The sequence below is a fragment of the Prevotella herbatica genome (genome assembly GCF_017347605.1).
GTDB lineage: Bacteria > Bacteroidota > Bacteroidia > Bacteroidales > Bacteroidaceae > Prevotella > Prevotella herbatica.
On record NZ_AP024484.1, the window covers coordinates 2,122,501 to 2,237,843 of the forward strand.

General features: G+C 37.9%; 91 protein-coding genes and 3 tRNA genes (1 of these 94 running past the window's edge). 68 read left to right on the forward strand and 26 right to left on the reverse strand.

Features of this window, described 5'->3' with window-relative positions:
- The 7 genes from prwr041_RS07820 to prwr041_RS07850 form a co-directional block, all read left to right on the forward strand.
- Positions 1–940, forward strand: partial view of a sensor histidine kinase gene (locus prwr041_RS07820; protein WP_207153265.1) — the 3' portion only. The gene continues 257 nt to the left of window position 1, outside the view; only the last 940 of its 1,197 coding nucleotides appear in the window; the start codon falls outside the window, past its left edge; its stop codon occupies positions 938–940.
- A 67-nt stretch (positions 941–1,007) separates the two neighbouring features.
- The gene (locus tag prwr041_RS07825) at positions 1,008–1,535 is read left to right on the forward strand and encodes a YceD family protein (protein WP_207153266.1); all 528 of its coding nucleotides are present in this window, start codon (positions 1,008–1,010) and stop codon (positions 1,533–1,535) included.
- Between the two features lie 26 nt (positions 1,536–1,561).
- Positions 1,562–1,747: a 50S ribosomal protein L32 gene (rpmF, locus tag prwr041_RS07830; RefSeq protein ID WP_007135457.1), complete on the forward strand. Its 186-nt coding sequence runs from the start codon at positions 1,562–1,564 to the stop codon at positions 1,745–1,747.
- Positions 1,747–2,769 (forward strand): beta-ketoacyl-ACP synthase III, encoded by a 1,023-nt coding sequence (locus prwr041_RS07835; RefSeq protein ID WP_207153267.1) that lies wholly within the window; start codon positions 1,747–1,749, stop codon positions 2,767–2,769. Before rpmF ends, prwr041_RS07835 begins: the two co-directional genes overlap by 1 nt.
- An 88-nt stretch (positions 2,770–2,857) precedes the next feature.
- Complete coding sequence (era, locus tag prwr041_RS07840; RefSeq protein ID WP_207153268.1) at positions 2,858–3,739, forward strand: GTPase Era; 882 nt, start codon at positions 2,858–2,860, stop codon at positions 3,737–3,739.
- A 119-nt stretch (positions 3,740–3,858) separates the two neighbouring features.
- On the forward strand, positions 3,859–5,172 hold the full coding sequence (gene der, locus prwr041_RS07845; RefSeq protein ID WP_018464901.1) for a ribosome biogenesis GTPase Der: 1,314 nt from the start codon (positions 3,859–3,861) through the stop codon (positions 5,170–5,172).
- Between the two features lie 45 nt (positions 5,173–5,217).
- Positions 5,218–5,610 (forward strand): hypothetical protein, encoded by a 393-nt coding sequence (locus prwr041_RS07850; RefSeq protein WP_207153269.1) that lies wholly within the window; start codon positions 5,218–5,220, stop codon positions 5,608–5,610.
- A 7-nt stretch (positions 5,611–5,617) separates the two neighbouring features.
- On the opposite strand, the gene prwr041_RS07855 is transcribed toward prwr041_RS07850, so the two are convergent.
- Both prwr041_RS07855 and prwr041_RS07860 read right to left on the reverse strand, forming a co-directional pair.
- Complete coding sequence (locus prwr041_RS07855; protein ID WP_207153270.1) at positions 5,618–6,385, reverse strand: ABC transporter ATP-binding protein; 768 nt, start codon at positions 6,383–6,385, stop codon at positions 5,618–5,620.
- On the reverse strand, positions 6,382–7,140 hold the full coding sequence (locus tag prwr041_RS07860; protein WP_207153271.1) for an MlaE family ABC transporter permease: 759 nt from the start codon (positions 7,138–7,140) through the stop codon (positions 6,382–6,384). The genes prwr041_RS07855 and prwr041_RS07860 overlap by 4 nt, the downstream gene beginning before the upstream one ends.
- 134 nt (positions 7,141–7,274) lie before the next feature.
- Here prwr041_RS07860 and lptB point away from each other — a divergent pair, with 134 nt between their 5' ends.
- The 17 genes from lptB (at position 7,275) to trpS (ending at position 30,215) form a co-directional block, all read left to right on the forward strand.
- Positions 7,275–8,093 (forward strand): LPS export ABC transporter ATP-binding protein, encoded by an 819-nt coding sequence (gene lptB / locus prwr041_RS07865; protein ID WP_207153272.1) that lies wholly within the window; start codon positions 7,275–7,277, stop codon positions 8,091–8,093.
- A 161-nt stretch (positions 8,094–8,254) separates the two neighbouring features.
- The gene (tig, locus tag prwr041_RS07870) at positions 8,255–9,610 is read left to right on the forward strand and encodes a trigger factor (protein ID WP_207153273.1); all 1,356 of its coding nucleotides are present in this window, start codon (positions 8,255–8,257) and stop codon (positions 9,608–9,610) included.
- A gap of 173 nt (positions 9,611–9,783) precedes the next feature.
- Positions 9,784–10,449 carry an ATP-dependent Clp endopeptidase proteolytic subunit ClpP gene (clpP, locus tag prwr041_RS07875; protein WP_018464895.1) on the forward strand — a complete coding sequence of 222 codons (666 nt, stop codon included), beginning with the start codon at positions 9,784–9,786 and terminating at the stop codon, positions 10,447–10,449.
- Position 10,450: 1 nt separating this feature from the next.
- Positions 10,451–11,692, forward strand: coding sequence for an ATP-dependent Clp protease ATP-binding subunit ClpX (gene clpX / locus prwr041_RS07880; protein ID WP_207153274.1), 1,242 nt, complete (start codon positions 10,451–10,453; stop codon positions 11,690–11,692).
- Positions 11,693–11,789: 97 nt separating this feature from the next.
- A complete protein-coding gene (recQ, locus tag prwr041_RS07885) occupies positions 11,790–13,967 on the forward strand; it encodes a DNA helicase RecQ (protein WP_207153275.1) in 2,178 nt (725 codons plus the stop codon).
- A 105-nt stretch (positions 13,968–14,072) separates the two neighbouring features.
- On the forward strand, positions 14,073–15,557 hold the full coding sequence (guaB, locus tag prwr041_RS07890; RefSeq protein WP_207153276.1) for an IMP dehydrogenase: 1,485 nt from the start codon (positions 14,073–14,075) through the stop codon (positions 15,555–15,557).
- A gap of 2 nt (positions 15,558–15,559) precedes the next feature.
- Positions 15,560–16,987 (forward strand): peptidylprolyl isomerase, encoded by a 1,428-nt coding sequence (locus prwr041_RS07895; protein ID WP_207153277.1) that lies wholly within the window; start codon positions 15,560–15,562, stop codon positions 16,985–16,987.
- Between the two features lie 42 nt (positions 16,988–17,029).
- Entirely contained in the window at positions 17,030–18,472 is a 1,443-nt protein-coding gene (locus tag prwr041_RS07900) for a peptidylprolyl isomerase (protein WP_207153278.1), read from the forward strand.
- Complete coding sequence (locus tag prwr041_RS07905) at positions 18,473–20,140, forward strand: OstA-like protein (protein ID WP_207153279.1); 1,668 nt, start codon at positions 18,473–18,475, stop codon at positions 20,138–20,140.
- Positions 20,141–20,421: 281 nt separating this feature from the next.
- Positions 20,422–22,257: a DNA mismatch repair endonuclease MutL gene (gene mutL, locus prwr041_RS07910; RefSeq protein ID WP_207153280.1), complete on the forward strand. Its 1,836-nt coding sequence runs from the start codon at positions 20,422–20,424 to the stop codon at positions 22,255–22,257.
- Between the two features lie 104 nt (positions 22,258–22,361).
- A complete protein-coding gene (locus prwr041_RS07915) occupies positions 22,362–23,534 on the forward strand; it encodes an OmpA family protein (protein WP_207153281.1) in 1,173 nt (390 codons plus the stop codon).
- Between the two features lie 759 nt (positions 23,535–24,293).
- Positions 24,294–24,368, forward strand: a tRNA-Val gene (locus tag prwr041_RS07920).
- Positions 24,369–24,512: 144 nt separating this feature from the next.
- Positions 24,513–24,587: transfer RNA gene (locus prwr041_RS07925), tRNA-Val, on the forward strand.
- A 184-nt stretch (positions 24,588–24,771) separates the two neighbouring features.
- The gene (gene purB / locus prwr041_RS07930; protein WP_207153282.1) at positions 24,772–26,118 is read left to right on the forward strand and encodes an adenylosuccinate lyase; all 1,347 of its coding nucleotides are present in this window, start codon (positions 24,772–24,774) and stop codon (positions 26,116–26,118) included.
- An 82-nt stretch (positions 26,119–26,200) separates the two neighbouring features.
- Positions 26,201–27,718 (forward strand): pseudouridine synthase, encoded by a 1,518-nt coding sequence (locus tag prwr041_RS07935; RefSeq protein WP_207153283.1) that lies wholly within the window; start codon positions 26,201–26,203, stop codon positions 27,716–27,718.
- Positions 27,719–27,733: 15 nt separating this feature from the next.
- Entirely contained in the window at positions 27,734–29,128 is a 1,395-nt protein-coding gene (gene asnS / locus prwr041_RS07940; RefSeq protein ID WP_207153284.1) for an asparagine--tRNA ligase, read from the forward strand.
- 1 nt (position 29,129) lies between these two features.
- Positions 29,130–30,215, forward strand: coding sequence for a tryptophan--tRNA ligase (gene trpS, locus prwr041_RS07945; RefSeq protein ID WP_207153285.1), 1,086 nt, complete (start codon positions 29,130–29,132; stop codon positions 30,213–30,215).
- Positions 30,216–30,331: 116 nt separating this feature from the next.
- Here trpS and prwr041_RS07950 read toward each other — a convergent pair whose 3' ends face one another.
- From prwr041_RS07950 to prwr041_RS07960, 3 genes are all read right to left on the reverse strand, one after another.
- Complete coding sequence (locus tag prwr041_RS07950; protein ID WP_207153286.1) at positions 30,332–31,198, reverse strand: CvfB family protein; 867 nt, start codon at positions 31,196–31,198, stop codon at positions 30,332–30,334.
- Between the two features lie 68 nt (positions 31,199–31,266).
- A complete protein-coding gene (locus prwr041_RS07955) occupies positions 31,267–31,956 on the reverse strand; it encodes an ABC transporter ATP-binding protein (RefSeq protein WP_207153287.1) in 690 nt (229 codons plus the stop codon).
- 11 nt (positions 31,957–31,967) lie between these two features.
- Complete coding sequence (locus prwr041_RS07960; RefSeq protein WP_237072180.1) at positions 31,968–34,091, reverse strand: cation:proton antiporter; 2,124 nt, start codon at positions 34,089–34,091, stop codon at positions 31,968–31,970.
- A 123-nt stretch (positions 34,092–34,214) separates the two neighbouring features.
- Here prwr041_RS07960 and prwr041_RS07965 point away from each other — a divergent pair, with 123 nt between their 5' ends.
- The 10 genes from prwr041_RS07965 (at position 34,215) to folK (ending at position 42,782) form a co-directional block, all read left to right on the forward strand.
- Positions 34,215–35,228 (forward strand): aspartate-semialdehyde dehydrogenase, encoded by a 1,014-nt coding sequence (locus tag prwr041_RS07965; protein WP_207153288.1) that lies wholly within the window; start codon positions 34,215–34,217, stop codon positions 35,226–35,228.
- Positions 35,229–35,455: 227 nt separating this feature from the next.
- On the forward strand, positions 35,456–35,971 hold the full coding sequence (gene msrA, locus prwr041_RS07970) for a peptide-methionine (S)-S-oxide reductase MsrA (protein WP_207153289.1): 516 nt from the start codon (positions 35,456–35,458) through the stop codon (positions 35,969–35,971).
- A 1,141-nt stretch (positions 35,972–37,112) separates the two neighbouring features.
- Positions 37,113–37,895 carry a radical SAM protein gene (locus tag prwr041_RS07975; protein ID WP_207153290.1) on the forward strand — a complete coding sequence of 261 codons (783 nt, stop codon included), beginning with the start codon at positions 37,113–37,115 and terminating at the stop codon, positions 37,893–37,895.
- A gap of 48 nt (positions 37,896–37,943) precedes the next feature.
- Entirely contained in the window at positions 37,944–38,393 is a 450-nt protein-coding gene (locus prwr041_RS07980) for a lipocalin family protein (protein WP_207153291.1), read from the forward strand.
- A 108-nt stretch (positions 38,394–38,501) separates the two neighbouring features.
- Positions 38,502–39,380: a cell division protein FtsX gene (locus prwr041_RS07985; protein WP_207153292.1), complete on the forward strand. Its 879-nt coding sequence runs from the start codon at positions 38,502–38,504 to the stop codon at positions 39,378–39,380.
- Positions 39,381–39,407: 27 nt separating this feature from the next.
- Positions 39,408–39,650: a DUF3098 domain-containing protein gene (locus prwr041_RS07990; RefSeq protein WP_207153293.1), complete on the forward strand. Its 243-nt coding sequence runs from the start codon at positions 39,408–39,410 to the stop codon at positions 39,648–39,650.
- Positions 39,650–40,480, forward strand: coding sequence for an undecaprenyl-diphosphate phosphatase (locus prwr041_RS07995; RefSeq protein ID WP_207153294.1), 831 nt, complete (start codon positions 39,650–39,652; stop codon positions 40,478–40,480). The genes prwr041_RS07990 and prwr041_RS07995 overlap by 1 nt, the downstream gene beginning before the upstream one ends.
- Positions 40,480–41,178, forward strand: coding sequence for a tRNA pseudouridine(55) synthase TruB (gene truB, locus prwr041_RS08000; RefSeq protein ID WP_207153295.1), 699 nt, complete (start codon positions 40,480–40,482; stop codon positions 41,176–41,178). Before prwr041_RS07995 ends, truB begins: the two co-directional genes overlap by 1 nt.
- A gap of 2 nt (positions 41,179–41,180) precedes the next feature.
- Positions 41,181–42,347, forward strand: coding sequence for a tRNA preQ1(34) S-adenosylmethionine ribosyltransferase-isomerase QueA (gene queA, locus prwr041_RS08005; RefSeq protein WP_207153296.1), 1,167 nt, complete (start codon positions 41,181–41,183; stop codon positions 42,345–42,347).
- A gap of 75 nt (positions 42,348–42,422) precedes the next feature.
- Positions 42,423–42,782 carry a 2-amino-4-hydroxy-6-hydroxymethyldihydropteridine diphosphokinase gene (gene folK, locus prwr041_RS08010; RefSeq protein ID WP_237072344.1) on the forward strand — a complete coding sequence of 120 codons (360 nt, stop codon included), beginning with the start codon at positions 42,423–42,425 and terminating at the stop codon, positions 42,780–42,782.
- A 99-nt stretch (positions 42,783–42,881) separates the two neighbouring features.
- Here folK and rpsO read toward each other — a convergent pair whose 3' ends face one another.
- Positions 42,882–43,151, reverse strand: a complete 270-nt coding sequence (rpsO, locus tag prwr041_RS08015) for a 30S ribosomal protein S15 (protein WP_207153297.1) — start codon at positions 43,149–43,151, stop codon at positions 42,882–42,884.
- A gap of 283 nt (positions 43,152–43,434) precedes the next feature.
- On the opposite strand from rpsO, the gene typA reads away from it, so the two are divergent.
- Genes typA through prwr041_RS08035 form a run of 4 tightly spaced genes read left to right on the forward strand, consistent with a single transcriptional unit; the run spans position 43,435 to position 47,089 of the window.
- A complete protein-coding gene (typA, locus tag prwr041_RS08020; protein WP_207153298.1) occupies positions 43,435–45,237 on the forward strand; it encodes a translational GTPase TypA in 1,803 nt (600 codons plus the stop codon).
- A 19-nt stretch (positions 45,238–45,256) separates the two neighbouring features.
- Positions 45,257–45,478: a hypothetical protein gene (locus tag prwr041_RS08025; RefSeq protein ID WP_207153299.1), complete on the forward strand. Its 222-nt coding sequence runs from the start codon at positions 45,257–45,259 to the stop codon at positions 45,476–45,478.
- 49 nt (positions 45,479–45,527) lie between these two features.
- The gene (locus tag prwr041_RS08030; RefSeq protein WP_207153300.1) at positions 45,528–46,220 is read left to right on the forward strand and encodes a porin family protein; all 693 of its coding nucleotides are present in this window, start codon (positions 45,528–45,530) and stop codon (positions 46,218–46,220) included.
- Between the two features lie 8 nt (positions 46,221–46,228).
- Positions 46,229–47,089, forward strand: coding sequence for a FimB/Mfa2 family fimbrial subunit (locus prwr041_RS08035; RefSeq protein ID WP_207153301.1), 861 nt, complete (start codon positions 46,229–46,231; stop codon positions 47,087–47,089).
- A gap of 57 nt (positions 47,090–47,146) precedes the next feature.
- Here the strand turns inward: prwr041_RS08035 and prwr041_RS08040 are convergent, their stop codons facing one another.
- Positions 47,147–47,626: an S-ribosylhomocysteine lyase gene (locus prwr041_RS08040; RefSeq protein WP_207153302.1), complete on the reverse strand. Its 480-nt coding sequence runs from the start codon at positions 47,624–47,626 to the stop codon at positions 47,147–47,149.
- A 2-nt stretch (positions 47,627–47,628) separates the two neighbouring features.
- Positions 47,629–48,270, reverse strand: coding sequence for a 5'-methylthioadenosine/S-adenosylhomocysteine nucleosidase (gene mtnN / locus prwr041_RS08045; RefSeq protein WP_207153303.1), 642 nt, complete (start codon positions 48,268–48,270; stop codon positions 47,629–47,631).
- Between the two features lie 372 nt (positions 48,271–48,642).
- Here mtnN and asnB point away from each other — a divergent pair, with 372 nt between their 5' ends.
- The 3 genes from asnB (at position 48,643) to prwr041_RS08060 (ending at position 54,447) form a co-directional block, all read left to right on the forward strand.
- Positions 48,643–50,313, forward strand: coding sequence for an asparagine synthase B (asnB, locus tag prwr041_RS08050; protein WP_207153304.1), 1,671 nt, complete (start codon positions 48,643–48,645; stop codon positions 50,311–50,313).
- Positions 50,314–50,356: 43 nt separating this feature from the next.
- Positions 50,357–51,745, forward strand: coding sequence for an ammonium transporter (locus tag prwr041_RS08055; RefSeq protein WP_207153305.1), 1,389 nt, complete (start codon positions 50,357–50,359; stop codon positions 51,743–51,745).
- Between the two features lie 209 nt (positions 51,746–51,954).
- A complete protein-coding gene (locus prwr041_RS08060) occupies positions 51,955–54,447 on the forward strand; it encodes a YfhO family protein (protein WP_207153306.1) in 2,493 nt (830 codons plus the stop codon).
- A 1,056-nt stretch (positions 54,448–55,503) separates the two neighbouring features.
- On the opposite strand, the gene prwr041_RS08065 is transcribed toward prwr041_RS08060, so the two are convergent.
- Entirely contained in the window at positions 55,504–56,310 is an 807-nt protein-coding gene (locus prwr041_RS08065; protein WP_207153307.1) for a GSCFA domain-containing protein, read from the reverse strand.
- A gap of 206 nt (positions 56,311–56,516) precedes the next feature.
- Between prwr041_RS08065 and prwr041_RS08070 the strand changes: the two genes are divergently transcribed.
- From prwr041_RS08070 to prwr041_RS08130, 13 genes are all read left to right on the forward strand, one after another.
- Positions 56,517–59,540: a PEP/pyruvate-binding domain-containing protein gene (locus prwr041_RS08070; RefSeq protein WP_207153308.1), complete on the forward strand. Its 3,024-nt coding sequence runs from the start codon at positions 56,517–56,519 to the stop codon at positions 59,538–59,540.
- 563 nt (positions 59,541–60,103) lie between these two features.
- Positions 60,104–61,597, forward strand: coding sequence for a glycoside hydrolase family 43 protein (locus tag prwr041_RS08075; RefSeq protein ID WP_207153309.1), 1,494 nt, complete (start codon positions 60,104–60,106; stop codon positions 61,595–61,597).
- 40 nt (positions 61,598–61,637) lie between these two features.
- Entirely contained in the window at positions 61,638–62,879 is a 1,242-nt protein-coding gene (locus prwr041_RS08080) for a sugar MFS transporter (protein WP_207153310.1), read from the forward strand.
- 226 nt (positions 62,880–63,105) lie between these two features.
- Positions 63,106–64,113, forward strand: coding sequence for a class II fructose-bisphosphate aldolase (locus prwr041_RS08085; protein ID WP_207153311.1), 1,008 nt, complete (start codon positions 63,106–63,108; stop codon positions 64,111–64,113).
- Positions 64,114–64,194: 81 nt separating this feature from the next.
- On the forward strand, positions 64,195–65,019 hold the full coding sequence (locus prwr041_RS08090) for an N-acetylmuramic acid 6-phosphate etherase (protein ID WP_207153312.1): 825 nt from the start codon (positions 64,195–64,197) through the stop codon (positions 65,017–65,019).
- A 423-nt stretch (positions 65,020–65,442) separates the two neighbouring features.
- On the forward strand, positions 65,443–68,640 hold the full coding sequence (locus prwr041_RS08095) for a SusC/RagA family TonB-linked outer membrane protein (RefSeq protein ID WP_207153313.1): 3,198 nt from the start codon (positions 65,443–65,445) through the stop codon (positions 68,638–68,640).
- A gap of 21 nt (positions 68,641–68,661) precedes the next feature.
- Complete coding sequence (locus prwr041_RS08100; RefSeq protein ID WP_207153314.1) at positions 68,662–70,188, forward strand: RagB/SusD family nutrient uptake outer membrane protein; 1,527 nt, start codon at positions 68,662–68,664, stop codon at positions 70,186–70,188.
- Between the two features lie 18 nt (positions 70,189–70,206).
- Entirely contained in the window at positions 70,207–71,622 is a 1,416-nt protein-coding gene (locus prwr041_RS08105) for a hypothetical protein (protein ID WP_207153315.1), read from the forward strand.
- Positions 71,623–71,709: 87 nt separating this feature from the next.
- Entirely contained in the window at positions 71,710–73,056 is a 1,347-nt protein-coding gene (locus tag prwr041_RS08110) for a family 16 glycosylhydrolase (RefSeq protein ID WP_207153316.1), read from the forward strand.
- Between the two features lie 17 nt (positions 73,057–73,073).
- Complete coding sequence (gene bglX, locus prwr041_RS08115; protein ID WP_207153317.1) at positions 73,074–75,317, forward strand: beta-glucosidase BglX; 2,244 nt, start codon at positions 73,074–73,076, stop codon at positions 75,315–75,317.
- A 291-nt stretch (positions 75,318–75,608) separates the two neighbouring features.
- Positions 75,609–77,099, forward strand: a complete 1,491-nt coding sequence (locus prwr041_RS08120) for a DUF6377 domain-containing protein (RefSeq protein ID WP_237072181.1) — start codon at positions 75,609–75,611, stop codon at positions 77,097–77,099.
- Between the two features lie 68 nt (positions 77,100–77,167).
- Positions 77,168–77,788, forward strand: coding sequence for a deoxynucleoside kinase (locus tag prwr041_RS08125; protein WP_207153319.1), 621 nt, complete (start codon positions 77,168–77,170; stop codon positions 77,786–77,788).
- 21 nt (positions 77,789–77,809) lie between these two features.
- Positions 77,810–78,430: a deoxynucleoside kinase gene (locus prwr041_RS08130; RefSeq protein WP_207153320.1), complete on the forward strand. Its 621-nt coding sequence runs from the start codon at positions 77,810–77,812 to the stop codon at positions 78,428–78,430.
- 1,119 nt (positions 78,431–79,549) lie between these two features.
- On the opposite strand, the gene prwr041_RS08135 is transcribed toward prwr041_RS08130, so the two are convergent.
- Both prwr041_RS08135 and prwr041_RS08140 read right to left on the reverse strand, forming a co-directional pair.
- Positions 79,550–80,590, reverse strand: coding sequence for a DUF4831 family protein (locus tag prwr041_RS08135; RefSeq protein WP_207153321.1), 1,041 nt, complete (start codon positions 80,588–80,590; stop codon positions 79,550–79,552).
- A 1-nt stretch (position 80,591) separates the two neighbouring features.
- Positions 80,592–82,109 (reverse strand): NAD(P)H-hydrate dehydratase, encoded by a 1,518-nt coding sequence (locus prwr041_RS08140; protein WP_207153322.1) that lies wholly within the window; start codon positions 82,107–82,109, stop codon positions 80,592–80,594.
- 91 nt (positions 82,110–82,200) lie between these two features.
- On the opposite strand from prwr041_RS08140, the gene hpt reads away from it, so the two are divergent.
- The 5 genes from hpt (at position 82,201) to prwr041_RS08165 (ending at position 86,522) form a co-directional block, all read left to right on the forward strand.
- Positions 82,201–82,755 (forward strand): hypoxanthine phosphoribosyltransferase, encoded by a 555-nt coding sequence (hpt, locus tag prwr041_RS08145; protein WP_207153323.1) that lies wholly within the window; start codon positions 82,201–82,203, stop codon positions 82,753–82,755.
- Positions 82,756–82,775: 20 nt separating this feature from the next.
- Positions 82,776–83,354, forward strand: a complete 579-nt coding sequence (locus prwr041_RS08150) for an adenylate kinase (RefSeq protein WP_018464839.1) — start codon at positions 82,776–82,778, stop codon at positions 83,352–83,354.
- A gap of 18 nt (positions 83,355–83,372) precedes the next feature.
- Complete coding sequence (gene obgE / locus prwr041_RS08155; protein WP_207153324.1) at positions 83,373–84,548, forward strand: GTPase ObgE; 1,176 nt, start codon at positions 83,373–83,375, stop codon at positions 84,546–84,548.
- Entirely contained in the window at positions 84,545–85,327 is a 783-nt protein-coding gene (gene pgeF / locus prwr041_RS08160) for a peptidoglycan editing factor PgeF (protein ID WP_207153325.1), read from the forward strand. The genes obgE and pgeF overlap by 4 nt, the downstream gene beginning before the upstream one ends.
- 118 nt (positions 85,328–85,445) lie before the next feature.
- Complete coding sequence (locus tag prwr041_RS08165; RefSeq protein ID WP_237072345.1) at positions 85,446–86,522, forward strand: M23 family metallopeptidase; 1,077 nt, start codon at positions 85,446–85,448, stop codon at positions 86,520–86,522.
- Positions 86,523–86,595: 73 nt separating this feature from the next.
- On the opposite strand, the gene prwr041_RS08170 is transcribed toward prwr041_RS08165, so the two are convergent.
- Both prwr041_RS08170 and prwr041_RS08175 read right to left on the reverse strand, forming a co-directional pair.
- Positions 86,596–86,781: a hypothetical protein gene (locus prwr041_RS08170; protein WP_207153327.1), complete on the reverse strand. Its 186-nt coding sequence runs from the start codon at positions 86,779–86,781 to the stop codon at positions 86,596–86,598.
- Positions 86,782–86,790: 9 nt separating this feature from the next.
- On the reverse strand, positions 86,791–87,972 hold the full coding sequence (locus tag prwr041_RS08175) for a phosphoribosylaminoimidazolecarboxamide formyltransferase (RefSeq protein WP_207153328.1): 1,182 nt from the start codon (positions 87,970–87,972) through the stop codon (positions 86,791–86,793).
- 83 nt (positions 87,973–88,055) lie between these two features.
- On the opposite strand from prwr041_RS08175, the gene prwr041_RS08180 reads away from it, so the two are divergent.
- The gene (locus tag prwr041_RS08180) at positions 88,056–88,337 is read left to right on the forward strand and encodes a hypothetical protein (protein ID WP_207153329.1); all 282 of its coding nucleotides are present in this window, start codon (positions 88,056–88,058) and stop codon (positions 88,335–88,337) included.
- Between the two features lie 60 nt (positions 88,338–88,397).
- Here the strand turns inward: prwr041_RS08180 and rplS are convergent, their stop codons facing one another.
- Positions 88,398–88,757 (reverse strand): 50S ribosomal protein L19, encoded by a 360-nt coding sequence (rplS, locus tag prwr041_RS08185; protein WP_207153330.1) that lies wholly within the window; start codon positions 88,755–88,757, stop codon positions 88,398–88,400.
- A 203-nt stretch (positions 88,758–88,960) separates the two neighbouring features.
- Between rplS and prwr041_RS08190 the strand changes: the two genes are divergently transcribed.
- Together prwr041_RS08190 and prwr041_RS08195 are read left to right on the forward strand one after the other, a co-directional pair.
- Complete coding sequence (locus prwr041_RS08190; protein WP_207153331.1) at positions 88,961–89,725, forward strand: 5'-nucleotidase C-terminal domain-containing protein; 765 nt, start codon at positions 88,961–88,963, stop codon at positions 89,723–89,725.
- Positions 89,726–89,750: 25 nt separating this feature from the next.
- Positions 89,751–90,596: a bifunctional metallophosphatase/5'-nucleotidase gene (locus prwr041_RS08195; RefSeq protein WP_207153332.1), complete on the forward strand. Its 846-nt coding sequence runs from the start codon at positions 89,751–89,753 to the stop codon at positions 90,594–90,596.
- Here the strand turns inward: prwr041_RS08195 and porT are convergent.
- Complete coding sequence (gene porT, locus prwr041_RS08200; protein ID WP_394370789.1) at positions 90,577–91,314, reverse strand: type IX secretion/gliding motility protein PorT/SprT; 738 nt, start codon at positions 91,312–91,314, stop codon at positions 90,577–90,579. The genes prwr041_RS08195 and porT overlap by 20 nt on opposite strands.
- Before the next feature lie 190 nt (positions 91,315–91,504).
- Here porT and prwr041_RS08205 point away from each other — a divergent pair, with 190 nt between their 5' ends.
- The gene (locus prwr041_RS08205) at positions 91,505–91,675 is read left to right on the forward strand and encodes a DUF362 domain-containing protein (protein WP_018464828.1); all 171 of its coding nucleotides are present in this window, start codon (positions 91,505–91,507) and stop codon (positions 91,673–91,675) included.
- A 175-nt stretch (positions 91,676–91,850) separates the two neighbouring features.
- On the opposite strand, the gene prwr041_RS08210 is transcribed toward prwr041_RS08205, so the two are convergent.
- The 9 genes from prwr041_RS08210 to prwr041_RS08250 form a co-directional block, all read right to left on the reverse strand.
- Positions 91,851–93,281, reverse strand: a complete 1,431-nt coding sequence (locus prwr041_RS08210; RefSeq protein WP_207153334.1) for a tetratricopeptide repeat protein — start codon at positions 93,279–93,281, stop codon at positions 91,851–91,853.
- Positions 93,282–93,358: 77 nt separating this feature from the next.
- Positions 93,359–94,318 (reverse strand): PstS family phosphate ABC transporter substrate-binding protein, encoded by a 960-nt coding sequence (locus prwr041_RS08215; protein WP_207153335.1) that lies wholly within the window; start codon positions 94,316–94,318, stop codon positions 93,359–93,361.
- Positions 94,319–95,158, reverse strand: a complete 840-nt coding sequence (locus prwr041_RS08220; RefSeq protein ID WP_207153336.1) for an energy transducer TonB — start codon at positions 95,156–95,158, stop codon at positions 94,319–94,321.
- A 35-nt stretch (positions 95,159–95,193) separates the two neighbouring features.
- A complete protein-coding gene (locus tag prwr041_RS08225) occupies positions 95,194–95,841 on the reverse strand; it encodes an ExbD/TolR family protein (protein WP_207153337.1) in 648 nt (215 codons plus the stop codon).
- On the reverse strand, positions 95,842–96,486 hold the full coding sequence (locus tag prwr041_RS08230) for an ExbD/TolR family protein (protein WP_207153338.1): 645 nt from the start codon (positions 96,484–96,486) through the stop codon (positions 95,842–95,844).
- 30 nt (positions 96,487–96,516) lie between these two features.
- Positions 96,517–97,353 (reverse strand): MotA/TolQ/ExbB proton channel family protein, encoded by an 837-nt coding sequence (locus tag prwr041_RS08235; protein ID WP_207153339.1) that lies wholly within the window; start codon positions 97,351–97,353, stop codon positions 96,517–96,519.
- A gap of 212 nt (positions 97,354–97,565) precedes the next feature.
- On the reverse strand, positions 97,566–98,759 hold the full coding sequence (locus tag prwr041_RS08240; RefSeq protein WP_207153340.1) for a pyridoxal phosphate-dependent aminotransferase: 1,194 nt from the start codon (positions 98,757–98,759) through the stop codon (positions 97,566–97,568).
- A 569-nt stretch (positions 98,760–99,328) separates the two neighbouring features.
- On the reverse strand, positions 99,329–100,540 hold the full coding sequence (locus prwr041_RS08245; protein ID WP_207153341.1) for a bifunctional 3,4-dihydroxy-2-butanone-4-phosphate synthase/GTP cyclohydrolase II: 1,212 nt from the start codon (positions 100,538–100,540) through the stop codon (positions 99,329–99,331).
- Between the two features lie 65 nt (positions 100,541–100,605).
- Positions 100,606–102,513 (reverse strand): LptF/LptG family permease, encoded by a 1,908-nt coding sequence (locus prwr041_RS08250; protein ID WP_207153342.1) that lies wholly within the window; start codon positions 102,511–102,513, stop codon positions 100,606–100,608.
- 299 nt (positions 102,514–102,812) lie between these two features.
- Here prwr041_RS08250 and prwr041_RS08255 point away from each other — a divergent pair.
- Positions 102,813–102,886 (forward strand) — tRNA-Met (locus prwr041_RS08255).
- Between the two features lie 567 nt (positions 102,887–103,453).
- Here the strand turns inward: prwr041_RS08255 and prwr041_RS08260 are convergent.
- Together prwr041_RS08260 and prwr041_RS08265 are read right to left on the reverse strand one after the other, a co-directional pair.
- Entirely contained in the window at positions 103,454–104,545 is a 1,092-nt protein-coding gene (locus prwr041_RS08260; protein WP_207153343.1) for a hypothetical protein, read from the reverse strand.
- 640 nt (positions 104,546–105,185) lie between these two features.
- The gene (locus prwr041_RS08265; RefSeq protein WP_207153344.1) at positions 105,186–106,499 is read right to left on the reverse strand and encodes an ATP-binding protein; all 1,314 of its coding nucleotides are present in this window, start codon (positions 106,497–106,499) and stop codon (positions 105,186–105,188) included.
- A gap of 1,346 nt (positions 106,500–107,845) precedes the next feature.
- Here prwr041_RS08265 and prwr041_RS08270 point away from each other — a divergent pair.
- The 4 genes from prwr041_RS08270 to prwr041_RS08285 all read left to right on the forward strand — a co-directional run bounded on the left by prwr041_RS08270 (position 107,846) and on the right by prwr041_RS08285 (position 115,030).
- Positions 107,846–109,393 (forward strand): capsule assembly Wzi family protein, encoded by a 1,548-nt coding sequence (locus tag prwr041_RS08270; protein WP_207153345.1) that lies wholly within the window; start codon positions 107,846–107,848, stop codon positions 109,391–109,393.
- Complete coding sequence (locus prwr041_RS08275; protein ID WP_207153346.1) at positions 109,390–109,821, forward strand: lipocalin-like domain-containing protein; 432 nt, start codon at positions 109,390–109,392, stop codon at positions 109,819–109,821. The genes prwr041_RS08270 and prwr041_RS08275 overlap by 4 nt, the downstream gene beginning before the upstream one ends.
- Before the next feature lie 744 nt (positions 109,822–110,565).
- Positions 110,566–111,288 (forward strand): hypothetical protein, encoded by a 723-nt coding sequence (locus prwr041_RS08280; RefSeq protein ID WP_207153347.1) that lies wholly within the window; start codon positions 110,566–110,568, stop codon positions 111,286–111,288.
- 1,657 nt (positions 111,289–112,945) lie between these two features.
- A complete protein-coding gene (locus prwr041_RS08285; protein ID WP_207153348.1) occupies positions 112,946–115,030 on the forward strand; it encodes a VapE domain-containing protein in 2,085 nt (694 codons plus the stop codon).
- The last annotated feature ends 313 nt before the right edge of the window (positions 115,031–115,343 follow it).

Sequence of the window (115,343 nt, forward strand, 5' to 3'; positions counted from 1 at the left end):
AGCACAGATATTTAGAAATGTTGACTTGAAAGGAAGAAACTATGCTGACAGTCTCAGAGATGCAACACGTAGAGCGGCAATAATGAAAGGCTCAGGTAGGTTTGTTAGAATTTCTATTGATGATCGCACACATGATTATATTGATGTTTGCTATGACGATTCTGTTATTCTGAAAAGGCTTGCTTATTATCCTTATGTCCAATTGGGCGTAGTCTTTATATTTGTTGCAATAGTGATATTTGCTTTGTTAGCTTCAAAAAAGGCTGAACATAACATGATTTGGGTTGGACTGAGTAAGGAAACGGCTCATCAGCTTGGTACTCCAATATCTAGTCTTCTTGCATGGATTGAGATTTTTAAAGAAGACTATCCCAAAGAGCCTTTGGTGCCTGAGATGGAAAAAGATGTGAAACGCTTGCAGATTATAGCTGAAAGATTTTCAAAAATAGGTTCTTTACCAGCTTTATGTTCTGTAAACTTGATAGATGTACTTAATCATGTTATTGATTATATGGAAAAACGGATTCCTAGCAGTATCAATCTGATAAGGGATTTGCCAGATCATGACGTTGTTATTATGCTTAATACGTCTCTATTTGAATGGGTTGTGGAAAATCTGTTTAAAAATGCTATTGACTCATTGAGTGGGATAAAAGGGACAATAACAGTAAAGGTAACAGAATTTACAGATATAGTGTCAATAGAAATATCAGATACCGGTAAGGGCATAAAGTCTAAAGATATTAGTAATGTGTTTTGTCCAGGATTCACAACAAAGAAAAGAGGGTGGGGGCTCGGTTTGTCATTAGCAAAAAGAATAGTAGAAGACTACCATAAAGGCAAAATATTTGTTAAGTATTCAGATGTGGGAAAAGGAACCGTGTTTTGTATAGAACTCCCTAATAACCCAAAGCTAATAAGTTTATCATCAGCGGATTAGTAAAAAACTAATTTTTTTGCCTTTTAATTGTTATATATCAGAAAATATTCGTAACTTTGCAACCCGTATGGTAAATTTAGAATCCTTAAAAATTGACCTAAAGAGCTTGGAACAGGGCGCGACGCCTTTTGAGTTTGAGCTTGATGATGCGTTTTTTGAGTCTTTAGAGACGACGGAAGTGCAACGGGGCAATTTGCATGTTAGTTTGTTGGTTAACAGAACTAATGACTATTATGACTTGAATTTCCATATTGAAGGTTCGGTGATGGTTCCTTGTGATTTATGTCTTGATGACATGGAGCAGAAGATTGATACCGATAATCGCCTTGCTGCTAAATTTGGAGAAAACTACTCAGAAGATGATGACCTTGTGACGGTAGTCGAGGACGAAGGAATACTTGATGTCGCATGGTTCATTTATGAATTTACTGAACTTAATATTCCCATCAAGCACGTGCATGCACCTGGAAAATGCAACCCGGCTATGATAAAGAAGCTCCAAGAGCATTCTGCTACCCGAAGTAGTGGGGAAGAAATTGAGAATGATGTAGATCCACGTTGGGCAGCGCTTTCTAATTTAAAAATTGAAGATTAAAATTAAAATTAAAAGATTTAAAAATTATGGCACATCCTAAAAGAAGACAGTCAAAGACTCGTACACTTAAGAGAAGAACTCATGATAAGGCAGTAGCTCCTACATTGGCAGTATGCCCAAATTGTGGCGCTTACTATGTTTATCACACAGTATGTCCAACTTGCGGTTATTATAGAGGCAAGGTTGCTGTTGTTAAGGAAGTAGCAGAATAATGGGCAAAATCAACGCGATAATCACCGGGGTTGGTGGCTATGTGCCAGACTATGTCCTCAATAATGAGGAGTTGTCGCGTATGGTAGATACAACTGATGAGTGGATCACCACTCGCGTGGGCATCAAAGAACGCCGAATACTCACTGAAGAAGGACTTGGTACCAGTTATCTGGCACGTAAGGCTGCAAAACAGCTGATTCAGAAAACAGGAGTAGATCCAGATTCTATTGACGCACTCATCGTTACCACTACTACCCCAGATTATAAATTTCCATCTACAGCCTCAATCGTATTGGGAAAGCTAGGCTTGAAAAATGCATTTGCATTTGACTTCGAGGCTGCTTGCTGTGGATTCCTTTATTCACTTGACGTCGCAGCTGCGATGATACAGAGTGGTCGATATAAGAAGATAATCGTTATCGGTGCAGATAAGATGTCTTCATTAGTTGACTATACTGATCGTCAGACTTGTGTTTTGTTTGGTGATGGTGCGGGAGCCGTATTGGTGGAAGCAAGTGATGATGATGGTTACGGTGTGCAGAATTCATACCTTCGTACAGATGGTCAGGGACTTCCTTTCCTACACATGAAGGCTGGTGGTTCTGTTTGTCCTCCTTCTCATTTTACTGTAGATCATCGTTTGCATTATCTTTATCAGGAAGGTCGTACGGTATTCCGTTATGCTGTTACTGATATGAGTGACGACGTTACTAAGATAATGGAAAAGAATAATTTGAAGGCTGAAGATGTTGATTGGGTTGTTCCTCACGAGGCAAATCTAAGAATCATTGAAGCTGTAACAAAGCGAGCTGGAATTCCTATGGAGAAAGTCGTTGTGAATATTGAGCATTATGGTAATACCAGTGCGGCAACAATTCCTTTGGCACTTTGGGATCATGAAAGCAACCTTAAGAGAGGTGATAATGTCATCTTTACGGCATTTGGAGCCGGTTTCGTTCATGGTGCATCTTATTATAAGTGGGCTTATGACGGTGGAACCTCTTCAGCGTCAACGAAATAACGACTTTAAGTCAAAATGATAATGAAACGCATCCTTCTCATTTTTAGAAAGAATGCGTTTCTTTTGTTTGTTATAAACAGTAAATAGTATGCATAAGGCAGGTTTTGTAAATATAGTGGGAAATCCAAACGTTGGTAAGAGTACTCTGATGAACCAACTTGTAGGCGAACGCATAAGTATCGCTACATTTAAAGCGCAGACTACTCGTCATCGTATCATGGGTATCGTTAATTCTGACGATTGCCAGATCGTCTTTTCTGATACACCTGGAGTCTTGAAACCAAACTACAAGATGCAGGAAATGATGTTGGCTTTCTCGGAGTCAGCTCTTAATGATGCTGATATCTTGCTTTATGTAACCGATGTGGTTGAAACCCCTGAGAAAAACCTTGACTTTCTAGAAAAGGTAAAGAAAATGTCTATTCCTGTATTACTGCTGATAAACAAGATAGACGAGAGTGACCAAAAAAAACTTGGTGACTTGGTAGAGAACTGGCATGCTCTACTTCCAAATGCTGAAATATTGCCTCTTTCTGCAAAGAATAAGTTTGGTGTAGATATTTTGCTAAAACGTATACAGGAATTACTCCCAGAATCTCCTGCTTATTTTGATAAGGAGCAGTTGACAGATAAACCGGCTAAATTCTTTGTAAGTGAAATCATCCGCGAGAAAATTCTTCTTTATTATGATAAGGAAATTCCTTATAGTGTGGAAGTCAGAGTTGAACAATTCAAGGAAGATGAACGTAAAATACATATAAATGCAGTGATATATGTAGAGAGAGATAGTCAAAAAGGTATAATTATTGGTCATCAAGGAGTTGCGTTGAAAAAGGTAAATACAGAATCACGCAAGGCTTTGGAGAGATTCTTTGATAAGACAATTTATCTTGAGACTTTTGTTAAGGTTGACAAGGACTGGCGATCATCGCAGAGGGAACTTGAAAGCTTTGGATATAACCCAGAATAATCATAATAGGCTCACTTGTGAGCTGATTAATAATATTACTTTTGGCTCTGAATGGAATGAGAGCAAACTCTCCTTTAGGAGGGCCGAAGAATGTATAACTTCAGAAATAAAACAAATTTATGGCAAATTTAGTTGCAATTGTAGGACGCCCGAATGTGGGAAAGTCTACGCTTTTTAATCGTTTGACACAATCACGCCGTGCTATCGTAAGTGATACCGCAGGTACCACAAGAGACCGTCAATATGGTAAATGCTCTTGGGGCTCAAAAGAATTTTCAGTAGTAGATACTGGTGGTTGGGTCGTAAATTCAGATGATATCTTTGAGGATGCTATTCGTCGCCAGGTTTTATTAGCTACTGAAGAGGCAGACCTTGTCTTGTTCATGGTTGATGTAACAACAGGTGTGACAGACTGGGATGAGGATGTTGCGACAATATTGCGTCGTGCAAAACTTCCTGTAATCCTTGTTGCTAATAAAGTTGACAATAGCGGAGAATACTATGAAGCTGCTGAATTCTATAAATTGGGATTGGGTGAACCTCAGTGTATCAGTGCTGCAACTGGTGGTGGATCAGGTGACTTGTTGGATTTGGTTATTGACAAACTGCCTCAGGAAAATCCTGAGATTGTCGAGGATGATATTCCTCGTTTCGCTGTAGTCGGCAGACCAAATGCAGGAAAAAGTAGTATCGTAAATGCTTTCATAGGTGAGGATAGAAATATCGTAACAGAAATAGCTGGTACTACAAGAGATAGTATTTATACACGTTATGACAAGTTTGGCTTTGATTTCTATCTTGTAGACACCGCTGGTATCCGTAAGAAAAACAAAGTTAGTGAGGACTTGGAATTTTATAGCGTCATGCGTTCTATCCGTTCTATAGAAAACAGTGATGTCTGCATACTTATGATAGACGCAACTCGTGGTATAGAAGCTCAGGATATGAACATATTCCAACTTATTCAGAAAAATAACAAGAGTCTTGTTTTAGTTGTAAACAAATGGGACCTTGTAGAGGATAAGAGTCAAAAGGTGATTGATACTTTTGAGGCAGCGATACGTAGTCGTATGGCTCCATTTATTGACTTCCCAATAATATTTGTTTCAGCAATAACAAAACAGAGAATATTTAAAGTTTTGGAGACTGCTAAGGAAGTATATCTTAACCGCAAAGCACATGTTGGAACTTCTAAGCTCAATGAGGTAATGTTGCCAATCATAGAGGCAAATCCTCCTCAGAGTCTAAAGGGCAAGTATATAAAGATAAAATATTGTACACAGTTGCCAAATACTCAGATTCCTTCATTCGTGTTCTATGCTAACCTTCCTCAGTATGTAAAGGAAAATTATCGTCGTTTCCTTGAAAATAAAATACGTGAGACTTGGAGTATGCACGGATGTCCAATAAATATTTTTATCAGACAAAAATAAAAAAGAATCACCCTCATCTTTTATGATGAGGGGTATTTTTATATTATGAAAAAGATATTCTATATATTACTGCTTGTCGCAGTTTTATTCTCATGTGGTTCACAGAAGAAAGATCCTAGTGAGATTGTTGGGAAAACCGCTAAGATATATTATGACTACTTGTTGAATGGTGATTATGACGCTTTTGTTGACGGAATGAATCAACCTGATCGTATACCTGATAATTATCGAGAGCAGTTGGTTGCAAATGCTAAGATGTTTGTTGGACAGCAGCAAGAAGACCATAAAGGAATCAAGAAAATAGCAGTGTCTGACGCAAAAGTTGATACTATACATAATACCGGAGATGCATATCTTTTGCTTACTTATGGTGACAAGACAACTGAACAAGTAGCCGTACCAATGGTTAAGCGCAAGGGCATTTGGTATATGCGATAAAGACTTATTATTTTCCTTCAGCCATTTCTGCCTTCTTTACCTTTCTAAATAGGTCACTGGCGAAGACAAGGTCGTTGAGCTTTTCATTTGTATTGCTCATGATGTCGTCTTTAGTGCCTTGCCATTCCTTATTACCTTTATAGATAAACAATATGTTTTCACCAATGGCCATAACTGAATTCATGTCATGGGTATTGATGATAGTTGTCATACTGTATTCTTTTGTTATTCCTGATAACAATTCATCAATAACAAGAGATGTCTTAGGATCAAGTCCGGAATTAGGTTCGTCGCAGAAAAGATATTTTGGATTCAAGACAATAGCTCTTGCTATTGCAACACGCTTCTGCATACCTCCTGATAATTCTCCAGGGAATTTTTGCTGTGCATCAATAAGGTTTACTCTGTCTAGGCACTCCTGTGCTCTTTTTACACGTTCCTTATAATTCATACTAGAAAACATGTCTAATGGGAACATCACGTTTTCCAATACGGTGAGAGAATCGAAGAGAGCTGCACTTTGGAAAATCATTCCCATTTCGCGTCTCATCATGACTTTCTCATTTTTACTCATTGTTATGAAATCGCGATTGTCGTATAGCACTTTACCGCTAGTTGGATTTAGCAATCCTACTAAGTTCTTCATTAAAACTGTTTTTCCGCTACCGCTCTGTCCGATAATTAGGTTGGTCTTTCCGTTATCGAATACTGCATTAATGTCGTTTAGAACAGACTTGTCTTCAAAAGACTTATATAAATGTTGTACTTCAATCATGATAATAACTGTGTGAGGAATACATCGGAAAATAAAATAAGAACACTGCTACTAACAACAGCGTCGGTGCTGGCTTTTCCAACATCAATGGATCCTCCTTTAACGGTATATCCAAAGAATGATGAGACACTAGCTATGATGTATGCAAAAAACATACTTTTAATGATGCTCATCCACATGAACCATGGATTAAAAGCATGCTGTATTCCAAGTGTCAGGTCATCAGGAGAAAGCATGTGACCGAGGTATGCTGTGCCATAAGCTCCAACAATGCCCATGGCAGAGCTAAAAATAACAAGAAATGGCATGATCGTCATCAATCCCATAATTTTTGGAAGAATAAGATAGCTTGCCGAGTTAACTCCCATTATATCAAGTGCGTCAATCTGTTGTGTGACACGCATTGTCCCTAATTCAGAAGCAATGTTAGAACCAACTTTTCCTGCAAGGATAAGGCACATGATGCTACTCGAAAATTCAAGAAGCATAATCTCGCGAGTGGTATATCCTGATACCCAGCGTGGCATCCATGGACTTTGGATATTTACTTTCATCTGTATACATATAACTGCACCGATGAAAAAAGATATAAGCAAAACAATACCAATAGAATTGACTCCAAGTTGGGACATCTCTTTTATGTACTGCTTGAAAAACATTCTCATTCTTTCTGGACGAGATAAAGAATGCCCAATAAGAATAAGGTAGTCACCAAATGTCGTGAGATATTTATATAATAATTTAATTATAAACATGTTATTATCCTTTGTTGTTTGTTGCAAAAGTAACCAAATTTCTCTAAAAAACTGCAATATTGAGAATAGTTTTTGTTTTTTTATTTTGTATTCATGGTGATTTAAATTAACTTTGCATCCAAATTCATGGATTTATGGACGAAACAAAGCTTACGACCCTTCGTACGGAAGGACTTGTGAAGCGTTATGGCAAGCGTACAGTTGCTAATGGCGTGAGCATAAATGTGAAACAAGGTGAGATAGTCGGACTTCTTGGACCTAACGGTGCGGGTAAGACTACTTCTTTCTATATGACGACTGGTCTGGTTGTTCCAAATGAGGGACATGTGTATATGGATGATACTGAGATTACGGATTATCCTGTGTATAAACGTGCCCGAGCTGGTATTGGTTATCTTCCACAGGAGGCCAGTGTGTTCAGAAAAATGAGTGTTGAAGACAATATTATGTCGGTGTTGGAAATGACTAAGCTGTCTCATGAACAACAACTAGAAAAACTTGAAAGTCTAATAAGAGAATTTCGTCTGACAAAGGTTCGTAAAAATAAAGGTGATCAGCTTTCTGGTGGAGAACGTCGTCGTACGGAAATAGCGCGCTGTCTTGCAATAAATCCTAAGTTTATTATGCTTGATGAGCCTTTTGCCGGTGTCGACCCAATTGCCGTAGAGGATATACAACATATTGTGTGGCGCTTGAAATATCGCAATATCGGAATTCTTATTACCGATCATAATGTGCAAGAAACTTTGTCTATCACCGATAGAGCTTATTTGCTTTTCGAAGGTAGAATACTTTTTCATGGTTCTTCAGAGGAATTGGCTGCGAATCCAATAGTAAGAAAAAATTATCTTAGTGAGAATTTCGTATATCGCAGATTTAAGCCTAATGAAGAGGACGAGGCTTTGGAAGAGCAAATAGAAGAAGAAAATGATTTGAAATCACATACTGATTAAAATTGAATGTATTCTGGGTAAGAAGAATGTATCGTGTAGGTATGGTTAAAAAAACAAATTTTTCTTTTATATATTAGGTATATTCGCTAATTATCAGTAATTTTGCGGTCCGAAAATTGCCAAACAATAAAAAAATAATAATATAACAAAAACATCAGAAGATGAATATTTCATTTGAAAATCCTGACAAGATCAATGGTCTGTTGACTATTACTGTCGAAGAAGCTGATTACAAAGAGAATGTCGAGAAAGCATTAAAAGATTATCGTAAGAAGGCTAATTACCCTGGTTTCCGTCCTGGTATGGTTCCTATGGGTCTCGTAAAGAAACAGTTTGGCACATCTGCAAAGATGGATGCTATCAACAAACTTATTGGTGAGCAGATTTACAAGTATGTAAACGATAACAAAATTCAAATGCTTGGTGAGCCACTTCCTTCAGAGAAGCAGGAACCACAGGATTTGGAAAAAGGCACTAATTTCACTTTCGTTTTTGATATAGCTGTTGCTCCTGAATTTAAGATGGTTCTTGATGGTCATAACAAACTTGACCATTATACAATTACTGTTGATGATGCACTTATCGACCGCCAGGTTGACATGTTTGCTTCACGCGCTGGCAGTTACGATAAGGTTGAAGCATTCGAAGGCAATGATATGCTTAAGGGTGATATCCGCGAACTTGATGAGAACGGTAATACAAAAGAAGGTGGCATAACTGTAGAGAGTGCTGTCTTAATGCCTGAATATATTAAGGTTGACGATCAGAAGAAACTGTTTGAAGGTGCTAAACTTGGTGATGTAATAACATTCAATCCAAAGAAGGCTTACCCTGAGAATGATACAGAAATATCTTCATTGTTGAAGATTGAGCGTGAAGCTGCAAAGGAACTTACTGCTGATTTCAGTTATCAGATTACAGAGATCCAGCGCTTTAAGAAGCATGAGGTAAACCAGGAACTTTTTGATCAGTTGTTCGGTAATGATACTGTAAAGAACGAAGAGGAATTCCGCAACAAGATTGCTGAAGGACTTAAGGAACAGCTTGCTGTTGATGCTGATTATAAGTTTATTCTTGATGTTCGTGCTTATTGCGAGAAGAAGGTTGGTAAACTTGAATACCCAGATGCTTTGCTTAAGCGCATCATGTTGAATAACAATAGTGATAAGGGTGAAGAGTTTGTTGAAAAGAACTACGAACAAAGCATCACTGAACTTACATGGCACATGATTAAGGAACAGTTGGTTGCAGCTCGTGATATCAAGGTTGATGATGCAGACATATTGGATGCAGCAAAGGAAACAGCTCGCACGCAGTTCGCTCAGTATGGCATGAATAATGTTCCTGATGAGTATGTTGAGAACTACGCTAAGGAAATCCTTAAGAAGAAAGAAAATGTTGACGGAATTGTTGATCGCGCAGTAGATCGCAAGCTTGTTGTTGCATTGAAAGATTCAGTAAAACTTAACGAAAAGGAAATAAGCCTTGACGACTTCAATAAAATGATGCAAGAATAATAGTTTTTTGAAAAAAAAACTTCTTTTATAAAGAGGTTATCGTCTTTTTTTATTATCTTTGTCTATGTAAAGATCGTCTAACGTTCATCGTTGGCATCATATTTGCAAGATAGATATAACAAAAGGGCGATAGCCTCTCTTTTTTTATCTTTAAATGAACGATATTTTATATTATGAATGATTTTAGAAAATATGCTACTAAGCATTTAGGCATGAATGGTATGGCACTTGATGACGTGATGAAAGCACAGTCTCAGTATCTGAATCCATACATTCTTGAGGAACGTCAGTTGAATGTTACCCAGATGGATGTGTTCTCACGCCTTATGATGGATCGTATAATCTTCCTAGGAACAGAGATTGATGATTATACTGCCAATACTCTACAGGCACAACTCCTTTATTTGGATTCTGTAGATAGTGGTAAGGATATATCTATTTATATTAATAGCCCTGGTGGTAGTGTGACTGCTGGACTTGGTATTTATGATACAATGCAGTTTATTAGCAGTGATGTTGCTACTATATGTACAGGTATGGCAGCATCTATGGCTGCAGTTTTGCTGGTCTCTGGTCAAGAAGGAAAGCGCTCTGCACTTACTCATAGTCGCGTGATGATTCATCAGCCGTTGGGTGGTGTGCAAGGTCAGGCTTCTGATATTGAAATAGAGGCTAAGGAAATACAAAAATTTAAGAAAGAACTTTATACAATAATATCAAATCATTCTCATACTCCTTTTGATAAGGTATGGCAGGATAGTGACAGAAACTATTGGATGAATGCCGATGAAGCTAAAGAATATGGTATGATTGATGATGTATTGATACGTAAGAAATAATATGACAAAAAAGGTATGTAGTTTCTGCGGAAGGGGCGAGAACGAAGTTAAGCTGCTTATAACTGGGCTAAATGGTTATATCTGCGAGAATTGCGCGCATCAGGCTTATGAAATAGTACAAAGTGCGGGCTTGGCAGACGAAGAACAGCATAATGGAGGAAAAGAAAACTCTTTCAAGATTAATAAGGTTCCTAAACCGAAAGATATAAAAAAATATCTTGACGAGTATATTATCGGACAGGACGAGGCTAAGCGTTTCCTTTCTGTTTCCGTATATAACCATTACAAGCGTCTGCAACAACCTGTAGATGATAATGGTGTGGAAATTGAAAAGAGCAACATAATAATGGTTGGAAGTACTGGAACTGGTAAGACTCTTTTGGCACGTACCATTGCGAAGATGCTTGATGTACCTTTCACCATTGTAGATGCTACCGTTTTTACAGAAGCAGGATATGTTGGTGAGGATGTCGAAAGTATTTTAAGTCGTCTGCTACAAGTTGCTGATTATAATGTAGCGGCAACAGAACGTGGAATAGTATTTATTGATGAGATAGATAAGATCGCACGCAAAAGCGATAATCCTTCAATAACTCGTGACGTTAGTGGTGAGGGTGTTCAACAAGGATTGTTGAAACTTTTAGAAGGCACTATGGTTAATGTTCCACCAAAGGGAGGTCGCAAACACCCTGATCAAGATTATATCCATGTGGATACAAAGAATATTCTGTTTATTTGCGGTGGAGCTTTCGACGGTATAGAACGTAAAATCGCACAAAGGATGAATGCTCATGTCGTGGGATATAATTCTGTGCAGAATGTTAGTAAAATAGATAAGGCTGATCTTATGAAGTATGTACAGCCTATGGACTTGAAGTCGTTTGGACTTATCCCTGAGATAATAGGTCGTCTTCCTGTTCTTACCTATCTTAATCCGCTTGATCATGATGCACTTCGACGCATACTAGTAGAGCCCAAGAATTCTATTATCAAACAGTATGAAAAACTATTTGATATGGATGGAATAAAACTAGAATTTAATGAAGATACATTGAATTTCATCGTTGAAAAAGCTGTGGAATATAAGTTGGGTGCCCGCGGCTTGAGATCTATCGTTGAATCTATAATGATGGATGCGATGTTTGAAATCCCTTCAAAGCGAACAAAGAGCTTTACAGTCACTTTGGACTATGCTAAGGCTCAACTTGATAAGTCTCATTTGCAGAAATTAGAAACTGCATAATATATAAAAAATATATTGCAGCTGGTAATAGACATTGCCAGCTGCAATTAAATGAAAGACAAAATCTAATATAATGGATTAAGAAACTACTTGTTATATGACAAAGGAAGTTAATCTTACACAGCAACTCAAACATTATTTCGGCTTTGACAAGTTCAAAGGCGACCAGGAAGCTATTATCAATAATCTGTTGGATGGTAATGACACGTTTGTGCTTATGCCTACTGGCGGAGGTAAAAGTTTATGTTATCAATTACCTTCTTTGATAATGGAAGGTACGGCTATCGTTATTTCTCCTCTTATAGCGTTGATGAAAAATCAAGTTGATGTTATCAATGGTATGAGTGAGGAATCAGGAGTCGCACATTATTTGAACTCATCACTAAATAAAGCATCTATACAACAGGTTATGGATGATGTAAAAAGTGGTGTTACGAAGTTGCTTTATGTAGCCCCGGAATCTCTTAACAAGGAAGAAAATGTTGAGTTTCTTAAATCAGTGAAGATATCATTTTATGCTATTGATGAGGCGCATTGTATTTCTGAGTGGGGACACGATTTCCGCCCAGAGTACAGAAATATCAGACCGACAATAGGTAAGATAGGTAATGCTCCCGTAATAGCGCTTACTGCAACTGCAACAGACAAAGTACGTACCGATATAAAGAAAAACCTTGGCATCTCTGATGCAAAGGAATTCAAAAGTTCTTTTAATAGAGCTAATCTATATTATGAGGTGCGTCCTAAAACACAGGATATTGATAAACAAATTATCAAATTTATCAAACAGCATGAAGGTAAGAGTGGTATCATATATTGTCTTTCTCGAAAAAAGGTTGAAGAACTTTCTGAAGTGCTCAAGACAAATGAAATAAAGGCATCTCCATATCATGCAGGACTTGACAGTTCAACACGCTCACAAACTCAGGATGATTTCCTGATGGAACGTATTGATGTAATTGTCGCTACAATAGCTTTTGGTATGGGCATAGATAAGCCAGATGTGCGCTTCGTAATACATTATGATATACCAAAAAGTCTTGAGGGATATTATCAGGAAACAGGTCGTGCAGGCCGTGATGGAGGGGAAGGTATATGTATAGCTTTCTATGCACAGAAAGACCTTAAAAAATTAGAGAAATTCATGGAGGGTAAACCTGTTGCCGAACAGGATATAGGTAGACAATTACTTCAGGAAACAGCTGCTTATGCGGAATCTTCTGTTTGCCGTCGCAAAATGTTACTTCATTATTTTGGCGAGGAGTATAATAAGGAAAATTGCCACAATTGCGATAATTGTCTTCACCCGAAAGATAAAATAGAAGCCAGTAAGGATTTGTTAGTGGTGTTGAAGTCAATCCTAGCAATAAAAGAAAACTTCCGTCAGGAATATATTATAGATTTTGTCAAAGGACGCGGAACAGATGATATCGTGTCTCATCATCATGATCAATTAGAAGAGTTCGGCTCAGGTGAAGACGAAAATCCAAAATTATGGAATCCTGTCATCCGTCAGGCACTTATAGCAGGCTATCTTAAAAAAGATGTTGAAAACTACGGATTATTAAAGGTTACTGCAGCCGGTAGACGCTTTATAAAAAATCCTGAGAAATTCTTTATTGTAATGGATAATGAATTTAAGGATGATTATGAGGAAGAAAGCGGAGAATCTGTAGCAGCGGCACTTGATCCGGAACTGTTTATAATGTTAAAGAACCTTCGTAAGAGTATGGCTCAGAAACTTAATATTCCAGGGTATGTTATTTTTCAGGACCAGTCTTTGGAGCAAATGGCTACAATGTACCCTATTACGAATGAAGAACTGCAACAGATTCAAGGAGTCGGAGCTGGTAAGGCAAAACGATATGGTAAAGAATTCCTTCAATTGATTAAGCGTCATTGTGACGATAACGGTATTGAGCGTGCAGAGGAACTTCGTGTGCGTACTGTTGCGAAGAAAAGTGTAACGAAAGTAAAGATAATACAGAGCATAGACCGCCAGGTTGCACTAGATGATCTTGCTGATGCCTTAGGTATGGAGCTTCCAGAACTCCTAGATGAAATTGAGGCAATAGTATATAGTGGAACTAAAATAAATATTGATTATTTCATTGAAGATGTTATAGACGATGATCATATAGACGATATCTATGATTATTTCAATGAGAGTGAAACCGATAATCTAGAGGATGCGATAGAAGAGTTGGGCGAAGATTATTCAGAAGATGAAATTCGTCTTGTAAGGATTAAATTTTTATCTGAAATGGCAAACTAAACTGACGTTAAATAGCATTAATTCAATAATAAAATGGTGAACGTATAGTACCCATGTGGAAAATTATTACTATATTTGCACGCAATAAATTTTTAAAGTTACAATATGTCATCATTTGTTGCAGATAAAATTGTAATGGACGGCCTTACTTTTGACGACGTCCTTCTAATCCCTGCTTACTCAGAGGTACTACCTAAAGAGGTAGAGTTAAAAACCAAGTTCACACGTAACATCAGTTTGAATGTTCCATTTGTGACCGCAGCTATGGATACTGTTACCGAAGCTTCAATGGCAATAGCTATTGCTCGTGAAGGAGGTATAGGTGTTATTCATAAGAACATGACAATTGAAGACCAAGCACGTCAGGTCGCAATTGTCAAGCGTGCCGAGAATGGAATGATTTATGCTCCTGTCACGATTCGTCGTGGTAGTACAGTGAAAGATGCACTTGATATGATGCATGATTATCATATTGGAGGTATTCCAGTTGTTGATGAAGATAATCATCTTGTTGGCATCGTTACAAATCGTGATTTGCGTTTTGAGCGTCACATGGATAAGTTGATTGATGACGTTATGACAAAAGAAAATCTTGTAACAACACATTTGCAGACTGACCTTGTTGCTGCTGCACAGATATTACAAGAGCATAAAATAGAAAAACTTCCTGTTGTAGACAACGAGAATCATCTTGTTGGTCTTATCACATATAAAGATATTACTAAGGCAAAGGATAAGCCAATGGCTTGTAAGGACGAAAAGGGACGTCTTCGTGTAGCAGCTGGTGTTGGTGTTACTGTTGATACTATGGATCGTGCCAAAGCTTTGGTTGAAGCAGGTGTAGATGCTATTGTTGTTGACACTGCTCATGGACATTCAAAGGGCGTTGTCGAAAAACTAAAGCAGGTTAAGGCTGCTTTCCCTAACGTAGATGTTGTCGTTGGTAATGTTGCAACTGGTGCAGCAGCCAAATATCTTGTTGATAATGGTGCTGATGCAGTTAAGGTTGGCATCGGTCCTGGTTCGATTTGTACAACACGTGTTGTTGCTGGTGTTGGTGTACCACAGCTTAGTGCTGTGTATGACGTTTGTTCAGCACTAAAGGGAACTGGTGTTCCTTTGATTGCAGATGGTGGACTCCGTTATTCTGGTGATATAGTCAAGGCTCTTGCAGCTGGAGGAAGTTGTGTGATGATAGGCTCACTTGTAGCTGGAACTGAAGAAAGTCCAGGTGAAACAATTATCTTTAACGGTCGTAAGTTTAAGAGTTATCGTGGAATGGGTTCTTTGGAAGCCATGGAACAGAAGAACGGTTCTCGTGACCGTTATTTCCAGAATGATATAAAGGAAGCAAATAAACTAGTTCCAGAAGGTATTGCTGGTAGAGTTCCTTACAAGGGAACTGTTCAAGAGGTAATTTACCAACTCATGGGTGGTTTGCGTTCTGGTATGGGTTATTGTGGTGCAAACTCTATTGATACGTTGCATAATGCGAAATTCGCTCGTATTACAAATGCCGGTGTATTAGAGAGTCATCCACATGATATCACTATCACCAGTGAGGCTCCAAACTATTCTCGTCCAGAATAATAATGAGATGTAAAAAAACTATATCAGTGTTAACAGCCATGCTCCTAAACGGGAGCATGGTTTTTGCGCAGTCTGCTGATCCAGTTTTAATGACAATTAATGGTAAGCCTATATTGCGTTCCGAGTTTGAGTATTCTTACAACAAGAATAATTCTAACGGAGTCATTGATAAAAAATCAGTTGATGATTATGTTGACCTTTTCATCAATTATAAGCTTAAGGTTGAGGCTGCCCTTGATGCTCATTTAGATATGATGAAGTCATATCAAAACGAGTTCGCATCTTATAGGGATAAGCAGATTAGACCTTCTGTAATTAGTGATGCTGATATAGAAACTGAAGCATATCATTTATACAATGAAATTCAAAAAAGAGTAGACTCACACGGTGGTATTGTAAAGGTTGCGCATATACTTTTAAGGCTAAATCAACGTGCCCCGCAGGAAAAAGACGTATCAGCAAAATTACGTATAGATTCTATATATAAAGTGTTACTGAATGGGGCTGATTTTGCACAGTTGGCAAAGAAATATTCTGATGATAAAGAATCAGCTGTCAATGGTGGTGAGTTACCATGGATACAATATGGACAAACTTTTCCTGAATTTGAAAAACAGGCTTTTGCTATTAAAAAGGGGCAGATCAGCAAACCATTTATGTCGCCTGTTGGTTACCATATTATATTGAAGAAAGACAGTCGCAACTTTTTCCCTTATGATTCGTTGCGCAATGATATCATAAAGTTTATAGAACAACGGGGCATTCGTGAGAACATGATTAATGCACGTTTGGATTCTATATCAAAATTACAGCATGTAACGGTGTCGGACGTGCTTGAAAAAAAGACACAGGAAATGGAGTCAGAAGACCCTTCTTTGAAATATCTTATTAAAGAGTATCATGACGGACTATTGATGTTTGAAATCAGTAATCGTACTGTTTGGAAGAATGCTGCAACTGATGAAGCTGCATTATCTAAGTATTTCAAGAAGAATAAAAAGAGATATAAATGGGAGCAACCTAGGTTTAAGGGTATTGCTTATCATACAAAATACAAGGATGATTTGAAAGCTGTTAAGAAGATCCTGCGTAAAACGGATTTCTCGGAATGGTCAGATATATTGAAAAGAACATTTAATAAAAATAGTGCCCGAATACTTGTTGACGAGGGTCTGTTTAAAATAGGAGATAATTTGTTGGTCGATAATTTTGTGTTCAAACAGAATAAACCATATAAGCATCTTGTAGATTATCCATACGAAAATGTTTATGGAAAGAAATTGAAGTCTCCTGCAGACTTTTCTGATGTTCGTCAACTGGTGGTCAATGATTATCAGGAATATCTTGAAAAAGGGTGGGTTGAGACTTTACGCAAGAAATATCCTGTTAGCGTTAATCATGCTGTTCTCGCTACGGTTAATAAGCATTAGTCTTTGAATATCTTAATATAATATTGAAATAAAATAGAATTTATGAATAAAGGATATAAAATATTTTCTGGCTTCCTTGGACTACTGCTCCTTATAGGAATGTCAGCTAAAGCTAATAAGATAGATGGTATAATGTCTAATACAGAAGATTCTGTAAAGGTTAAACCATCTGTACAGAAAGCTCCTGAACATAGCGTTATTGACGAAGTTGTTTGGGTTGTAGGTGATGAGCCTATTTTAAAGTCTGATGTAGAGCAGATGCGACTGCAGGGCGAAATGGAGGGCGTTAAGTGGGGAGGTAATCCTGATTGTACGATTCCTGAACAATTGGCAGTGCAGAAGTTGTATCTTCATCAAGCCGAGATTGACTCGTTGCAAGTTACAGAATCAGACATAGCAAGTAGTGTAGACCAACAGATTAATTTCTGGATTAATTCAGCAGGTTCACGTGAGAAGCTTGAAGAGTATCAGGGTAAGACCGTAAACCAGATGCGCTCTGATTTGCATGATGATTTCAAAAATCGTCAGCTGATAGAGAAGATGCGTCACAAACTTGTTGAGAATATATCTGTAACACCGTCTGACGTGCGTAAATATTTTAAGGATTTACCACAAGATAGTATTCCTTTTGTTCCTACCGAGGTGGAAGTAGAAATACTTGTTCGCCAACCACGTATTCCACAGTCTGAAATTAACAGAGTGAAAGACGAACTTCGTAGTTTTACAGACCGTGTTACAAAGGGTGAAACTTCTTTTGCAACTTTAGCACGTTTGTATTCTGAAGATCCTGGCTCTGCAAGACAGGGTGGGGAAATGGACTATACAGGTCGTGGAACCTTGGATCCAGCTTTTGCGAATGTAGCTTTTAATCTTACTGATCCAAAGAAAGTCTCAAAAATTGTAGAGTCTGAGTTTGGTTATCATATAATTCAACTTATTGATAAACGAGGTGATAAGATAAAGGTACGTCATATACTTATTAAGCCAAAAGTTTCTGATACGGAAATCAATCAGGCTATAGGTCGTTTGGATTCAATAAGCAGTGATATCAAGGCTAAAAAATTTACTTTTGAGGAGGCTTGTTCATATCTTTCAGAAGATAAGGATACTCGCAATAATCATGGACTTATGGCATATAGCGATAATCAGACAGGTAAAATAACATCTAAGTTCCAGATGAAGAATCTTGCTACCGAGGTGGCCAGTGTTGTTGATACAATGAAGGTTGACGAGATTTCGGCTCCTTTCAAGATGATTAACTCAAAAGGAAAGACCGTTGTTGCCATCATAAAGCTGAAAAGTAGAATAGAGGGCCATCGTGCAAAGATAACTGAAGATTTCCAGACTATGCAGGATGTTGTAGAGGCAAAGGAGCGTGAGAAGAAACTCCACGATTGGGTTGTTAATAAGATTAAGCAGACATATGTCCGCATGAATCCACGATATAAGGATTGTGATTTTGAATATCAAGGATGGGTTAAATAAATGAAGTTTAGCAATATAATACGATATATCTTCGGGCATAGAATCGTCGTTGCGGCGGTTTTGTGCCTGTTTGGACTTAGCTTATTCCAAACTTTAGGTGCTGCTGGTCGTAAGGTTAGACGCGTGAACATGGATGACAGAGTGTATCTTGTTCATGCAGACATACTTAAATTCGATCAATTTGGTCCTAATCCAGATGCACAAATAGTAAAAGGCCGCGTCCATTTTATCCATAAAGGTGCTAGTCTTTGGTGTGACAGTGCATATTTTTTTCAGGAGTCTAACTCTGTAAAGGCTTTTGGCCATGTACGTTATGTTCAGGGACGTGAATTATCCTTGATTGCGAAACGTGCTTCTTATGATGGTATGCGCCAATTGCTAGAGGCACGAAACGATGTTGTGCTCCATCATGGGAATAAGGTCCTTTATACTGATAGTCTTGATTTTGACCGCTTCAATAATTACGCTTATTTCTTTGAGGGAGGGCGTCTTGTTGATGGAAAAGATCGCTTGTCGTCAGATTGGGGAGATTATAATACACAAACTCGTGAGGCTGTTTTCTGGTATAATGTGAAGATGCATAGTAGCAACCGTATCATCACGACAGATGAATTGCATTATGATACAAAAAAGTCTATTGCACACGTTGTAGGTCCAAGTAGAATTATTCAAAAAGGTAGCGTCATCAACACCACTGATGCGTATTTCAATAGTAAGACTGATAAGGCAGAGATGTATAGTCGCTCAACAGTTACCGATAAGAATAAGGAAATTACAGGAGATAGTCTTTTCTATAGTAAGAAAACTGGACTTGCACGTGGATATGGTAATGTGATATATGTAGACAAAAAAAACAAGAACCAACTTTTAGGGCATCGTCTTATTTATAATGAGAAAACAGGTATTGGATGGGCTACAGGACATGCGTTGGCGAAAGAATACTCACAAAAGGATACTCTTTACATGCATGCCGACTCAATGAAGATTTATACGTTCAATATAAATACGGACTCTGTATATCGCAAGGTGCATTGCTTCAAGCATACAAAGGTATTCCGTAGTGATGTTCAGGCTATATGCGATTCTCTCGTTTACAATTCAAAGGACTCATGTATGACCATGTATAAAGATCCTATTGCGTGGAATGCAGATAGACAGATTCTAGGTGAAATTATAAAGGTATATTTGCAAGATAGTACAGTGCGTGAGACGCATGTAATAGGTCAGGCACTTAGTATAGAGCTAATGCCCGACAAAAAACACTATAATCAACTGTCAAGTAAAGAAATAACGACTTATTTTGTAAAGGGAAATGTGCGTAGAGTAGTCGCTTCTGGAAATGTGAAGACAGTATATTACCCTGTCGATGATAAAGATTCCACGCTCCAAGGGCTTGTCTATACAGAAACGGACACGATGAAACTTTATATATCTCCAGAAAGGAAACTTCAAAAGATATGGACTCCGAAGAATCAAAGTGTTATGTATCCAATGACACAGGTTCCTCCAAATAAATATAAACTTCCTGAATTTGCATGGTTTGATAACTTGCGTCCAACAGGACCTGCTGATGTTTTCTTATGGCGAGGAAAGGGTGACAATAATAAATTGAAACCGCAAGATCGCAAAAAAGCACCCTTACAGAATATTGACAATACAGAGAAATAAGTTCAAAGCTATTATAGCTAAGATATTTCTGCCATATAAGAAATTAAGTGCCAGAGTATAATTAACGTTTTTCTAGTGATAATGCTCACTATATGATTGGTATTTATTCTCATGCAGTATTGGCAAAGAAAACGAAACAGTGGCATCTTATAAATAATGCCACATTCATCTCTTTATGTACTTAGAAAGGATTTTGTAACTATATAGCTAATATTTTAATGTTCGTTTTCCTTCTTGTGCAGTTTTTTCTTGTTTTAATATTTTTACTTTAACGACATTTTATGAGTGACATAATACAGTTATTGCCTGATTCGGTAGCTAATCAAATCGCTGCTGGTGAAGTTATTCAGCGTCCTGCTTCTGTTATTAAGGAGTTGGTTGAAAACGCCGTTGATGCAGGAGCTAAGAATATTAACGTTCTTGTTGTTGATGCAGGAAGAACGTCTATACAGGTTGTTGATGATGGTAAAGGAATGTCTGAAACTGATGCAAGATTGTCTTTTGAACGTCATGCAACATCAAAGATACGTAGTGCAGAGGATTTGTTCTCTCTTCATACTATGGGGTTCCGTGGTGAGGCTTTAGCTTCTATTGCCGCAGTAGCGCAGATAGAATTAAAGACTCGTCAGGCTTCTGATGAAATAGGTACTCTTCTATCAATTTCTGGTAGTAAATTTACTGGTCAGGAACCATGCTCTTGTCCTGTGGGAAGTAATTTCTCGATAGAGAATTTGTTCTATAATGTTCCTGCACGCCGTAAGTTCCTTAAATCAAACTCAACAGAGCTCAATAATATAATAACAGCTTTTGAGCGCATCGCATTGGTTTATCCTGACATATCTTTCACTTTGCATAGTAACGGTACCGAAATGTTTAATCTTAAAGCAGGCGTACTGCGGCAGCGTATTATAGACATTTTTGGCAAACGTCTTAATCAGGATTTGCTTTCAGTAAAAGTCGATACTTCAATGTGTAAAATCTCAGGATATGTTGGTAAGCCAGAGTCATCACGCAAAAAGGGAGCGCACCAGTACTTTTTCGTTAATGGTAGATACATGAAGCATCCTTATTTTAGTAAGGCTGTGATGAATGCTTTTGATCGTCTGGTTCCTATGGGTGAGCAAGTGCCTTATTTTATTTACTTTGATATTAATACAGAGGACATAGATGTAAATATCCATCCTACAAAAACTGAAATTAAGTTTGAGAATGAACAGGCAATATGGCAGATTCTTTCAGCAGCAGTGAAGGAAGCTGTAGGTATGTTTAATGATGTTCCGTCTATAGACTTTGATACTCAGGGACGTCCTGATATACCAGTTTATAATCCAGAAAATAATGTATCAGCTCCTAAAGTTCAATTTAACCCAACATACAATCCTTTTAATACAGGTGCCAGTGCTCAGCCTCAAACAAAGTCTGCTGACAAATGGGAAAGTCTTTACAATGGATTGAAAAATCAGACCAGTCAGGAGACAGAACTGTTTACATCTAAGATGGTGCAACCTGCTCAGGAGGCAGATGATATTCCAATGGAAAATGTTATCGCAGAGAAATCTCCTGCACATTATCAGTACAAGGGTTGTTATATCATGACAGCAGTGAAGTCTGGACTGATGATCGTTGATCAACATCGTGCGCATATGCGAATACTTTATGATAAGTATCTCGAACAAATGAAGAATAGAGACGTTGCTTCACAAAAGGTGTTGTTTCCAGAAAGCATTCATCTTTCAGCAACAGAGGATGTAACTTTGAAAAAGATTGAATCCGAAATGGTTAAACTCGGTTTTGAGATTACAGCTCTTGGTGGTGGTAGTTATGCAATAAATGCAATTCCTGCTGGTATAGAAGGATTAAATGTTGTTGAACTTGTGCACGATATTATTGTGTCGTCACAGGAAAAGGCAGGGGATATAACTGATGAGACAAATAGTGCTTTGGCTTTGACCCTTGCGCGTAATGCTGCAATTCCTTTCGGACAGGTATTGAGTAATGATGAAATGGAGAATATATTCAATAGTCTCTTTGCTTCTTCAAATCCTAACTACACTCCTGACGGCAAAAATATTCTCTGTATATTGAAACAGAATGAGATAGAACATTTGTTAGGATAAAAAGTTTTTTCATTTATTGTAAAACTTTTAATAAAAAAGATATTATTATATAGAATTTGTATTATCTTTGCGATATAAACTTATATTTACAAATAATACGACTTATGAAAAAACTATTAATGACTTTAGCCTTAGTAGGATGCTCTTACGCTTCTTTTGCACAGGACACAGAACCTGTATTGAAGCATAGTGTTTCAACTAATTCTTTTTGGAGTAACTGGTTTGTACAACTAGGTGGTGATTACAACTCTTGGATTTCAAATCAGGAACATGGACTTGGATTGAAAAATGGTGATAGTTATGGCTTGTTTGATAGTGAACGTACAACTTTTGGTGGCGCTATTGCTGTGGGCAAATGGTTTACTCCTAGTATAGGATTGCGTACAAAAGTACAGATGTGGAGAGCTAAGCAGGTTGGTCCTCAGGTTTCTTCAAATAAGTTTGATTATTGGATGCTTAACGAACATATTATGTTTAATTTGAGTAATATGCTTTATGGCTATAATCCTAATCGTGTTTGGAACCTAACTCCGTTTGTGGGTGGTGGTGTTTCACGTAACTGCAATTCCAATTTATATGCAATGCAGCTTAGTGCTGGCATTAACTCATCTTGGAAGATTTGTAATAAACTTAGTGTTTATACAGAACTAGGATATAATAGATTGGAAGCAGATTTTGACGGCGTACAGAATGGTGGTAAAAATAATAGTCGTGGATGGAATGCCAAAGACAATAACCTATATGCTGAAGTTGGTGTAACATTAAACTTAGGTAAAGGTATGTGGAGCAAGTCACTTGACTTAGATGCAATAAATTCAATGTCACAGTCTCAGCTTGACGCTCTCAATGCTCAGTTGGCAGATTTGACAAGTGAAAATGAACAACTTCGTAAGGAGAATGCAAAGAAGGATACTACCACTGTTAAGGTCACAGAAATTAAGAGTGTGAAAGAGTTTGTTACAACTCCGATTTCTATATTCTTCAATATTGGTAAGATAGATATTTCTTCTTTGAAGGATCTTGTAAATGTTCGCGCTCTTGCAAAGTATGCAATAGAGAATAACTCTAATATTCTTGTTACAGGTTATGCTGATTCAGCAACAGGTACACCTGAAATCAATAAGAAGCTTTCCCTTAACCGTGCCAATACTGTTGTTGACCAACTCATACAGATGGGTGTTTCTCGCAGCAATATTAAGACAGCTGTATTTGGTGGGTCTGAAACTCTTAAGCCTATTGAGTTCAACCGTCGTGCAACAGTTCAGATTACAGAATAAATCAATAGTTATAAAATAAAAGGGCTGCAATACCGAATCAACTTCGGTTTGCAGCCCTTTTTTATTTAAAGCCTATTGAAATTTTACATTAAGCACATCCGTATGAGCCTCCGCGAAGGAGTGCTTCTCCATACTGTTTCATGCCGATAATGTACCCTCTAATGATTTTTTTTATCACTTTTCTAATGCTTTCTACAATCTTTTTCATAATTTTTCCTTTCTCTCAATTTAGTGATTATTACTTTCTTTGTCTCTAAAACTCCAAAGGGAAGTTATTTTCCCATTTGGATTTTGTTGTTTACATTTACTGCTTGAGCAACAACGGCGATTACAATCGCCAATACAATCATTAATGTCATCATAATTTTTCCTTTAATAATTTTGTGGGTTAACTTTTTCCCACGTTTGTTATCCTTTTATCCTCTGTAAATCTCTATTTACGATGCAAAGATACTGCCATTATTTTACATTCGATATACAAATATATTCCATTTTTATGAAACATACCAATTTCTTGACATGAGTCAAATAATATATGACATATTGACAAATATTCGTGCGTAGCTAGTAAAACTGCTGATAATCAATAATATAAGTCTAAATTATCCGCAAGGCTAGACTCGTGAAAAAGGCTTCTTGTTTATGAAATAGGTACAAAAATACATGCTCTTCCTTGAATATATTTTTAAGAAAAAACATCATTATTATTTGGCATTATAAAAAAATAGTGTTACTTTTGCACACGCCTTACAGAAGTAAGGGCGTTTAGCTCAGCTGGTTTAGAGCATCTGCCTTACAAGCAGAGGGTCGGCGGTTCGAATCCGTCAACGCCCACTAGGGTGAATCCCTGTAATCTTTCGAGATTGCAGGGACTTTTTTTGCTAAATTGTTGAGAATATTAAAAAATGTAAAAAGAATCTGTGTTATTTGGTACTTTAAAATAATATCTATACTTTTGCACACGCTTTACAGAAGTAAGGGCGTTTAGCTCAGCTGGTTTAGAGCATCTGCCTTACAAGCAGAGGGTCGGCGGTTCGAATCCGTCAACGCCCACAAAAAAGACTTAGGTTTTCCTAAGTCTTTTTTTTGTACATACTTAAACTTACCCTATTTTGTTAATCCTTAAAACTATCCAAGGAAGTCTTTTTTAATGATATTTATCATTTTGTAGTTAACTTGTCTCACATAAAATCTATATCTTTGCAACATTATTATAATATTATTACGTAATATAGTTATGAATCTTGATTTATTGACTGCCATATCGCCTATCGATGGTCGTTATAGAGGTAAAACAGAACCGCTAGCAAACTATTTTTCAGAGTATGCTTTGATACGTTATCGCGTACGTGTAGAAATCGAATATTTTATCACTTTGTGTGAGTTGCCTTTACCGCAGCTTGCGTCTTTTGATAAGACTCTTTTTGAACGACTTCGTGATATCTATCGCAACTTTGACGAGACATGTGCGGCTCGTGTAAAGGATATTGAGAAAACAACAAACCATGATGTAAAGGCTGTTGAGTATTTTATCAAAGAAGAATTTGACAAGATCGGTGGCTTGGATGCTTACAAAGAATTTATACATTTCGGATTGACTTCTCAGGATATAAACAATACTAGTGTCCCTCTAACTGTAAAGGAAGCTCTTGCTGATGTTTATTGTCCTCAGGTCGAAGAACTTATTGCCGTATTACAGCAATATGCAGAGGAATGGAAAGATGTTCCAATGCTTGCCAAAACTCATGGACAGCCAGCATCTCCTACACGCTTGGGTAAGGAAATCATGGTTTATGTATATCGTCTAACCGAACAACTTAATAGTTTGAAGGCTTGCAAAATTACAGCAAAGTTTGGAGGTGCAACAGGTAACTACAATGCTCATCACGTTGCTTATCCTGAATATGACTGGAAAGCATTTGGTAATAAATTTGTAAGCGAAAAATTAGGATTAGAGCGTGAACAATGGACAACTCAGATTAGTAATTATGACTATCTTGGTGCTATTTTTGATGCTATTCGCCGCATAAACACCATAATTATTGATTTGGATCGTGATTTCTGGATGTATATTTCAATGGAATATTTTAAGCAGAAAATCAAGGCTGGGGAAGTTGGTTCAAGTGCAATGCCACATAAGGTTAATCCTATTGACTATGAAAATAGTGAAGGTAATCTTGGAATTGCGAATGCTATACTTCAGTTCCTTGCTCAAAAACTTCCAGTTAGCAGGTTGCAGCGTGATCTTACAGATAGCACAGTCTTGCGTAATATTGGAGTTCCCTTGGGACATGGCATCATTGCCATTCAAAGCACATTGAAGGGATTGCGTAAGCTCATCCTTAATGAAGACAAGATAGCCGAAGACTTGGATAACACTTGGGCTGTTGTTGCAGAGGCTATTCAGACTATACTTCGCCGTGAGGCTTATCCTCATCCTTATGAGGCTTTGAAAGCACTCACGCGTACTAATGCCAAGATGACCGAGGAGACTATCCATGCGTTTATCAAAGAATTGAATGTTAGTGACAGTGTTAAAGCCGAGCTTATGGCGATCACTCCACACAACTATACTGGTGTATAAAAACCAGACGTAGATTTATTAGATATTAATTATTAATTTGAAAATAATAACCAGGCCGCGAGGCTAACAAAATTTTAAGAAAATGGATTCAGAATTAGAAAACAAATCTCAGAATCTGTCAACAGAACAGAATGAGGGCACCCGTGAGGGCTACTCACGAACATCAGGAAATTATTCCAACAATTATCATGAAACTGGAAATCGCACACAGCGTCCACGTATTCACAGTCAGCGCACTTATAGTTCAGAACGCACTGATCGTAGTTATAATAATGATGGTGGTTTCCGCCCAGAAGGTTTTGGTTCAAATCTGCAAAGTGATCGCATGCAAAACGGCGATCGTCCACAGCGCAGTTATCAACCACGCCAGCAAGGTGGCTATCGTCCACGTTATAATAACGATGACAACCAAGGCGGTTACAACCGTGGTGGTTATGGTCGTCCTCAGCAGCAAGGTGGCTATCGTCCTCGTTACAATAATGATGATAATCAGGGTGGTTACCGTCCTCGTTACAATAACGATGATAATCAAGGTGGCTATCGCCCTCGTTACAATAATGATGATAACCAAGGTGGTTATCAGCCACGCCAACAGGGTGGTTACAACAACCGTGGCGGATATAATAACAACCGTGGTGGCTATGGTCAGCAAGGTGGTTACAATAACCGTGGCGGATATAATAACAACCGTGGTGGCTATGGTCAGCAAGGTGGTTATAACAGTCGCGGTGGATATAATAATAATCGCAGCGGATATAATAACAACCGTGGTGGTTATGGTCAGCAGGATGGCTATCGTCCTCGCACAGCCGATTATGATCCAAACGCAAAATACAGTCTTAAGAAGCGTATTGAGTATAAGGAAGAGAATGTCGACCCTAATGAGCCAATTCGTCTTAATAAATTCCTTGCCAACGCTGGAGTTTGTTCACGTCGTGAAGCTGATGAATTCATCCAGGCAGGTGTTGTTACAGTAAATGGTAAGGTTGTTACAGAGCTTGGAACAAAGGTGTTACGTGCTGATGAAGTTAGTTTCCATGAGCAGCCTGTATCTTTGGAAAAGAAAGTTTATGTACTCCTTAACAAACCAAAGGATTATGTTACAACAAGCGATGATCCACAGCAGCGCAAGACTGTAATGGACTTGGTTAAGGACGCTTGTCCTGAACGAATCTATCCTGTAGGTCGTCTTGATAGAAATACTACTGGTGTTCTTCTTCTCACAAACGATGGTGACTTGGCTAGTAAGCTTACTCATCCTAAGTTCCTTAAGAAGAAGGTTTACCACGCTTATCTTGACAAGAACGTAACTGCAGCTGATTTGCAGAAGATCGTAGACGGTATAGAACTTGAGGATGGAGAGATTCATGCAGATGCAATTGAATATGCTGACGATATGGATAAGAGCCAGGTTGGTGTTGAAATCCACAGTGGTAAGAATCGTATCGTACGTCGTATTTTTGAGAGTCTCGGATATCGTGTTGTAAAACTTGATCGTGTACAGTTTGCCGGTCTAACAAAGAAAAACTTACGTCGCGGTGATTGGCGCTTCCTCACAGAGCAGGAAGTTGAAATGCTCCGTAGTGGTATGTTTGAATAATAGAATAGGAATTAAATGAAAAGAACAAAAGTTATCGATGCCCTCAAAAGCGTCGAATATGGCAAAGACATTAACGTAAAAGGATGGGTTCGTTCTCATCGTAGTAGCAAAGCTGTTGATTTCATTGCGCTCAACGACGGTTCTACCATTAACAGTATTCAGATAGTTGTTGATCCATCTGTAATGGATGAAGAGCAGCTAAAAAGCATCACAACAGGTGCCTGCATCGGTGTTGATGGCATTGTCGTGGAGAGTCAGGGGACCGGACAAACTGTAGAAATTCAGTGTAAGAACATTGTAATCTATGGTCTTTGTCCATCAGACTACCCTATGCAGAAGAAGGGACAGAGTTTTGAATATATGCGCAAGTATGCTCACTTGCGTCTGCGTACAAATACATTTGGCGCTGTATTCAGAATTCGTCATAATATGGCAATAGCTGTACATAAATATTTCCATGATCATGGATTCTTCTATTTCAACACTCCTCTTATCACAGCAAGTGATTGTGAGGGTGCTGGTGAGATGTTTCAGGTTACTACAAAGAACCTGTACAATCTTGAGAAGGATGAAGATGGTAAAATCAAATACGATGATGATTTCTTCGGTAAGATGACTTCACTCACTGTATCTGGTCAGCTTGAAGGTGAACTTGGTGCAACAGCTTTGGGATCTATCTATACATTTGGTCCTACATTCCGTGCTGAGAACAGTAACACTCCTCGTCACTTGGCTGAGTTCTGGATGATTGAGCCAGAGGTTGCCTTCCTTGAACAGGAAGGACTTATGGATCTTGAGGAAGATTTCATAAAGTATTGTATACGTTGGGCTCTTGATAATTGCAAGGATGACTTGGCATTCCTTAACAATATGATTGATAAGGGACTTATTGAGAGACTTGAAGGTGTGCTGAAGCAGGACTTCGTACGTCTTCCTTATACAGAAGGTATAAAGATTCTTGAAGAGGCAGTCGCTAAGGGACATAAGTTTGAAAATCCTGTTTCTTGGGGTATTGACCTTGCCAGTGAGCATGAGCGTTTCCTTGTTGAAGAGCATTTTAAGAAGCCTGTCATCATGACAGATTATCCTAAGGAGATCAAGGCTTTCTATATGAAGATTAATGAGGATGACAAGACTGTTCAGGGTACTGACGTCCTTTTCCCACAGATTGGTGAGATAATCGGTGGTTCTGTACGTGAGGAGAACTATGATAAGTTGGTAGGTGAAATAGAGCGCAGACAGATTCCTATGAAGGACATGTGGTGGTATCTTGATACTCGTAAGTATGGAAGTTGCCCTCATGCTGGTTTCGGATTAGGTTTCGAACGTCTTATTCTATTTGTTACAGGAATGCAGAACATCCGTGATGTGATTCCATTCCCTCGTACCCCAAAAACTGCAGAATTCTAAAATGGGAAAAATAATACTAACTGGTGACCGTCCTACAGGAAAGCTCCATCTTGGACATTATGTAGGCAGTCTCCGTCGTCGAGTTCAACTTCAGGAATCAGGTGATTTCGAGCGCATGTTTGTTTTTATGGCTGATGTTCAGGCACTGACAGATAATGCTGATAATCCTGAAAAGATTCGTCAGAATATCATTGAAGTTGCTCTTGACTATTTGTCTGCGGGACTAAATCCAACGAAGTGCACTTTGTTTATTCAGAGTCAGATTCCTGAATTGGCTGAACTTACAACTTACTTGATGAATCTTGTCAGTGTATCTCGTGTACAGCGCAATCCAACTGTGAAGACTGAAATTAAAATGCGTAATTTCGAAGCCAATCTTCCTATGGGGTTCTTTTGCTATCCTGTTTCACAGGCTGCTGATATTACAGCATTTAAGGCAACAACTGTTCCTGCTGGTGAAGATCAAGAACCAATGATAGAGATTACTCGTGAACTTGCACGTCGTTTTAATCAGACTTATGGTGAGGTTTTGGTTGAGCCAAACATCATGTTACCAGAGAATGCTACATCTCGTCGTCTTCCTGGTACTGATGGTAAGGAGAAGATGAGTAAGAGTCTTGGTAACTGTATTTATCTTAGTGATGATGCCGATACTGTTTGGAAGAAAGTTAAGGGAATGTACACAGACCCTACTCATCTCAATCTAAGCGATCCTGGACATGTAGAAGGAAATGCTGTATTCACATATCTTGATGCATTCTCAACTGATCAGGATTTTGCTGATTTTTGGCCAGAGTACAGTAATCTTGATGCACTAAAAGATGCTTACACCCATGGTGGAGTAGGCGATATGAAGTGTAAGAAGTTGCTGAATAGTGTAATCAATCGTATGCTTGATCCTATTCGTGAGCGTCGTCATGAGTTTGAACAGGATATTCCTGAGATTTTTAATGTCCTCAAAAAGGGTAGTGATGAGGCTCGTGCCGCTGCTGCACAGACTATGGACGAAGTCAGAAAGGCAATGCAGATTGATTACTTCAATGATGCTGCTTTGATCAAGCAACAGACAGATAAGTATAAGAAGTAATTAATTCGTTGTTTCATTTTATTTATAAGGTGAGATGATTTGAATGAAATATAAATAATAACCCCGATGCAGTATTTACCGCATCGGGGTCGTTTTTTATCTTTTATGTATTATCTTTATGCAAGATGAATGCCGTCGTTGGTTAATGTTATTAGCTTCTTCTTATAAAGGTCACCGATAGCCTTCTTGAATACCTTTTTACTTACGTGGAACTGGCGCTTTATTTCTTCAGGATCGCTCTTGTCGTTGAAAGTGCAGTGACCATAATTATTTTTAATGTAGTCAAGTAATGTAGTTGAAAAGTCTTCTGCTGCAGCAATACCTAAAGGTTGTAAAGTAAGATCTATTTTTCCGTCAGGACGCATGTTGCTCACGTATGCCTTCATGCGGTCACCGGTGTGTACATACTTGAATATCTGATCTTCATAAATCAGTCCAGGATATGTGTTGTCCACGATAACCTTGAAACCTAAGTCAGTCTTCTGCCATATAAGAATGTCAGTTTCAGAACCTCTTGTTAGTTCGCACGTACTGTCGGTCTCTTTCAGATAATGTTCAATCTTTGCACTGGCAACAATACGGTAGCTATCTTCGTCAATATGTATGTGAACGATATAACTATCACCAATTTCCATACGCTTTTTCTGCTCTCTGAACGGGCAGAAAATATCTTTTGTTAGTCCCCAGTTAAGAAAAGCTCCGTATTCATTTACCCATGAACATTCCAGAAAAGCGAAATCACCAACTTTAGCCAAAGGCTTTTCTGTTGTAGCGATAGGTCTTTCGTCTTGATCAAGATATACGAAGCATTCTATCTCGTCACCAGGTTTTGTTCCTTCTGGTACATATTTCAGTGGCATAAGAATTTCTCCCTCGCGACCAGCGTCAAGATATATTCCGAAAACCTCTCCGAAACCTTCACGGCGTGCTTCTTCTTTTACACGTAGGAGATTGTATTCTCCAAGTTTTATTTCTATTGACATAATTTTTTGTTTTACTTGATATAAGCATCAAATCACTTTGCGTGCTGAGGCTTATGCCTTTTTGTTAATTAAATGGTTATACTCTCGGTATTCTCCACATTCTCTTGATCATCCAACAATCCGTCTTTCATGTGTATTGTGCGGTCAGTGATTTCAGCAAGTCCTTCATCGTGAGTTACGATGACGAAAGTCTGGCCGAATTTATCTCTCAAGTCGAAAAACAACTGATGTAGTTCTGTTTTGTTTTTTGAGTCCAAGCTACCAGATGGTTCGTCAGCAAGGATAACGGCAGGATTATTTATCAAAGCTCTTGCCACAGCTACGCGTTGCTTTTCACCTCCTGATAACTCGGCAGGTTTATGGTTAGCCCTGTCGCTCAGTCCCATGAAATCAAGAAGTTCGTTAGCTCTCTTCATTGCTTCTTTGTTGCTTTTTCCAGCTATATATGCCGGAATCATAATATTTTCAAGAGCAGAGAACTCTGGCAGAAGTTGGTGAAACTGAAATACGAAACCTATATGCTTGTTTCTGAAGTCGCTAAGCTTTTTTGTTGATAAAGTGTTTATGTCAACGCCGTCAATAGTGATAGAACCTTTGTTGGGCTTGTCAAGCGTGCCGATAATCTGCAATAGAGTAGTCTTTCCTGCACCAGACGGTCCAACAATACTTACTATTTCGCCTTTCTTAATATGCAAGTCTATACCTTTTAATACTTGTAGGCTTCCAAAACTTTTTGTTATGCCTTTGATATCTATCATAATATTTATTTTTAATTCTTGTTTTTATTCTTTATCATCCATTGTCTGAAAAACTGGTATGGACTATGTTCTTCAGAAAGTTGCAGTTTCGTGAATGTCATTCCTGAGGCGTCCCCGTATTGGTCGGGGAAGATAATCATCAAACTGTTGCTGTTGAAAAATCTGGTAAGTTGTTCTGGCAGGGATTCAAATGATGGGATGTATGATACAGTTCCTTTTCTAGCTGTAATAACAACAAACAGGTGATCATCGTTCACATTAATTGCTAATTTAGGTAGCTCGTCCCAATCTTCAAAGGCTACATATTCAGCTCTTACGTCAGAGTGCCTATTTTGTATGTATTCGTTAATCAGCGAAAGCGTACCTCTGTTGCCGTGAAACTGTATTCTGCAATTCAGGTTTGCAGCCAGCCTTGCCAGTCTCTCAAGCCATCTGTAAAATCCGGGTTCAAATTCAGCTTTCTTTGGTACTGCTACCTGTATTCTTCTGAGAGTGTTGATTGGTTGCAGACATCTAACTATCATTATCTGTCTTGAAATATCACTAAACAAGTTTTGTGTTATAGTTCCCCAGAAATTCTTGTAGTTTCCATTACATTCGTGCATACCCATTATAATCTCTGATGCAGAATATTCTTTGAATGCATGTGATATTCCGTTGCTTATGTTAGTAGCAATTCTGCTTTGAACAATCATTCTCACGTTAGCTGCATTGGCTGTCATCTCCATATACTCAAGCGTGTTTCTGCCTTTCTCTTGGTTGTATGTCAGATTAAGGTCGTCAAGAACTACGTTAAGTCCAATTATTCCTCTGTTAAGTTTGGTGTTTCTTATCATTATGCCAATCTTTACAAGTTCATTGGCTGTTTCCTTTTGTTCCACTGGAATAAGCATTTTCTCATCATCGGCAGTCTTATCTTCGTTAATCTTGTTCTTGTTTGTAAGTGCTATTTTGCGTGCAGCTCTTTCTGTGGTAAACGAACTGAATATGCATGTCACAAGAATCAGAATGATAGTACCGTTGAGAACGTCATCATTAAGCAGCCTTTGACCGTTAGGAAGAATAATATTGTATCCCACCAACACTGCTGCAAGGGTTGCTCCTGCCTGTGCGTTACTTAAGCCGTAGATAAGTTCACGCTCAATGCTCTTCATATTAAACAGCTTTTGTGTGGCTAGTGAAGCAAGCCATTTACTTGATAAAGCCACGGCAATCATCAAGCATGCAACCTTTATTGTTCCAAATCCAGCAAAGATGATGTTCACATTAATCAACATGCCGACTCCAATAAGGAAATATGGAATGAAAAGTGCGTTGCCCACAAATTCAAGGTGTGTCATCAATGGAGATATGTTTGGCACATATCGGTTCAATACAAGACCGGTGAGAAATGCTCCGAGTAATCCTTCCATCCCGATAAATGCCATCATTCCAGCTCCTAAAAATGTCATTGCAAGTACGAAAATGAATTGTGTAACGTTCTCTTCGTATCGTTGAAAGAAGTATCTTGCTATTCGTGGGAAGAAATATATAATGATAAAGAATACGATGCAGAGTTTTATTCCCAGTACAAACCAAAAAAAGCCATTAACTTCTCCCTTGAACATTCCACCGACAATGGCAAGAACGAGCAATGTCAATGTGTCTGTAATAGCAGTTGCCCCGGCAGCAATTGTAACACTTCGTTGTTGTGAAACTCCATATCTTAATACTATTGGATATGCTATGAGCGTATGCGATGCATACATACTTGCAAGAAGTATTGATGTGAGAACACCGTATTTTAGTAGCGACGTATTAAGAGCAAAACCTATAATCATCGGTATTGCGAAAGCAAGAATACCATGTGTCGATGTCTTTATCCTGTTTTTCTTAAAGTCAGCCATGTTCATCTCTAGTCCTGCAAGAAACATGATGTAGTAAAGTCCAACTTTGCCAAACAATTCAAACGAACTGTCGTGTGATAATATGTTGAAACCGTGCGGTCCGATGATAACTCCTGCAAGAATCATACCTATGAGATGAGGAATGCGCAATTTGCCCATTAGGATAGGAGCAAACAGGATGATACATAGGACGATGAAGAATATCCACGTAGGATCTGTTATCGGTAGATATTGCGATATATTTTGCATAAAAGCTGCACGATTTATAAATGATAATGCAAAGGTGCAAAAAAAATATCACTTTTGAATGATATTAATATGAAAAGTTGTATTTTTGCATCTGAAATTAAATTAATTTTAAAAGATATCAATATGAAAGTAGCAATTGTTGGCGCAAGTGGAGCCGTGGGACAAGAATTCCTACGTATTCTTGCAGAAAGGAATTTCCCAATGGATGAACTAGTTTTATTTGGCTCTAAACGCAGTGCCGGAAGTAAATACAATTTTAAGGGAAAAGACTACGAGGTTAAACTTTTGCAGCATAATGATGATTTCAAGGATGTTGATATCGCATTTACATCTGCCGGTGGTGGAACTTCAGAGGAGTTTGCAGATACCATAACTAAATACGGTGCAGTGATGATTGATAATTCAAGTGCATTCCGTATGGAAAATGATGTTCCTTTGGTAGTGCCAGAGGTTAATGCTGAGGATGCTCTTGACAGACCACGCAATATTATTGCAAATCCAAACTGTACAACTATTATGATGGTTGTTGTGTTGAAGCCTATCGAGGACATCAGTCATATTAAGAAAATCCATATATCTAGTTATCAGAGTGCAAGTGGAGCCGGTGCAGCAGCAATGGCTGAACTCCAGCAGCAATATAAGGAATTGGTTGAGGATGGCGAAGTTAAGACTATTAATAAGTTCCCTCATCAGTTGGCTTACAACGTGATTCCACAGATTGACAAGATGACAGAGACTGACTATACAAAAGAAGAGATGAAAATGTATAACGAGACTCGTAAGATTATGCACAGCGATGTTCGCACCAGTGCCACTTGCGTACGTGTAAGTTCTCTTCGTTCTCATTCTGAAAGTGTATGGTTTGAAACAGAAAAACCTGTAGATGTTGCTGAAATACGTAAGGCTCTTGAGGTTGCTCCTGGAGTAACTCTTGTAGACGATCCACAGAACTATGTATATCCAATGCCACTTGAAAGTGCTGGAAAGGATGATGTTTATGTAGGTCGTGTTCGTAAGGACCTAGCCGATGATAATGGAAATACATTGTGGTTAACAGGTGATCAGATCCGTAAGGGTGCTGCCCTGAATGCTGTTCAGATTGCAGAATATCTTATTAAAGTAGGAAATATAAAATAACGCTTCTGCGTATTCTCGAATGATCGTGAAAACAGTATCCAGCCGGCTCTGTATTGATGTTGGTACAGAATACTGTTTTCACGATAATTCTAAAACCACCAATCGGTATAGTTTAGGAACGTCGGCTTATCCTTAAGTACAGTTCTTTAAGCTATGCAATCCTCATTTGTTGGGAAAATAGTCTAAATCTTATATGTTTTGAAAACTAATTATTATCTTTGTATATTATGAAAGAAATATATTTAGCCGGAGGATGTTTCTGGGGAACAGAACATTTCTTCAAACAAATAGACGGAGTATTGGAAACAAAAGTTGGATTTGCAAATGGGCATACTGAAAATCCAACATATAAAGAAGTATGCACTGATACGACCGGCTTTGCTGAAACTGTGTATATTAAATATGATGAGAATAAAGTACGTCTGGAGTTTTTACTTAATATGTACTTCAAAGCGATTGATCCGGTAAGTGTAAACAAACAAGGTGGTGATTGTGGTACACAATATCGTACAGGTGTCTACTATACATCTAAAGATCAGCTTCCTGTCATAGAGAAGGTTTTTAATCAACAGCAAAAAGAATTATCCGAACCAATAGCTGTTGAAATTAAAGCCCTTCAAAATTTCTATACAGCAGAAGAATATCATCAAGATTATTTGGATAAAAATCCGAATGGATATTGTCATTTGCCTTTAGCATTATTTGAATATGCTAGAAATGCTAAGGATAAAGGATCTTTATAATTAAGGTTTAAAGTAATAATTTACTTGAGAATATTCCCCAATATTTTTCGTGTGGAATGCGTTTTGACGATATAATGCAAACGTTTGATCGATGTAATGCAAACTTTATGTCGTAGAAACGCAAACGTTTGATCGTAGAAACGCAAACTTTATGTCGTAGAAACGATTTTATAATTGAATGCTAGTTAATTCTATCTCCTAGGCTTTTTAATAAATATAGTGTCGATGTGTCTATCGCTTGATTATCAGATATATACGACTGGTTATGTAAAAAATACGTGACGGTATTGAGACGGCTTTTTCTGCCTTTTATCGATGAAAAACAAAATGGTTCATAATTCAGAGGCGTTTTTTCTTACTTCAGTAAGATGCGTTTCTATATAGAACTGCAAAGTCCATGAAAAGATAGCTGATTTTATTTTTTAAAAAAATACCGACACTTGTTTTTGCCCCAAAAGCTATCTAAATTATTGGTAGTAAGCTAGTCGACAGCTCGACACTTGTTTTTTGAAAAACTTTAGTGCGCGCGTGTACGCGTGTACAATATATATGGGAATGCTTTTTGTCTGTGTTGTTTTTTACTTCAGCCATTTTAATATGCCGTAGCTAAAAAGCAAGAGCGCAGAGGGAAAGTTTATATATAATATAACAAAGAGTAATACCAATGAATCACATGATATACTATGCTTTTTTTATTCACAAAAGACGATATTTGGGACTTTGTATAAAAAATCTTGCAAAAAAAAAACAGAAAAATACAACGTCGGTGCAACTTTTTCGATGAATTTGCGTCTTTATATAAAACAGCAAATTATATACATTGCTGAAAGTAATAAATTTACGCTAAAAAACGATTGTAATAATAATTTAATAAATAAAAAATATTCAAAGTAATGCAGTGTAGCCTGCATGCAAATGGATGACAAATATTTCGGCAGGGAGTATTCTCTCCACTTCCTGTCGGATATTTGTTTTTGATGTAATAAATACAGCTTGGTGATTGTAGTATTAAACTTTATTAGTTTGGATAAATTAAAACTTTAATAAAATATTTGTTTGAGTAATATTGTTTTTATATATTTGCAGATACAAGAAATGGGAAAGTCATTCTGTTGGCTATGCCCAAGTAATAAAATATAATATGAGTACTGTAATATATCCTTCACCAATATTCGGCCCAATTCATAGTCGCCGACTTGGTATTTCATTAGGTATAAACCTTATGCCGGCTGACGGCAAGGTCTGCACATTTGACTGTATTTACTGTGAATGTGGATTTAACAAACAACGGATTCCTATGCAAAAACGCCCAACTAGAAGCGAGGTAGCTTCAGCTCTGGAAAAAAAACTGAAGGAAATGCACTTGCAGAATGTTCACCCTGACGTGCTTACCTTTGCTGGTAATGGAGAACCTACGGCTCATCCTGATTTCTATGATATTATATGTGATACAATAGAACTTAGAAATAAATATTGTCCGGAAGCAAAAATAAGTGTATTGAGTAACAGTACGTTCATTAATAAAGAAAAGGTAAGAGCAGCCCTTTTATTGGTTGATAATAATATACTTAAAATGGATACAATCGATCCAGAATACATACAGCGTGTTGATCGTCCTACTCAAATATCGTATGATATCAGTAATATTATTGAAAACCTGAAGCTCTTCAACGGACATGTGATCATACAGTCTATGTTTTTGAAAGGTAAGACAGTCGACGGTGTTGATGTTGATAACACTGGTGAAAAATATGTAAAACCTTGGCTTGATGCAGTGTTAAGTATTCAGCCTCAGGAGGTTATGATATATACAATAGATCGCGAGACTCCTGATCAGAAACTGGAAAAGGCTACGCATGCAGAATTAGATGCAATCCGCGATAGGGTGATTGCAGCCGGAATACCTTGTACTGCGTCATATTGATGTAACATCTTGCTGTAATGTTTTTAGTATAACAAATATATTCAGCTTATGAAACCAGATATAACTACAGTTCCAAATCTTGCACTGGATAAGTATCTAGGCAGATGGTATGAGATTGCTAGGATAGACAATCGTTTTGAGCGTGGCATTAGTAATGCCATTGCGGAGTATTCGCTTAATCCTAATGGAACAATCAAAGTTGTAAATTCAGGCGTTGACATAAAAACAGGTAAGGTGAAGAGTGCTGTTGGAAAAGCAAAGATGACCTCTGTTCCGGGACTGTTAAGAGTGTCATTCTTCTGGATCTTTTATTCTGATTACAGAGTGCTGGCAGTAGATGAAAACTATAAGTGGGCATTGGTAGGCGGAAGCTCCTCTAAATACTTATGGATACTTTCACGCACCCCTAAATTATTAGAAAAAGAAGTAGCATTGGTATTATCTGAGGCTTCACGTAGAGGATATGATACAGGCAGGCTAATTTACCCTTGGAAATAATGGGCAAAACTTAGTTCTGCTAAGAGTTAATTGCTGTTAAACTATTGTGTTATCATCACTTTTGCACTATCTTTGCAAGATATTTGGTGTAATACACTCTTTTATTAAATGGGAAAGAAACGTAAAACATCCCGCAATCGTCACGGATTGCAGGTTATAACTTTGTGCATAAGCACTGCAATGGTGCTTGTCTTGTTGGGTATGGTAGTTTTTTCTGTGCTTACAGCCAGAAACTTATCTACTTATGTTAAGGAGAATCTTGTTGTAACAATGATGCTTCAGGACGATATTACGAATCCTGAGGCACAACAGTTGTGCAGTATGATTCATCATCGTCCGTATATTAATAAGATTACATATATCAGTAAGGAAGCTGCTTTGAAGGAACAGACTGAGGCGATGGGAACTGACCCTTCTGAATTCATTGGTACCAACCCTTTTCTTGCTTCGATAGAACTTCAGTTAAAAGGCGACTACGCTAATTCTGATTCGCTAAAATGGATTACAAAAGAACTGAAGAAATACCCTAAGGTTGGAGATATAACATATCAGCAGGCATTGGTAAACAGTGTGAATGATAATCTGCAAAAGATTAGTCTGGTGCTTTTTGTGCTGGCTGTATTGCTCACGTTCGTATCATTCTCTTTGATAAACAATACTGTTCGTCTTGGAATATATGCTCGCCGATTCTCAATTCATACAATGAAACTAGTTGGAGCGTCATGGAACTTTATACGTTATCCTTTCGTGATGCGTGCCATTGTCGTTGGTATGATTGCCGCGTTGGTTGCTATCGTAGTTTTGGGAACATGTGTATATGCACTATATAGCTACGAACCAGGAATTTTGACAGTCGTTACATGGGATATAGCTGCTATTACAGCAATATCAGTGTTCTTGTTTGGAATCATTATTACAGCAATATGCTCAAGTCTGTCTGTCAACAAATTCTTGAAGATGAAGGCTGGTGACCTTTATAAGATTTGATAAATAAGAAATATAAATAAAAAAATAATGGATAAGAAGAATTTTGCTTTCGACAAAACCAACTTTATATTGTTGGCTATCGGTGTGGCTGTTGTCATAATCGGGTTTATTCTCATGGGTGGTGCAGGTTCTACAGAGAATACATTTAACCCAGAAATATTCAGTGCTATTCGTATAAAGGTAGCTCCGGTAGTATGCTTCGTAGGTTTTATATCTATCATCTACGCTGTTATCCGTAAACCAAAAGACGAAAATAACGCTGCTAAATAATGGATTTAATACAGACAATCATCATTGCCATCGTTGAAGGCTTGACAGAATTCCTGCCGGTATCATCAACCGGTCACATGATAATAACTCAGAATTTACTAGGTGTCCAACAAGGCAATCCGTTTGTTCATGCCTTTACTTTCATTATACAGTTTGGGGCAATCCTGTCTGTTGTATGTTTATATTGGAAAAGGTTTTTCCAAATGAGAAACCATGAGGAATTTATCAGTAAGATGAAATTCTATGGTCTTCTTCTCGTTGGAATAATACCAGCTATGTTTATCGGCTTGGCAGCAAAGAAATCAGGATTGCTTGACTGGCTGCTTGATAGTGTAGAAGTTGTTGCTGTTATGCTTGTACTAGGTGGTATCTTTATGCTGTTTTGTGACAGAATATTCAATAAAGGTAACGAAGATAATAAGGTTACTAGCAGGCGTGCTTTCTTTATTGGTCTGTTTCAGTGTCTTTCTGTTATTCCTGGAATGAGTCGCAGTATGTCGACTATCGTAGGTGGAATGCAGCAGAAACTGACACGTAAGAATGCTGCTGAATTTTCATTCTTCCTTGCTGTACCAACAATGGCAGGAGCAACGCTGCTCGACTTGATAGACATGTTCGGTGAAGGTACTACATGGGCGACATCACATAATATAATGTTATTGATAGTAGGAAGTGTTATCGCATTTTTCGTTGCTTTGCTGGCAATGAAATGGTTTGTAAGTTTCCTTACCAAATATGGTTTCAAGGCATTCGGTTGGTATCGTATTGTTGTTGGATTGATAATCTTGGCAATGCTTCTTACAGGGCATTCACTAGTAATGGCTAGCTGATGAATAAGGATTTCAAGGCAGGTGAGGTATTTGCGATAGACAAACCCTACCGCATATCAAGTTTTGGCGCATTGGCGCATGTCCGCTATGTGCTTTCACATGAACTTGGATATAAAGTTAAAATTGGTCATGCTGGAACGCTTGATCCTTTGGCAACAGGAGTTTTGATCTTGTGTACCGGTAAGGCAACGAAGCGAATAGAGGAATTTCAAGGTCATACAAAGGAATATACTGCTATTTTGCAGTTGGGCGCGACAACGGTTAGCTATGATATGGAGCATGAGGAAAATGAGCATTTCCCTACAGAACATATCACTCGTGAACTAATAAACAGTACGCTTCAACAGTTTATCGGCGATATCGAACAGGTTCCGCCAACATATAGTGCCGTGAAGATAAACGGAGATCGTGCTTGTGACTTGCGTCGTGCTGGTGAAGAAGTGACGTTGAAAATCAAAAATGTACATATTGACGAGATTGAGGTAACAGATTTCGATGCAGAAAAGATGTTGCTCAGTATTCGTGTAGTATGTGGAAAGGGAACTTATATACGTGCTTTGGCACGTGACTTGGGACGTGCACTTGGCAGTGGAGCATATCTTACTGCATTGAGGCGTACCAGAATAGGTGATTTTACAATAGATAAATGTCTCGATTACGAGCAAATAAAAGAATGGTTAGTACAAACTGATAAATAAATATGAAGTTATCACAGTTCAAATTTAATCTGAATAAGGAGCAGGTAGCCCTGTATCCTCACAGTTTCACTCGTGAATTCACCAATGATGATGGCACCAAGGAATCTTTCAAGGTGACTCGTCGTGATGAGAGTCGTCTGATGGTGCTTCACAAAAAGTCTGGTGAAATAGACATGTTCAAGAAGGATGCCGATGGTAAGCCTATTGAGGGTGAGTATCTGGAATTTCGCAATATACTCGATTATTTCGATGAAGGCGATACCTTCGTTTTCAATGATACTAAGGTTTTTCCTGCACGCCTTTATGGTACAAAGGAAAAAACTGATGCAAAGATAGAGGTGTTTTTGTTGCGTGAACTCAATGAAGAAATGCGTTTATGGGATGTTCTTGTAGAGCCAGCTCGCAAGATTCGTATTGGAAACAAATTATTCTTTGACGAGACTAGCACAATGGTTGCCGAGGTTATTGATAATACAACTAGCCGTGGTCGTACGCTTCGTTTCCTCTATGATTGTGATCATGATGAGTTCAGACATGATTTGTTCGCACTAGGAGAGTCTCCATTGCCACGTTATATTATAGATAACCGTGAGAGTAATCACGCTACACCTGAGGATTTGGAAGATTTTCAGACTGTGTACGCCAAGAATGAAGGAGCGGTAACAGCTCCGGCGACAGGATTGCATTTTAGTCGTGAATTGATGAAGCGTATGGAGATACGTGGTATCAATGACGCTTATATAACTTTGCATTGCGGACTTGGAAACTTTAATCCTATAGAGGTTGAGGATTTGACAAAACACAAGATGGATTCTGAGCAGATGGTTATTACTGCTGAGGCTTGTGATTTGGTAAATAAAACAAAAAAAAGCGGACATCATGTTCTTGCCATCGGTACGAGTGTTGTTAAGGCAACAGAAACGGCTGTTGGTACAGACGGTATGTTGAAAGAATACTCAGGATGGACAAATAGGTTCATCTTCCCTCCTTTTGATTTTGGATTGGCAGACTGTATGGTTGCCAACTTCTATCATCCATTTTCAACATTACTTATGTCAACAGCTGCTTTCGGAGGATATGATATCGTTATGGAGTGTTACAAAAAAGCTGCTGAAAACGGTTATATGTTTGGATGCTATGGCGACTCTCTGCTGATACTCAACGATTGATAATTGGTAGCAACATTGGCTTTACATAAAGTTTACCTAGGTTTGGGTTCAAATATTGGAAACCGTAAGCGCAACATGCGTGAGGCTGTCCAATACATGGAAAGCTTGATCGGCACTGTTATGCGCCAGTCAGCTCTTTATGAGACTGAACCATGGGGGTTTGAAAGTCCAAATCTTTTCATTAATATGTGCGTGTACGTGGAAACGCCGCTTGCTCCGAGACAGTTGCTAGAGGCAACTCAGGAGATAGAAAAACGCATGGGAAGAGTTGGAAAGTCGGCAAATCATGAGTATCAAGACCGTATAATAGACATAGATATTTTGATTTATGATGATATTACGGTAGATGAACCCGACTTGAAAATTCCTCATCCTTTAATGCAGGAGAGGGATTTTGTAATGACCCCGTTAAATGAGATACTAAAAAAGAAATAATTGTCGGTTTTGTTATTATGTATCAAAACCATACTGATAAAAAAATCCCGCAACTCAATAGAGGTGCGGGATTTTTTTATTCTTAATCCAATAACCAGATTACTTACGAAGACCGAGTTCCTTAATAATAGCACGGTAGCGATTGATGTCGCTAGCGTAAAGATAATCAAGCAATGCGCGGCGCTTACCTACAAGCTGAGTCAGTGAACGAGTTGTCACTTTGTCCTTGCGGTTAATCTTTACATGCTCAGTAAGATGCTTGATACGGAATGTAAAAAGTGCGACCTGACTCTCTGCAGAACCTGTGTCAGTAGCTGACTTACCATACTGGTTGAAGATTTCTTCCTTCTTTGCTTTGTCTAAATACATAGCTGTGAAATTGATTAAATTAAGTTGCATCATTACATCCTTCGGGTGTCAAACTGCCTTAATCACAACAGCCACACTCTCAAATGCATCGGATTCTCCGAAAATGCGCTGCAAAGTTAGCAATAAAACTTAAAAATAAAGTGCGATAATTAGATAGTTTTATCCGTTATAACTTTTTTTAACGTGCCTATGTAAACCATTAGTAATCAATAATGAACATTACTTCAGTTATTTTTTGTAATTTTGCATCGAAATTGTAATTTAGCATATTTAAGGTAAAGAAATGCAAGACATTAGAAACGTTGCAGTAATTGCACACGTCGACCACGGAAAAACAACATTGGTCGACAAAATGATGCTCGCTGGAAAACTCTTCCGTGACGGACAGGATAACAGTGGCGAAGTTCTTGACTCCAATGATTTGGAGCGTGAGCGAGGTATAACCATTCTTTCAAAGAATGTATCAATAAACTGGAAAGGTGTAAAAATCAATATTCTAGATACTCCTGGACACTCTGACTTCGGTGGAGAGGTTGAGCGTGTGCTGAATATGGCAGATGGTTGTCTTTTGCTTGTTGACGCTTTTGAGGGTCCTATGCCTCAGACTCGTTTTGTGTTGCAGAAAGCTTTGCAACTCGGATTGAAGCCAATCGTTGTCGTTAATAAAGTTGATAAGCCAAACTGTCGTCCAGACGAAGTTTATGAAATGGTTTTCGATCTTATGTGCGATCTGAATGCCACAGAAGAGCAGCTTGATTTTAAGGTTGTTTATGGTTCTGCAAAGAACGGTTGGATGGCAGAAGACTGGCAAAAGCCAACAGATAATATAGAATATCTTCTTGATAAGATTGTTGAAATTATCCCAGCACCAAAGCATCTTGATGGAACTCCTCAGATGTTGATAACTTCTCTTGACTATTCTAGTTATACAGGTCGTATAGCTGTAGGTCGTGTTCACCGTGGTGAATTAAAGAATGGTATGAACATCACAATCTGTCATCGTGACGGAACTAAGGAAAAAACAAAGATTAAGGAATTGCGTACTTTTGAAGGTATGGGTCACAAGCCTACCGATGTAGTAAAAAGTGGTGATATCTGTGCTGTTGTTGGTTTGGAGCGTTTTGAGATTGGTGATACTATTGCAGACTGGGAAAATCCAGAGGCATTGCCACCTATCGCTGTTGATGAGCCTACGATGAGTATGCTTTTCACTATTAATGATTCTCCATTCTTTGGTAAGGAAGGTAAGTTCTGTACTAGCCGTCATATCAATGAACGTTTGCAGAAAGAACTAGAAAAAAATCTAGCTTTGCGTGTACGTCCTTACGAGGATTCAACAGATAAATGGATTGTTAGTGGTCGTGGTGTACTTCACCTTAGTGTACTTGTTGAGACAATGCGCCGTGAAGGATATGAACTTCAGGTTGGTCAGCCACAGGTAATCTATAAGGAAATTGATGGCGTTAAGTGTGAACCTATTGAGGAACTCACAATCAACGTTCCACAAGACTATTCTAGTAAGATGGTTGATATGGTAACTCGCCGTAAGGGTGAATTGACTGGTATGGACACTGAAGGTGATCGTGTAAATATTACATTTGATATTCCTTCACGTGGTATCATTGGTCTTCGTACCAATGTACTTACTGCAAGTCAGGGTGAGGCTATCATGGCACATATTTATAAGGAGTATCAGCCATACAAGGGTGAAATCACACGCCGTTTGAACGGTTCAATGATTGCCATGGAGACAGGTACTTCATTTGCTTATTCAATTGATAAACTTCAGGATCGTGGTAAATTCTTTATTGACGCAGGAGAAGAAGTTTATTATGGTCAGGTTGTAGGTGAGCATATTCATGATAATGACCTAGTTATCAATGTAACAAAGGCAAAGCAGCTTACTAACGTGCGTGCCAGTGGTAGTGATGACAAGGCTCGTGTAATTCCAAAGACTGTAATGAGTCTTGAGGAATGTCTGGAATACATCAAGGAAGATGAATATGTAGAGGTTACTCCTAAGAATATGCGTATTCGTAAGGTAATCCTTGATCATCAGGAGCGTAAGCGTTCAAATAAGATTTAATATTTAATAGATCTATATTATGACTGGATTATACATTTTTATAGCACTTATAGTAGTTGCCCTGATAGGATGGGGAATTGCCGAATTGAAGAGCCGTACAATAACATTCGGGCATTCTGAAGCTGAAAAGGAAGAGGCTGAACTCATTCATAAAGAACAGGAAGAACGCGGATTTAAGGAGCAGAATCTTAAGGATTTGTTAGCTCATAACAGTACAAAAGGCTACAATGCAGTAGATTAAATGCAATAAATTCAATATCAAGGCGTTTCATAATAAAATACTTTTTATTATGAAGCGCTTTTTCTTTTTATTATCTCTTTGTGCAACGACAGTATTCTGCAGTGCGCAAAGCCGTGTTGGAACATTTTCAATCATTCCAAAGGTTGGGGTATGTCTGTCTAATATGACAAACAATGATTTCATTATTGGTAAGAATACTGTTTGCTCGCCAAAATACAAAGCTGGTTTTACTGGTGGAGTAGAGGCTGAGTATCAGTTGACATCACCGTTGAGTGTGTCATTAGCTGCACTATATACCATGGAGGGCTGCCGTTATCTTGACGAGAGTGGATTAAGTGCTTCGCCATCTGTAAGCTATGAAGGTTATGCGGATCATACGGTGAACTTAAATGTTATAAATGTCCCGCTAACATTGAATTATTATGTGGCAGATGGGTTAGCTATTAAAGCCGGTTTACAGATGGGCTTTCCTGTTGATACTAACGAAAAATATGAAGTAACACCTTTTACGATAAATGATCGCACGGGAGAGCATTCTTATGGTACGATGGTGAAACATAATGAAAATACCAACGATAAATATAAGAGTGTTGATGTGTCAATACCGTTGGGAGTATCTTATGAATACATGAATGTCGTTGTTGACGCAAGATATAATCTTGGTATAACAAAAAATAACAAGGTAAATGATTCCAAAAGCAACTTCTTTGCGTTGACTGTGGGATATAAATTTGATATGTGAAATAGATAATGACTAAATTAATTAATACTTTAATATTAATAATACTTCTTTTTACACAGACTTCTTGCGAGCGAGTAAGTTTTGATAAGTCTGATATTGAGAACAAAGATGGTTTTGAACTTAATTTCCATGTAAGGAATCTTGATACTCGTGGCATCGTAGATGTGTCGAAAGTGTGCAATAAGATAAATTTTGCAGTATACGACAGTATTGGAGATAGGGTGAAATCTATCAGTCAAAGTTCGGATAAAGATAATGATTTTGGCACTATAAAAGTTTCACTCCCGGAAGGGAACTATAAGGTTGTGGTTTTAGCGCATAGTGGTAGCACAAATGCTTCAACTACAAACATGAATAGAATAACCTTTAATGGAAAAGTGACAGATACATTTGTTTATAGTGAAGACATTAATGTAAAGGGGAACTCTGATTATCAGATGACTCTTAAAAGATGCGTAGCAAAGATATTGTTCACAGTCAAGGATAAGGTTCCTGAAAATGTAAAGCAAATAAAGTTCTTTTATACTGGCGGTAGTAGTACTCTTGATGGTGCCAGCGGTATGGGATGTGTTAACTCACGACAGACAGAAATACGTGATGTCGGTGTGGAGGCTCGTGCAGATTCCTCAGTTTATGAATTATACACTTTTCCTCAAGATGCGACTAGTTGTCTGAACATAACAGTTTCATGCCTTGATGGTGAAGGAAATACTATTTATGAGCGGATGTTTGAGGATGTGAATATTTCACTTTGTGGTGTTACCACATGTACTGGCAATTTATTCTCAGCAGATGCAAATAGTTCTACAAAAGGAGTTGTTTTGAAAGCTGATGACGAATGGATAGATGGAGGAATATATAAGTATTGATGAAAAATAGTAAGTTGGCAATTATAATGAAATTGCCAACTTCCCAAAAATTATAGTTTACTTAGGGTAAACCATGTTTTCTTCTTTGATGTTATCCAACACTTCGTGCAAATATTTTGCTGCTTCGTATTTTGCCATTGGAAGATCGTGAAGAAGATAATTACCGCAATCCTTCGCCGCCGCTCCTGGAATGTTTCCTTCAAAGTCGGCTACAAACTTAAATGTTCTCTTCATTAATTCAACAATATCCTTGCTCTGAACGTCTCCTTTGACTAGTAGGTAATTGCCAGTAAGGCATCCCATAGGTCCCCAGTATATGATGCGGTCTTTCCATTCTGCATCATTGCGCAGATATGTTGCTGCAAGATGTTCAATAGTATGTATTGCTCCATTGTGCAATACAGGTTCTCTATTAGGTTCCTTCATTCTAATGTCAAAAGTAGTGATAGTCTCATTACCGACATTATCTTTGCGGCTAACGTAAATACCACGAAGAAGTGCTTCGTGATTTATTGTAAAACTTGGTATTTTATCCATAATCATTTATTTATAGCGTCAATAAAACTCTTTGTAACTTCGAAACTTCCCTCTGCCATACGGTCCCAGAAGTCGAAATACATTTGTGCTTTGTTGTCTTTAAGTGGAACATCACTTATTATTCTGAAACTGATAAACGGTGTGCCAAAGATATGGCATGTCTGTGCTATGCTGCAACTCTCCATGTCTACAGCTGTAGAACTAGGGAATTTCTCCATTATCTGTGTCATCTTTTCTCGACTGTCAACAAACCACTCTCCGCTTACAGTAAGTCCCTTCTTTATTTTAAGTTCTCCATGATTTAGTTTCAACGCTACACTTACCAAATTTTCGGGTGCTTTGAAACGTGCCGGCATACCGAGAATTTGTCCAAATTCGCAGTTGTCTCCACAATATGCATCATGATATGTACATTCTTCTGCTACAACAACGTCACCTACATTCAGTGTAGTGTCGGCTCCACCAGCGCATCCTGTAGATATAATCAGGTCGGGATGATGCTCAGATATCATCTTTGTTGCACCAATAGCAGAATTAACTTTGCCAATGCCGCATTTCTGAATTATGATATTTTCATCATTGTAAAACACTTTTTCCAGTTGTGTGAATTCTTTATCCATCGCAACTATAATTCCAATCTTCATATTTTATATATTTTCTTTGGTGCAAAGTTAATAAAAACCTCATCTTATGAACAAATAAATTATTGTTATTTATAGATATTGTGCATTGAAGTCCTTCTTCTTGAGGATGGATACTTATATATTTAATGTATTTATATGTTTGTTTACTATATTATAAATCTTAATTTTGGTTTAAAGTTTCATTTTGATACTTAATTTATTATGATAATGTTAGATTGTAATAATAAGACTTACGTATCCTTACAGTTTAATACTTTTAGTCTATTTTGATATCTTTTTGTATTGTGTTTTGTCTTTTTAGCTATCGTTTTGCTAACTTTGCAGCACAAATAGCAAACAAATTGTAACCAATAAACAGTAGAAAATATTATTATGTGTGGAATTGTATCAATATTCAACATCCAAGAGCAAACTCCTGAACTAAGACAGAAAGCTTTGCGTATGAGTCAAAAAATTCGTCACCGTGGTCCCGATTGGAGTGGGATATATTGTGGTGGTTCCGCTATCTTGGCTCATGAAAGATTATCAATAGTAGATCCTGAATCAGGAAAACAACCTTTGTTTAGTCCAGATAAAAAACAAATTCTTGCTGTGAATGGTGAGATATATAATCATCATGAGATAAGAAAACAATATGAAGGTAAGTATCAGTTCCAAACAGGAAGTGATTGCGAAGTCATCCTTGCTTTATATAGAGAGAAGGGTATTGATTTTCTTGAGGATATAAATGGTATTTTTGCATTTGCACTTTATGATGCTGAGAAAGATGAGTTCCTTATTGCTCGTGATCCAATTGGAGTTATACCTCTTTATATAGGATATGACGATGATGGGAAAATTTATGTAGCAAGTGAACTGAAAGCTCTTGAAGGTAATTGTGACAGATATGAAGTGTTTTTGCCAGGACATTATTATAGTAGTCGTGAAGGTAAGATGAAACGTTATTATACACGCGACTGGATGGATTATGATAATGTGAAAGACAATAAGGCTAGTGTTAAGGAGATTCACGATGGGTTGGAGGATGCTGTTAAGCGCCAGCTTATGAGCGATGTTCCTTATGGCGTTTTGCTTTCTGGTGGATTAGATTCTTCTGTTATTAGTGCTGTCGCTGAGAAATTTTCTCAGAATAGAGTAGAGGATAACGGTTCTACAAAGGCATGGTGGCCAAGACTTCATTCTTTTGCGGTAGGACTAAAGAACGCTCCTGATTTGGCTAAGGCTAAGTTGGTGGCAGATCATATAGGAACAGTTCATCATGAAATTAACTATACCATACAGGAAGGTCTTGACGCAATACGTGACGTTATATATTTCATAGAAACTTATGATGTTACTACTGTCAGAGCTTCAACACCAATGTACCTTTTGGCAAGAGTGATAAAGAGTATGGGTATAAAAATGGTTCTATCTGGTGAGGGAGCTGACGAAATTTTCGGTGGGTATCTTTATTTTCATAAGGCACCTTCAGCAAAGGCTTTCCACGAAGAGACTGTTAGAAAATTGTCTAAACTTTATATGTATGATTGTCTTCGTGCCAACAAGAGTCTTGCTGCGTGGGGAGTAGAGGGTCGTGTGCCATTCCTTGACAAAGAATTTCTTGATATAGCAATGCGAACAAATCCAGAAGCAAAGATGTGCCCTGGACAGACGATGGAGAAGAAAATCGTAAGAGAAGGCTTTGCTGATATGTTGCCAGCAGAGGTAGCTTGGAGACAAAAGGAACAGTTTAGTGACGGAGTAGGATATTCATGGATAGATACCTTGAAGAAAATTACGTCAGATCAGGTGAGTGATGAGCAGATGGAACATGCTGAGGAGCAATTTCCAATTAATCCTCCACGCAATAAAGAAGAATATTATTACCGTTCTATATTTGCAGAACATTTCCCAAGTGATAGTGCTGCACTTTCTGTGCCGAGTGTACCGAGTGTAGCTTGCAGTACGGCAGAGGCCCTTGCATGGGATGAGGCTTTTAAAAATATGAACGACCCAAGCGGAAGGGCGGTTACAGGAATACACGAACAAGCTTATAAAGATTGATTAGAAATTTATTATGATTACAGTTACCAACACAAACAGAGTAATGAAAAAGAGATGGATAATACTTATGCTCTCAATGGTTATTATAGCCATTTCAGGGCTTTTTGTAGGTGAACCCTCGTTTAAATGTGATTTCACGAAGATTAATGCCGCAGATGTTGCATGGCTAATCACTTCAACAATCTTCGTGCTTATGATGACTCCAGGACTGTCATTCTTCTATGGCGGAATGGTTGGAGCCAAAAATGTTATTTCAACGATGCTTCAAAGTTTCATAGCGATGGGACTCATTAGTGTCCTTTGGGTAGTTTTTGGATTTAGTCTTGCTTTTGGTGATGATATCGGAGGGGTTATAGGTAATCCACTGACATTCTTGATGTTTAAGAATGTCGGAGCAGGAGTTTATATGACAGCTACAGGTAAAGTACTTGGTGGTGCTACAATTCCTCTTGCATTGTTTGCCTTGTTTCAGATGAAATTCGCAATTATAACACCTTCTTTAATTACAGGATCTTTTGCAGAACGTGTTAGATTTTCTGGCTATCTGTTCTTCATGATATTCTTCTTCGTTGTGATTTATTGTCCGTTGGCTCACATGACATGGCATCCTGATGGTCTGTTCCTGAAATGGGGAGTTGTCGATTTTGCCGGTGGTATTGTGGTTCATGCATCTTCTGGTGTGGCAGCTTTGGCTGGAGCTATATTCTTAGGGCGCAGAAAAAAATCAACGATAGACGCAGAACCTGCAAATATTCCATTTGTATTACTTGGTGCAGCATTACTTTGGCTTGGATGGTTTGGATTCAACGCAGGAAGTTCACTTCATGCAGATGGTACAGCCGTTAAGGCATTCCTTAATACAAACACAGCAAGTGCAACAGCTATGATGACATGGATATTCTTTGATTGTCTTCGTGGACGTAAACCTTCTGCAATGGGTGCAGCTGTTGGATGTGTTGTCGGTCTTGTCGCAATCACTCCTTCTGCTGGATATGTAACAGTTGGACAGAGTATCTTTATTTCTTTTGTTATAACAATAATATGTAATATTGCAGTTTATTGGCGCAGTCATTCTAGAATTGATGATGCCTTAGACGTATTCCCAACTCATGGAACTGGTGGTATTTTCGGTACAGTTCTTACAGGTATATTCATCCAAGGTGGATTAATATCTGGAACTTGGGCTGGTTTTATAGTATTCCTCTATCACATATTGGCCGTTGTAATCGTATTTGTTTATACTTTTGGTATGAGCTATTTCGGATATTGGCTTATAGATAAGATGATTCCAATGCGAGTAAGTTCAGAAAGTGAGGAAATAGGTCTAGACCTTAGTCAGCACGACGAGCATTATGGACTTGCACATGTTGGAGAACGTGAATTAGCAGAATATGAAGAACACATAAAAACAAAGAATGAGAATAGACAATAGAGTTTAATTCTTGTTTTTCGTACATACGGGGCATAACGATAAAGTTATGTCCCGTATGTTTTTTTTAACATGTTTGGTCTGTATCTTTAACAGGTGGTAAAGACCGGTGTAGTGTTAAGATAAAAAATGAACAAAATCGTTTTGTTCTCTTCAATATTTGCACTATCTTTGCAAGCAGATATCAAAATATAAACGTTTATATAATTATAATGGAAACTTTAAAGAAATATCTGCCGGACCTCTTGGTTGTGGTAGTTTTTGCAATTATCTCTTTTGCCTATTTCTTTCCTGCTGATACAGAAGGACGAATTTTGTATCGCCATGATGCTTCTGCTGGGCGTGGTGCAGGTCAGGAACAAAGCGAATATCACGATCGTACAGGTAAAATAACACGATGGTCAAATTCTACATTCAGTGGAATGCCAACTTACCAGACTGCACCAACTTATAAAAGTACAAGTTTTTTGCAGCAGGTTATTAGGGCATATCATTTGTGGTTGCCTGAAAACGTATGGTATGTTTTTGCATATCTTTTGGGTTTTTATATTTTGCTTCGTGCTTTTGATTTTAGACAATCGCTTGCGGCTTTGGGCTCTGTGATATGGGCTTTCTCATCCTATTTCTTTATCATTATAGCTGCAGGACATATATGGAAGGTGATGGCTCTTGCTTATCTTCCGCCAATGATAGCAGGAGTTGTGCTATCGTATCGAGGGAAGTATCTGTGGGGATTTATAGTTACTGCGATTTTCTCAGCGTTTGAGGTAGCTGCAAATCACGTGCAGATGACATATTACTTCTTGTTTGTGATATTCTTCATGATTATCGCATATCTTGTAGAGGCTATAAAACAAAAGAATTTAAAGCATTTTGGAAAGGCAACGCTGGCATGTGCTGCTGGTGCCCTCATCGGAATAATGCTTAATATATCCAATCTTTATCATACATGGCAATACTCTCAGGAGAGTATGAGAGGTAAAAGTGAATTGGTAAAGAAGAATACCGCTAACCAAACAAACAGTGGACTTGATCGTGATTATATAACTCAATGGAGTTATGGTATTGACGAAACTTGGACATTACTTGTGCCAAATACTAAAGGTGGTGCTTCTGTGCCATTAGCAGCAAATGCCAAGGCTATGGAAAAGGCTGATCCTAATTTCATGCAGATATATCAGCAAATGGGGCAGTATTGGGGCGAACAGCCTGGAACAAGTGGACCTGTATATGTAGGTGCGTTTGTGCTTATGTTGTTTATACTAGGAATGTTTATTGTAAGAGGACCTATGAAATGGGCCTTGCTTGGTGCCACGGTATTGAGTATCCTGTTGTCGTGGGGACGAAACTTTATGCCTTTCACAAACTTTTTCATAGACTATATACCGATGTATAGTAAGTTCCGAACGGTGGCGTCGATTCTTGTAATTGCCGAATTCACGATACCGCTGCTTGCAATGCTCACGTTAAAGAAGATAGTTGATGAACCAGAGATACTTAAGAGCAAGATAAAGTTTGTCTATATTAGTTTTGGGCTTACCGCTGGTGTTGCATTACTTTTTGCAATTATGCCTAATGTATTCTTCTCTGATTTCATTTCTTCATCAGAAATGCAGGCACTAAAGAGTATTCCGGCTGCATACATAGGTCCTTTGGAGAGTAATTTGCGTAGTATCCGTGAATATATATTTACGTCAGATTGTTGGCGCTCATTCTGGATTATCGTTATAGGTTCTTTCTTCTTGTTCCTTTTCAAGTCAGGAAAACTAAAGGCCCAGTATATGATTGGTGCAATAACCTTACTTTGTCTTATTGATATGTGGCAGGTAAACAAGCGCTATCTTAATGATGATATGTTTGTAGAACAGAGTGTTCGTGAACAGGCACAGCCAATGACAGAAACAGATAAACAGATTCTTCAGGATAAGAGTTTGGATTATCGTGTGTTGAATTTGTCTACCAATACATTTAATGAGAACGAAACAAGTTATTATCATAAGAGTATCGGTGGTTATCATGCTGCAAAATTGCGTCGCTATCAAGAACTAATCGAGGCTTATATAAGTCCTGAAATGCAGAAACTTATGCCTGCAATATCAACTGCTGGCGGTGATATGACAAAGGTTAGTGGTGACAGTATCTTCCCTATACTGAATATGCTCAATGCAAAATACTTTATTGTTCCTTTGCAAGGTAATCAGACGGTGGCAATACAGAATCCTTATGTGTATGGTAACGCTTGGTTTGTAGACAAAGTTGATTATGTAGATAATGCAAATCAGGAAATAGATAAAGTTGGAAACATAGACCTTCGCCATGAGGCTGTTGCTGATTCTAAATTCAAGAAACAACTTGGACAGTCTAAACCCCAAGACAGTACGTCTTTGGTTAAGATTACTTCATACGAGCCAAACAAGTTGTGTTATGATGTGAAGAGTGCAACAGGTGGAGTTGTGGTTTTCTCTGAAATATACTATCCTGAATGGACTGCGACTGTTGATGGTAAACCTGTAGAACTAGGTCGTGCCAACTATGTGCTCCGCGCATTGAATGTTGCACCAGGAAGTCATAAAGTTGTGCTTACATTCTATCCGAAGAGTGTTGACCAGACTGAGACGATAGCTTATGTTTCTTATGTGATACTTCTGCTTGTAGTTTTGCTTACGGTATATATAGAACGTAAAAAACGAAAGAAAACACTCTAGTATTCTACATTAAATAATAAAAGTCTGCATTGTATCATATTGATAACATGCAGACTTTTTATAAATTCTATATAACTCTTTATCAAAATTCATCACACGATTCTCTCCAATATAGTTCTTTCCATCAGTCAAATTATGGAACCAATCGAGTTATGACAATCAAAAATATTTTTTTATTTTTTGATTTTTTAATGCCGTTTCCTACATGTTTTTGCGAAACGTGTTGTTATACAAAGTGTTAGCTAATGTAGGAGAGTCCGTTGTTATACATTTTAGGGAGTGATTAGGCCCTAATCACTCGGTAATCCTACATGCTTTGCAGAGTGATAAGGCCCTTATTACTCAAAGGCGCACCGAAAAAGGTGATTTTATATTTGCTGTGCTTCATACATTTTGACTATAATACGAGTCGATTATAAACATTAATAGTTATATTTACGGAATCACGATACATATTTTAGAGTTGTTACTGACTAACTTTATAGTTTCTGAAATCCCTTACTGAAATGGTTGACATATCAAAATGTTTTATAAATCAGTTTGGTTCCCAAATTTCATTTACAGAAAGAAATGAGATTCCTATATTCACAATCCCATAAACGGCATTATGGTGATTTGCTTTACTGATGAAAACATCGCCTAATAGTCCAACCTAAAAAGCGACTTTCGTATTACGATTGAGGTAAAATCCACCGTTTTAACTACAAATACGTGCTTATAATGTAGGAATCATGTAGGAAAAGGCACTAATATACATGGGGTAATGTGTTGGCTAGTAATAGCTTAGGTTAAAAATGTATATAATGTAGGTTTATTCTCTCTTTTTTTGGAGTCTTCATTTATTGTTTTGTGATGTTCTCGGTAAATTGTCCTTGATCTTAGTAATTTTATCCCTGATTTATTAAACGTACATTTTTTAATTGCCTTGATTTTATTGATGATTTAATTTGAGTACAGTATGTCCAAAATTATGAACTGAGCCCAGATTATTCCTTTTCAGGGTTGCTAAACTTTATACGTAGAATTGTTAAATCCCCAAACTTATAAACTGAGCCACTATTTGTTAATGCCCCATTTCTTTACCAATGAATCGTATTTCTTCTTTGCTTCTGCTATAAAACTTTTATATTCATCTCCTTCTGGATTGAAGGGCTTGTGATTCAATGCTTCTTTTATAGGCTTCCATTCATTTAGAAACTCATTCGTGTCATCTCCAAAATAAGTTTCAGCAAATCGTTCCCATATATATTGAACAGCCTGATCGCTTGGGTGTAGCATATCTTCTTTGTAAAAGCGATAGTCACGCAGCTCATCATTCATGATTTCGTAGGCAGGAAAGTAATCAACATGTTCCTCTTTTGACAGTTTGTCGGCAGCTAGTAATAGAGTGGCCTTACTTAATTGACTCTCATGATAACCGTATTTACGATAACGGATAGGACTTACGGTTATAATAATTCTAATGTCTCTATTTTTAGACATTAATCTCATTACTGCTTTGCGTAGATAATTGTAACATTCATCTGTAGACAGTACTTTCTCGGTAAATAGTTTTTGTGGCTTTTTCATGCAGTTGTCTACAATCTCGCCAGTCTCATTTAAAATATAAACATGGTTTGTGCCTAGCGTAAGGAAAGCATTGTCTGGTTTGTATTCTGACTCTTCACAAAATCTTTCAACAGTATGCAGAATGCTCGCTGGATTATACATTACACCATATGGATTTATATCCGTATTGAATTTCTCCTCATGAAATCTCTTGCCGATATTGTCAGCAAAGCATGAACCCACGAAAAGCATTCTTTCACAAGGATGAATTGTCCATGATGATTTAGTTATGTTTACTTTTGTTGTAAATTCCATAATCTTGATTTTTGTCCGTTACGTTCTAGTCTTAATTATTCTGCCTTTTGTGAATGATGGCATTGCAAGAGAGTGAGCATAGTTTGAATTATGCTATTTTAAACAGTTTCTCTAGTGTGCAAAGATAAGAAAATACAATTAATTTTTCATTGTATTACCAATTATTAATGTTATATTTGCAAATATAATGCAAACTATAAACAACCATGGAAAGTAAAATACCCCATGAATTTAATAAGTTTTATCTGAAAGATGTAACGTTCGCGAATCTTATGATGAGACGTATATATAGCGTACTCATAGTTGCCAATCCTTATGATGTTTTTATGTTGGAGGATGACGGACGTGTGGAAGAAAAAATATATAATGAGTATATGGAGCTGGGACTTAGATATCCACCAACATTTACTCAGGTATCAACGACCAATGAGGCTGCTAAAGTTCTTAATACAACTAATATAGATTTGGTGATTTGCATGCCAGGTAATGCAGATAATGATGCGTTCACAGTGGCAAGAGATATAAAAGGTCTGTTTTCGGATATACCATGCGTAGTGCTCACACCTTTTTCTCATGGTATTACAAAAAGAATGCAGAACGAAGATTTAAGTATCTTTGATTATGTATTCTGCTGGCTAGGAAATACTAATCTTATTCTATCAATAATAAAACTGCTTGAAGATAAGATGAACCTAGAGCACGACATCAAGGAAAGTGGTGTGCAGATGATATTGCTAGTGGAGGATAGTATTCGTTTTTACTCTTCGATATTACCCAATTTATATAATTACATTCTTGCTCAAAGTAAGCGGTTCGCCACAGAGGCACTTAACAGACATCAGTCAACACTTCGTATGCGTGGACGTCCTAAAGTTGTGCTTGCCCGTACTTATGAGGAAGCAATGAATATATATAAAAAGTTTGCTGATAATTGTATAGGTGTAATCAGTGATGCACGTTTTCCGATGAAGGAGATGTCTCCTAAAGAAAATGTGTTGCAGCCATCTCCATTGCGTGATTCTGCGGTCTATAAAGATCCTGAAGCTGGGTTGAAATTGTTGCGTGCTATTCGTGAGCGCGATGAATATGTGGCACTTATTATGGAAAGCGCAGAATGCAAATACCGTGAAAAGGCAGAAGCAGAGTCTTTTCATTTCGTTGACAAAAATTCCAAGACAATGAGTCTTGACTTGCGCCGAATAATGGAAGAACACATGGGCTTTGGTGATTTCATCTTTCGTGATCCAACTACTCATGAAGAAGTAATGAGGATAAGATCATTAAAGGAATTGCAAGATAATATTTTTAAGATTCCAAATGCTTCTATGCTTTATCATGTGAGTCGGAATCACATGAGCCGCTGGCTTAGTGCACGTGCTATATTCCCAGTGTCGCAGTTCCTTAAAAATGTTACTTGGCATAAGTTGCAGGACGTAGATGCTCATAGGCAAATAATTTTTGATGCTATAGTGAAGTATCGCCACATGAAGAATATTGGAGTTGTTGCTGTATTCGACAGAATGAAATTCGACCGTTATGCACATTTTGCACGAATAGGTGACGGCTCTCTAGGTGGTAAAGGACGTGGCTTGGCATTCCTTGATAATATTGTTAAGATGCATCCTGAATTTAATCAATATCATGGTGCGTCCGTTCAGATACCAAAAACTGTAGTCCTTTGTACTGATATTTTTGACCAGTTTATGGAACAAAACAATCTTTATCAAATAGCACTTAGTGATGCGCCAGATGAAGAGATATTAAAACATTTCCTTAGAGCACAACTTCCTGATTCATTGATCGCAGATTTCTTTACGTTCTTCGATGCAACTAAAAGTCCTATCGCTGTGAGATCATCAAGTTTGTTGGAGGATAGCCATTATCAACCTTTTGCCGGTATATATAATACATATATGATACCGAATACTGCTGACAAGTACATGATGTTGCAGATGCTTGCAGCAGCAATAAAAAGTGTATATGCTTCTGTCTACTATCGTGATTCAAAAGCATATATGACAGCAACGAGTAATGTTATCGACCAAGAGAAAATGGCTGTTATCTTGCAGGAGGTCGTCGGTCATCAATATGAAAATCATTTCTACCCTAATATCAGTGGTGTGTTGCGTTCAATCAACTATTATCCAGTAGGAAATGAAACTGCTGAAGAGGGCATTGCTTCTTTAGCTTTGGGACTTGGAAAGTATATTGTTGATGGTGGACAGACATTGCGTGTATCCCCTTATCATCCTGACCAAGTGATGCAGACAAGTGAAGTTGAAACTGCTTTACGTGAAACCCAGACCCAATTCTATGCTTTGGATATGTCTGATGTTGGAAGTGACTTCAAAGTTGATGATGGATTTAATATCATGAAATTGAAAGTAAAAGATGCTGAGCATGATAAATCTCTGAATTATATAGCTTCTACTTTTGATACCTACGATCAGATTATTTATGACGGTTTGTACGAGGGTGGGCGAAAGATAATCTCGTTTGCGGGTGTACTTCAACAAGAGATTTTTCCTTTACCAGAGTTATTGCAGATGTCTATGAAGTATGGTTCCTGCGCTATGCGTCGTCCTGTAGAGATCGAATTTGCATGCAACATAAATGAAGACAAAACTGGTGAACTTTATCTGTTGCAGATTCGTCCTATTGTGGAGACAAAAGGTGTATTAGAAACCGATATTACGAAAATTCCTGATGATGGTTGTCTTTTACGTTCGCATAACTCATTGGGACATGGCGTAAGTGATGATGTTGTTGATGTTGTCTACGTGAAATACGATGATAATTTTTCGGCGATGAATAATTATTATGTAGCTGATGATATAGAAAGAATAAATAGGAAGTTTCTTGCAGCAGGTAAAAATTATGTGCTTATCGGACCAGGGCGTTGGGGATCAAGTGATCATTATCTAGGAGTTCCTGTAAAATGGCCGCATATCTCTGCTGCACGTATAATAGTTGAACTGGCCTTAAAAAACTATCATGTAGATCCTAGTCAGGGAACACATTTCTTTCAGAACCTTACCTCTTTTGGTGTAGGCTATTTTACGATAGATTGCAATTCTGAAAGCGGAGGTTTTATACGTAAGGATGTTCTTGATGCTATGACGGCAATAGAAGAAACTGATTATGTACGCCACGTGAAGTTTGATAAACCTTTGAAGATAATGGTTGACGGCATAAAGCAGGAAGGTGCTGTGGTAATAAATGAATCATAAAAATTAAACGAATAATGTCCTTCAAGATGCTTAGTTGATGTAAATCAAAAAAATGTTATGAACAATAAAATCTGCTCATATTTATTTTGGTTTTGAATAAAACTGTTATACCTTTGCACTATGTTTTTCATGGTATTAGATTTAAGGTTAACAAAGGTTGGGACTCAGCGGAGCCCCTTTTTTTATGCCTTAAACTTTAATTGTCTTAAAAACACCAATAAAAGTTTTAATAAATTGTAAAAGTAACACTATATAATGATTGATGTTTGGATGTTAATGTAAATCCGAATATCTTTGCACTATGTTTTTCATAGTATTAGATTTAAGGTTAACAAGGTCGGAGTACAGCGGTACTCCTTTTTTTATGCCCTAAAGACTATATTTCTGTGGCAATAACGTGTATTTCGTAATTTGTGGTAATGTTATTAAAACAAAATAGAGAAAACTTTATTTTATATTTTGTTTTTCCCACATCTTGTTTTATCTTTGCATAAGATATAGATTTATTAGACATATCTAGTTGTCAGTCGAACTTATCTATATGTTGAAATTTAAATAACATAATGAAGAAAATACTAAGTCTGCTCTTTTTAATTATTATTTCAGAGAGTAGTTTCTCACAAGGTTATCGTAATCCGATTATTCCTGGTTATCATCCTGATCCAAGTGTGTGCAGGGTGGGAGATGATTTTTATTTGGTTAATTCTTCTTTTCAGTATTTCCCAGGTGTTCCTGTTTTTCATAGTAAAGACTTGATAAATTGGGAACAGATTGGAAATGTATTGACACGTGATTCTCAGATCCCATTGAAAGGAGCTTCGTCGTGGTTGGGAATATATGCGCCAACGATAAGATATAATAATGGAATATATTATATGATAACGACTAATGTCGGTAATGGTGGTAACTTTCTGGTTACAGCAACGAATCCGGCAGGACCTTGGAGCGAACCAGTTTGGTTGTCTCAACAAGGTATAGACCCTTCATTATATTTTGAAAATGGCAAGGTTTATATGTGTTCAAATCCTGGTGATGCAGTATGGCTTAGTGAAATAGATATCAATACAGGAAAGCAGTTATCGAAGAGCCGTATTCTTTGGCAGGGTGATGGAGGAAGATATCCTGAAGGTCCCCACATATACAAGAAAGACGGTTATTACTATCTTTTGATTTCAGAGGGTGGAACGGAATTAGCTCATCATCTTACGATTGCTCGCAGTCGTGACATCTATGGACCCTATGAGAGCAATCCTGCTAATCCGATATTGACAAACTGTAGTAGAAAAGGACAGAATATGCAGATTCAAGGCACAGGACATGGTGATTTCATCCAGTCACAGGATGGTCGCTGGTGGATTGTATTCCTTGCTTACCGTAATTTTGGTGGAAGTTATCATCATCTTGGACGTGAAACTTGCCTTGCACCTGTAGAATGGAAAACAGGTGAATGGCCAGTCATAAATGGTGGAAATCCTATAGACACATTGATGAATGCAGTGACTTTAAAAGAGCATAAGGTACCCCATGCTCTGCCACTTGACTTTAATCGCTCGGATTTAGGACCTGAGTATATACATATACAGAATCCTATCTCTGGAAACTACGTTTTCAATGGTAATAAACTTGTGCTTAAAGGGCATGGTAGCTTATCTGAAAATAAGCAACCGACATTTGTTGGCAAACGACAGGAACAGGTTTATGGAAGTGTTGAATTCCGTGTTCATCCAAAAGATAATGCCGAAGGTGGCTTGTCTGTATATCAGATAAATGACGGACATTATGATTTGTTTGTCAAAGATGGTCGTGTATCTCTTCGTTGTAAACTTAAAAATATAGATTATATCGTAAAATCAGATAAGATTTGGTCTGAATGGACGAATCTTCGAGTCTCATATAATGACAAAATGTATAAGTTTGAATACAGTGATGATGGAACCTCATATAAGTCGTTAGGTGAATTGAATTGTAGTCTTCTGGGTTCTGAAGTTGCAGGAGGGTTCACGGGAGTTGTCATTGGAATGTATGCAGATGGTGGAAAAGTTGACTTCGCAGAATAATATTAATGAGTAAAAATAATAATAACATATATAGTCTGTTATGGCAAAGACAAAATTAACAAGTAAACAGTATTTTATACCATTTGTTCTTATAACATCCTTATTCTTTCTTTGGGGATTTGCAAGAGCTATTTTAGATGTATTAAACAAGCATTTCCAAAATTCACTTGATATTAGTATCACCCAGTCTTCATTGATACAGGTGACAACTTATTTTGGATATTTCCTTATGGCGATACCTGCCGGATGGTTTATCAACCGTAATGGTTATCGGCTCGGTGTAGTAATAGGACTCTTATTGTTTGGAATTGGTGCCTTGATGTTTATACCATGTGCAGCAATGGATACTTTCTTCGCATACTTGATTGCGTTATTCATTATCGGATGTGGTCTAGTATTTTTGGAAACCTCTGCAAATCCGTATGTGACCGAATTGGGAGACAAAGAAACCGGAACAAGTAGATTGAATTTTTCTCAATCTTTTAATGGTCTTGGAAGCCTTTTCGCAACATTTGCAATCGGTCAGTTTTTTTTCAATGGATCGTCAGAAGGCGATGATGTAGTTGTACCTTATACAATACTAGGAATTTTAGTTCTTGTTATTGCTATTGTGTTTTCACGAGTAGAATTACCTGAAATACAGCATGAGGAAACTGATGAAGACCGTAGTCGAGGTACACGTATAATGAAGCTTTTCCGTCATCATCCAATGTTTGTGTTTGGACTTTTTGCCCTGTTGGCTTATGAGGTAGCAGAAATTTCTATAAACAGTTACTTCATAAACTTTGTTACAGGTCAAGGTTGGATGGATGATAATATAGCGAGCATTGTACTTACTGTTGCATTGGCATTCTTTATGATTGGGCGTTTTTTGGGTAGCTGGATTATGCGTCGCATTCCTGCAGAGATTATGTTGCTTGTATGTGCTGCTGGAAGTGTGTTGTGTATGATATTTGTATTGTTTGATCTTGGTAAGTTGTCAATGATCGCTATTGTATGCAATTATCTTTTTGAGGCAATAATGTTCCCTACAATATTCTCACTTGCACTTAGCGGATTAGGTAATCTCAAAATGAGTGCATCCTCTTTGCTTATGATGACTCCTATTGGTGGTTGTGGTTTCATGCTTATGGGAATTGTAGCAGATAATACCAATTTGGTTATTCCGTTTATCATACCATTATTCGGCTATATTGTAGTATTGTTGTTCGCTTCTGAACTTACGAGAAAGAATGGAACGATGTTGCGTCGTAATCCAATATGGAATAAATTTAAGTCTTGAAACCCATAAAGAATTGTGACTGGTTCTTACAAAAAATAGATTTTCTTTTTTGCAACCTCTGTTTTGCAAAACAAGATTTTGAGGACTTGATTTAAAACAATATTAAATTTTTTAACCTCTTTGTGATGGTAAAAAACAAGTGAACATTTTGTACCATCAAAAGAAAATGTTAAATTTGCAGTCACAAAGGTTTTTAAAAAGATTATTTTTTAATTATAATAAAATTATGGCAGTTAGTTACAAAGATTTAGGTCTCGTAAATACTCGCGAGATGTTTAAGAGAGCCATCAATGGCGGTTATGCAATTCCAGCATTTAACTTCAATAACATGGAGCAGCTCCAAGCCATCATAAAGGCTTCTTCAGAGCTCAAGTCACCGGTTATCCTTCAGGTTTCTAAGGGTGCCCGTAACTATGCAAACCAGACTCTTCTTCGCTATATGGCACAGGGTGCTGTTGAGTATGCAAAGGAACTTGGTTGTGCTCATCCTGAGATCGTTCTTCACCTTGACCACGGAGATAGCTTCGAGATTTGCAAGAGTTGTGTAGACTTCGGTTTCTCTTCTGTAATGATCGATGGTTCAGCTCTTCCTTATGAGGAGAATATTGCTTTGACAAAGAAGGTTGTTGACTATGCTCATCAGTTTGATGTAACTGTAGAAGGTGAACTTGGTGTCCTCGCTGGTGTTGAGGATGACGTAGTTGCTGAGGTTTCTCATTATACAAAGCCAGAGGAAGTTATCGACTTCGCTACACGTACAGGCGTTGACTCTTTGGCTATTTCTATTGGTACTTCACATGGTGCTTACAAGTTCAAGCCAGAGCAGTGCACACGTGACCCTAAGACAGGTAAGTTGGTTCCTCCTCCATTGGCATTCGACGTTCTCGATGCAGTAATGGAGAAATTGCCAGGTTTCCCAATCGTTCTTCATGGTTCTTCTTCTGTACCACAGGAGTATGTTGACATGATCAATGAAAACGGTGGTAAGTTGCCAGACGCAGTTGGTATCCCAGAGGAGCAGCTTCGTAAGGCTTCTAAGAGCGCAGTTTGCAAAATCAACATCGATTCAGACTCTCGTCTTGCTTTCACTGCTGCAGTTCGTAAGGTATTTGCAGACAAGCCAAGTGAGTTCGATCCACGTAAGTTCTGTGGTCCAGCTCGTGACGAAATGGAGAAGATGTACAAGCACAAGATTGTTGATGTATTGGCATCTGATAACAAACTTGCTCAGTAAGCAATTCGTTGACTTAAATATAGGTCAATAAAAATATAGCGGAAACAGTAATGTTTCCGCTTTTTTAATTATATTTGTCGCATGGAAACAAGATTAACAGAACTTTCGTCTAACTATGATCACCTTGAGAAGAAGACCATAGAAGAGATTACTGCCGATATCAACCATGAGAATATATCTGTTCCTATGGCTATTAACAAGGCGTTGCCACAGATAAATACTCTGATTACAGAAATTCTTTCTCGCTTAAAGTTGGGAGGTAGGCTATTTTATTGTGGTTGCGGAACTGGTGGAAGACTTGCCACCCTTGATACTATTGAGGTGCAAAACACCTTTGGTACAGATGGACGTCAGATTCAGGCTATTTTCCCAGGTGGAATAAAGGATCTTACACAAACTCGTGAGTCACGTGAAGATGACCTTGATAATGGTTGGCAGCAGCTTGTTGAGAGAGGCGCAACTGATGATGATATTGTTGTTGGTTTTTCTGCCAGCGGTACTACTCCTTTCGTACTGTCAACATTGAAATGGTGTCGTAGTCATGGTATAGTAACAGGTTGTGTTGTAAATAATGTAGATAGCGTTATTTCTCATGAGGTTGATTTTCCTGTTGAGGTTATTACAGGTCCTGAATTTGTTACAGGGAGCACCCGCATGAAGGGCGGTACTTCTCAGAAGTTAGTTCTTGATATGATTAGTACAACTCTTATGATTCAGCTTGGTAGAGTGGAAGGAAACAAAATGGTTAATGTTAAACTTATGAATGCTAAACTCATGGACAGAGCCGCTCGAATATTTATGGAACGTAATCCACATATTAATGATTATGATTATGTGGTTTCTTTACTAAAAAAATACGGTGGTATAAAACAAGCTGAACATTATTTGAAATCGTTGAGTGATTAGCATTTGTCACTTAGATAATACTTGGAACGATTTAAAATTTATGTAGTATAATGAAACTTCAGATTACTCACTAAAGCTACAAATACAAAATGTATGTAATCTAAAAAAACTCTTGTTATGTGATTATTGATTTTTTACCGTATAATTATCAATGAAAAGATATCTTTTGTTTTAAAAACTGTTATCGCACACAGAAGGATACATGCTTTTTTAGCTATTTTTGTTTCTACATTCAATCCACTTTTATCCTATTGTTGCCAGAATGTAATATGTTGATTATTAGTGCTTTACCTTTCTAGTGCCTATATTTTTATCCACTTTTGTGTTTTTGAAAAGTACGGAGTTTTCAAATTTGTTCTATATTTGCATAGTTGAAAATAACTAATAACTAATATTTAAAATTGTTAATCAAAAGTTTTAAGCATGAAACAATCTAGACTATTACTCTTGTTTGTGGCTTTACTTGTATCAGCGATGTCATTTGCTCAGAATAAGCTTTATTCAGGCACAGTCGTTGACGGTCAAGGTGAGCCTATCATTGGTGCATCGGTTGTTCAGCAGGGAACCTCACAAGGTTCAGTTACTGACATTGATGGAAATTTCAAAGTTTCCGTGGCACCAGGTTCGACGCTAGTCATATCTTATATAGGATATGATACACAGCGTGTTAAAGTAGCGGACAATCTTCACATTGTATTAAAAGAAAGTTCTGCATCATTGGATGAAGTTGTTGTTGTTGGTTATGGCGTTCAGAAAAAGAGTGTCGTTACAGCAGCTATTGCGAAGGTTTCAGCTTCTGATCTTGCTAATACAGCTCCAGTTCGTATGGACAATGCTTTGAAGGGACTTGCTGCAGGTGTTAATGTAACATCTTCATCTGGTCAGCCTGGAGAAGCAGCGCGTATTCGTATTCGTGGTACAGGTACTATCAATAATTCCGACCCTCTTTATATTGTAGATGGTATGCCTATTGAAGGTGGTCTTGATTTCGTTAATCCTAATGATATTGAGAGCATCGAAGTATTGAAAGATGCTGCTTCTGGTGCTATCTATGGTGCACGTGCTGCCAATGGTGTTGTCTTGGTGACAACAAAGAAAGGAAAAGTTGGCAAAGCACAGATCAACTATAATTTCTCTTATGGTTGGCAAAGTGCTTGGAAACATCGTGACGTAGTTAATGCTACAGATTATGCTATATTGCAGAATGAAAAGTATACCAATGCTGGACAAGCTGCTCCATATGCAGATCCTTATAAGTTGATTGATACAAACGGTAATGCCATTACTGGTAATGGAACTGATTGGCAAAACCTTGTATTTAATGATAATGCCCCAGTTGTAAACCATGATGTTTCAATTAGTGGAGCTTCTGATGCTGTCAACTATTATTTGTCAGCTGGTTATTATTCACAGGATGGTATTATTGGTGGAAATTACGGACAGTCAAATTATGACCGTCTTACATTGCGTAGTAATACACAGTATAAACTTATTGACGCAACAAAGCAGCGTGACTATCTTAATACATTGACTCTTAATGTGAATATGTCATACATGCGTACACATAGCACTGGTATATCAACTAACTCTGAATTTGGATCAGTACTTGGTTCTGCATTGTATATGTCACCACTTATGTCACCAGTTGCTCTTGGTTCTGTTGCTACATCAATGATTGACAAGTATTCAGCATATGATTTGGCAAGAGACCCTGAAGGTAATCCTTATACAGTTGTCGGCTATTTCGGAACTTATCAGGAAATGAACAATCCTCTAGCTATGATGCAGGTAAATCCTACTCGTTACTGGAGTCATAAATTTGTTCCAAAGTTCTCTGTTGACTTAGGTATATGGGATAATATTAAATACCATTTTACATATAGTGCAGATTTAGCTTTCTGGGGAAATAATGGTGCAACAACATCATTGTATTATCTTTCAGGAAACAACAATGCTACTCATACAAGTGCGAGTGCTTCATCTAACAAGAGCACTACATGGCAGGTAGAAAATACCTTGACATGGGATAAAACGATTGGTAAGCATACTATTGGTGTAGTTCTTGGTCAGTCAGCTTTGAAGTATAAAGGTGATTATATTGGCGGTAATCGTTGGAATTTGGTAAATGTAGACAAACCTTCTATTGATTACGCTACTGGATCATTGGTTCTCACAAAGGATGATGCTGGTAATATTACTGGTGGAACTGTTCAGTATGGTGTTTATGGTGGTTTCAATACAGAGCACAGAATTTCTTCATTATTTGGTCGTTTGAGTTACAACTATGATGAGAAATATATGGCTCAGGCAACTATTCGTCGTGATGGTTCAAGTCGTTTTGGTTCTAATCACAAATATGGTACCTTCCCTTCTTTCTCTGTTGGATGGAATATCATGAATGAAGATTTCATGAAAGTAACTAAAGATTGGTTGTCAAATCTTAAGGTTCGTTTCAGTTGGGGTAAGAATGGTAATGATAATATTCCTGATTTTGGTTACACATCACTTACAGCAATGGGTAATAACTACCTCTTCGGTCAGGTTGCACAGAAAACAAATGGTTCAAAGGCAACAAGACTTCCTAACCCTGATTTGAAATGGGAGGAAAGCGAACAGACTGATATTGGTCTTGACTTAGGATTCCTTGGCAATGCCCTTACTTTCTCTGCAGACTATTATGTAAAGAAAACAAATGGAATGATCATTTCTCGTCCAATACCAAGTTATGTTGGTGAAACAGCTCCTCTTGCTAATGTCGGTGATATGACAAACAGGGGTATTGAATTTGAACTTGGCTACAGATGGCATGTTGCCGATGCACAATTCGGAATCAAAGGTAACGCAACTTATCTTCATAATGAATTGACAAATCTTGGTAATAGCACAGGTTATATAGACCTTGATAGTTTCCAAGGCATCTCTGGTGGTGGAACACGTGGATCTAATGGTCTACCTTTCCCTTATTTCTTTGGTTATAAGACTGCTGGAATTTTCCAGAATGTGGCAGATGTAAAAGCTTATACAAATTCAAAGGGTCAAATGATTCAGCCAAAGGCTGTTCCTGGTGATGTGCGTTTCGTTGATGTAAATGGTGATGGTCAGATAACATCTGATGACCGTACAAACATCGGTAATGGTACTCCTGATTGGACATTTGGTTTGAAGTTTGATGCATCTTGGAAAAATTTTGATTTTAATATATTTGTTCAAGGTGTAAGTGGTGCCGACGTATTTGACGCAACATATCGTTCTGATATCTACTCAGGTAACTATCCTTCATGGATGCTACAGCGTTGGACAGGTGAAGGTACATCAAACAAGTATCCTCGTTTGGTTCTTGGCGATACAAACAACTGGGTTGTGTCAGACCTTTATGTTCATGATGGATCTTATTTCCGTATTAAGGACATATCTTTGGGTTATACAATACCAAGTACGATAACCAAGAAATTCTTTATTGATCGTATTCGTTTCTACGTAATGGCAGAGAATCTTGTTACATGGACAAAATATTGGGGCTTTGATCCAGAAATCTCTTCAGGTGGAACTTCTCTTGGTATAGACCGTGGTATTTATCCGCAGGCTCGTACTTGGACTATTGGTGTAAATGTAACGTTCTAAATCTTAATCAAGACTACAATTATGAAAAAAAATAAATTAATATTTTTAGGTTTACTGGGCGTTTCGGTAATGCTAACGACCAGTTGCAACGATAGTTTTCTCAACGTTGAGAATCCTGCAGGCGAACCTTTGGAAGAATATTATACAACAGATGCCCATATTCAAGAGGCTGTCGTGGCTGCTTATGATCCTATGCATTGGCCAGATTGGGGACTAGGACAGTATAATGCCCTAAACATAGATGCAGAGATTATGGGTGATGATTTCTGGGTTGGTGGTAGTAATATTAGTGATATGCAGAATTGGCACAAACTCTTTAACTATGAAGGTGATGCCAACAATACTTTAAGTTCACTTTGGACCGTTGACTATTCTGGTATCAAGCGTTGTAATGATGTTATAAAATATTTAGGTTATGCTGCTGGTAATCTTACGGATACCAATAAAAAGTGGTATGAGATGCAAGCCCGTACATTGCGCGTATTTTATTACAATATGTTGTGGCACTACTTTGGAAATATTCCTTTCTATCTTACGAATATGGAAGCTCCCTATAAAGCTCCTCAGCTGAAAGCCGATGATGTTTACAGTCAACTTATCGTAGAGTTGGAAGACATTCTGAAAAATGGTGATTTGCCAATGAAAATGTCTAAAACATCAGATTATGGTCGTGTAACAAAGGCTTTTGCTATTATGATGTATGCAGAAATGGTAATGTATCAGAATGATCAATCACGTTATGCTACAGCCTTGACTTATCTTAATGAAATAATCAGTAGTAAGAAGTATCAACTCAATCCTAAATTTGGTGATATCTGGGCTGAAAGTGGCGAATGGTGTGATGAGTCAATATTTGAAATCAATTATGAAGAATCTATTTCTGAACGCGACTGGGGATCTCCTTTAGCTATTGGCGGAACAGTTCTTCCTACACTTATAAGTCCTAACAGTTGGCCAGGCGGTGATGGTTGGTCAAAGGGCCAGGATGGTTGGGGATTCCTCCCTGTACGTCTTGAGACTTATGCCCTCTATAATGATAATGATACCCGACGTAGCGCTACAATCTGGGATGTTAGAGGTACAGATTATACAGCCCGTTATCAGGATACGCATCTTTGGCTAGCAAAGTATCGTCCTTTCGATGCAAACAATGCAAATTGCCCAACATCAAAGAACCTTAACTATAATAACAATTATCGTTACTATCGTTATGCTGAGACATTGCTTGATGCTGCTGAATTATCACTTAGAACAGGTGGTTCTGAAACAGGAGACGCAAAGACTTGGCTTAATCAAGTACATACTAGAGCTGGACTTGGAGAATTGAGCAAGGCTACTCTTGACGATGTTTTGAAAGAGCGTCATCTTGAATTTATTGGTGAGGGTAAACGTTATTGGGATCTTGTTCGTACAGGTGAAGCTGCAAAGGTTTTAACTCCTGATAAATATGGTTATCGTACGAATAGTTGGACTGAAAGCAAAAAGTATATTCCTATCGCACAAGGTGAATTGGATACCGACCCAGCTTTGGTTCAGAACAAATATTAATCAAAAAGAGGAAAGAATATGAAAAATATTTTTAAATATCTGACAAGCTTCATGTTTTTGGGACTGCTCTTTACTGCTTGTTCTCCAGAAACCTTTGATGGCGCTGATGCCAACGGTATACCTTCAATATCAGATGCAGATTATACTGTTGCTGTAGATCAGTCGACGAATAATGTAACATTCCAATTAAATAACAAAGGTTGTTATCCTGTTTGGAATATACAGGGACCACCTGATGTTAAGACTACCGTAAATGGTTATGAGAAAAAATACATATTGGCTGGTACTTATAATTATACATTGCAGCTTGGAAACAAAAATGGATTTAGTGACGGTGTAGTCAAGGGTACATTCAAGATTGATTCTACTCGTTATGACTTTGGTCCAACTCTTGCTAATCTTACAGCAGGTGGCACTAAGGAATGGCGTATCTCAAGTAAGGATGCTGCTCATCTTGCATGTGGTGCTTCTGGTACAGACGGCACAGGATGGTGGAAAGCAATACCAGATGAGAAATCAGCTAATGGTGTTTATGATGACCGCATTACTTTTGACAATAATAATGCCTATACTTATAGTGCTGGTGTTGATGGAAAGACATTCTGTAATCACGATGTTACCGCATTTGGGATAAGTTCAAGTTCTGATTATGATGTTGTGGCTACAACTTTCCCGGATGTTAATACCACTGCAAAATATTCTTTGGGATATGATGATGCCGCTGGTATGGTTACGATAACCTTGCCTGCCAAAACTCTATTCCCATATATGGCAGACCAAAAGATGATGACTGGTCCTGAAACATTTAAGATTGCAAGTTTGACTAGTAAGAAGATGACTCTGATTTATGATGTGCCTGGTACTATTGCATGGCAGATTATATTGATAAATGGTGCTGATGAAGCTGTAGAAGCCTTCGACCCAGACAAGATTAACTGGTGTGAAGTAAACTCAGATCTGAATCTTGGTAAGGCATTTAATACAGCAGGCAAGATGAGTTTCTTCTGGTCAGACAATGATGCATGGACGCAGACAGCTGATCCAGGATTCGCTTATGCTGACGGAACCTATACAATCACAGTTCCTTATGCAACAAATGCTGAATGGAAAGGTCAATGTACAATAAATACGGTTCCAATTTCAATCGCAAAGGATAATAACTATGACTATAGTTTCACGATCAATGCTAGTCAGGATATACAAAGAATGACTTTCAAGGTTAATAAGGATCCTGATATAAAAGATGATCCTACAACTGCTTTTTATAATGGATCTATTAGCTTGAAGAAGGGTGATAACCTTGTTCGTTTCGCTAAAGAAATATCAAAGTTTGATTTCGATCAAGGTAAGATCGTCTTTGACTTTGGTGGAGCTCCTGCAAATGCTGTTCTGAAAATCAGTAACATCATTATTCAGAAACATAATCCAAAATAATCATTATGAAATATGGAAAGACAGAGGGTGGTTAGCTTCATCCTCGTCTTTCCTTTTAAAGTTTTACAACTATAATAAATTATACAAATGAAGCATTCTATAAAACTTTTGACCCTTCTCTTGGCGGTTATTCCTTTTATATCATGTAGCAGTGATAATGGAGGTAGCACAGTTAATGAAGCAAATATCACTTGTAGTATTGACCATATTTCAGCTTCAGCTTATAGCAAGACTTACAATATTGATGTGACTTGCTCACGTGGAGAGTGGACTGCTTATGCATCTCCTTCAGACTGGATGGCTGTCACCGTAACTGGTTCTAATTCAAAAACAGGAACTGTTGCTGTGACCATTAATGACAATACTACTAGTGATTCTCGCACCGGTGAAATTATTGTAAAGTCAGGAACAACTCGTTATACAGTTCCTGTTACTCAAGCAGCTCCTTTAAAGGCATCGGTCAACAGTTTGGAACTTATGTCTAAGGGTGAATCTCAGGATGTTGTCATTACAGGAAATGCTAATTGGACAGTTTCGTCTTCAGAAAGCTGGCTCACTGCAACAAAGGGTAGTAGCGGTCAACTTACAATAACAGCCAGAGCAAATCAAAATCTGATTTCACGTACAGCAAAAGTAGTTGTTAATGAAGGTGACGGTACTGGTAGTTTAACAATTAATGTATCTCAGGAAAGTGCATCAGACGATAATGTTACAATTCCTGCAGGTTATAAGCTGGTTTGGCATGATGAATTTAATGATGGTACAACGTTGAATAATGATTGGACCCATGAATCACAGCCATCTGGTTGGGTAAATAATGAATTACAAAACTATATAAATAGCAATAGTGTTACAAATCTTTCAGACGGTAAATTAAATATAAATTGCTATAAGGGTAGCGATGGAAAGATATATTCTGGTCGTGTATATGCAAAAGCAGCTACAGGTTGGAGATATGGATATTTTGAGGCAAGAATAAAGTTACCAAAAGGCAAGGGCACATGGCCAGCTTTTTGGATGATGCCTTCTAATAATAATTTTACGACAAATCCTTGGCCTGCATGTGGAGAAATAGATATAATGGAAGAAGTTGGCGTTGATGCAAATATTGTTTCTTCAACTATTCATTGCACAAAATACAACAATAATAATACCGCCATAGAACATGCAAGTAAACTTGTGGATTCTGCTGAATCTGAATATCATGTATATGGTTGTGAATGGAGTCCAGAATTTATTAGTTTTCTGGTTGATGGTGTGCAGATATTGAAATATAATAACGATGGCACTAAAGAAGGTTGGCCTTTCAATACTGAATTTTATCCGATATTAAATCTAGCCTGGGGTGGTGACTGGGGCGGCTATAAAGGTGTTGACAATACAGCTTTGCCAACTACAATGAAAGTTGATTATTTACGTATATTTCAAAAGTAATAAATGTTTATCAGGATATGAATAAGAAAACAATAGTAATTCTGGCTATGTCTCTTCTTGCAATAAATGTCGGAGCACAGACAGAACAAATGAATAAATTCATTGATGGCTTGATGTCAAAAATGACTTTACGTGAAAAAATAGGTCAGTTAAATCTTATGGTTGCCGGTGATATTACTACAGGTGGTGCGATGGATACCAAGGTTGGTAGTGGAGTCGCTGACGGTTCTATAGGTGGTGTCTTTAATGTTAAGGGTGTGGATAAGATTCGCGCCCTTCAGGATATAGCTGTTAAGAAGACAAAGCATGGAATTCCACTTATAGTCGGAATGGATGTTGTTCATGGATATGAAACAATTTTTCCAATTCCACTTGCTCTTTCTGCTAGTTGGGATCTTCAGGCTATTGAGCGTTGTGCTCAGATTTCAGCGATGGAAGCAAGTGCAGATGGCATAAACTGGACATATTCTCCAATGGTAGATATTGCTCTCGACCAACGTTGGGGCCGTGTTTCTGAGGGTGCTGGTGAAGATCCATATCTAGGTTCACGTATTGCAGAAACTATGGTTCGTGGATATCAAGGTGATTATAGCAAGAACTATAACATTATGGCTTGCCTTAAACATTTTGCTCTTTATGGAGCTGTGGAATCTGGAAAAGAATATAATACTGTTGATATGAGTAAAGTTCGCATGTATAATCAGTATTTTCCTCCATACAAAGCTGCCGTTGAAGCTGGTGTCGGTAGTGTGATGTCATCTTTCAATCTTATTGATGGCATTCCTGCTACTGCTAGCAATTGGTTGCTCAATGAAGTGTTGCGCAAACAGTGGAAGTTTGACGGATTTGTTGTTACCGATTATGGTTCTATTGGAGAAATGGAAGCTCATGGCTTGGGTGATTTGAAGAGTAATTCAGCTATGGCTCTTAAGGCAGGCACTGATATGGATATGTGTTCACAAGGATTTATAAAAACTTTGGAACAAAGCGTGAATGATGGTTCAGTTTCTGTTTCAGATATTGATACTGCATGTCGCAGAGTCCTTGAGGCAAAATATAAACTTGGTTTGTTTCAAGACCCATATAAATATTTGGATAGCAAGCGCAGAAAGAAAGAAATATTTACTCAACAGAATAGAGATGAAGCTAGAAAAATTGCAGCTGAGACTTTTGTGTTGTTGAAAAATAAAGATAATATTCTTCCACTTAAGCATAGTCAGAAAGTCGCACTTGTTGGTCCGCTTGCAGATTCACGTATTAATATGGCTGGTACGTGGTGCGTAGCTTATACTCCTGATAGGTATAGTACACTGCGTGAAATTATGAAACCTGACTATTATGCTCAGGGCTCTAATGTGTATGCTGATGAGGCTACACAGAAAGCTGGTGAATTTGGAAAATCAATAAAACGTATTAATGATGCCGCTGCTTTAAAAGAGGCTCTTGATGCAGCGAATAAGGCAGATGTTATTGTGGCAGCGCTTGGTGAAACTGCAGAGATGAGTGGCGAATGTGCCAGCAGAAGCGATTTGTCATTGCCTGACGTTCAAAAGAATCTTCTGAAAGAACTTGTTGCTACTGGCAAACCAGTTATTTTGCTAAATTTCTCAGGACGTGCCACAGAAATGAAGTGGGAAAGTGAGAATGTCGATGCCATTATGAATGTATGGTTTGGAGGTTCAGAAACAGCAAGTGCGATATGTGATGTGTTATATGGTGATGTTAATCCAAGTGGAAAACTTACCGTAAGTATGCCACAATCTACAGGGCAGGAACCTCTGTATTATAATCATCTACCAACAGGTCGCCCAGTGGCAGAGAACTCTAAAAGTTTTGTCAAATATGCAAGCAATTACCTTGATGTGCGCAATGATGCTTTATACCCATTCGGATATGGTTTGAGTTATACAACTTTTTCATATAGTGATATTCGTTTAAGTTCAAACGAAATGACACGTGACGGTAGTATTAAGGCTACTGTTACAGTTACCAACACTGGTAACAGAGATGGTGACGAAATAGTACAATTATATATACATGATAAGGTGGCGAGTATCTCTCGTCCTGTTAGAGAACTTAAAGGTTTTAAGAGAATACATCTTAAGGCTGGTGAAAGCAAGGAAGTTAGTTTTGATATTACTCCTGATTTATTAAAATTCTATGATGTAAATCTCAAAGAAGTTTTAGAACCAGGACAGTTTGATTTGATGATTGGCACAAGCAGTTTGAATAATAAGAGTACATTATTTACGGTTAATTAGATTGAATAATCCCATCTTGACAACTGTCTTGATGGGATTTTTATGTGCAATATTTTGCATTTGCTGATAAAAAGTCTATCTTTGCAACATATAATTTGCATCAAGCGTGACATGAATACATTTTCCATGAGAAAGAATATTTTATTATTAATCCTGTTTTTTATATGCATAAATGCATTTTCGCAATCCCATAATCTAGATTCAATATATAGTTGTCTGGATTATGAAATAATACATGCAAATAAATATGTAGCCAAAAAGAAGGCTGTTATAAATATATTAAAAAAGCAGTTGGAAAAAGCATCTGATAATACGTTGAAATATGCCGTTTGTTATCAGCTTTATGAAGAGTATAAACCATTTGAAAACAAAATGGCTATGTATTATTTGGAGAGATGTCGCCATATTGCTGAAGCAAGTAATAATAGGAATAACGTAAATGAATGCTTGGCAAGACTTTCTCTGTGCTGCTCAAATACAGGTCTGTATGATGAAGCTGAAAAATTTTTATTGCAGATAAATGTTGATGAGCTGAACAAAAGTGGACTCGCTGTGTATTATCATGCACAGTATATTCTTAATAATCAATTAGCATATTATACCAGTGTTGAATCCATGAAGCAAATATATAATGATAAATCTAAGGAATTTGAAAATAAATTGTTGGCATGTCTACCTGTTCATAACAATTTAAGGTATCAAGTTTTGGAACTAAAACTTATATCAGAAGGTAAAATGCATCAATCAATGAAACTTAGCACAGAATGGCTTCATCACGTAAGGAAAGGATCTCATGAATATGCGATGATGGCTCTGTTCAGATATTTGGAGTACAAAGCTGTTCGTGACACAGCAAATATGATGTATTGGATAGCTGAGTCTGCGCTTGCTGATGTGCGTAATGGAGTTATGGATCAGGGGTCCATGTGGGAAATCGCGAATCAGCTGGAGGGATCTGGAGATATAGAACGTAGTTATCATTATATAACTTTTACTAGTGATTGTGCAAATATATATGATTCACGTCAGAGAAGATGGCAGATTTCACCTTTGCTTGCAAGAATAGCAAAGAAGTATAAAACAGAAAGTGAACATAAGAATAACCAGTTGTTAATGGTTGCTTTATTTTCAGCTCTGTTGGCATTCATGTTTCTTGTTTCTGTATTTTATGTTAATAGTCAGCGTAAGCGACTGGCTTTGACAGGAAGAAAACTAAAGTATTCAAATGCCCAGTTACATGAAATTAATTCAAAACTATCTGAACTAAATCGGCAGTTAGCTTCGAGTATAGCAAAACTAGGTGAGTCTAATCGTGTGAAAGAGGAGTATATTGGACGGTTTATGGGATTGTGCTCGTTGTATGTAGACAAGATTGAGGATTTCCGTAGAATGGTGAACAAGAGGGTAAAGAATAGACAGTTTGAAGAGCTGTTTAAGGAAACAAGGTCTACCTCTTTAAAGGAAAAGGAACTTGACGAATTATATACAAACTTTGATGATGCTTTTCTTCATTTGTTTCCTACTTTTGTAGAGGAATTTAATGCTTTGCTTATCCCTAAAGAGAGAATTATGCTCACTGATGATGGGCACATGCCTGTATCTCTTCGCATCTTTGCATTGATAAGAGTTGGCATAGAGGATAGCTCAAAGATTGCAGAGTTCTTGCATTATTCTGTAAATACAATTTATAATTATAAAGCACGTGTGAAGAATAGTGCGATAAGTGATCGTGAGGATTTTGAAAAAAGGATAAAGAAACTTGGTGCGCAAAATAATGATTGATATTATGCGATTATTATTCGACATTATAAATAAAAATTATTAAATTTGCAGCCAAAAATCTGAATAACGTGCATATAGCAATAGCTGGAAACATCGGAAGCGGTAAAACTACACTCACGGAACTGCTGGCAAAATATTATGGTTGGGCTCCTAAATATGAGGCTGTAGACTATAATCCATATCTTGAGGACTATTATAAAAATATTCCAAGATGGTCGTTTAATATGGAAGTGTTTTTCCTTAAAGAGCGGTTCAAGGATCTGCTTAATATGAAACAAGAAGCAACCGCCAAAACTACTATTCAGGATAGGTCTATTTATGAAGGTGTATATGTGTTTACAGCTAACAATTATAAGATGGGCAATCTGGACCAGCGTGATTTTGATACCTATATGGAACTTTTTAATTCCATGACAATGGTTCTTGACTATCCCGATCTAATGATTTATCTTAAATCGAGTGTTCCGCATTTGGTGAAGAATATCCAAAAGCGTGGACGCGACTATGAACAGAAAATACCTTTGGAGTATCTTGAAAATTTAAATGGATTATACAAAGACTTTATATATAATAAGTATAAAGGAAAACTGCTTGTAGTGGATGTTGATGATATTGATTATCAAAACAACAAAAAAGATTTTGCGGGAATAATAGACAGGATTGACGCAACATTGTTCGGACTCTTTTAATTAATTGAAAATTATTTTATTATGCATATAGCAATAGCTGGAAATATCGGTAGTGGCAAGACTACGCTTACAAAAATGCTTGCCAAGAGATTTGGATGGAACCCTAGATTTGAACCTGTTGATAATAATCCGTATTTGGCTGATTTTTATGTTGATATGAAAAGATGGTCATTCAATCTACAGGTGTATTTTCTCAATAAGCGTTTTAAGGAGGTTGTTGAAATATCAAAGAGCGAGGAGACTATTATTCAGGACCGTACTATTTTTGAGGATGCTTGCATCTTTGCTCCTAATCTTCATGGTATGGGAATGATGAGTGATCGTGACTTCGCTAACTATTCTGATCTATTCGATCTTATGATTTCGCTTGTAGACTTACCTGATTTAATGATTTATATCCGTTCTAGTATTCCTACTCTTGTTAGTCATATTGAGAAGCGTGGAAGGGATTTTGAGAAGAGCATCCGTATTGATTATCTTACAGGACTTAATAATAGATATGAGAATTGGATAAAGGGTTATAAGGGACACCTGATAATAATAGATGGTGACAATGTTGATTTTGAAAACCGCCCACAGGATTTCCAAATAATCACAGATCAGATTGATGCTGAATTATATGGATTGTTCCCAATAAAATAGAAAGAAATATTAAATGTAATCAGCATGACTAATGCTTGTTACATTTAAACCATTACAAAATAAACAAAGATGGCTAAGAACATTACATACTGGGTTCTTAGCCATTTTTTATCCAGTTTGTAATTATAGAAATATACATATTTGCTGATATGTTTTTTCTTGCAAGGCATTTTACTTAATCCATTGGTAAATTATTTGCTTTTTTGTTATTTAGCTACGAAGCTACTGCATATCTGGCAAAGCTTATAAACGTAGGGCAGAGGACTATATGCAGCTTGTAGAATTTAGCAACGCCATGCTACGTAAACTTGTGTTGTTTTAACGATGGGATGTGTTATATAAGTAAATTTTTCAAAGAACCGTTGACTATATCTGAGGGACTGAGGATGTTTAAATAGATACAGTAAACAGAATCAGAATTATCAAGCTTGTTAAACTATTCTGCCGAATCCCGCTGAATTCTCGGCAAAGATACTGCGAAAAATTTGTCCATGCAATCAGAATTAGGTTAGCTTGTTAGCCAAAGTTTTAATTACTGGGTTGCAATACATTGTAATACACGTGCGCATGTATGCGCACACTCTGAGTTTTTCGTAAAAACAAGTGTCGAAGTGTCTATCTATTGATTCTCAACTTATTAGAACTCTTTTCGGGTCGAATTAAGTGTCGGTTATTCGTCGGTAAAATATGGGTGAAATTTTCCTCATATTGCATTGTGCTTTACGAAGGATTTCGATGCGTTTTGCGATGTTTTGCAATCCGTTTTACGAAGAAATGCATTACGTTTTGCGATGCTTTAGAAGGTAAAACATCGTAGAAACGTCTGCGTTTCTACGTGCAAACGTTTCCGTTTCTATATAGAAACGAATGCAAAACTCGATATTTGACGGTCGGGTCACCGTCACTTTAATTAGTTAAATTCGTCGATAAAATGTTGATATTCACTACGTTGACATTTCGACACTTATATTTTTCAAAACCCTTAGTGCGCGCGTATGCACGAACATTATATATGCAGAAATATATCTCAATTATGAATTCAGAGTTAGCGTGACGCTGATGAAATGATATGTTTAATAAAATGGAGTTACCAGATTTATCCAATAACTCCATTTTATTTTATTCTAAAGGCTCTGTCTTTAGTTCGTCTGCATTTCCTGTAACAGGATTAAGTACAATATGGGTGGTGAATTTTTTTCCAAAGAGTTCGCCACTTATTGATTCCGTACGACCGAATTGTGCAGCATATATATCAAAGCTTTTGTAAGGCTTGTTGCCGTCATACAATGATAAACGTATACTTCCTGGTAGATTTACGTAAACGCCACAATCGTCTTTACTCTTCTTTGTATCAATATCAAGTTTGAGTGGTGGAATGCTATGTAGGTCAGTAACACTTATGTAGATAGGTCGTCCAGACAAATCATCTGAATCAACGAATCCTAACTTACGAGAGAAGCGGAATAAAACCTGTTTGTTTACTTCTTTTTCAGGAATGAAAGTTATAACTTTCTCGATGGTATCTTTTACAATTGTACCTTCAAATACTTGCATCAGGGCATTTTCTTGTTTATTCAGGTTTGCAAGCATAATCTTTAATTGCTCTCCATCTTTTGGCATGAAGTCAGCTTCACCACGTGACAATTGATTTCTGCTCTCGCGAATATCATAAATGTCCTGTGCAATAAGTTCTGCCATTTTTGCTTTTGAACCAGCAGAAAGAATATCGGAATTCATAAAATCACGTGGATTCACAGCTGCTGGTTTTGGAGATGCTTTGAAGTCCTTTACAATTTCTATTGTTTTAGGTTCCGCATTTATAGCCAGTAGCATCCCATTGGCATATTTGTTAATGCGAATGATGCTATGCTTTTTATCAACAATTGCAGTATGTTGCTTTGTCGTGTCTGGTATGCCGTAGCTGTTGCTAGTAGTATTTAGAATACGATATGCGACCGACGGATTTTCGTCCGTGTTCTGCATCTTCATATATTTCTCTGCATATACAGCCAGTTCGCCTGGAGTATATGTAGTCTTCTCTATAAGTATTCTGAATTGCACGGCAGTCTTAGGAAGAAAATACGTTGTTCCTTCTACTGGTTGTTGTGCATTGGCATTAAGAGCCATGGCACATAATATAAAAGTAATTATCTTTTTCATATTAATCATTTATTCTTTTAAATGCCAGAGGCAAATATTTGATTATATCACTTGCAATAAGACACTCTTTCCCTAGCTCATGTGCAGCAAGGTCACCTGCCAATCCATGCAGATACATTCCAACAATACAAGCGTCTTTTCTTGAGTATCCCCGTGCGAGAAGACCTGTTATTATTCCTGTCAGTACGTCTCCGCTACCAGCTGTTGCCATTCCCGAATTACCCGTAGAATTAAATATCACGTTCCCGTCTGGTAAACAAAGTGCAGAATAATGTCCCTTTAGTATAATAAATGAGTGAAGATGTTCTGCCAATCGTCTTGCTTTAGATAGTCTTTCGTAACATCCGTTACTTATATTGCCATCTATGCGGTCAAACTCCTTTGGATGCGGTGTCATAATTATTTCTTGCGGTAACTGCTGCATCCACGCCCTGTGACTTCCTAAAATATTAAGAGCATCAGCATCAGCTACGATAGGACATTGAGCACGGCGCAACTGTGCTATAAGAGCAATAGCTGTTGTCTCGTTTTGTCCTATGCCTGGACCTATACCCAATACCTCAAAATCATCGGTGTCAACAGGTTCAGAATATATTGTTTCTTCCTGATCCAACTGCATAACAGCCTCAGGAACAGAAATCTGCAATATATCGTAATTGCGTTTTGGAGAATGCACTACTACTTTTCCTGCTCCGGATCTCAGACATGCTTTTGATGCAAGCACTGCAGCACCAGCCATACCATAACTTCCTGCAATAAGAAGAGCTGTTCCCATATTGCCTTTGTGGGCAAAGTCATTACGATCTTTTATTCTTGTGCGTACATCGTTTTCCTCTAATACATAGTGTTGGCAGCATGTGTTGCCAATATACTCATGAGACAACCTTATATCCAGCACCCTTACTTCACCAAGGTATTGCTGACAATCAGCCAAAAGCATACATAGTTTAAGCTGTTGTAAGGTGAAAGTGATATCGGCTCGCATAATATTTTGTCTAATGTTGTATGTGTTGTCTTCTGCCATTAGTCCAGAAGGAAGGTCTATGCTTACAACTTTTGACTTGCTTTGGTTAATGTATCTTACCAATGATGCAAATCCACCGGCAAGAGGCTTATTTAATCCACTGCCGAATAATCCGTCAACAACAACTGTCTCTGCATCTAACTGTGGAGGGTCAAAATTGAGATTGATTTCATTAAAGGCCTTTATATGCTTACATTCAGCAATTTTTTTCTTGTTGTTTTCGCAATCGTCAGACAAATGGTTGTGTATATTAAAAAGATAAACACTCACCTGGTATCCGTTTTCAGCCATCATGCGTGCAACGGCAAGTGCATCACCTCCATTATTACCTGGACCGGCGAATACAACGAATGGTGTTTTTGTAGTCCAAATATTGGTGATAGCGTGTGTCAAAGCCTTTGCCGCTCTCTCCATAAGGTCGATAGAGGAAATAGGCTCATGCTCTATAGTATAATTGTCCAACTCATGTATTTGAGTACTATTAAATATCTTCATAATGCTGCAAAAATACAAAATTAATGCTAATCGGTAGGTATAGTTCCACATATTTTTAGTAATTTTGCAACAAAATATTTTAATTCGCACTATGGACTTTGTTAAAATCAAGGACAAAACGTTTAAAACGTTTATTCCTGAATCCGAGATTCTGCAACGTGTAAAGGTTGTTGCTGAAAAGATCAACAAGGATATGGATGGTAAAAACCCACTCTTGCTGGCTGTATTAAACGGTTCTTTTATATTTGCTGCGGACTTGATCCGCAATATAAATATTCCTTGTGAGATTTCTTTCGTTAAACTAGCTTCTTATCAAGGAACCACTTCAACGGGTAAGATAAAAGAGGTTATTGGTCTTAATGAGGATCTTTCTGGAAGAACAGTCATTATCGTTGAGGACATTGTTGATACAGGTTTCACTATGAAGAGCATGATAGAGAGCTTGGGTACACGTAATCCAGAGGCTATTCATATTTGTACTCTTCTATTCAAACCGGGAAAGCTTCAGGTGCCTCTAGATATAAAATATGCCGCAATGGAAATCCCTAACGACTTTATTGTTGGATATGGCTTGGATTATGATCAGCAGGGTCGCCAGCTTAGAGATATCTATACTGTTTGTGACGAAAAAGAAACAGCGAAATAAATTATAATAATAAAAAACAGATGAAGAATATTGTTATTTTCGGAGCTCCTGGTGCCGGTAAGGGTACTCAGAGTGACAAAATTATTGAGAAGTATGGTCTTGGACACATCTCTACTGGTGACGTGCTTCGTAATGAAATCAAGAATGGTACAGAACTTGGCAAGACTGCTAAGGGATTTATTGACAACGGTCAGCTCATTCCTGATGAATTGATGGTTAATATCCTTGCAAGCGTTTATGATTCATTCGGTACAGACCATAAGGGCGTAATTTTTGATGGTTTCCCACGCACAACTCCACAGGCTGAGGCTTTGAAGAAAATGCTTTCAGATCGTGGTCACAAAATTGCTGCAATGATAGAACTAGATGTTCCTGAGGAGGAACTGATGGCTCGCCTCATCAACCGTGGTAAAGAAAGTGGACGTAGTGATGATAACGAAGAGACAATAAAGAAGCGTCTAAACGTTTATCACACACAGACTTCTCCACTAATCGACTGGTATGAGAAGGAAGGTGTACACTATCATGTAAAGGGTATCGGAACTTTAGAGGAAATCTTCGGACGTGTTTCTGACGTTATTGATAACCTTGCTGATTAATTAAATTAAAACAAAATAATGGCTGAATCCAATTTCGTTGACTACGTTAAGATTTATTGCCGCTCTGGTAAGGGCGGAAGAGGCTCCATGCATTTACGTCATGTGAAATACCAATATAACGGCGGTCCTGACGGCGGTGATGGCGGACATGGTGGAAGCGTATATTTAAGAGGTAATCATAATTACTGGACATTGCTTCATTTGAAGTATCAGCGCCACGTGGCTGCTGAGCATGGGGGCAATGGCAGTAGCGACAAATGTCACGGTACCGATGGTAAGAACTTCTATATTGATGTACCTTGCGGTACCGTGGTATATAATGCAGAAACAGGTAAGTATATCTGTGATGTATCTTATGATGGGCAGGAAGTGCTTTTGTTGAAAGGTGGTCGTGGTGGACTTGGTAATTTCCAGTTCCGTACGTCTACTAATCAAGCTCCACGATATGCACAGCCAGGAGAACCTATGGAGGAGATGAATATCATCCTTGAATTAAAACTCCTTGCTGATGTAGGTCTTGTTGGATTACCTAACGCAGGTAAATCTACTTTGCTTTCTTCGTTGTCAAGTGCTCGTCCCAAAATAGCTAATTATCCTTTCACGACATTGGAACCTTCTTTGGGTATTGTCGCATATCATGATAATAAGTCGTTTGTGATGGCTGATATCCCTGGTATTATAGAGGGCGCAAGTGAAGGCAAGGGACTTGGACTTAGATTCCTTAGACATATTGAGCGCAACTCTCTGTTCCTGTTTATGGTTCCTGGTGACACTGAAGACATCAAGCACGAATATGAAGTATTGCTTAATGAACTCAAAAAGTTTAATCCTGAAATGCTTGATAAACACCGCGTGTTAGCTGTTACAAAGTGTGACTTGCTAGACGATGAGCTTATTGAAATGTTGAAAGAAACTTTACCAGATTCTCTTCCGGTAGTGTTTATTTCTTCTGTCACAGGATTTGGACTAAATGAGCTTAAGGACATATTGTGGCGCGAGCTCAATAGCGAAAGCAATAAGTTGCAGGAAATAGTTTCAGAAGATACTCTTGTACATCGTGATAAGGATATGGCTGTATTTGCTGATGAAATTCATGCAGAAGGTGCAGATGAGGAAGACTTAGAGTTTGTTGATGATGATGATATCGAAGATCTTGATGACTTCGAATATGATGACAATAAAGATGCGGAATGATTAAGCCTGTATTGAAATATTATAATATCGCCGATTGTGTAAAAGCTTTCAGTTCTACTCGAAAGGGTGGGGTAAGCAAAGCAGAATTCGGTGAGTTTAATATTAATGGTTTCTGCGGTGACGATGATGCGTGTATTGCAGAAAACAAAAAGGCTTTGGCTGAAGAACTTTGTATTGGTGTTGAGGATATCATCATACCTCACCAGATTCATAGAATTGAATGTCGCACCATCGCTCCTGAGTTTTTTAGTATGCCAGAAAGTGTTCGCAAGATGCTTCTTGAGGGAGTGGATTGTGTGCTTACTGATATCAAAAACTTATGTATCGGAGTTTCTACAGCAGATTGCATTCCTATTCTTCTTTATGATGATGAACACCATGCCATAGCTGCAGTGCATGCAGGGTGGCGTGGAACTCTCAATCGTATTGCGCATCGTGCCATAGTGGAAATGTGCAATGTGTATAAATCTTATCCTTCACGCATTAAAGCCGTGATAGGACCTGGTATATCTATGGAAAACTTTGAAGTTGGCGATGAGGTCTATCAACAGTTTGAAGCTGTTGGATTCAATATGCCACTTATTTCCAAGAAGTACGAAAAATGGCATATCAATCTTCCTGAATGTAATCATATTCAATTAAGGGAAGCTGGACTTAAAGATGAAAATATCTTGATGTCTGGAATATGTACTTTCTCTCGCTCCGAGGATTATTTCTCAGCCCGCAAGCTTGGACAGCATTCGGGAAGAATATTCTCTGGAATTATGATTTCTGAATAGCCGGTTGTGTCAATCCGCTTTCAGAAAGAGCTATAACTCTTTTAAATTTAACCTTTGATGAATCTTTATGAATTTCAATTTGAAACACTTTTTACTGGGCGTTTCTCTCATAGTGACAATGTCTGCTATGACCCCGGCAAAAAAAACTTTCTCTGCTGCTGAACAGCAACAGATTGCTATTCCTACGTCTGGACTTTTTGATCGTTCTAATGCTTTTAGCATCGATTTTAGTGCAATTAAAAGTAATGGCTATTCTTTTCCATTGCCAGTTGGTAAGGTGAAAGTAGTTGATGACAATCAGGCACTTGAGATTTCTACTTCTGCTGGTGATGCTGTTAAGGCTATGTTTGGCGGTGTCGTTCGTTTATCACGAAACGTTAATGGATCTGGAAATGTTGTTGTTGTTAGACATGACAACGGCATAGAGACAGTTTATGCTAATAATGCTCAGAATATGGTTACTGTTGGACAGCGTGTAAAGGCAGGGCAAACTGTGGCTATCGTCGGCTCAGATGCAGGTCGTACATATTGCAAGTTCAGTTTGATGGTTAATGGTGGTAGAATTAATCCAAAGACTTTCATTGACTTGAATAGTCATACGCTCCGCAAGCAGACTGTCTTGTGCAAGAAAAATGGAACTTATGTAGATGTATCTGTTATTGAAAATTCAGAAAAACAGCCTAAGGATGTTAAAGACATAATTGTCTCTGATAATGATGACAAAATTGATTTTACGGGTATGCCAAAATCAGAATGGGCTTATCCATTACCTGGAAGTCACGTGATAAGTCCCTTCGGTGGTGCCCGTCATCATCCAGGTATTGACCTGAAGACACGACCTAATGATAATATCTGTGCTGCTTTCGACGGAGTCGTTATTATGGCAGGTAATTATTTTGGATATGGCAATTGCATCAAAATTAAACATAACAATGGACTTGTGACTTTGTATGGTCATCAATCACGTAATTTAGTGAAGAATGGTGAGAAAGTCAAGGCTGGACAAATCATAGGACTTACAGGTAGAACAGGACGCGCTACTACTGAGCATTTACATTTTGAGGTATTCTTCAAGGGACACAGATTAGATCCTTCTTCTATATTTGACACCGCTAATAAGTCTTTGCAGCAAATCACGCTTACCTGTAAAAATGGTGTTGTGAAAACTCAGCGTAATTACTTCGCAAAAAAATAGATAAATTAGATCCTTCTGATTTATTACTATCAATAAAAAAAAAGCTCCTTCATAAAAGGAGCTTTTCTTATTTCTACTTGTGTCTGGTGGCTCTTTGTTCGCGGTATTTCGCCTTTTGGCGAGCGCTTCCTGAACCATGAGCGCCGGTAATGTACTTTTTCTTTTTGGCTTTAGTCTTCACTTTTTCTTCTTTTGGTTCACCACTAGAAGGTTTTTTAAAGACTATACCTTGCTCGATAATTTCGTCGATATCACTCATATATTTATTTTAATGATGGAATAAGCGTACTCCAGTGAATGACATTGTTATGCCATACTTATCGCATGTATCAATAACATTGTCATCACGTATAGAGCCACCTGCTTGCGCGATATATTCTACACCGCTCTTGTGGGCACGCTCTATGTTGTCTCCAAATGGGAAGAATGCATCGCTTCCAAGTGCCACTTTTGTATTTTGGGCAATCCATGCTTTCTTTTCTTCCATTGTGAACACTTCTGGCTTTTCTGTAAAGAACATCTGCCATGTTCCGTCACGTAGCACGTCATCATGCTCTTCGCTTATATAAACGTCTATTGTATTATCACGGTCAGCACGACGTATTCCTTCTTTGAAAGGAAGGTTCATCACCTTTGGTGCTTGACGCAACCACCATGTATCAGCTTTGCTTCCTGCAAGGCGAGTACAGTGAATACGACTTTGTTGTCCCGCACCGATACCAATAGCTTGACCGTCTTTTACGTAGCATACAGAATTGCTCTGTGTGTATTTAAGTGTAATAAGCGCAATGATTAAATCGCGTTTTGCCTCTTCGCTGTAAGTCTTATTCTTAGTAGGAATGTTCTCAAATAGTTTTGGATCATCCAGCTTTATTTCATTACGTCCTTGCTCAAAAGTTATTCCAAATACTTGCTTGTGCTCTATTGGAGTTGGCTTGTATTCTGGATCAATCTTTATCACATTGTATGTGCCTTTGCGCTTATCCTTCAAAATCTCAATTGCTTCAGGAGTGTAATCAGGTGCGATAACACCGTCACTTACTTCTCGTTTCAATAGAGTTGCTGTTGCTGCATCGCATGTGTCGCTTAGTGCAACAAAGTCTCCGTATGAACACATGCGGTCTGCTCCGCGTGCACGTGCATAGGCGCATGCCAATGGTGTAAGAGGAATCTTTACGTCGTCAACGAAATAGATTTTCTTTAATGTATCGCTGAGAGGCAAACCGATAGCTGCTCCTGCTGGTGATACATGTTTAAAACTTGCTGCTGCTGGCAGACCAGTAGCTTCTTTAAGTTCCTTTACTAATTGCCAGCTGTTTAGTGCATCAAGGAAATTGATGTAGCCAGGGCGACCGTTAATGACTTCGATTGGTAATTCACCTTCTTCCATATATATTCTGGAAGGTTTCTGATTGGGATTACATCCGTACTTTAAAGCTAATTCTTTCATTCTTGAGGGTTAATTAAACTTTTTGCAAAGATAATCATATTTTTTTTATTACCTTTGCAACTTGGAAATTATTTCGTTAGGTTATGAAACGTAAAATTGGTTTCCTACTTAAGGAAGTGGGAACAAAACTTGTAGAGAAAGCGAAGATTGGTAATGACTTTGAGAAGATGTCACTCTTTTTCTCTCAGCACCACATCAATCTCAAGTCATCTTCGTTGAAGAAGATTTGGCATTATCTTTATGGTGCCGAAAAACCTTCTCGTGAAACCTTGGATAGACTGGCATTGTTTGCCGGATTCCAGGATTGGGAAAGTTTAAAGGATACTTTTTTAGATGATGAGAAGAAAACAAAAACAAAGGAATAAAAAAAGAGGTTATGCTTTATGCATGACCTCTTTTTATTTCTTCTCTGAAGATTCTCAGGATTATTCTCCTTTAACAGTTCTCTTCTCAGCAATACGAGCTTTCTTACCTGTAAGCTTGCGAAGATAGTACAACTTAGCGCGACGAACTTTACCACGCTTGTTTACTTCAATTGAATCGATGTTTGGTGACTCCATTGGGAAGATACGCTCTACACCAATTGTTCCTGACATCTTACGAACTGTGAAACGTTTTTTCTCACCATGGCCTGAAATCTTGATTACAACACCACGGTAGAGCTGGATACGCTCTTTTGAACCCTCGATAATTTTGTAAGCGACTGTGATTGTGTCACCAGAGTTGAACTTAGGTAACTCTTTGCCGGTTGCAAATGCTTCTTCAGCAACTTTAATTAAATTCATTTCTTATAATTAAATATGTTTATCGTCCAACGAAACTTAGCATGCAACACTTCTGCAGCCAGCGGTTTCGCCGAAAAGCTGTGCAAAGTTACAAAAAAGCTGAGACTTACTGTTGCTATCTATGAAGTTTTTTTTGAATTTAACAATATTTCTTCTTTTTCTCATACAAAATAACTACCTTTGTAACAGTTAATTACAAACTTATGTACAAGAAATTATTACTGTTTTTTATAGTTCCTGCAGTTATAAGTGTGTCTTCTTGCAGGCAACATTATGAGTTGACCGACATTAGTCGTAGTCGTATTTTGATTGATAGTTGCTATGATGTTTCTCCTGATAAGGAGGCGCAGGCTTTCCTTGCTCCTTATCAACATAAGGTAGATAGCATTATGAGTCCTGTTGTTGGTGAAACGGCTGAATATTTATATTCGCATAAACCAGAGAGCCCGTTATCTAATCTTCTTGCTGACATTTTGCTATGGGGTGGAAAAGGATTTAACGAGAAAGTTGATTTTGCTTTATATAATGTTGGTGGTATACGAGCAGCATTTGCTAAAGGCAAAGTTACTTATGGTGATGTTGTTGATGTAGCTCCTTTTGAAAACAAAATTTGCTTTTTGTCGCTTACCGGTTCTAAAGTTCGTGAGTTATTCAGCGAGGTTGCTAAGTTGGGCGGTGAAGGTTTAAGCCATGGCGTTAATTTGGTTATTTCAAAAGATGGTAGACTTCTTGAGGCAAGCATTAATGGAAAGGTACTTGATGATAATGCCACTTATCGTGTAGCCACTCTTGACTATCTTGCTCAGGGCAATGATGGTTTGGATGCATTCAAATATGGAACTGATGTTGTCTCTCCAAAAGGGAATAATAATAATGTGAGATTTATCATTATGGATTATTTCCGTGATAAAATGGCTCAAGGTATAGCTGTTGATTCTAAGGTAGAGGGCAGAGTTATTGTAAAATAATGTTTGATTGATAAAAATGAATTATATGAAATTTAGATATCTTTTTATTTCCGTTTTATGCTGCATTGCTTCTGTTGGTTTTGCACAGAAGCATCTGACAATATTGCATACGAATGATACTCATAGTTGCATACTTCCTCTGAAGACAACTTTAGCAGATACATTGCTTGCTGGTCGTGCTGGTTTTATACGCCGTATTTCAATGTTAGATCAAGAAAGAGCTAAAGATAAGAATTTGCTCCTTTTTGATAGCGGAGATTTTTCTCAGGGTTCACCTTTCTATACTCTTTTCAAAGGTGATGTTGAGATTGGATTGATGAACAGAATGCATTACGATGCCGGAACAATTGGAAACCATGAGTTTGACTATGGTATGGAGAATATGGCTCGTATATTCAAAATGGCGAATTTCCCAATATTGTGTTCTAATTACGACCTTAAAGGAACTCCTCTTGAAAGTGTGGTAAAGAAATATACTATCATAAAGAGAAATGGCGTTAAAATTGGAGTCTTTGCACTTGATCCAAAGTTGGATGGGTTAGTATCCAAGGCAAATTATGGCATTATCAAATACTTAGACCCAATTGCTGTTGCAAATGAACTGGCAACAATGCTGAAGAATGACAAAAAGTGTGATTTGGTAATATGTATTTCTCATCTTGGCTGGGAAGAGAATGGTATGGGAGACCAGATGATGATTGCTGGTTCAAGAAATATTGATCTTGTTCTTGGTGGCCATTCTCATACTTATTTCAGGACTCTTCGTTATATCAAGAATCTTGATGGAAAGAAAGTTCCTGTTGACCAAAATGGCAAAAATGCTATTTATGTTGGCAAAATGATATTAGATTTTACTCAAAGTAAAAAGTAAGTACTATCATCTTAGAGTGTGCTTCGTTAATCGAATTAGAATAGGGAAGCATACTCTTATCTTCTATTCTTTTTATATGATCTTTATCTAGGCTGTTTATCAGACTATACATGAATTTAAGTTCAGGTCTGACCTTGAAAAATGGAAGATAAAAATCACATCCGAGTCCTATTTCGGCAAATGTATCATATCTTTTTAATTTGATATAGTCTTTATCTTTTCCGCTCAGGTTTATGGCTGGCGATATTCCTCCAAGTATATATGGACGGTGATTATTAAAACGTGGTGCGGCAAATATCAGGTCTATTGGTGCACAGATATAAACAGTCTTCATGTCCTGTTGATTTTCTGTCACAGTTGCTGTGCTGCTATTGTGAAACACGATATGTCGTGAGCCGAAATACATTGTTGGTGCTATGCGCATTTGTAGGAATTCGTTTATTCTGAATTCTCCATATACACCGACGTTGAATCCCATATCCCATCTACTTTGATCTGTTGTTATCAGTTGTTTAGTAATTGTCCCGTCTATGTTATTTGTCGTCTGTGGTCCAACATTCATTAGTTCTAAGTCTTGCACATGCGTACCTATAGAAATGCCTAGATGGAATGGGCGCAAATCCGTGTAGGGGCGATTTTGCACAATTCGTTCCTGACTGTTCGCTAGAATGCTGCTACTTATGGCAAAACTTGTTATTATAAATGCTTTTATATTCATTATCATATAAACGTATTATACCATTTCTTATTGTATAGTTCTTTATTGAGATAAAGTATAAATAATTTAAAAAACCGTACCTAAAAGTAGGTATTTCGATTTTAATATGTATCTTTGCAACGTACTCTTTTGGCGTAAAGTCAGGGTACATATTACAAAAACATTATTAATATTATAATTTAAATTTATTATGGCTTACGTAATTAGTGATGACTGTATCGCTTGTGGTACATGTATTGATGAGTGCCCATCTGGAGCAATCTCTGAGGGTGAAAAGTATTCTATTGATCCTGATATGTGTACAGAGTGTGGTACATGTGCTGATGTTTGTCCTAACGAGGCAATCAGCCTTCCTGAGTAAGGAATTACTGCAAAAAATATAAGCGGCACGAAAGTGTCGCTTTTTTTATGCCCATAAATCAGGGGCCTTTTCCTTCAGTTTCGTATGTTTAATACCCCAGATATGTATAAACAAAAAACAGACAAGATAGCTTTCACTCTCTCGCCTGTTCTGTTTAGTGTAGTGTATTTAAAAATTATTTATTAACCTCTTCTGGCTTATCCAGTCCAAGAGCTGCACGAGCATTCTTGTCATTTGGATCAAGCTTTATCAACTGTTCGTAGATAGGCTTTGCTGCATCAAGATTCTGCTTCGTAATCCAATAGTAGTAACCAAGGTTTGCTAATGCAGACTTCAAAGTGTTAGTATCATCTTCTTCGCGGTTTTCCTTGTTGCCAAGCAAACTAACAACCTTGTTGAAGTATTCTACACTCTTGTCGTCCTGACCAGCCTTTGAAGCTTGCATACCAGCCATGTTGTTTACCCATGCTGCGATAGTAGGCCACTTAACTGCCATCTGATCATATATACTGTAAGCCTTGTCTAGGTTAGCTTGTTTGTTAGCGTCCCCTTTGGCTGCTTTCTGTATGTATATGTTTGCGAGTTTAGCATAATCAGATGGTGTTGCATCCTGATTGTTTGCCATATACTTTTCGCTGTATTCCAAAGCTTTGTCTTCCTGCCCCATTTCTGCATATGCGTCAGCTATGTACTGATATGGTTTGAAGTTGTTCTTCTCCATTTCAAAAGCCTTGTTGTATTGGTCAATAGCCTGTTGGTACTGTTTATTTCCCTTCAATGCTAAACCATAGTATATGTAGTCACGGGCACTCTTTTCAACAGAGTCTGTCGTGATAATCTTATTGGCATAAGTAATTGCATCGTCAAACTTCTGAGTGTCTACAGCACTCCAAAGTGCTACACGATCAAAAGTTATGTTTTGAGCAAACTTCTGTGTACCGAATTTTGCAATTTCAAGACTTTCATCTTTCTTGTTGTCCATATATGCTGATACTGCATAAGCTACAAGATAATACTGGTCTAGACTTTCTTTTTGAGTCTTTGAGAAATATTCGTATGCCTTAGCATAGTTTCCACCAAGATAGAAGTTGTTTCCAGCTTCTGCTTCAATAGGGTAGTCTGGACGAACTTGTTTCAAAAGGTTCAAAGCTCTTTCGCTCTCTTCCGGGCTACGCTTTCTGTAAACATTTGCATAACGCATGTATCCATTAGGATTCTTTGGGTCCATAGTCATACTCTGCTGATACCACATTGCAGCATCACCACCGTCATCTTTCATTGCTGCGACATCACCAAGAAGTACGTATGCATCGCCACAATTCTTGAACTTACCAATAACCATATTACCGATAGCTGAAGCATCGTCGTATTTTTTACTCATCAACAAGGTGTTACCAAGTGCAACAAGAGCCTTTGGATCCTTCTTGAATTCTTTTTGATAATCTTTAGTCAATTCCTTTAGTCCTTTAGCGTCAAGGTTAGGGTTAGACTTAAGGGTCTGCTCTATTGGCTTCAGCAAGTCATTGTAATTTGCGTTTTGAGCCATTCCTGGTACTGACAATCCCATCATCAGCAAACCAGCTACAAGGTATTTAATCTTTTTCATAATCTTGTTTAGTTATGTAACATTTACTATTTTCATCTATGACGATAAAATGGATGAAAAGTTTAAATCTTAAATGTTTATTTCTTTACTTTTACAGTTCTTATGCTTATATCGCCTCGATATGGCAGTAAGCCTGATTTGAAGATAATAAGTTGTCCTGTAGGACTTGAAATATAGTTGGCGAAACTCCAAGGCAATGCTTTGCTTGGGTCTACTACTATTGCGTATATAGTTCTTGCGAATGGATATCTTCCATCTAGCAGGTATGCCTGATATGGTTTCCAACTGTTCATTGGTGTAGCCTTGTCCTTTATGGATACAGACATTACATGAATATTCTTCTTGAATGTGGTGTTTGTGGTGTCTCGCTTGTCATTAAGCCAGTTTGAACCAATAACACCAATGGCGTTAGGAGTTTTGCTTACGAAGTTGATAACTTCCTTACTGCTGTTTGCTGCAACGATGTTACTACTTATGATTGGTTTGCCGCCAAGTATAGAGTCTACTACATAATGTAATGTTGCTGAACTCTTGTTGTCAAACACAACCTGTATGCCACCTCTCTTTGATCCTGGATAAATTTGATTCCAGTTCTTTACCTTTCCGCTTAATACTTTCTTAACGTCGTGCACGGTCATGCATGTATCGTTGTTGTTCTTGTTTACGATAAGTGCAAGTCCGTCGTAGCCGATAGGAAACACAGAAGGTATAATGTTTTTAGTCTTGATGTAGGCTATTTCACTTGGTTTCAAACCACGTGAAGTGATTAACAGGCAAGTCTTTAGGTCTCGAATCATCTTCAGACCGGTTAGCTCATCTGTATACAGAGGTTTAAGATGCGCCTTTGGGTATTCAAACTCAAACTGCTGTCTTTCTTCCTCAATGATTGGACTAAAACTTTCGTCAGAGACGAATTGAATCGTCCCTGACGTAGGTGTATCAGTTCTACTACCCTTAGGCTTATTCTCATTACATGATGAGAATATTCCTAAAGATAGGGTTAGTCCTATAAATATATAAGATATGTTCTTATTCATTTACTGCAATTTAAATTGCACAGGTACATTAAATTTAACACGAACAGCAGAACCATTCTGCTTACCTGGCTGCCAGTTAGGCATGCTGCTAACGACGCGAGCTGCTTCACGGTCAAGTGATGGGTCAACAGAGCGTACAACATGTACATCTGTGATAGAACCATCGCGCTCAACAACGAATGAAACTGTTACACGACCTTGAACACCATTTTCCTGAGCAACTACAGGGTACTTAACATGTGAGCTAAGATAGCTTAGAAGTGCGCCTTGTCCTCCAGGGAATGAAGGCATAACTTCTACAACGTCGAATACCTTGTTGGTAACTTCTTCCTTTGGAGCTGGTGGAGGAGTGTTTACAGCGATATCGTTGCGCACGGCCTCTACGTTACGATCCTTAGTTCCCTCATGGTTTTCAGTACCAACGGCAACCTTGTCATCCAACTTATCCATCTGCTTGATCTGATTTTCCTCTTTTACGAGTTCATCTTTTTTGATGACAGGAGCAGTAAATTTCTGAGTTTGACGAGCAACAGGAATCTCCTTTTTAGGTTCAATTTTCGGTTTAATAACCTCTTTCTTCTCGTTTTTCTTAGCCTCTTTCTGGAGTTTAGAAAGTTCCATAGCCTCCATATAAGCAGCTTGCTGTTCAGCCTGTTTTTGTTCAATTACTTTCCATGCAAGAAAACCTCCTACTAGAGCTGCAGCAATGACTAAGATTATTAGAGATTTGATGTTTCGGCTGGAAGTACCCTTACGAAGCTGGAATGCTCCATAAGATTTGTTCTTTCCATCGAACACCATATCGACCCATTTAGGATCGTATAAGTCTATTTTTGCCATTTTGTTTCTTTTTAAATTGTTTCGTTACTTATCGATTAGAGTCTTATGCCTTTCGACTTGAGAAGTTTCGCGTCGTCAGAATTAATCTTATCGATAACGTAAGTACCAATACTTAGAATCTGCATTTCATCGAGAGCATCCACCATATTCTTATATGATGCATTGTCTGAAGGTTTGATGATGATAGTCAGAGTAGGAACCTTACCGTCTTTGAGCTTACCACCCTTGATATCGCTAAGTCTTTTCTGATATATACTGTCTGTATACATCTTTGGATTCTTAGCTTTATCTGCGTTAAGTTCTTTAACTGCAAGTTCTATACGTGTCACAGGTTTTACTCCATTTGCTGTAGTGTGATTTCTTAAAATCTTGCGAATACCATCATTTCCCCAAGTTGTTTCCTTGAGCCATGCTGGATTGCTATACTGAGGGATACCCTCACCATAGAAGATCTTGTTATCAGCTGTTACATACAGAGTAATTGACTCTGAAGCCTTAGCCTCATTCTTCTGATTATCTTGAGTGTTCTTGTCATTACTTGGCATTGTCAGCTCCATTGTCTGAGGCTTGCTCAATGTTGTACACAGCATGAAGAACGTGATAAGAAGCATGAGCATATCCACCATAGGTGTAAAGTCTACGCGGACATTAACCTTTTTCTGTTTGCTTTCTTTCTTTGCCATTTATTCGTCCCCCTGTTTTTTAAGCTGTGTAATCATATAATAATGACTTTCATCCATATCCTGGAGCTCATTCATTACCTTCTTAACAGTCTTGTAAGGTGTAGTTGCGTCTGCCTTTAGTGCGATTTTTAAGTTCGTATTTATTCTACGAGCCTGATCTACCCACTCTTGGAATTCGCTCATGCCGCCTTTGATACTATCCAATGGAATACCTTTGGTGTTAAGAGTCTTCTGGCGTGCCTGTGTAGACATTGCCAAATAACTGCTTAGTTCGTTCATTGGAACACCAAATGTTGATTCGTTCTTGAAAGTCTTAGACTGCTTATCACTTAACTTAACACCAAACTTGCTAGTCATCGCATCTAGGGTCTGACCTAACTGGTCGGTGTTGTCTATACTCATAAATACCTGACCTTCGCCTGTTGGCTTACCGGTTTTGTCCTTTTCAGGACTTACCAGAATAGTCAGGACGCCGTTCTCAGGCACCTTTATCTCAGACACAGAACCCGGAGTGTTCACCTTCACTGGCTCATTCTTTACGAATGTTGATGTCAGCATAAAGAAGGTAAGCAGAAGGGTCATAACGTCTGACATAGGCGTCATATCGATCCAAACGTCACTTTTCTTAATTTTTACTTTACCCATAGCGATAAATTTTTAAAGGGTTAGTAAATATTAAGCTTCTTCTGTATGGTTAGCTTCGTATGTCTGAGCAATTGAGTAACCTACTTCGTCTAGTGCGTATGTTAACTTGTCAACCTTGTTTGTAAAGTAGTTGTAAGATACAACAGCACACCATGATGTACCAATACCGAATGCAGTGTTGATCAAAGCCTCAGAAATACCTGCAGAAAGTGCAGCTGAGTCTGCGCCACCACCTGCTGACAAAGCAGAGAATGAACGGATCATACCAACAACAGTACCAAGAAGACCAGTAAGTGTACCAAGTGTTACGATAGTAGCTACGATAGGAAGGTTCATTGTAAGAGTTGGCATTTCAAGCTGAGTTGCCTCCTCGTGAGCCTGCTGAATCTTAGAAACTTTCTGAGACTTCTTAAGAGTTGCATTAGCACCTGATTCCATTTCCTTGTAAGCGTTAAGAGAAGCTGAAACAACATTTGCTACAGAACCCTTCTGCTTGTCACAAAGCTGCTGTGCTTTTGCGAAATCGTTAGCGTTAAGAGCTGACTTGATGTTTGCAACAAACTTAGGAAGTGAACCCTTACCGAAAGCGGTCTTAAGTGCAAGTGCGCGCTCAATTGACATAGCCAATACAGAAAGCAAAAGTGTGTGAATAACTGGTACGATAACACCACCCTTGAAGATTGTACCCCAAACGTCAGCTGGTGTAGTCTTAGCTACTCCGTCCTGGAAGTGCATTGGGTTACCAAACCAGAGGTTGAACAATGTGAAAGCGATGATTCCGCAAACGACGATGATCCAGAATGCGCCTCTTACTCCCTGAAAGCCCTCAGATTTCTTAGGGCTGGCTGTTTTTTGTGTAGTTGCCATAATTTAAAATTTTTAATTTTTAGTTATTAATAATATTAATGTTTATTTGATTTAATGTTATTGTCAAAAGATGCCTTGCGGTCCTCGTACTTTTTTTGTTTGGCAAAGATAGCAATTTATGAATAACTACGAACTTAATTAAGAAGTTTTAACGATAGATTGCTTTAATTTTAATCATATTGTTATCAATTTTTCTTTTTTGTTTAGTCCTGTTATTTTAACTTTGCTAAAATAGCCTTGATTCTGTGCATTGCTTCTTTAATATTTTCATCACTTGTGGCGTAACTCATTCTGAAACATTCTTTGTCTCCGAAGGCATCACCACCCACCGTTGCGACATGAGCTTCTTCCAGGAGGTAGAGTGCAAAGTCGGTTGAGTTATTGATAGTTTTCTCGCCATTGCTCTTGCCAAAGAAACTACTGCATTTCGGGAAGATATAGAATGCACCTTCTGGTACGTTAACTTCAAGTCCAGGAATGTTTTTAGCTAGTTCTACGATGAGGTTGCGACGGCGTTCAAATGCCTTGCGCATATCCTCTACGCAACCTTGCTCTAGTGTGTAAGCGGCTTCTGCAGCTTTTTGACTTACAGAGCATGGACCGCTTGTGTATTGTCCCTGCAACTTGTTGCATCCCTTTACGATCCATTCTGGAGCAGCTATATAACCTATTCTCCATCCTGTCATAGCATAGGCTTTTGATACACCGTTAACGACGATAGAACGTTCTTTCATACCCTCAACTGTGGCTATACTGGCATGCTTGCCTATATAGTTGATGTGCTCGTATATCTCGTCAGCCAGTACATACATACCGTCATGCTTCTTGATTACTTCTGCCAGACCAGCAAGTTCTTCCTGTGAGTAAACGCTGCCCGTAGGGTTGCTTGGCGAACAGAGGATAAGCATCTTTGTCTTAGGTGTTATAGCTGCCTCAAGCTGTTCTGGAGTCATCTTGAAGTTCTGCTCGAATCCTGCATTCACAAATACTGGATTTCCGCCTGCAAGTTTCACCATCTGTGGATAGCTTACCCAATATGGTGTCGGTATAATAACTTCGTCTCCGTCGTTTACCAAAGCCATTAAGGTGTTGCATACACTCTGTTTTGCACCGTTGCTTACCAGAATCTCATTAATAGTATAGTCTAGTCCGTTTTCATTCTTCAGTTTGGCAGAAATAGCTTTGCGCAAGTCAGCGTAACCAGGTACTGGTGAGTACCTTGAATAGTTGTCGTCAATTGCTTTTTTTGCCGCTGCCTTTATGTGGTCCGGCGTGTTGAAATCAGGTTCGCCGACACTCATATTGATGACGTCAATACCCTGAGCTTTCATTTCATTACTTTTCTGCGACATAGCAAGTGTTGCTGATGGCGCAAGACGATTTAAACGGTCTGATAACTGTCCCATAATAATTCTTCCTTCTGGTTATTTGTTTTATCTATCTATTTAATGCAAGAGTAGTGCAAGTCAAGCGCAGAATCATCAAGTTCACTTGAATGTTATGCCTTGATGCAGCTTACTTTATGCAAAGGTAGTGCAAGTTAAGCGCAGAATCATCAAGCTTGTTTGAATGTTATGCCTTGACGCAGCCTACTTTATTTAAAGGTAGTGCAAGTTAAGTGCAGAATCACCAAGTTCACTTGAATGTTATGCCTTGACGCAGCCTACTTTATTTAAAGGTAGTGCAAGTTAAGCGCAGAATCATCAAATTTACTTGAATGTTATGCCTTGACGCAGCCTACTTTATTTAAAGGTAGTGCAAGTTAAGCGCAGAATCATCAAGCTTGTTTGAATGTTATGCCTTGACGCAGCCTACTTTATTTAAAGGTAGTGCAAGTTAAGCGCAGAATCATCAAGTTTACTTGAATGTTATGCCTTGATGCAGCTTACTTTATGCAAAAGTAAGCATTTTATTTTTTTTGGCGAAGAAAAGGTGACATAATTTACGTTATTTATAGCTTATTCAACAACAAATGTTATTTTAAATGTAGAATATGTCCCATTCTGTCACGTTTAGTTTTCAAATATCTCACATCATATTTGTTTGGCTCAATCTCTATTGGGACATTCTCTACGATTTCCAATCCATAAGCTTCTAGTCCAACTCTCTTTCTAGGATTGTTTGTCATAAGTCTCATCTTATGTATTCCAAGATGTCTCAGCATCTGTGCGCCGCAGCCGTAGTCTCTCTCGTCTGGTTTGAATCCCAAATGTATATTTGCGTCAACGGTGTCGTATCCTTGCTCTTGCAGTTTATATGCGGCAATCTTGTTCATCAATCCTATTCCGCGACCTTCTTGCTGCATATATATCACAACGCCCTTGCCTTCTTTTTCAATCATTTTCATAGACTTGTGAAGTTGTTCTCCGCAATCACAGCGTTGACTGCCAAGGATATCACCTGTTGCGCATGATGAATGTACTCTCACCAAAATAGGTTCGCCCTCTTTCCATTCACCTTTTATAATAGCCATGTGCTCTAAACCGTTGCTTGTCTGGCGGAAAGGAATAAGGTGGAAATGTCCGTATTCTGTCGGCATGTCAACCTCGTCACCAACTTCAATTGTTGATTCTGTTTTCAGTCTATATGCAATGAGGTCTTTGATAGATATAATTTTCAATCCCCATTCCTGTGCTCTTTCTTTAAGCTCAGACATACGTGCCATTGTTCCGTCTTCGCTCATTATTTCCATCAGTGCGCCTGCTGGGTATAATCCAGAAATCTTGCATAAGTCAACAGCTGCTTCAGTGTGTCCGCTTCTGCGTAGCACTCCGTTTTCCTGTGCATATAGTGGATTGATATGTCCTGGACGACCGAATGTCTCTGGAGTAGAAGTAGAATCGGCGAGAGCCAAGATAGTTTCTGCACGGTCATGAGCCGAAACTCCTGTAGTGCATCCTTCCAATTTGTCTACTGTAATTGTAAAAGGTGTACCTAGCATTGATGTGTTCTCTGTTACCTGATGAGGCAGGTCTAGTTCGTCCGCTCTCGACAGAGTTATTGGCGCACAAAGTACGCCACGGGCGTTCTTTAGCATGAAGTTGACCTTCTCTGCTGTAATTTTCTCTGCAGCGATAATCAAGTCTCCTTCATTCTCGCGGTCCTCATCGTCAACAACAATGACAAACTTACCTTCTTTGAAATCTTTTATGGCATCTTCGATGCTGCTTAATTTGAACTCTCCCATAGTTATCTTGTTTTAATGATAGGTCTTTCTATTTATGATACCTATTTAATATATATATAATCTAATTATTTTATTGTTTGCATATCCGATATTCTTCTGACGATGTTGTCGTTGGTCTGTTTTATTGTTTTCAGATCACGCAACAATCTCATTCTAAATCCAAACATTCTGAAGTAGAAGAATATACCAAGTGGTAGTATCACCGCTGACATAATGTTCATCCATTTACGCTCGAACGGACGTGTGTGGGCTTTTACTGAAACTACCGGATAGTTGTTCAGTTCGCTCAATATGTAGTGATCTCTTGTGTTCGACAAGTCGTTTATCACGTCTTCCATTTCTTCGCTTATTCTTTTTATCTCATGGTCGGGATGATACTTGAAGAATACGTTTATTGGATTAGGCATACCGACGAGTTTTTGTGCCTTTGAGTAGTCACCCACATCGTTGCTTATTGCTCTAAGGCGCATTGCGTCGTTAGTGTAGTTAGGGTCTTCAATCACAACTTCCTTACCGAATACGTGACGCTTTATCCTAAGTCCCAACAGCTTCCTCATCACGTCTTTATACAAGTCGATGTTGAATACCACGGAATCTTTATTAGCCTTGTAAGTCACGAATACTGCTATTGGCGTTAGCACAGCCGGAGCAAGTCCCTTTCCAAACCATACAGACCACATACCGCCGCGCGCCATTCTGTATCCAGAGTTGTCAAGAATGTAATACACGATAAACACAAGTACTGATATAATAACCGGTATTCCCAGTCCTCCTTTCCTTATGATTGCTCCCAGTGGGGCACCGATGAAGAAGAATATCAGACAGGATAACGCTACTGTAAACTTATTGATAGCCTCAATCTCGTGGTCATTAATAATCTTGTCGCCGTCTTTCGTTATCATACTCTTGAAGTCAAGGTCGTTTACGGCAGCTTGTGTTTTTGCTAAAGCGTCGTTCACAACTTGGCTCTTCTTGCTTGCCGACAGATGACTATATGTAGAGTCTATATTGAAGTTGTTTGCCATGCCTGCTTTTATAGCGGCTAAGGAGTCACGCTTATTAATCTTCGGCGTAAAATACATACCCATTTTCTCGTCCTTATAATATGCATTTCCTATGCTGTCATAAGTTATGTTGAGCGAGTCAATGTCATGAAATATTTTCTTGAGGCTTTTTCCTCTGGCATCGTTTGATAGACTGGTTGCATCAGCCATATTAAAGTCGCCGTCAAAATCAAGTACAATCTTTTTTGCCGTGAACGTCTCCCTGCGGTATGGCACAGCTGCACTGTTTCCGAACGCATCAGTCTGCATATTCTCAAACCATTCGCCACTCCATAGGTGTAATAGCAAGTGCTTTTTCTCAGCAGTTGCTTGTAGCATTGCCGAGTCGGCTAGGATTATTGCTTGATCTTCGTAACTACCTGTCATTCGGTATATCATCACGCCATATAGCATACCAGTCTTGACGTCTTTTCTCTGAACATACAGGTTGCTGTTAGGTATTCCGTCATAGAATATACCTTCTGGGATTTCAACTTCAGGACTTTTCTGCTTCATAGATATAAGCAGCTGTCCTATTTTCATATTAGCGGTAGGTCCTATGTTATTTTGAAAATAGAAAGAGATACCGCTGATAACAACGGTAAGAACGATAAGTGATCTGAAAGATTGTATCAGAGATATTCCTGCTGCTTTTATTGCTGTTAGCTCACTGCTTTCACCTAAGTTACCGAAAGTGATTAATGAAGACAGTAGTATTGCTAGTGGCATGGCTTGTGGAACAAGCATCAGTCCCATATACCAGAAGAACTGTGCCAGTATCTCCATCGACAGTCCTTTACCGATAAGTTCGTCAATATATCTCCAAAGGAACTGCATCATAAGCACGAATTGGCAAATGAAGAATGTGCCTATGAAAAGCACTCCGAATTGCTTTGAGATAAATATGTCTAATTTCTTTATTCGAAACATCTGTTCTAATGTAATATTCACGCACGTGCGCGTAATTTAGTTTGCAAAATTAGTATAAAAATATTAGAAATCTCCCATTTTTCATCTTTTTTATCAATTAACATCGGTTACTTTCTAAATTCTAATAACTATAAGATAACTTCATTAATCTGATTAATCCGAGCAATTAGATTTTTTTCTCAAACATCGTTGTCAAACAATTTTTTCATTCATCTAAAAATAATTTCCAAATAAATTTTGGTAATTAAAAACTTTGTATTACCTTTGCACCCGCAAACAGCAGTAATGCTTGTTGTGATGGCGGGATAGCTCAGCTGGTTAGAGCGTCGGATTCATAATCCGGAGGTCGTGGGTTCGGGTCCCACCCCCGCTACAAAAAGTTAAAAACTTAGCAAATAAGGGAATTACAACGTCAGTTGTGATTCCCTTTTTCTTGTTCGCCCAGCACGAACGTATTCTAATGGGTGAAAGTCCCCAATGCACCTTGGTATCATGGACAAAGGCGATAATGGCATTTTGGCAAATAACCGTGAAATCTTTTAGGAAGTCTGCAAGTCCTGCTTTTATTATAGCGATGATATTATCACGTTGTTGCAACTCTTGCTTATAGCATTCTTCTAACCAAAAATCTGCGCGTTCTCGCTCCTTAGCTTCCTCTGCCTTGATACCAATTCAACACCAATTCTTTATCTGTCTTCTTGCTTATTTTTTGTGACTTATTTAACTTTATTTTATCCGACATATTGCAAAAATATAGGATAAAGAGATAGGCGTTTATTTTGAATAGTAGAAGGATTGCCTTTGATTTTTTACCATATATGACACTTTTTTCAAATTAAAGCCAATAATTCCTCACGTTCAGTCTCGGTTATACTCTTCAAAAGTGTCAAGAGTTCCTGTTTGCTTCTAGTTTGCTGACTCGACAGTAATCGCTATATTGCTATTTGATTTCTTCAAAATCCTGTTTTTCAGGATTCCAGTAGCTTCCCTTCCAGTGATATTTGTCTATTAAGGGAGCGAAGCGTGAATGTGGCGACTCTCTCATTGCCTCATAGAAATATTGCCAATGATAGTTATTCTTTCCCCATTTTTTTGTCGATTTGCCCAATGTCTCGTCAATGAAATGGTACGCCCAAGCATCATTGTATTCTAGACATGCCAGATAAAATAGTTTGAGGCGTTGGTAGTCAATATATCTTCTGGTAAGCTCATAGTTGCGTAGTTGCGTAAGCGCGAGCCTAAATTCTTTACTGGGCCACACTGCTACTGCCTCAAGAGCGTCGTTGGTGTTACCAATTGTTTCTCTTTGTGAGTAACCGCCCTCCTTATCCATTCCTTTGCTAAATTGTTTTAAAGATCTTATAATAAGTTCTTTCTCTGCTTTTTTCTTAAACTTGACAAGTGGCATAAGTACATAGCCGACCCTCTCCTTGTAGTACATTTCTTTCATTCGGCGATAGTATTTCTCGTTGCATGGCAGTCTGTCCACAAGCTCATGAACATATTCTAACCTGCTTGATCCCTTCGTGAAAAAAATGATAGAGTCGTTTCTCACAGAGTCTGCTTGGGTTATTAGTCCGTCTTCCCTGCTATTCTGCAACCATTCAACGAATATATTCTCAACATATTCATCGAAAGAGACATCGCATGAGGCTAACTTGCACGAAGAAATGTCGTTCAAGTTCTTGAGTATGATGTCCTGACATCGTTTATTCCGTCTCAGGATAAGTCCATACATTGCCGCAAGCCTCACTGCAGGTGGTTCTTTTGCTGCTGTTAGCGATAATAGCTTTTTATCGCTTGCTCTTTTTGCTATTATCTGCTGATAGTTCCACCCTATAGGTGTTGAATCCCATCCGTTATTATTATACAGATTATAAACTTTCAGTTTTGTTAATTTTTTGATTGCCCAGTCGACGCTATCGATACCTGTGGTGTTCTTCTGAGCTGATAGAGACATGGTGTTCAGTATTAATAAGGCTGCAATAGCAACCCACTTAATACGATTTGTTTTTCTTTCTAGTGTTTTCATATTATTGTATTTAGTTCTTTATTCCGTGGTCAATGGTATTATTTAATGGTCTATGATCAAAGTTATTTTTCTCATGTTTTCCAAATTGTATTACCATATAGTCTTTACCTTACTGCAACTTTAGGTGTATTTTGCACCTATTTTTGCAGTACAAAGATAAATAAAAAGTTTATAATCTCCAAATAATTGATGAAATTACTGAAGTGTCGTGTCAAAAATCACCCAAGTAACAAAAAAGTTAAGATGCTAATCCTATGTATTTCTTGGTGTAGTTAACATCCTTCTTTTTATTTATTCCCGCGAGAACGGCCGCTATATCATTTGATTGAAGTGCTATGAGGAAACTGTCTTTCTCAGCGTTCTCTGCGGCATCTGCTTTAGCAGATCAATTTCCATTTCCCAACCTGTCTTTAATCTGCGAGAATCTGCGAGATCTGCGGGAGAACATGCCGTTTGCAGCAAGATACTTAAACAAAAAAGAGACTGCTCGTAAGCAATCTCTCAGTAGTTCCTTTTATAGTGCAGTATGAAAGTCGTGACCAACAAGTGCACTTGTTTTATGTTGCAAAGGTAATACTATCTTGGATAATACGAAACTTTTCTCGTGGCAATATTTATCATATTGCTTCGTCTTTTGTATTCAAAGTTCAAATTCATCCAATAAGAATGGAATTACTCCTACATAGGTAAAACCTTCTTCGTCATTCCAGGCTTTGACATTGCCATCTAGAACAATTATTTTGCGGAAGAAGTCCCCAGAGTTTTTCATTGAATAAGTCTCCTGACTTCTTTTTTCTGGTGTATCAATATTCAATGCAGATTGAATGTAGATCTTCTCGTGTCCAGTGTTCACTACAAAGTCAATTTCGTACAATGATTTTTTTCTTATTCCATCTTTGTTGATAGTTAGTTCTACTACTCCTACATCAACACTGTAACCTCTTGAAATAAGTTCCATATATATCATATTCTCCATCAAGTGTGAGCGTTCCTGTTGACGGAAATTGAGTTTTGCATTTCTTAGACCAAGATCTATGGCATAAAACTTCTTAGTATTGTCAAAGTAGCGTTTCCCTTTAACATCGTAGCGCTTAGCTTTAGAAAAGAGATATGAATCCTCCAAATAGTCTAAGTAATTCTTGATAGTATGGTCTGAAGTTTTTCGCCCCATCAGTGAACTTGCTGCATTGGAAAGATTATGGGTATTAGTAAGCGATCCCACAGCAGAACATAGAGAATCAACCACAGCATCAAGGATTTCATCATCCTTGAGATTGTATCTTTCCACAATGTCTTTAAGGTATACATTTTTATATAGGTCATGCAGATATTTTTGCTTTTCGATCTCATTTGGTTCTAGTACCGCAAGAGGCATTCCGCCATAGGTAAGATAATTTTCCAAAGCATTTGATCGATCCTGATCTTCCATTTGGAAATACTCTTTGAAGGATAATGGATACAGTTTAATTTCCGAACCTCTATCTCGGAAATTTGTTACAATGTCCTTTGACAACATCTTAGAGTTTGAGCCCGTAACATATATGTCCAAATTCTTTCTGGCAACAAGGTCGTTGAGTATATCGTAAAAGGTGATATACAGCATATCCTTATCTTCTTCGGATACAAGATTTTCGTCTATGTCTTTATTCTTAATCTTTACAGACAACTGTATCTCATCAATGAAAACATAATATCTTTTGTCTTTATCTTGCGTTCTATCTACTATATACTCGAATAACTGATTGGGATTCCTATATTTCAAATCAGACTTTCTGTCTAAGGCTATTTCAACGAAGCAATCCTCACTGACACCTTCAGATAGCAGTTGGTCTTTATACAAAGTTGATAACAGGTAGGATTTACCGCAACGACGTATTCCGGTGATTATTTTTACCTTGCCATTCCATCTTTTGGAAAGCAATTCATTTACATATTTAGAACGTTGTATTATCATATAGTCTTCATCTTACTGCAACTTTAGGTGTATATTGCACCTGTTTTTGCAGTACAAAGATAATTAAAAGGTTTATAATCTCCAAATAATTGATGAAATTACTGAAGTGTCGTGTCAAAAATCACCCAAGGAACAAAAAAGTTAAGGTGTCAATCGTATATGTTTTTTTGTGTAGTTAACATCCTTTTTTTATTTATTCCCGCGTGAACGACCGTTATTGTTGTTGTCGTATGTGCAAACGGCCTATTTTCCCGCAGATCCCGCAGATACTCGCAGACAAACCGCATGAACCGCATATCTCCACTATGTGGTATCTGCCTTTCTCAGCGCTATCTGCGGCATCTGCTTTAGCAGATCAATTTGTCTAACCTGTCTTTTGTCTGCGTGAATCTGCGTAATCTGCGGGAGAACATGCCGTTTAATTTGTTTTCTTTATATGTGCAAAACTACATAATATCTCGCAGATCTACGCAGACAAACTACAAACTACAAACTACAAACTACATAAACTTCCTCCGTGTCGCAACTGTCTTTATCAGCGTTCTCTGCGGCATCTGCTTTAGTAGATCAATTTCCATTTCCCAACCTGTCTTTTGTCTGCGTAAATCTGCGTAATCTGCGGGAGAACATGCCGTTTAATTTGTTTTCTTTATATGTGCAAAACTACATAATATCTCGCAGATCTACGCAGACAAACTACAAACTACAAACTACAAACTACATAAACTTCCTCCGTGTCGCAACTGTCTTTATCAGCGTTCTCTGCGGCATCTGCTTTAGCAGATCAATTTCCATTTACCAACCTGTCTTTTGTCTGCGTAAATCTGCGTAATCTGCGTGAGAATAGGCCGTTTAATTTGTTTCCTTTATATGTGAGAACAACATGTCCTCCCGCAGATTATGCAGATTCACTACAATAGCATAAACTACATATTCTTCCTCCGTGTCGCAACTGTCTTTCTCTGCGTGATCTATGGTATCTGCTTTAGCAGATCCATTTGCCCAACCTGTCTTTTCTCTGCGAGAATCTGCGAGATCTGCGGGAGATAATGCCGTTTAACATGTTATAAATAGAAAACAACAATAACGATTAAAGAATATCTAGCTGCACTCGTTATGCGTATTAATCAATCTTCCTCTGTTCATTACTTAACAAAAACTGTCCTGTAATTTTTTGTTACACTTTTAAGCTATATTCCTTATAGTCTTGATTTTACGGATATTTCAGATGATCCGCATAATTCCAACTATAAATTAATCCATTGCCACTCCTTAGGTTTCACGAATAAAAACTCGCTAGTCAAATAAAAAAGTCGTATATTTGCAAAATATTTTTCTAAAAAGGCATGAACAACTTAAAAAAAATATTAGTAGTAGCTCTTGGTATACTGACCCTCCCTTCTTATGGTCAGTTGACTGATGGGTTAGAATACAAACTTGAATTACAGAACACATCCGGCACAGGTAGTCATAATCCTTTATGGCTGAATGCCAATAAATATGGTTTGAGTTCTCTTGATAGCAGAAATGGATATTTTCGTGGCGCTGTCATGAGACCTTTCCAAGTTGATTCCGCACGTAAATGGGCAGTAGGCTATTGCGCAGATATAGTCGCACCATATAATTTCACAAGTCATTTCGTCGTACAGCAGGCTTATCTTGATGTACGTTGGCATAAAGCCTTACTAACTGTTGGAAGTAAGGAACAGCCGATGGAACAGAAAAACCAGGAACTTAGTAGTGGTAGCCAGTGTTTTGGTATAAACGCTCGTCCTATTCCACAGATACGCCTTGGCATTCCTGAATTTTGGGATATCCCAGGAACTAAAGGATTTTTAGCCCTTAAGGGACATATTTCTTATGGTATCCTTACAGATGGTGAATGGCAGGAACATTTCAATACTTCAGGGGCTAAATATCAGAAAAATGTACTCTATTGTGGTAGGGCAGCATATATAAGACTTGGCAATGAAAATCGTCATCCTTTAGAAGCAATGCTTGGACTGGAAATGGCTACTACGTTTGGTGGCTCTGTTTATAGTAATGGTCATAAATATTCTTATGCTTCAGGATTCAAAGATTATGTCAGTGCACTCATACCTTTTAATGGTAATGATGATAAGTCTTTGTATACGGCAGAAGGCAATATGCTTGGCTCTTTGCTTCTTAGTGTCAGCTATAAGTTCAGTAATTGGAAGATCAGAGCCTATACTGACCACTATTTCGAAGACGGTTCGCAGATGTATTTATTGGATTATGATGCTTATGGAAGTGGTAACAACTGGAACAAGAAGGTTGGTAATCGTTTCCTTGTTTATGATCCAAAGGACGGTATGTATGGTCTAGAGGTTACACTTCCTAAAAATCGATTTGTGTCTACTTTTGTTGGAGAATATCTCTATACCAAATATCAGTCAGGACCTGTATATTATGACCATACCCAAGTGATTTCTGATCATATAGGTGGTCGTGATGACTATTATAATCATGGAACGTATGTTGGATGGCAGCATTGGGGCCAGGTTGTTGGTAATCCACTTTATCTGTCTCCTGTATATAATGAAGATGGTAATTTGTATATAAGAGACAATCGCTTTGTGTCATGGCATTTCGGTATCACCGGAGATCCCGTTGAAGGATTACACTATCGTCTTCTTATGACTTGGCAGAAAGGATGGGGAACATATTTTGTACCGTATTCAGATATAAAGAAGAGTTATAATCTGTTGGCAGAAGTAGGGTATACGATGCCTGAAAGAATAGGGCATGTGTATACTCATGGATGGAGTGCTAAAATTGCTTTCGGATTGGATGATGGCATGTTGAGAGGAAACAACAGAGGATTCCAGTTTACTTTATCTAAGACCGGCATACTAAACTTTAAGAAGAAATGAAAAGAAGTCTAATATATATATTGTCAGTAGTGGTTGCACTGCTAGTATTTCAGAGCTGCGAGTTAGAAACTTCTGATAATGGTGATCTTGATGGTAATTGGCAGTTGATGCAGATTGATACCATTGCTACCGGAGGTTCCTATAATGTGAAGGACCATCAACTGTTCTATGCTGTTCAGGTAAGGCTATTGTGTCTGAATGCATATAATGCTGGTGTTAGTTCAAATATGTATTTTCATTTTGAGCATACTGCCGACTCGTTGAAATTGAAGCCAGCCAGCAGTGATGGACATGTAATGTATTCCGTTCCAATGCTTCGTCCTTATGGAATAAATAAAGAACAGGAAGCATTCAAGATCATGTTACTCAATTCAGATAGAATGCAGTTGCGTTCCGACAGTCTCCTGTTGACGTTCCGTAAGTTCTGACGAGCCATAAATTCGCATTCTCCCGCAGATTTATTGCTTCAACTTAAACTACATATTCTCTCGCAGATCCACGCAGAATAAATGCAATAGCATGAAACAGTATCGTTTCCTGTTGTGTCGCAACTGTTTTTATCACGGCTATCTGCGTGAGAATATGCCGTTTAATTTGTTTTTTTATTTATCACATTGTTTGTTTTCTTTATACGTGAGAGCTACATTATCTCCCGCAGATTCCCGCAGACAAACTACAAATCACATATACTCTCGCAGTGTAGCAACTGTCTTTATCTGCGTGAGAATAATCACGCAAGAGTACTCAATCTATTGCCAAAGAAGAAACCCCAATGTCTCCCGCAGATTACGCAGATCTCCGCAGATAAAATACAAACTACATAAACTCTCTCGGTGCGGTAACTGTCTTTGTCTGCGTGATCTATGGTATCTGCTTTAGCAGATCCATTTGCTCAACCTGTCCTACCTGTCTTTTATCTGCGAAAATCTGCGAGATCTGCGGGAGAACATGCCGTTTATACATGTATAATAAAGAATGATGGATAAACTAGTCAAACCCATGTCCACTTAGTGTTAAATTGAAAGCAATGCCTATGTTCGTTTTAATTAAACCAAGCATGAATTTTAATACTTCAAGCACACATTTGAGGAAAATGATACATAATTTGAATTTTAACATTTGCGCGTATGGCAAATGATTTCTAATTTTGCACCATCATAAACAAGGAGATAATGAAAAAAATATCTTTATTATTTTTACTGATCATACTATCAATTAATGTAAATGCACAAGTTGATTTAGGTCTGATACTGGAGATGCAACAGTATCAGATGACTATGAGTTTACTTAATTCTATACAGAAACAGGCACAACAGCAAGAACAAGAAGCAGAGAATAATCCTGTGACTATTGTCCGTGTTTTTCCAGAAGCAAACGATAGATTCTCTCTTGTTGTTATAACATCAAAGAAGGCACGCAATGTAGAAATAATAAGAAGTGAAGATGATGAAAATTGGTATAAAATAAATGTAAGTAGTGTTTTAGCCGGAGCCGGTTCAATGTCTTATATCTTTACAACTACGAGTGTGCTACCTGGTGATAGAGTAACAGTAAGAGACGTTAATAATCAAAAGTTGATGTATACATTTACAGTACCAAATAAGGAGACCGCAGAATATCAAAACTATATAAATGAACAGCGTCAAGCTAATAGAAACTTTCTTAGTTTCATGAATTCAATGAATAGTGGTAACACTCAAACTTCCACTTACTCTTCTACGACAAGTGGCGCAGTTTGTTCGTTATGTCATGGAACAGGTTTTATAGATGATGAGGTTCCCACGTATGGTCAGACTGGAACAAAATGGTGCCCTGGATGTAATGCAAATGTTCCTTTATCTCACTGCCATGGTTGCAAAGTATGTCCTTCGTGTAGAGGGAAAGGACATTATTAATAAATGTACCTTGAAAAATAATGATAATTTAGTTGATGAAAATGTCATCGCTTACATTAGTTTTATTTACTTTCTGCAAAACCATTAAAAATAACAAGTACCTTTATTATATCAGTTTTAGCTAATGCGTTAAAGATCCTAGAGAGGAAACAAATAATTGATATTTTAACCAGAAAACTTAGTTGCAAATATAGCAATAGGCAGTCAAAAAATAGCTGCTACCATTAAAAAAAATTGCTCATTGTCTGAGTGGGAGCGTAATAAAAATCAACTCGGAATAATTTCATTACCAAGACAAACTTTACGATATGTTCTACTCCTTGAGATTAAAAGTCCTCTCGTATTTTATAGAGCAGCGATGATTCTAAAGTTGCTACAGTTTCTGATAGAAGAGAAATATCTTCGGTATAAGAAAATACTACAAATATGAATGTTACTCTAAGCTATTTTTCAGATCAACCTTTTCCTCATAATATGTAAAGTCTCAATAGGTAGTTAATGATGTATCTTTTAAAATTTTATTTTAAAAATTAGTGAGTAAACGAATATCGCCCTGCGAGTTTATAAATATAAAAGTCTAGGAAATCTAAAGTAATCTAATAATACCAAGAAAAACAGACATAAAAGTTCCCTTTAAACCATTAGCAGAGTAAGCTTGCTTACGATGCTGTGGCGAGGGAGCTTTTTTCAAAGAAAAAATATCGTGCAAGCGAGAGCAGAGCCAAGCTGGCTTGAGCTATGCCGAACGCAGCCGATATTCTTTATCAAAAAAATTCGGTTGAGAATCATCAGCATACTTTTCCGCATTCCCCAACCTGTCTTTTATCTGTGTATGTCTGCATAATCTGCGTGAGACAATACCGTTTATATATGCAAAAAAGAGTGTGATGAATATGAAACAACCAAAACGGCCGTTCACGCGTTTCTCGCGGAAACAAAATGCAGAAACAAAAGGAAATTCGCTTGAGTTTATTGCTCACATAATTTTAGAAAAACTTGCATGAAACGCACCTAAAGGCGCCAGGAAAAAATACAGAAAAGTTGTTTGAGTGATGAGTAGAGGAAGCTTTCCTGTAGTTTTCTTCCATGTAAGTAATAGTTCTTTCAATCTACTCACGCGAATTTCTTGTAATTTTTTCCTGGCATCTTTAGATGCGGTTTCCTGATAATTAACAAAATAACATGAACAATAATGGGCCGTTTTTCCTTAGTTTCCTTAGATTTATTTCCGCGAGAAACGCGTGAACGGCCGTTTATTTGTTACATAGTTAATTGCTCCCTGCGAGAACGGTCGCTATATTTTTAATTGAATATATCTACGAGATCTGCGGGAGAACATGCCGTTTGCACCTCAAATATGTTTGCCTCAGCTCTCACTTCCATAAGATTAAATTCCTTTGAATGTCGGCTGCCTGAATTGTTCCCTGCTATTTTTTCTGCCTTAAAACTTGTATCGATATGTATTTTTTATTACCTTTGTATCGCAGAACAGTCATGAAAAAATGAAATTCTGAAAAAGTACTAAAACTGTCAAATAACCTCCACGCATAGTGTAAGTTTCTGATAAATAACCTTTTAGCCGTGGAGGATAACCTCCACTATCCTCCACTATCATGCACTGATTTGTAAACAAAAAAGAAGAATAACGCTTTAGAACATGAAAATTTCAATTATTAGAAAAGAAAAAGACGAAAAATTCTATACAAGAACTGAACTCGCCACTATCTACGAAAACATTATCTCCGGCAAATATGCCGATGAAGTAAACAAAGTAAAACAAGATTTTCCCCTCACCTTCCTTCACAATGGACCGAAATTCAACGACCTGGATTCTGTGAAAAAAGCTAGACGCATCTGTTTCACTGCTGAATGGAAAAAGGCCGATGGAAAAAGTGTCATTGAGAATTTCAATGGTCTTATTCTCCTAGAGATTAATAGACTCACAGATGAAGATGAGGCTAAGAAAATCCGTGAGATGGCTGCACAAATCCCTTACACCATCATGACATTCGCTGGAATCACTGGTTGTTCCGTGAAAATCGTATGCCAAGCAACATTCCCAGATGGCAAACTGCCTGATGATGACCGACTGGCGTTCATCAATGAAGCCTACCGAAAACTTTTTTATATCTATAGCACTCAACTGCAGATGGCAATAGATAAAATTCAACCAACACTAGAATCTTCATGCTGTGTGTCGGTAGATCCAGATGCAGTCTTTCGTGAAGATGCAGTTCCGTTGATTATCAAAAATACAGAAAATACGCCTAGTCTCAAACCACTTGTCATGCCGAAAAGAGCAGACGAACTGCCAATCTTCCCAGGAAGAACAAAGTTGCAGACTAATCAGCTGTTCTTTCATTACTGTTTCATGGATGCAATTAATAAAACCAGACTTGAAGATGAAGACTATAAAGTACCCAACTTTCTTACACTCCTTGCAAAATATTGCAATGAATCAGGACTTCCTATGATGATGTGCGTAAAACTCATCAAGTATAACTCTGAATTCGGAAGCGATGAGCTCATGGTAGAAAATATTTTTCAGGAAGTATATCACAAGGAAATAGAAAAATACTATCCTGAAAAACATCTGTCCAAAGTCCAGCTTATGGCATTTAAGCAGGAAGCATTTATGAATACCTTCTATGAGTTCCGCAAGAATATTATTTCAGGAAAAAATGAGTTTAGATTTAAAGATGGATTCGACTACTCTTTTCGACCAGTTGAAAAGGAAGATCGTTACACCATGACACTAAAGGCTCAGAAAATGGGACTTGATTCATGGGATAAGGACCTTGACCGTTATCTTGATTCCACACAAATTCCACTCTATGATCCAATCAACGATTATCTTGACCACCTTCCGCAATGGGATGGAGTGGACAGAGTGAGTGAGTTTGCAAAAAGAGTTCCTACAAATAATGCTGATTATATACACAACTTTCACGTGTGGATGCTATCTATGGTGGCACACTGGATGGGGCGTACCAAAAAACAAGCAAATGCTATCGTTCCGCTTTTCATCGGAAAACAGGGTTGCGGAAAAAGTTCCTTTTGTGCGATAATCCTTCCGCCGACATTGCAGGATTTTTATAACGACCGCATTGATTTCAAGAACGACACTTCTATGTTTATGGCACTTACCAACACTGCATTGATAAATATTGATGAGTTTGATTCCGTATCTTCAGGTAAACAACCGCTATTGAAATATCTGATATCAACGCCTACTGTAAAAATGCGAATGCCCTATCAGGCAAGCATCTCCAACCGTCATCGCTATGCCAGTTTCGTGGCAACGACAAATAATGTCAAACCGCTAAAGGATCTAACCGGTAGCCGTCGTTACCTTTGTATCAAAGTAACTGACAATATTGACTTCACAAGTCCTGTAGAATATGAACAACTTTATGCCCAACTCGTTGCAGAGATAGCAGCCGGTGAACGATATTTCTTCAATGACGATGAAAATATGAAGATTATGGATGATAATAGACCGTTTGTTGCCATATCAGATATAGAACCGATTATCGACAGCTTGTTCCGTAAACCATATCCTGATGAAATGCCCGAAGAACTTGCCATACCTGAGATAATAGACATAATCAGGAGATATTATAAACTGATAGGTTATGACAAAAAGTCACTTGCTAATCTTGGACGCTTGTTGTCAAACCGTGGATTTGAAGTAAGAAAGACAAACAAGTGTATGAAGTATAAGATGGTGGTAACGGTATAAAGCTATGAACGCAGTGGCAACAAAAACTATTTCTATGTCACTGCGTTTTTTGTTTTATGAATATTGATTTCCGTTTCTACGATCAAACGTTTGCGTTATGTCGATCAAACGTTTCCGTTTCTACGATCAAACGTTTGCGTTATATCGATCAAACGTTTCCGTTTCTACGATCAAACGCTTCCACTTTGTTGATAAAACGTGATTATTGATGGCTAAAATAGTCAATAAGTAAATATATTTTACCACTTCGCTATTTAATATAATCTTGATTTTCGTTTAGATACAGCTCTTTATTTCTCAATAGTTTACAAAA

Excerpts from the sequence above, each read along its gene's own strand:
- rpsO (WP_207153297.1), bottom strand. The coding sequence starts at position 43,151 with ATGTATTTAGACAAAGCAAAGAAGGAAGAAATCTTCAACCAGTATGGT.
- prwr041_RS08275 (WP_207153346.1), top strand. The coding sequence starts at position 109,390 with ATGAAAAGAAGTCTAATATATATATTGTCAGTAGTGGTTGCACTGCTA.
- prwr041_RS08240 (WP_207153340.1), bottom strand. The coding sequence starts at position 98,759 with ATGGGACAGTTATCAGACCGTTTAAATCGTCTTGCGCCATCAGCAACA.
- clpP (WP_018464895.1), top strand. The coding sequence starts at position 9,784 with ATGAATGATTTTAGAAAATATGCTACTAAGCATTTAGGCATGAATGGT.
- prwr041_RS07990 (WP_207153293.1), top strand. The coding sequence starts at position 39,408 with ATGGATAAGAAGAATTTTGCTTTCGACAAAACCAACTTTATATTGTTG.
- prwr041_RS07855 (WP_207153270.1), bottom strand. The coding sequence starts at position 6,385 with ATGATTGAAGTACAACATTTATATAAGTCTTTTGAAGACAAGTCTGTT.
- prwr041_RS08175 (WP_207153328.1), bottom strand. The coding sequence starts at position 87,972 with ATGAAAGAATTAGCTTTAAAGTACGGATGTAATCCCAATCAGAAACCT.
- obgE (WP_207153324.1), top strand. The coding sequence starts at position 83,373 with ATGGCTGAATCCAATTTCGTTGACTACGTTAAGATTTATTGCCGCTCT.
- prwr041_RS08190 (WP_207153331.1), top strand. The coding sequence starts at position 88,961 with ATGTACAAGAAATTATTACTGTTTTTTATAGTTCCTGCAGTTATAAGT.
- prwr041_RS08280 (WP_207153347.1), top strand. The coding sequence starts at position 110,566 with ATGAAAAAAATATCTTTATTATTTTTACTGATCATACTATCAATTAAT.
- prwr041_RS08070 (WP_207153308.1), top strand. The coding sequence starts at position 56,517 with ATGGAAAGTAAAATACCCCATGAATTTAATAAGTTTTATCTGAAAGAT.
- prwr041_RS08260 (WP_207153343.1), bottom strand. The coding sequence starts at position 104,545 with ATGAAAACACTAGAAAGAAAAACAAATCGTATTAAGTGGGTTGCTATT.
- truB (WP_207153295.1), top strand. The coding sequence starts at position 40,480 with ATGAATAAGGATTTCAAGGCAGGTGAGGTATTTGCGATAGACAAACCC.
- prwr041_RS08110 (WP_207153316.1), top strand. The coding sequence starts at position 71,710 with ATGAAGCATTCTATAAAACTTTTGACCCTTCTCTTGGCGGTTATTCCT.
- prwr041_RS08225 (WP_207153337.1), bottom strand. The coding sequence starts at position 95,841 with ATGGCAAAGAAAGAAAGCAAACAGAAAAAGGTTAATGTCCGCGTAGAC.
- prwr041_RS08040 (WP_207153302.1), bottom strand. The coding sequence starts at position 47,626 with ATGGATAAAATACCAAGTTTTACAATAAATCACGAAGCACTTCTTCGT.
- prwr041_RS07900 (WP_207153278.1), top strand. The coding sequence starts at position 17,030 with ATGAATAAAGGATATAAAATATTTTCTGGCTTCCTTGGACTACTGCTC.
- prwr041_RS07905 (WP_207153279.1), top strand. The coding sequence starts at position 18,473 with ATGAAGTTTAGCAATATAATACGATATATCTTCGGGCATAGAATCGTC.
- bglX (WP_207153317.1), top strand. The coding sequence starts at position 73,074 with ATGAATAAGAAAACAATAGTAATTCTGGCTATGTCTCTTCTTGCAATA.
- prwr041_RS07960 (WP_237072180.1), bottom strand. The coding sequence starts at position 34,091 with ATGCAAAATATATCGCAATATCTACCGATAACAGATCCTACGTGGATA.
- prwr041_RS08215 (WP_207153335.1), bottom strand. The coding sequence starts at position 94,318 with ATGAATAAGAACATATCTTATATATTTATAGGACTAACCCTATCTTTA.
- prwr041_RS08195 (WP_207153332.1), top strand. The coding sequence starts at position 89,751 with ATGAAATTTAGATATCTTTTTATTTCCGTTTTATGCTGCATTGCTTCT.
- prwr041_RS08205 (WP_018464828.1), top strand. The coding sequence starts at position 91,505 with ATGGCTTACGTAATTAGTGATGACTGTATCGCTTGTGGTACATGTATT.
- prwr041_RS07895 (WP_207153277.1), top strand. The coding sequence starts at position 15,560 with ATGAGATGTAAAAAAACTATATCAGTGTTAACAGCCATGCTCCTAAAC.
- prwr041_RS07935 (WP_207153283.1), top strand. The coding sequence starts at position 26,201 with ATGGATTCAGAATTAGAAAACAAATCTCAGAATCTGTCAACAGAACAG.
- era (WP_207153268.1), top strand. The coding sequence starts at position 2,858 with ATGCATAAGGCAGGTTTTGTAAATATAGTGGGAAATCCAAACGTTGGT.
- prwr041_RS07915 (WP_207153281.1), top strand. The coding sequence starts at position 22,362 with ATGAAAAAACTATTAATGACTTTAGCCTTAGTAGGATGCTCTTACGCT.
- guaB (WP_207153276.1), top strand. The coding sequence starts at position 14,073 with ATGTCATCATTTGTTGCAGATAAAATTGTAATGGACGGCCTTACTTTT.
- prwr041_RS08095 (WP_207153313.1), top strand. The coding sequence starts at position 65,443 with ATGAAACAATCTAGACTATTACTCTTGTTTGTGGCTTTACTTGTATCA.
- prwr041_RS08180 (WP_207153329.1), top strand. The coding sequence starts at position 88,056 with ATGAAACGTAAAATTGGTTTCCTACTTAAGGAAGTGGGAACAAAACTT.
- mtnN (WP_207153303.1), bottom strand. The coding sequence starts at position 48,270 with ATGAAGATTGGAATTATAGTTGCGATGGATAAAGAATTCACACAACTG.
- prwr041_RS07985 (WP_207153292.1), top strand. The coding sequence starts at position 38,502 with ATGGGAAAGAAACGTAAAACATCCCGCAATCGTCACGGATTGCAGGTT.
- prwr041_RS07965 (WP_207153288.1), top strand. The coding sequence starts at position 34,215 with ATGAAAGTAGCAATTGTTGGCGCAAGTGGAGCCGTGGGACAAGAATTC.
- prwr041_RS08140 (WP_207153322.1), bottom strand. The coding sequence starts at position 82,109 with ATGAAGATATTTAATAGTACTCAAATACATGAGTTGGACAATTATACT.
- prwr041_RS07980 (WP_207153291.1), top strand. The coding sequence starts at position 37,944 with ATGAAACCAGATATAACTACAGTTCCAAATCTTGCACTGGATAAGTAT.
- prwr041_RS08075 (WP_207153309.1), top strand. The coding sequence starts at position 60,104 with ATGAAGAAAATACTAAGTCTGCTCTTTTTAATTATTATTTCAGAGAGT.
- prwr041_RS08210 (WP_207153334.1), bottom strand. The coding sequence starts at position 93,281 with ATGAAAAAGATTAAATACCTTGTAGCTGGTTTGCTGATGATGGGATTG.
- queA (WP_207153296.1), top strand. The coding sequence starts at position 41,181 with ATGAAGTTATCACAGTTCAAATTTAATCTGAATAAGGAGCAGGTAGCC.
- prwr041_RS08130 (WP_207153320.1), top strand. The coding sequence starts at position 77,810 with ATGCATATAGCAATAGCTGGAAATATCGGTAGTGGCAAGACTACGCTT.
- prwr041_RS08065 (WP_207153307.1), bottom strand. The coding sequence starts at position 56,310 with ATGGAATTTACAACAAAAGTAAACATAACTAAATCATCATGGACAATT.
- prwr041_RS08060 (WP_207153306.1), top strand. The coding sequence starts at position 51,955 with ATGGAAACTTTAAAGAAATATCTGCCGGACCTCTTGGTTGTGGTAGTT.
- prwr041_RS08090 (WP_207153312.1), top strand. The coding sequence starts at position 64,195 with ATGGAAACAAGATTAACAGAACTTTCGTCTAACTATGATCACCTTGAG.
- prwr041_RS08230 (WP_207153338.1), bottom strand. The coding sequence starts at position 96,486 with ATGGGTAAAGTAAAAATTAAGAAAAGTGACGTTTGGATCGATATGACG.
- prwr041_RS08030 (WP_207153300.1), top strand. The coding sequence starts at position 45,528 with ATGAAGCGCTTTTTCTTTTTATTATCTCTTTGTGCAACGACAGTATTC.
- lptB (WP_207153272.1), top strand. The coding sequence starts at position 7,275 with ATGGACGAAACAAAGCTTACGACCCTTCGTACGGAAGGACTTGTGAAG.
- prwr041_RS08080 (WP_207153310.1), top strand. The coding sequence starts at position 61,638 with ATGGCAAAGACAAAATTAACAAGTAAACAGTATTTTATACCATTTGTT.
- prwr041_RS07835 (WP_207153267.1), top strand. The coding sequence starts at position 1,747 with ATGGGCAAAATCAACGCGATAATCACCGGGGTTGGTGGCTATGTGCCA.
- prwr041_RS07825 (WP_207153266.1), top strand. The coding sequence starts at position 1,008 with ATGGTAAATTTAGAATCCTTAAAAATTGACCTAAAGAGCTTGGAACAG.
- prwr041_RS08135 (WP_207153321.1), bottom strand. The coding sequence starts at position 80,590 with ATGAAAAAGATAATTACTTTTATATTATGTGCCATGGCTCTTAATGCC.
- prwr041_RS08085 (WP_207153311.1), top strand. The coding sequence starts at position 63,106 with ATGGCAGTTAGTTACAAAGATTTAGGTCTCGTAAATACTCGCGAGATG.
- prwr041_RS08265 (WP_207153344.1), bottom strand. The coding sequence starts at position 106,499 with ATGATAATACAACGTTCTAAATATGTAAATGAATTGCTTTCCAAAAGA.
- rpmF (WP_007135457.1), top strand. The coding sequence starts at position 1,562 with ATGGCACATCCTAAAAGAAGACAGTCAAAGACTCGTACACTTAAGAGA.
- pgeF (WP_207153325.1), top strand. The coding sequence starts at position 84,545 with ATGATTAAGCCTGTATTGAAATATTATAATATCGCCGATTGTGTAAAA.
- folK (WP_237072344.1), top strand. The coding sequence starts at position 42,423 with ATGCGTGAGGCTGTCCAATACATGGAAAGCTTGATCGGCACTGTTATG.
- prwr041_RS08100 (WP_207153314.1), top strand. The coding sequence starts at position 68,662 with ATGAAAAAAAATAAATTAATATTTTTAGGTTTACTGGGCGTTTCGGTA.
- prwr041_RS08105 (WP_207153315.1), top strand. The coding sequence starts at position 70,207 with ATGAAAAATATTTTTAAATATCTGACAAGCTTCATGTTTTTGGGACTG.
- prwr041_RS08235 (WP_207153339.1), bottom strand. The coding sequence starts at position 97,353 with ATGGCAACTACACAAAAAACAGCCAGCCCTAAGAAATCTGAGGGCTTT.
- prwr041_RS08250 (WP_207153342.1), bottom strand. The coding sequence starts at position 102,513 with ATGTTTCGAATAAAGAAATTAGACATATTTATCTCAAAGCAATTCGGA.
- rplS (WP_207153330.1), bottom strand. The coding sequence starts at position 88,757 with ATGAATTTAATTAAAGTTGCTGAAGAAGCATTTGCAACCGGCAAAGAG.
- tig (WP_207153273.1), top strand. The coding sequence starts at position 8,255 with ATGAATATTTCATTTGAAAATCCTGACAAGATCAATGGTCTGTTGACT.
- msrA (WP_207153289.1), top strand. The coding sequence starts at position 35,456 with ATGAAAGAAATATATTTAGCCGGAGGATGTTTCTGGGGAACAGAACAT.
- prwr041_RS08055 (WP_207153305.1), top strand. The coding sequence starts at position 50,357 with ATGAAAAAGAGATGGATAATACTTATGCTCTCAATGGTTATTATAGCC.
- der (WP_018464901.1), top strand. The coding sequence starts at position 3,859 with ATGGCAAATTTAGTTGCAATTGTAGGACGCCCGAATGTGGGAAAGTCT.
- asnS (WP_207153284.1), top strand. The coding sequence starts at position 27,734 with ATGAAAAGAACAAAAGTTATCGATGCCCTCAAAAGCGTCGAATATGGC.
- asnB (WP_207153304.1), top strand. The coding sequence starts at position 48,643 with ATGTGTGGAATTGTATCAATATTCAACATCCAAGAGCAAACTCCTGAA.
- prwr041_RS07975 (WP_207153290.1), top strand. The coding sequence starts at position 37,113 with ATGAGTACTGTAATATATCCTTCACCAATATTCGGCCCAATTCATAGT.
- prwr041_RS08245 (WP_207153341.1), bottom strand. The coding sequence starts at position 100,540 with ATGGGAGAGTTCAAATTAAGCAGCATCGAAGATGCCATAAAAGATTTC.
- prwr041_RS08150 (WP_018464839.1), top strand. The coding sequence starts at position 82,776 with ATGAAGAATATTGTTATTTTCGGAGCTCCTGGTGCCGGTAAGGGTACT.
- prwr041_RS07860 (WP_207153271.1), bottom strand. The coding sequence starts at position 7,140 with ATGTTTATAATTAAATTATTATATAAATATCTCACGACATTTGGTGAC.
- clpX (WP_207153274.1), top strand. The coding sequence starts at position 10,451 with ATGACAAAAAAGGTATGTAGTTTCTGCGGAAGGGGCGAGAACGAAGTT.
- prwr041_RS08025 (WP_207153299.1), top strand. The coding sequence starts at position 45,257 with ATGACTGGATTATACATTTTTATAGCACTTATAGTAGTTGCCCTGATA.
- prwr041_RS07850 (WP_207153269.1), top strand. The coding sequence starts at position 5,218 with ATGAAAAAGATATTCTATATATTACTGCTTGTCGCAGTTTTATTCTCA.
- prwr041_RS08220 (WP_207153336.1), bottom strand. The coding sequence starts at position 95,158 with ATGGCAAAAATAGACTTATACGATCCTAAATGGGTCGATATGGTGTTC.
- prwr041_RS08270 (WP_207153345.1), top strand. The coding sequence starts at position 107,846 with ATGAACAACTTAAAAAAAATATTAGTAGTAGCTCTTGGTATACTGACC.
- typA (WP_207153298.1), top strand. The coding sequence starts at position 43,435 with ATGCAAGACATTAGAAACGTTGCAGTAATTGCACACGTCGACCACGGA.
- prwr041_RS07950 (WP_207153286.1), bottom strand. The coding sequence starts at position 31,198 with ATGTCAATAGAAATAAAACTTGGAGAATACAATCTCCTACGTGTAAAA.
- hpt (WP_207153323.1), top strand. The coding sequence starts at position 82,201 with ATGGACTTTGTTAAAATCAAGGACAAAACGTTTAAAACGTTTATTCCT.
- purB (WP_207153282.1), top strand. The coding sequence starts at position 24,772 with ATGAATCTTGATTTATTGACTGCCATATCGCCTATCGATGGTCGTTAT.
- prwr041_RS08035 (WP_207153301.1), top strand. The coding sequence starts at position 46,229 with ATGACTAAATTAATTAATACTTTAATATTAATAATACTTCTTTTTACA.
- recQ (WP_207153275.1), top strand. The coding sequence starts at position 11,790 with ATGACAAAGGAAGTTAATCTTACACAGCAACTCAAACATTATTTCGGC.
- prwr041_RS08170 (WP_207153327.1), bottom strand. The coding sequence starts at position 86,781 with ATGAGTGATATCGACGAAATTATCGAGCAAGGTATAGTCTTTAAAAAA.
- trpS (WP_207153285.1), top strand. The coding sequence starts at position 29,130 with ATGGGAAAAATAATACTAACTGGTGACCGTCCTACAGGAAAGCTCCAT.
- prwr041_RS07955 (WP_207153287.1), bottom strand. The coding sequence starts at position 31,956 with ATGATAGATATCAAAGGCATAACAAAAAGTTTTGGAAGCCTACAAGTA.
- mutL (WP_207153280.1), top strand. The coding sequence starts at position 20,422 with ATGAGTGACATAATACAGTTATTGCCTGATTCGGTAGCTAATCAAATC.
- prwr041_RS08165 (WP_237072345.1), top strand. The coding sequence starts at position 85,446 with ATGTCTGCTATGACCCCGGCAAAAAAAACTTTCTCTGCTGCTGAACAG.
- prwr041_RS07995 (WP_207153294.1), top strand. The coding sequence starts at position 39,650 with ATGGATTTAATACAGACAATCATCATTGCCATCGTTGAAGGCTTGACA.
- porT (WP_394370789.1), bottom strand. The coding sequence starts at position 91,314 with ATGAATATAAAAGCATTTATAATAACAAGTTTTGCCATAAGTAGCAGC.
- prwr041_RS08285 (WP_207153348.1), top strand. The coding sequence starts at position 112,946 with ATGAAAATTTCAATTATTAGAAAAGAAAAAGACGAAAAATTCTATACA.